The sequence below is a fragment of the Pseudogulbenkiania sp. MAI-1 genome (genome assembly GCF_000527175.1).
Lineage (GTDB): Bacteria > Pseudomonadota > Gammaproteobacteria > Burkholderiales > Chromobacteriaceae > Pseudogulbenkiania.
In genome coordinates this window covers 3,512,359-3,623,606 of record NZ_AZUR01000001.1, presented here as the reverse complement: position 1 = coordinate 3,623,606, position 111,248 = coordinate 3,512,359, and the positions used below count along the sequence as shown (strand labels likewise).

Here is a 111,248-nt window from a genome sequence, read left to right as displayed (position 1 = left end):
GGGAATTACCGATCCGTTGACCTACCTGATAGGCACCATCATCATCGTCCTGCTGCCCGGGCCGAACTCGCTGTACGTGCTGTCGGTGGCGGCACAGCGCGGGGTGCGTTCCGGCTTCAAGGCTGCCGGCGGGGTGTTGCTCGGCGATACGCTGCTGATGGTGGCAACGGCTGCCGGGGCGGCGTCGCTGCTCAAGAGCTATCCGGCGTTGTTCTGGGTGGTCAAGTACATCGGTGCGGCCTATCTGGCGTGGATGGGGATCAACATGCTGCGCGGCGCGCTGCAGCGCTGGTTCCGGCCGGTGGCGGTCGCTGCCGCCCAGCCAATCAATCTTGGCAGCCGCGATCCGTTCCGGCGGGCGCTGACCTTGAGCCTGATGAACCCCAAGGCCATCCTGTTCTTCCTGTCGTTCTTCGTGCAATTCGTCGATCCGGCCTACCCCTACCCGGCGCTGACCTTCGTCGCGCTGGGGAGCATGCTGCAGGTCTGCAGCATCAGCTACCTGACGGCGCTGATCCTGGCCGGCAGCCGCCTGGCCGACGCCTTCCGCGCGCGGCGCCGGCTGGCCAGTGCGGCCACCGGTGGCACCGGCGCGCTGTTTCTGGGCTTTGGCGCCAAGCTGGCCGCGGCGAGCCTGAACTGAATAAATGATCCAAATTGAGCCCTAACGATGCCAAAACGTACTGACTTAAAGAGCATTCTCATCATCGGCGCCGGTCCCATCGTGATCGGCCAGGCCTGCGAATTCGACTATTCCGGCGCCCAGGCGTGCAAGGCGCTGCGTGAAGAGGGTTACAAGGTCATCCTGGTCAACTCCAACCCGGCCACCATCATGACCGACCCGGACATGGCCGACGTGACCTACATCGAGCCGATCAACTGGCAGGTGGTGGAAAAGATCATCGCCAAGGAGCGTCCGGACGCGATCCTGCCGACCATGGGCGGCCAGACCGCGCTGAACTGCGCGCTGGACCTCGCGCGCAACGGCGTGCTGGAGAAGTACAAGGTCGAGCTGATCGGTGCCACCGAAGACGCCATCGACAAGGCGGAAGACCGCGGCCGCTTCAAGGAAGCCATGGCCAAGATCGGCCTGTCCTGCCCGCTGTCCTTCGTCTGCCATACCATGGAAGAGTCGCTGGCGGCGCAGGCCAAGGTCGGTTTCCCGACCCTGATCCGTCCGTCCTTCACCATGGGCGGCTCCGGCGGCGGCATCGCCTACAACAAGGAAGAATTCCTGGCGATCTGCGAGCGCGGCTTCGAGGCCTCGCCGACGCACGAACTCCTGATCGAGCAATCGGTACTCGGCTGGAAAGAGTACGAGATGGAAGTGGTGCGCGACCGCAACGACAACTGCATCATCATCTGCTCGATCGAGAACTTCGACCCGATGGGCGTGCACACCGGTGACTCGATCACCGTGGCCCCGGCGCAGACGCTGACCGACAAGGAATACCAGATCATGCGTAACGCCTCGCTGGCGGTACTGCGTGAGATCGGCGTGGATACCGGCGGTTCGAACGTGCAGTTCGCCACCAATCCGGCCACCGGCGAAATGATCGTGATCGAGATGAACCCGCGCGTGTCGCGTTCGTCCGCACTGGCCTCCAAGGCCACCGGCTTCCCGATCGCCAAGGTCGCCGCCAAGCTGGCCGTGGGCTACACCCTGGACGAACTGAAGAACGACATCACCGGCGGCGCCACCCCGGCCTCGTTCGAACCGTCGATTGACTACGTCGTCACCAAGATCCCGCGCTTCGCCTTCGAGAAGTTCCCGCAGGCCGACGACCGCCTGACCACCCAGATGAAGTCGGTGGGCGAGGTGATGGCCATGGGCCGTACCCTGCAGGAATCGATGCAGAAGGCGCTGCGTGGCCTGGAGACCGGTCTCGCCGGTTTCGACCCGGTCACTACCGACCTGGAGCAGATCCGCCACGAGATCGGCACACCGGGACCGGAGCGCATCCTCTACGTCGCCGACGCTTTCCGTGCCGGCATGAGCCGTGGCGACATCCACGCCATCAGCAAGATCGACGAGTGGTTCCTCGCCCAGATCGAGGACATCGTCGGCGAAGAGAAGGCGCTGGCCGGTCGCAAGCTCGAGGAGCTCGACTACGCCGAACTGCGTCGCCTGAAGCGCAAGGGCTTCTCCGACCGCCGCCTGGGCGCGCTGCTGGGCGTCGACCAGTCCGCCGTGCGTGCGCGCCGCTGGGCGCTGAACCTGCGCCCGGTGTACAAGCGCGTCGACACCTGCGCTGCCGAATTCGCCACCAACACCGCCTACATGTACTCGAGCTACGAGGAAGAGTGCGAGTCCAACCCGACCGACCGCAAGAAGGTCATGGTGCTGGGTGGCGGCCCGAACCGCATCGGCCAGGGCATCGAGTTCGACTACTGCTGCGTGCACGCGGCGCTGGCGCTGCGCGAGTCCGGTTTCGAGACCATCATGGTCAACTGCAACCCGGAAACCGTGTCGACCGACTATGACACCTCCGACCGCCTGTACTTCGAGCCGCTGACGCTGGAAGACGTGCTGGAAATCTGCCACGTCGAGAAGCCATTCGGCGTGATCGTGCAGTATGGCGGCCAGACCCCGCTGAAGCTGGCGCGCGCGCTGGAAGCCAATGGCGTGCCCATTATCGGCACCACGCCGGACATGATCGACTGCGCCGAAGACCGCGAGCGTTTCCAGAAGATGCTGCAGGAACTCGGTCTGAAGCAGCCGCCGAACCGTACCGCCCGTACCCCGGCCGACGCCATGCGCCTGGCCGAGGAAATCGGCTACCCGCTGGTGGTGCGCCCGTCCTACGTACTGGGCGGCCGTGCCATGGAGATCGTGCACGAGCCGGCCGACCTCGAGCGCTACATGCGCGAAGCGGTCAAGGTGTCGAACGACAGCCCGGTGCTGCTCGACCGCTTCCTGAACGACGCCATCGAGGTCGACGTCGACGCGGTATCGGATGGTGAGCTGGTGGTGATCGGCGGCATCATGCAGCACGTCGAACAGGCCGGCGTGCACTCCGGCGACTCGGCCTGCTCGCTGCCGCCGTACAGCCTGTTCCCGGCGGTGCAGGACGAGATCCGCCGCCAGACCGTGGCCATGGCCAAGGCGCTGAACGTGGTCGGCCTGATGAACGTGCAGTTCGCCATCCAGGGCGAAACCATCTACGTGCTGGAAGTGAACCCGCGCGCCTCGCGTACCGTGCCGTTCGTCTCCAAGGTGACCGGTGCGCCGCTGGCCAAGATCGCCGCGCGCTGCATGGCCGGCATCACTCTGGCCGAGCAGGGCTTCACCGCCGAAGTGGTTCCGCCGTACTACGCGGTCAAGGAAGCGGTGTTCCCGTTCATCAAGTTCCCTGGCGTGGACACCATCCTCGGCCCGGAAATGAAGTCCACCGGCGAGGTGATGGGCGTTGGCCGCAGCTTCGCCGAGGCCTTCGTCAAGGGCCAGCTGGCCGCCGGCGACCGCCTGCCGAAGTCGGGCAAGGTGTTCCTGTCGGTGCGCAACAGCGACAAGCCCGGCGCGGTGGAAGTGGCGCGCGAGATGGTACGCCTCGGCTTCGAGGTGGTGGCGACCCGGGGTACCGCGCGCGGCATCCAGGAAGCCGGCATCCCGGTGCAGGTGATCAACAAGGTCAACGAAGGCCGCCCGCACATCGTCGACATGATCAAGAACGGCGAGATCAGCCTGGTGTTCAACACCGTGGACGAGAAGCGTCAGGCCATCCAGGACAGCCATTCGATTCGCCGCTCGGCGCTGCAGATGCGCGTGCCGCAGTACACCACGCTGGCCGGTGCCAAGGCGGTGTGCGTCGGCATGGCGCACGCCGAGGAGTTCGACGTGTACAGCGTGCAGGATCTGCACGCCATGGTCCGCAACGGCTGACCAAGGCTGACGGCGCGGGTTGCTGCCAACCTTTGAACCCCGCGCCGTTTGCCGTTACAATTCAGGCATCAAGCTAGCAGCCAAGCCGCCGTCCCGTACGGCGGCTTGTGCTTTTTCATGATGGCGGGGCTCCCGCCTGCGGAGAGAAGTCGAATGAACAAAGTCCCGTTGACCCTGCGTGGCGCAGAACTGCTGAAAGAAGAACTGCAGCGGCTCAAGAGCGTGGAACGCCCGGCGGTGATCGAGGCCATTGCCGAGGCCCGCTCCCATGGCGATCTGTCGGAAAACGCCGAATACGATGCCGCCAAGGAGCGTCAGGCGTTCGTCGAAGGTCGTATCGCCGAGCTGGAGGGCAAGCTCTCCAACGCCCAGATCATCAACCCGAGCGAACTGGACGCCGAAGGCCGCATCGTATTCGGCACCACGGTCGACCTGATGGACCTGGAAACCGAAGAAGAAGTGACCTACCAGATCGTCGGCGACGATGAAGCCGACATCAAGTTCGCCAAGGTGTCGGTCAACTCGCCGATCGCCCGCGCGCTGATTGGCAAGGAAGCCGGTGACGTCGCCGAGGTGATGGCGCCGGGGGGCATCCGCGAATACGAGATCCTGGACGTCAAATACATCTGAGCGGTCACGGCGGTAATACGCCGCCACGCCGTGCATGTCGGTTAAAGGGGCTGCGCATGGATGGATTGAGGGCGATTACCCGCACCTTCTGGATTGGGGGGATGTGGGTCATCGGCATCGTCGTGACGCCGGTGCTGTTTTCGGTGCTGAACCGAGCCACGGCCGGCATGGTGGCCGGCAAGCTGTTTTCCGCCATCGCCTGGATCGGGCTGGTGTGTGGGGCGTTCTTGCTGGTGGATTACATCTGGCGCGAGGGGGTGCGTGGCGTCAAGTCTGCCACGTTCTGGCTGATCGTCGGCATGCTGCTGTGCACCCTGATCAACCATTTCGCGGTGTCGCCGATCATCGCCAACCTCAAGCTGCAGATGAACCAGGCGGCGGAAGGGCTGTTCGGCGGCGGCTTCGCCACTTGGCACGCCATCTCCAGCCTGATCTACCTGTTGCAAAGCCTGATGGGACTGGCCTATATCCTGCGCCGGGACAGCTGAGTCTGTCGTTGGTGCGGAATGAAAAAAAGCGGTGGGTTGCGCCACCGCTTTTTTTTTCGTTGCCGGAACCGTCGGCTGGATCAAGGCTGCGCCTTGAGCGCCTTCTTGCTCTTGGGCAGCACCACGCGCTGTTTGTCGGACGGGCGCCACAGCACCAGCAGCTTGCCGATGTGCTGGACCTGGGCGGCGCCCAGTTCGTCGCAGATCTGATCGAACAGCGCCACGCGGGCATCGCGGTCGTCCCCTTGTACCCGGATCTTGATCAGCTCGTGCGCATCGAGGTTGATGGCGATTTCCCGCACCACCGCCTCGGTCAGGCCGTGGTTGCCGATCATCACTACCGGTTTGAGGTCGTGGGCGAGCCCTTTCAAGTACTGGCGCTCGAATGGAGCAAGGTCGATTTTCATGGGCATGGGCTTCCTGAATAAAACGAGATTCTACTAAACTTTCGCCCTTTGCCCAAAGCGCCGGCTGGAGTACCTTTAGAGAGAGTGTAGCGTCAAGCTACACGACGGCCTCGCCGGCATGACCGGGCAGGGAGCCGTTTTCAAGACGACTGAGCAGGACATCAATGGCTAGAAGCAAATCCAGCAACGACTGGCTTCGGGAGCACGTGCACGACCATTACGTGCACATGGCGCAAAAGGACGGCTACCGTGCCCGTGCCGCCTACAAGCTCCTGGAAATCAACGACAAGGACAAACTGATCCGCCCCGGTACGGTGCTGGCCGACCTGGGCTCGGCGCCGGGCAGCTGGTCTCAGGTGGCGGCACGGCTGGTGGGCGACAAGGGCAAGGTGTACGCGCTCGACATCCTGCCGATGAACCCGATCCCCGACGTGGAGTTCATCCAGGGCGACTTCCGCGAGCAGGAAGTGCTCGACCAGTTTGTGGCGCTGCTCGGCGGGCGCGAACTCGATCTTGTAATATCCGACATGGCGCCCAATATCTCGGGTATGAGCGCCATCGATCAGGCGCGCAGTTTTCACCTGTGCGAGCTCGCGCTGGAGTTTGTTCGCGACCATCTGAAACCGGGCGGGAGTTTTCTCGTCAAAGTTTTTCAGGGCAGCGATTTTCAGCCGTACCTCAAGTCCATGCGGGAACTGTTCGACGAGGTGGTCAGCCGCAAGCCCAAGGCCTCGCGCGACCGCTCCACGGAAATTTATCTGTTGGGCAAAGGTCGTCGCTGACATCCACCCCCGCGGGGGTTACAATCCGTAGGCAATACGGGAAACCAGCTAAGTCAGGGCACAGAGGAGTCCGCTCTAGTGAACAATATCGGCAAAAACATCGCCATTTGGGTGATCATCGGTCTGGTACTGATGACGGTGTTCAATCAGTTCAACAAGCGTCAGGATACCCAGAACCAGATCGAGTATTCGCAGTTCATCAGCGATGTCGAGTCGGGCAAGGTACAGTCGTTGAGCATCGAGGGCCATCCGCTGCGCGGGCAGTGGCTGAAAGGCAAGCGTGCCGACGGTTCGTCCTTCATGACCTACGCTCCCTACGACCCGCAGCTGGTCGACGACCTGATCAAGAATAACGTGCGCTTCTCGGCCAAGCCGGAGGAGGAGCCCAGCATGCTGATGAGCCTGTTCATCAGCTGGTTCCCGATGCTGCTGTTGATCGGCGTGTGGATTTTCTTCATGCGTCAGATGCAGGGCGGCGGCAAGGGCGGGGCGTTCTCGTTCGGCAAGAGCAAGGCGCGCATGCTCGACCAGGACACCAATACCGTGACCTTCCAGGACGTCGCCGGCTGCGACGAGGCCAAGGAAGAGGTCAAGGAAATCGTCGATTACCTGCGCGATCCGTCGCGCTACCAGAGCCTGGGCGGGCGCATTCCGCGCGGCATCCTGCTGTGCGGCAGCCCCGGTACCGGTAAGACCCTGCTGGCCAAGGCCATCGCCGGCGAGGCCAAGGTGCCGTTCTTCAGCATTTCCGGCTCCGACTTCGTCGAGATGTTCGTCGGCGTGGGTGCCGCCCGCGTGCGCGACATGTTCGAGCAGGCCAAGAAGAATTCCCCGTGCATCATCTTCATCGATGAAATCGACGCAGTCGGCCGCCAGCGCGGCGCCGGTCTTGGCGGCGGCAACGACGAGCGTGAGCAGACGCTGAACCAGCTGCTGGTGGAGATGGACGGCTTCGAGACCAACACCACGGTGATCGTGATCGCCGCCACCAACCGTCCTGACGTGCTGGACCCGGCGCTGCAGCGTCCGGGCCGTTTCGACCGCCAGGTGGTGGTGCCGCTGCCGGATATCCGTGGCCGCGAACAGATCCTGTCGGTGCACATGCGCAAGGTGCCAATCGCGGCCGATGTCGAGGCGTCGGTGATCGCCCGCGGCACCCCGGGCTTCTCCGGTGCCGATCTGGCCAACCTGGTGAACGAGGCTGCCCTGTTCGCCGCGCGCCGCAACAAGCGCCTGGTCGACATGGACGACTTCGAGGCCGCCAAGGACAAGATCATGATGGGCGCCGAGCGCAAGTCGATGGTGATGTCGGAAGAAGAGAAGCGTAATACCGCCTACCACGAATCCGGCCACGCCGTGGTCGCCAAGCTGCTGCCCAAGTCCGATCCGGTGCACAAGGTCACCATCATCCCGCGTGGCCGTGCCCTGGGCCTGACCATGCAGTTGCCCGAAGAGGACCGCTACGCCTACGACCGCGGCTACCTGATGGACCGCATCGCCATCCTGTTCGGTGGCCGTATCGCCGAAGAGCTGTTCATGAACCAGATGACCACCGGCGCCTCGAACGACTTCGAGCGTGCCACCCAGATGGCGCGCGACATGGTCACCCGCTACGGCATGAGCGACAAGCTGGGGCCGATGGTGTACGGCGAGAACGAGGGCGAGGTGTTCCTCGGCCGCTCCGTCACCACCCACAAGAACATGTCGGAAGCGACCATGCAGCAGGTGGACCAGGAAATCCGCCGCATCATCGACGAGCAGTACGCTCTGGCGCGCCACCTGCTCGAGGAGCACCGCGACAAGGTCGAGGCGATGACCGCCGCGCTGCTGGAATGGGAAACCATCGACGCCGAGCAGATCGACGACATCATGGCCGGCCGTCCGCCGCGCCCGCCGCGTCCCGACCGCAGTGCGCCCGGCACCAGTGGTGGCGACAAGCCGACCGGCACCGCGCCGGAACCGAGCGCGACCCCGGCGCAGGAACACTGAGCCGTTCGACCCTCATCCCAAGGCGGCAGCATCGTGCTGCCGCCTTTTTTGCGACCCCGATACAGGCAACACCATGACCGATTTCGTGTGCGGGCGCTACACGCTCGCGCTGGATCGCCCGCTGCTGATGGGCATCCTCAACGTCACTCCCGATTCGTTTTCCGATGGCGGCCGCTTCAACCGGCTCGACAGCGCCCTGGCCCACGCGGAAAGGCTGCTGGAAGAGGGCGCCGACATCCTCGACATCGGCGGCGAGTCGACCCGCCCCGGCGCCCCCTACGTCAGCCCGGAAGAGGAAGAGGCGCGCGTGCTGCCGGTGCTGGAGCGGCTGGCCGCGTTGAACGTGCCGCTGTCGCTCGACACCCGGCGTACCTCGGTGATGCGGGCGGCGTTGCAGGCGGGGGCGGTGGACCTGATCAACGACGTCTCCGCGCTGGAGGACGAGGGCGCGCTGGAGATGGTGGCGGGCAGCCGGGTTGGTATCTGCCTGATGCACAAGCAGGGCAATCCGGACAATATGCAGCACAACCCGCAGTATCGCGATGTGGTCGAGGAGGTCGGAGCCTATCTCGGCCGGCGCGTGACGCTGTGCCTGGAACACGGCATCGTCCGCGAGCGCCTGCTGGGCGATCCGGGCTTCGGCTTCGGCAAGACGGTGGCGCATAACCTGCTGTTGCTGCAACACCTGGCTGACGTCGAGCAGCAGGCCGGTGTGCCGCTCTTGGTAGGCATGTCGCGCAAGTCGATGCTGGGGGCGGTCACGGGCGAAGAGGTGCCGGCCGAACGGCTGGGTGCCAGCGTGGCGGCCGCGCTGGAGGCGGCGCGGCGCGGCGCCAAGGTGGTCCGGGTGCACGACGTCAAGGCCACGCGCCAGGCGCTGCAACTGCTGGCCGCGCTGGAACAGAACCACCGCTGACACGTCATGCCGGCCGGCAGTACAATGCCGTGCCGTTTCTCAGGGATACAACACACCATGGCTCGCAAATACTTTGGCACCGACGGCGTCCGCGGCGAAGTCGGCCAGTTTCCGATCACCCCCGAATTCGTCCTCAAGCTCGGCTACGCCGCCGGGCGGGTGCTGGTCAACCACGAGCACGATGCCCATCCGACCGTGCTGATTGGCAAGGACACGCGTATTTCCGGCTACATGCTGGAAGCGGCGTTGCAGGCCGGCCTGACCGCTGCCGGCGTCAACGTGCTCTTGACCGGGCCGCTGCCGACGCCGGGCATCGCCTACCTGACGCGCGCACTGCGCTTGTCCGCCGGCGTGATGATCTCGGCCTCGCACAATCCCTATCACGATAACGGCATCAAGTTCTTCGCCGAGGGCGGCAAGAAGCTGGACGATGCCATCGAGCTGGAAATCGAAGCGATGCTCGAACAGCCGATGGAAACCAAGCCGTCGCGCGACCTGGGACGGGCACGCCGCATCGACGGCGCGGCTGAACGCTACATCGAGTTCTGCAAGAGCACCTTTCCCAACGACCGCGATCTCAAGGGCCTGAAGCTGGTGGTCGACTGCGCCCATGGCGCTACCTATCACATCGCGCCCAAGGTGTTTCATGAACTGGGCGCCGAGGTGGTCACCATCGGCGGCGAGCCGACCGGTTACAACATCAATGACAAGGTCGGGGCCACCTACCCCAAGACCCTGCAGGCGGCGGTGCTGCAGCACGAGGCCGATTATGGCGTGGCTCTGGACGGCGACGGTGACCGGCTGATGATGGTGGACCGCAAGGGCCAGGTCTACGACGGCGACCAGCTGATCTACGTGATCGCCAAGGCGCGCGCCGCCAAGGGGGAACTGAAAGGTGGCGTGGTCGGCACGGTGATGACCAATATGGGCATGGAGCTCGCCTTGCAGAAGATGGCGGTGCCGTTCGGCCGGGCCAAGGTGGGGGACCGCTACGTGCTGGAGATGCTGCACAACAACGGCTGGCAGGTGGGGGGCGAGGCGTCCGGTCATGTGTTGTGCCTCGACAAACACAATACCGGTGACGGCATCATTTCCTGCCTGCAGGTGCTGACTGCCCTGGATGAACTGGGTCAGGACCTGGCCGGCGTGTGCCGCGACTGGCAGCCGTTTCCGCAGACGCTGATCAACGTGCGGCTCAAGGGACAGGACTGGAAGGCGGCGTCGGCCGACGTGCTGCGCGCCGCTGAGAGCGCCTTGCAGGGCCGTGGGCGCGTGGTGTTGCGTCCGAGCGGCACCGAGCCGGTGGTGCGCGTCATGGTGGAGGCCGACGAGCACGCCCTGTCGGAGAAGTGGGCGCGCGAGATCGCGGCGGTGATCGACGCGGCCGCCTGAGTCCGCCGCCTCCGCAATGCCCCTGGAAAAGCCCACGCCCGTCCGGCCGTGGGCTTTTCGCCGAGTGGGCGGGGCTTGCGCTGCGAGGGCGTGCAGAAGGCTGTTCGGTATCAAGAAATTGCCGGGATGGGCTGTGTTATGATGATGCTCCACGATACGTCCCCGTTCCGAAAACGGGGCAGCACACCCTGATGCAAAGCAGGGGGATGGACTGACGGGCCTACATGGATATTCTGCAGATTCTTCTCGATTTCTTTACCGGGTACGGCTATCTCGCCGTATTTCTGGTGCTGTTGGCCTGCGGTTGTGGCGTGCCGATTCCGGAGGACATCACCTTGGTGGCGGGCGGCATCATCTCCGGTCTGGGGTTTGCCAACGTGCACTGGATGGTTGCCGTGGGCATGGCCGGGGTGCTGCTGGGCGATGGCCTGATGTTTGCGCTCGGTCATCATTACGGCCATCGTGTGCTGCGTTTCAAGCCGGTTGCCCACATCCTGACACAGGAACGGTTTCTCGCGGTGCAGGAAAAATTCGACCGATACGGCAACTGGGTGATGTTCGTGGCGCGTTTCCTGCCCGGACTGCGCTCGCCGATCTTCATCACCGCCGGCATGACCCGGCGCGTGCCGTACTGGCGTTTCCTGCTGATGGATGGCTTTGCCGCGCTGATCTCGGTGCCGGTCTGGGTGTACCTGGGCTACTTGGGCGCTGCCAACCGCGAGTGGCTGATGACTTGGGTGCATCGTGGCCAGGCGGGCATCCTGATCGCCGTCGCGGTGCTGCTGGCGGGAATCGCCATGGTCTGCTACCGCAGGAGGAAGAACAGCCATGCGGCAGCGTTGACGCACAAGAAATGAGCCGGATCGTTGCAACAAAAAAGCCATCGCATAGCGATGGCTCAGGCTGCTGACAAAGTGCTTCGATGCGTTTTTACAGGACCCGGCAGAGCCGGTCCTCTCCACCTCAGTAGTTGATTCCGCAGCCTGCCTATCTATTCCCAATCCCTCGCTGAGCCAATCAAAGATTGGCACGCAGTCCACCCTTGCCCTGCAAGGGAGCCTCGCTACGCTCGAGATCGTTGCCGGCAGGCTGTGGCTCAGCCGACCTGCAGCAGTTCCACTTCGAAGATCAGCGTGGCGTTGGGCGGAATCACACCGCCGGCGCCGCGCGCGCCGTAGCCCAGTTCGGCCGGGATGGTCAGCTTGCGCTTGCCGCCGACCTTCATGCCGGCCACGCCCTGATCCCAGCCCTTGATCACGTAGCCGGCTCCCAGCGGGAAGGAGAACGGCTGGAAGCGGTCCTTGCTCGAGTCGAACTTGGTGCCGTCGGTGAGCCAGCCGGTGTAGTGTACGGTGACCTCCTGGCCGACGGTGGCTTCGGCGCCGTCGCCCAGCTGCAGTTCTTCGATAATCAGTTCGGACGCCATGTGCCTCTCCTTCTGTTTGTTTCAACCAAAATATTCATTCTAGCAGGGCGACCCCGCCACGTCGTCCCGGCCAAGTGGCGGCGGGGTTGTGTTTCATCTGTGATGGCTTATAACGGAACAAGGCCAGGTTTGTCCGCCACTCACTCTTGCTGCAAGGGGAAACATCATGGATATCACTCATCATCATCCGTCGAACGAGCACCCGGTTATCAAGCATGTCGACGTGTCGTACCCGGCTAAATGGTTGCGCCAGGGCTTCAAGGATGTGCAGCGTGCGCCGGCCGATTCGCTGTTCTACGGGGCGGTCTTCGTCCTGATGGGCTATCTGCTGGCCATCTATTTCGAGCAGGCGCCCGAGATCGTCGTCACCTTGTCGACCATCTTCCTGCTGGTCGGTCCGTTCCTGGCGATCGGCCTCTACGACATCGCCAAGCAGATGGAGGCGTTCGACGGCCGCGGCCGGGTGACGCTGATCCACAGCATGACCGCCTGGCGCGTCAATATGCACAGTTTCGCGTTGTACGCGGTGCTGCTGGCGGTGCTGGTGTTCGGCTGGTTCCGTATGTCGCTGCTGATCTTCGCCCTGTTCTACGATACGGCGACCCTGCCGACGCTGGAGATGGTGGTGGCCAACGCCTTCAAGCCGGAGAATATCGGCTTCCTGGTGGCCTACTTCGGCATCGGTTTCTTCTTTGCCGCACTGGTGTTCGCGATCAGCGCGGTGTCGCTGCCGATGCTGCTCGACAAGGAGGTGGACACCATCACCGCCATGGTCGCCAGCCTGCAGGCGGTGTACAAGAACCTGCTGACGATGGTGGTGTGGGCGGCTATGATTGTCGGTCTCACCGTGGTGGGCTTTGCCACCTATTTCGTCGGCCTCATCGTGATCATGCCGGTGATCGGCCTGGCAACCTGGCACGCCTACCGCGACCTGATCACTTTCGAGCGCTGACGACGACTACATGACCCATTCCATCGTGTTTCTCGACCGGGACAGCTTGCCTGTCCCGGTTCCCGCTTTTGCTTTTCCCCACCACTACCGCGAGTTTCCGGCCACCAGTGCCGAGCAGATCATCGGCCACGCCGCCGGGGCCGAGATCGTCATCACCAACAAGGTGCCGTTCAGCCGTGCGACGCTGCAGGCCCTGCCGGAGCTGAAGCTCTTGGCGGTGGCCGCCACCGGCGTGAACCATATCGATCTCGAGACCTGCCGCGAGCGTGGCGTGGCGGTGGCCAACATCCAGCATTACGGCGACGACACGGTGGCCGAGCACGCCTTCATGCTGATGCTGGCGCTGTTCCGCAACCTGCCCGCCTACCAGCGCGACGTGGCGGCCGGGGTGTGGCAGAACGCACCGCAGTTCTGCCACTTCGGTGCGCCGATCCGCGACCTGCAGGGGGCGACCTTGGGCATCATCGGTTCGGGCGGCATCGGTCAGGCCCTGGCCCAGCGGGCCCGTGCCTTCGGCATGAAGGTGCAGTTCGGCGAGCGCAAGGGGGCCGCCAGCGTGCGCGAGGGCTACGTCGATTTCGGCACCCTGTTGGCGACGTCGGACGTGCTGTCGCTGCATTGCCTGCTGACCGAGGAGACGCGGCATATGATCGGGGCCGAGGAGCTGCAGCGCATGAAGCCGGGTGCGGTGCTGATCAATACCGCGCGCGGCGGTCTGGTCGACGAAGAGGCGCTGGTGGCGGCGCTCAAGTTTGGTCAGCTGGGTGGGGCCGGCTTCGACGTGCTGACGGTGGAGCCGCCGCGCGAGGGCAACCCGCTGCTCAAGGCGCGTCTGCCGCATCTGATCGTCACGCCACACGTGGGCTGGGCCAGCCACGAGGCGATGAGCCGGCTGGCCGGGCAGTTGGCGGAGAACATCGAAGCCTTCGTCGAGGGGCGCCGGCTGCGGCGCATCGTCTGAGGAGACATCCGAATTCAGGAAGGCATCCGCATCTGGTGCGGGTGCCTTTTTGTTTGGCCTGGCGCGGGTAGGGCGGGATGCGCTGGGGTGTCCTGGCGACAGTATGGCCGGCGGCTGATTTCCGGGTTTGTCGCTGCCGCCAACTTGGACTATCAACTAAAGACCGGGTGGAGCTTGTCAGTCACCGATGTCGTTGGGATTGAGGCGGGGCGTCTCTTCCTCGCCCATGCCGAGCCGGCTTCGCACACAGGAAATGTAGCGGTTGACGTCCGGGCCGCCGCCGTAGCGCTGGGCGTGCCAGATCATCTCGCCCAGGCATTCCATCATCTGGTGCTGGGCGGCGTGCTCGTCGCCCAGGCGCAGGGCCAGCTGGGCGTACAGGGAACGGATGCCGAACGGCTGGTCGATGGAGCGCTGCTCTTCGATCGCCATGTGCAGGCTCAGGTGCAGGAAGGGGTTGGACTCGCCCATGTCCGGCGTCCATTCCTGCTCCAGGTAGCGCTCGGGCTGGCCGACGATGGCATGGTATTCCGGGTGTTCCAGCAGGATGGCCAGCACGATTTTTTCCAGGTCGGTCAGCGTCTCGTTGCGCTGGTGCTTGGACCAGGTGTCGAAGAAGAAACGGCGTGCGTCCTGCCGGCTGGGATTGAACATGGCGATCTACCTGAGGAAAAAACGAAGGGTGCCGCCCACGGCGGCGCCCATGCTGTAGCAATGCCGATTATACGAGACGGAGACCCACCATGACCACGCTCCATGACTTTTCCGCCTGCCGTATCGACGGCAGCCTCGAATCCCTGTCGCGCTACGCCGGCATGGTGGTGCTGGTGGTCAACACCGCCAGCGAATGCGGTTTCACGCCGCAATACACCGGCTTGCAGGAGCTGGCGGTGTATTTCGACGGGGAGGACTTCGCCGTGCTCGGCTTTCCCTGCAACCAGTTCGGCGGCCAGGAGCCGGGTACCAACGACAGCATCGCCCATTTCTGTCAGAGCCGTTTCGGCGTGACGTTTCCCCTCTATGCCAAGGTGGCGGTCAATGGCGAGGAGGCGCATCCACTCTGGCGCTGGCTGACGCGCGCCGACAGCGAACATCCGCAGCCGGTGAAGTGGAACTTCACCAAGTTCCTGATCGATGGCCGTGGCCGGCTGGTCAAGCGCTATGAGCCGGCGGTGCAGCCGCACGAACTGCTCGACGATATCGTCCGTCTGCTGCCGGGCTGATGATACGCTCCGGCCAAGCTCTCGAGCTTGGCCGAAGCGCTTGGATGCCTGCGTTCAGCGGCGCTGGAAGATGATGTCCCACACGCCGTGGCCGAGGCGGATGCCGCGCTGCTCGAACTTGGTCAGCGGGCGGTAGTCCGGGCGCGGCGCGTAGCCGTCGGCGCTGTTGGCCAGCTCGGGGTTGGCCGAAAACACCTCCAGGATCTGGATCGCGTAATCCTCCCAGTCGGTGGCGGCGTGCAGGTAGCCGTCCTGCTTCAGTTTCTTCACCAGCTTTGCCACCAGCGGTGCCTGGATCAGCCGGCGCTTGTTGTGGCGCTTCTTGTGCCACGGGTCCGGAAAGAATATGTGGATGCCGTCGAGTGAGGCGTCGGCCAGCATGTGGTCGATGACTTCCACCGCGTCGTGGCGGATCAGCCGCAGGTTGGTCAGTTCCTGCTCGGCGATCAGCTTGAGCAGGTTGCCCACGCCGGGCGAGTGCACTTCAATGCCCAGGTAATCCTGCTGCGGATTGTTGGCGGCGATTTCCGCCGTGGCCGTGCCCATGCCGAAACCGATTTCCAGGATCTTGGGCGCCTGGCGGCCGAACGCCGCTTCGAGATCGAGCGTCTCGGGGCGGTATTCGATGCCCCAGCGCGGCATGCCTTCGTCCATGGCGCGCTTCTGGGACGGAGTCAGGTGGCCCTGACGCAGCACGAAGCTCTTGATGTGTCGCTGAAAAGCCGGGTTTTCCATGGCTGTCTTTGTCGGAAAAGTCAAAAAAAGCGCGATGTTACCGAATCTGCGGCAAGGTGGCGAGCCATTCCCGTGGCGGCGTGGGCGGTTGTGGCTACCAGCATCTTGCTGTCGCTTCAGGGCATGCCTGGTCGTCGTCGTTGAGGCACATTGGCGGTAGAGGGTTTGCCCTTCCGGGGTGGCGGCAGGGTGGCGAGAAAGTCGTCCACGCGGGGGTAGCGCAGTTGCACGCCCAGTTCCCGTTTCAAGCGCCGATTGTCGAGCCGGCGCGATTCGGCCAGGAACGACCACAGCGCCGGCGAGACCGCGGCCTGCACCTCGGCTCGGGGGAGGCGCGGTGCGCGTGGCAGGCCCAGCGCGTCGGCCAGCCGGTCGTACCACTCGCCCACCGCCAAGGGCTCGTCGTCGCAGGCGTTGTAGACGCGGATGCCGCCGGTGCGCTGCAGGGCCGCCGCGCACAGCCGTGCCAGATCGTCGGCGTGGATGTGGTTGCCGTAGCTGTCTTCCCTGGCCTCGATCAGCGGCGTGCCGTTCAGCAGGCGTGTCGTGGGCAGGCGCTCGGCGGCGTAGATGCCGGGCGTGCGCAGGATCGTCACGCTGGCGCCGCTGCTTCGGGCGAAGGCGCGCAGCCGGTGTTCCGCATCGACGCGACGCTTGGCTCGGGTGCTTTGCGGCCGCAGCGGCGCGGTTTCATCCAGCCACCGTCCCGCAGCATCGCCGTAGACCCCGCTGGTGCTGATATAGACCACCCGCTGTGGTAGACTTTTCGCTTTTGCCAGTGCGCCCAACAACTTGGCGAGGCGCGGGTCGCGCTCGCCGTTGTCCGGTGGCGGGGCGGTGTAGAGCAGGGCGTCGGCCAAGCCGGCCAGACGCGAGAGGCTCGACAGATCGTCGAGGTCGGCCGCTACCGGCTGCACGCCGAGACGTCGTGCCAGGGCGGCCTGTTCCGGCCGGCGCACCAAGGCCAGCAGCCGCCAGTGCGGCGCCAACAGGGGGACGGCCCGGCGCGCCACGTCGCCGAAGCCTGCAATCAGTAGAGTACGCATACAGCGCATTTTAGCGAGCTTAAGGTAGAGTAACGAGATGACTGTTCAAGTCAAAGTGCTCCCGAGTGGACACACCTTCCTGGTCGACGACCACGAAACCATCCTCGAGGCGGCCTTGCGCCAGGGGATCGGCCTGCCCTACGGTTGCCGCGATGGCGCCTGTGGCGCCTGCAAGGGCAAGGTGCTGGAGGGCGAGGTCTGCCAGGATGGCTACCAGGAGAAAGCCCTGCCGGAGCAGGAGCGCGTACAGGGCTACGCGCTGTTCTGTTGCGCCAAGCCGCAAGGCGACCTGACCATCGAGGTGCGCGAAGTCACCGGTATCGGCGACATCCCGGTCAAGACGCTGCCGTGCCGTGTCGAGAAGATCGAGAAGCTGCACGACGTGGCGGTGCTGAAGCTCAAGCTGCCGGTGTCCGAGCGACTGCAGTTCCACGCCGGCCAGTACATCGACATCCTGATGAAGGACGGCAAGAAGCGCAGCTTCTCCATCGCCAACGCGCCGCATGACGACGCTTTCCTGGAGCTCCACATCCGTCACCAACCGGGCGGCTCGTTCTCCGAGTACGTGTTCACTCAGATGAAGGAGCGCGAGATCATGCGCTTCAAGGGGCCCCTCGGGACCTTCTTCCTGCGCGAGGATTCGGACAAGCCGATTGTGTTCGTGGCCAGCGGCACCGGTTTTGCCCCGATCAAGGGTATCGTCGAGCATGCGCTCCATAGCGGCATCACCCGCCCGATGGTGTTCTATTGGGGCGCCCGTACCAAGGCCGACCTGTACATGGCCGGTCTGGCCGAAGAATGGCAGGCCGCCCATCCCCACTTCACCTACATCCCGGTGTTGTCCGAAGCGCTGCCGGAGGACAACTGGGCTGGCCGCACCGGTTTCGTGCACCAGGCGGTGCTGGACGATTTCGCCGACCTGTCGGGCTACCAGGTGTACGCCTGCGGCGCGCCGGTGATGGTCGAGGCGGCACACCGCAGCTTCACCCGCGAACGTGGCTTGCCCGAAGAGGAGTTCTTCTCGGACGCCTTCTTCCTGTCCAAGGACATGGGCGCGAGCAAGTAAGCGCCGATTCCTTCATCCCGAGCACATGGCCCCGGCACCGAACCGGGGCCATTTTTTTGTCTTTTGTGCGGTTTCGTCGCGGAAAAACATGCCTTTGACCTACGTCAATTCCCGATATCGGGTCATGGGTATGATGGTTGGCAGTCAAAGTCATCACGGCGAGTCAACTCGCCACAGGAGGGCAAAGTGGAACTCTGGAAACAACTGTTATCCGACGAGGTGGGGGTCTTGAGTCTCGTCACCATCGTCGTCGCCAGCCTGGTCGTCGGTGTCTGTGTGACGCTGTTCATCCGCAACGTGAAGGAGGAATCGCGCAAGCGCTGACCCGGCAGCTGCTCTCTGCCTAGTTTCCTTGGATTTATGTGTGTGTGCTTGGACGGGTACGGTGGGTCACCGTATCCTCTTTTTTTTGTCCACTTGACGTCAGCAAATGAAAACGGGCCTGGCGGCCAGTTGTCGTGCTCGGCTGAAACCGTCGCCACTCAGTGCCCGGCGTAGGAGCACACGGTAAACAGTTCCAGCCCGCTGTCGCGCACCAGCTGACTCCCGCCCAGTTCCGGCAGGTCGATGATGGCCGCCGCCTCCAGCACCTCGGCACCGAGCTTCTTCAGCAGCTTGGCACCGGCCAGCATGGTGCCGCCGGTGGCCACCAGATCGTCGACCAGCACCACCCGGTCGCCCGGTTTGCAGGCGTCGGTGTGCATCTCCACCGTGGCGTTGCCGTATTCCAGCTCGTACTCTTCCGACACGGTCTTGAACGGCAGCTTGCCCTTCTTGCGGATCGGCACGAAGCCGACGTTGAGCTCGTACGCCAGCACCGAACCGATGATGAAGCCGCGCGCGTCGAGTCCCGCCACCAGATCGACTCCCTCGCCCATGTAGCGATGGACGAAGATGTCGATCAGCACGCGGAAGGTCTTGGGGTTCTGCAGCAGCGGCGTGATGTCGCGGAACATCACGCCCTGTTGCGGCCAGTCCGGCACGGTGCGGATCCAGCCCTTCAGGTAGCTCGAATAATCGAGATTGCTCAGGTTTTCCATGCAGCCGATTCTACCTCAGGCGAAGAACGCCAGTTTGAAGACCCACAGCCCGGCGATCACCAGCACCGCCGGCTTCAGTTCGGCGAAACGGCCGCTCAAGAGCTTGAGCGCGGCGTAGCTGATGAAGCCGAAGGCAATGCCGTCGGCGATCGAGAAGGTGAACGGCATCGCCAGCGCGGTCATCACCGCCGGTGCCGATTCGGTCAGGTCGTCCCATTCGATTTCGGCCAGGCCGCGGCACATCAGCACCGCCACGTAGCACAGTGCCGGCGCGGTGGCGTAGGGTGGCACGGTCTTGGCCAGCGGCGACAGCCACAGGCAGGCCAGGAACAGGATGGCGACCACCAGCGAGGTCAGGCCGGTGCGGCCGCCGACGGCGGTGCCCGCCGCGCTCTCGATGTAGGCCGTGGTGGACGAGGTGCCCATCACCGCACCGACAGTGATGGCGATCGAGTCGGCCATCAGCGCGCGTTTCAGGCGCGGCAGCTTGCCGTCCTTGTCCAGCAGGCCGGCGCGGTGCGACACGCCGATCAGCGTGCCGGTGGTGTCGAACAGGTCGACGAAGAAGAACACGAAGATCACCCCGAGCAGGCCGGCGTTCATCGCGCCTTGCAGATCCATCTGCATGAAGGTCGGCGCCATGCTCGGCACGGCGGCCACGACGCCGCCGAATTTCGAGAGGCCGAACATGATCGACAGCGCGGTCACTGCCAGGATGCCGAGGATGATCGAGCCGGGCACCTTGCGGTATTCCAGCGCCACGATGATGAAGAAGCCGAGGATGGCCAGCAGCGTGGTGGGGCTGTGGATGTCGCCCAGGGTCAGGTAGGTGGCCGGATGCGCCTTGATCACCCCGGCGTTCTTCAGTGCGATGATGGCCAGGAACATGCCGACGCCGGCCGAGATGGCGAACTTCAGCGAGCGCGGGATGGCGTTGACGATGGCTTCGCGCACCTTGAACAGGCTGACCGCGAGGAACACGATGCCGGAAATGAACACCGCGCCCAGCGCCGTCTGCCACGGTACGCCCATGCCGCCCACCACGGTGAAGGTGAAGTAGGCGTTGAGCCCCATGCCCGGTGCCAGCGCGATCGGGTAGTTGGCGACCAGTGCCATGATGCCGGTGCCCAGCGCGGCGGCGAGGCAGGTGGCGACGAACACGGCGTCCAGGTTCATGCCGGTTCCCGACAGGATCAGCGGGTTGACCAGGATGATGTAGGCCATGGTCAGAAAGGTGGTGAAGCCGGCGATGACCTCGGTCCGGACCGAGGTGCCGTGTTCCTCGAGCTTGAAGAAGCTGTCCAGCAGCGACATGAAAAACCCCTCGAAATAGCATATTGGTTTGATTAAGCTGCGCATTTTGCAATAGCGGCGGAGGACTGGCTAGTCCCGGCACGGCACAAGCCTGGCCGGGGAACGTCTTAACCGCTTGAAAGGCTTGTGGTATCCTGAAAAATTATTCTTTTGGCGCAGGATGCACGCTCTCATGGTTCAGCCCAGCGGCAACATTTACATCGTTATCGCCCCCTCGGGCGCCGGCAAGACCACGCTGGTGTCGGCCCTGCTGGCGGTCGACCCGGCGGTGCAGCTGTCCGTTTCCTATACCACCCGCGCACCGCGCGAAGGCGAGGTGGACGGAACGCATTATCATTTCGTGAGCAAGGAGCGGTTTCTTGCCATGATCGAGGCGGGGGATTTCCTCGAACACGCCGAGGTCTACGGCAACTACTACGGCACCAGCGCGGCCTGGCTGCGCGAGAAGCTGGCCGAAGGCCGCGACATCCTGCTGGAAATCGACTGGCAGGGCGCCGAGCAGGTGCGTGCGCTGTTCGACAAGGTGATCACCATTTTCATCGCGCCGCCCTCGATCAACGAGCTGGAGCGCCGCCTGCGCGGCCGCGCCACCGACAGCGAGGAGGTCATCCAGCGTCGCCTGGCCGAAGCCCGCTCCGAGGTGGACCGCGCCGCGCTGTACGACTACATCGTCGTCAACGACGACATCGAGCGCGCCAAGCAGGATTTGATCAGCATCATCCGTGCCGAGCGGCTGCATGCAGACAAGCAGATGCTGCGCTACCGCGACGCGCTGAGCCGCATGGGCAGTTAGAGCCTGTGCAAGGTCTTTTTGCGGCTGCGGCCGAGTACTGCCGGATGCAGCACTAGAAGAGAGTCCCGCCGCAGTGTCATTCACTGCCAGGGACGAACGACAACGCGATGCACCGGCAGTACCCGGCCCCGAAGGGCTGGCCCGGCAAACGGCCATCTGCGGTGTTGGACGACTTGACCTTAGAATGACTAAGGTCTGCATCGTCCGCCTAGCATCTGTCCATTTGCCGGGCCAGCGCAGTCGAAAAAAGACCTTAAACAGGCTCTTAGGACTGACCCCGTTGGTCCCGTGCCCGAAACACTATATAGTCTTGAAAGACGATTGATTTAGCAGAGGACATTATGGCCCGCATTACCGTAGATGATTGCCTGGACCGTATCCAGAACCGTTTCGACCTGACCCTGGCCGCCGCTTACCGCGCCCGCCAGGTGGCCTCCGGCTCCGCGCCGTTCGTCGAGGCCGGCCGCGACAAGCCGACTGTGGTCGCGCTGCGTGAAATTTCCGCCGGCCACGTCGGCACCGAAATCCTGCATCGCAACAAGGGCTGAGCCGGCGTCCGATGGAAGGCTCCATGAGCGCAGACCTCACTGCGGTCATCGACTATGAATCGATGATCGACGCCGACGCGGCGGCCTTTCTCGAGGCGGCCGCCCGCTACCTGAGACCGGAGGACGTGCAGCTGCTGCGGCAGGCCTTCGAGCTCAGCCGCGCGGCGCACGAGGGTCAGACGCGCAAGAGCGGCGAGCCCTACATCACCCATCCGCTGGCGGTCGCCACCATGCTGACCGAGTGGCGGCTGGACGTGCAGGGCCTGGCGGCGGCGCTGCTGCACGACGTGCTGGAAGACACCGGCGTCACCAAGCCGACGCTGGTGGAGAAGTTCGGCCGCACCATCGCCGACCTGGTCGACGGGCTGTCCAAGCTGGAACGGCTGGAATACCAGACCAAGGAAACGGCGCAGGCCGAGAACTTCCGCAAGATGGTGCTGGCGATGGCGCGCGACATCCGCGTCATCATCGTCAAGCTGGCGGACCGGCTGCACAATATGCGCACGCTGGACGCCATGCGCGAGGACAAGCGCCAGCGCATCGCGCTGGAAACGCTGGAAATCTACGCGCCGATCGCCAACCGCATCGGCTTGAACAAGGTCTACCGCGAGTTGCAGGACCTGGCCTTCAAGCACCTGCACCCGCACCGCTACCATGTGCTGTCCAAGGCGGTGCGCGCCGCGCGCGGCAACCGCCGCGAAGTGGTGAGCAAGATCCTGCACGCGGTCAGCCAGAAGCTGGTCGAGTGCAATATCGAGGCGACGATCAAGGGGCGCGAGAAGAACCTGTTCAGCATCTACAAGAAGATGCAGGAGAAGCACCTGTCGTTTTCCGAGGTGCTCGACATCTACGGCTTCCGCGTGATCGTCAACGACGTGCCCAGCTGCTACCTGGCGCTGGGCGCGCTGCACAGCCTCTACAAGCCCATTCCGGGCAAGTTCAAGGATTACATCGCCATCCCCAAGGGGAACGGCTACCAGAGCCTGCACACCACGCTGTTCGGCCCCTACGGCACGCCGGTGGAGATGCAGATCCGCACCCGCGAGATGAACAGCGTGGCCGAAGCCGGCGTCGCCTCGCACTGGATGTACAAGAGCGGCGACGCCTCGCTCGATGCCGCGCACCAGCGCACCCACCAGTGGTTGCAGAGCATCCTCGACATCCAGGCCGAGAGCGACGACGCCGTCGAATTCTTCGAACACATCAAGATCGACCTGTTCCCGGACGAGGTCTACGTGTTCACGCCCAAGGGCAAGATCATCGTGCTGCCGCAGGGCTCGACGCCGGTGGACTTCGCCTACGCGGTGCACACCGACATCGGCCACCGCTGCATCGCGGCACGCGTCAACCATTCGCTGATGCCGCTGCGCACGGTGTTGCGCAACGGCGATACGGTGGAGGTCATCACCTCCACCCAGTCCAAGCCGAACCCGTCGTGGCTGAGCTTCGTGCAGAGCGGTCGTGCCCGTTCCTGCATCCGCAACTACCTGAAGAGCCTGCAGCGTGAAGAGGCGGCCCAGCTGGGCGAGCGCCTGCTCAAGCAGGCGGTCAGCGCGCTGGCCTCGACTCCGCTGGTGCTGGACGATGCGCTGCACGCCGCCTACCTGGCGCAGTACGGCGAGAAGGACCAGCCGTTCGACGACGTGCTGGCCGACATCGGCGTCGGCAAGCTGCTGCCGATCGTGGTGGCGCGCCGGCTGGCCGAGCTGGCCGGCGAGCGCACCGGGGAAGACGTCCACATCGGGCCGGTCACCATCCGCGGCAACGAGGGGGGGGCGGTGCAGCTGGCCACCTGCTGCCACCCGATCCCGGGCGACGACATCCTCGGCGTGATCACCAAGGGGCAGGGCCTCCTGGTGCACCGCGTGGTCTGCCCCAACACTAAGCGGGTCGACCACGACAAGCTGCTCGACGTGACCTGGGACAGCCCGAAGGAGCGCATGTTCGGCGTCAACATCAGCATCCTGGCGCGCAACGAGCGCGGGGCGCTGGCCGAGATCGCCACCGCCATCTCGCAGGCGTCGGCTAACATCGAGAGCGTCGACACCCAAGACACCCACGTCGGCGATGGTTTCATCCACATTCATTTCCGCCTGCAGGTCGAGAGCCTGGCCCACCTCGGCAAGGTGCTGGCCGAGGTGCAGCAGATCGACGTGGTGCAGCAGGCGGAACGGAGATAATCCCGCATGAAGATTCGTGTCAACGGCGAGGAGCGGACGCTGGACGGTGTCGCCACGCTGGCCGATCTGATCGCCGTCCTGGAACTGGCCGGCAAGCGCGTCGCCATCGAGAAGAACGGCGAGATCGTGCCGCGCAGCCGCCACGGGGAAGAGCGTTTGTCCGATGGGGACGAACTGGAAATTGTCGTCGCCGTGGGCGGCGGTTGAAGAAGGTACGAGGGAATGATGATGTCGCAGGATCAGGATCAGCTTGTCATCGCCGGTAAGGCCTATGCGTCGCGCCTGTTGGTGGGCACCGGCAAGTATCGGGATTTTGAACAGACCGCCGAGGCGCTGGACGCCTCCGGCGCCGAAATCGTCACCGTGGCGATTCGCCGCGTCAACCTCGGCCAGAATGCCGACGAGCCGAATCTGCTCGACTTTCTGCCGAAAAACCGGTATACACTGCTGCCCAATACGGCGGGCTGCTATTCCGCCGACGACGCCGTGCGCACGCTGCGCCTGGCGCGTGAACTGCTGGACGACCATCGACTGGTCAAGCTCGAGGTGCTGGGCGATCCGCACACGCTGTTCCCCAACGTGCGTGAAACGCTCAAGGCCGCCGAGGTGCTGGTCAAGGAAGGTTTCGACGTGATGGTCTACACTTCGGATGACCCCATCGTGGCGCGCGAACTGGCCGATATCGGCTGTTGCGCCATCATGCCGCTGGCCAGCCTGATCGGCTCTGGCATGGGTATCCTGAATCCGTGGAACCTGAAGCTGATTATCGAAGAGGCCAAGGTGCCGGTGCTGGTGGATGCCGGCGTGGGCACGGCCTCGGATGCCGCCATCGCCATGGAGCTGGGCTGCGACGGCATCCTGATGAATACCGCCATCGCCGCGGCGGGTGACCCGGTGCTGATGGCCCGGGCCATGAAGCTGGCCGTGGAGGCGGGGCGTGCCGCGTATCGCGCGGGCCGCATGCCCAAGCGTTTTTATAGTGCAACACCAAGTTCTCCGAGTGAGGGGGTGATTTCTGCTCGCAAGTTGTGATGCGTAAAGCGCACAAAACACTTGCTTGAGTCGCGTCGGGCTTTTACAAAGCCCTGAACGTTGTTAAAATATTTGTTTTCTTCAAGCATTTAGCTTCCAGAATTTAAGGACACTAAGGTAATGCCGAATATTCGCGTCAAAGAGAACGAGCCGTTCGAAGTCGCCATGCGCCGCTTCAAGCGCGCTGTGGAAAAAACCGGTCTGCTGACCGAACTGCGCGCCCGCGAGTTCTACGAGAAGCCGACTGCCGAGCGCAAGCGCAAGCAGGCTGCTGCCGTGAAGCGTCACTACAAGCGTCTGCGCAGCCAGATGCTGCCGCCGAAGCTGTACTAATCGCTTCGTAGCACGGCAAGAATGCAGGACCGCAGGCAATGCCTGCGGTTTTGCCATTTGTACTTCATGAATTCCAGCCAGCCGGCATGCCGGTGGCTTCCTCCTTTTCCGGCGAGCACGACATGAGTCTCAAACTGCGCATCAGTGACGACATGAAAACGGCCATGAAGGCCAAGGACGCCGAGCGTCTCGGCACCATCCGCCTGCTGCTGGCGGCGATCAAGCAGAAGGAAGTGGACGAGCGCATCGAGCTCGACGATGCCGGCATCGTCGCCGTGGTCGACAAGATGATCAAGCAGCGCCGCGACTCGGTCGCCCAGTACGAGGCCGCCAACCGCCAGGACCTGGCGGGCAAGGAAAAGGCGGAAATGGACGTGCTGGCCGGCTACCTGCCGCAGCAACTGACCGAGACCGAAATCGACGCGCTGATCGACGCCGCCGTGGTGCAGAGCGGTGCCGCCTCGATGCAGGACATGGGCAAGGTGATGGGGCTGGTGCGTCCGCAGATGGCCGGCCGCGCCGACATGGCCGTGGTGTCGGCCCGCATCAAGGCCAAGCTTGCAGGCTGAGGTGGAGTGCCGCGCGGTCGGTCTGAACCGGGCTGACCGCGCCAGTCGCGAGCCGGGAACCAGGCGTTGATTCCGCAGGATTTCATCGACCAGTTGCTGTCCCGCGTCGACATCGTCGACGTGGTGGATCGCTACGTCCCGCTCAAGAAGGCCGGGCAGAACTACCTCGCCTGCTGCCCGTTCCACAAGGAAAAAAGTCCCTCGTTCACCGTCAGCCCGAGCAAGCAGTTCTACCACTGCTTCGGCTGCGGCGCACACGGCTCGGCCATCGGCTTCGTCATGGAGTATCAGGGGCTGAGCTTCGTCGACGCCATCCGGCTGTTGGCCGAAGGGCTCGGCATGCCGGTGCCGGAGGAGCGCTCGGCCAACCCGCAAGCCAGCCGCGAGGCGCGCGAGCGCAAGGTGACACTGGAAGACCTGCTGCAGCGCGCGGCGGGGTATTACAAGCAGCAGCTCAAGTCCTCGCCCGCCGCCATCGGCTACTTCAAGGGGCGCGGGCTGACCGGCGAGGTCGCCGCCCGCTTCGGCCTGGGCTACGCCCCGGGCGAGTGGCAGAACCTGCAGGCGATCTTTCCCGACTACCAGGACGAGCGGCTGGTGGAGTGCGGGCTGGTGATCGCCGGCGACGAGGGCAAGCGCTACGACCGCTTCCGCGACCGGGTGATGTTCCCGATCCGCAACCAGCGCGGCGCCATCATCGGCTTCGGCGGGCGGGTGTTGGGCAAGGGCGAGCCGAAGTACCTCAACTCGCCGGAGACGCCGCTGTTCGAGAAGGGGCGCGAGCTGTACGGCCTGTACGAGGCGCGCCAGGCGATCCGGGAGAAAAACCGCGTTCTGGTGGTCGAAGGCTATATGGACGTGGTGGCGCTGGCGCAGTACGGCGTCGAGTACGCGGTGGCCACGCTCGGCACCGCCACCACCGGCGAGCACGTGCGCAAGCTGCTGCGCCACGCCGATCAGGTGTACTTCTGCTTCGACGGCGACAAGGCCGGGCAGAAGGCCGCGTGGCGCGCGCTGGAAAACAGCCTGCCGCAGTTGGTCGACGGCAAGGCGCTGCACTTTCTGTTTCTGCCGCAGGAGCACGACCCGGACAGCTACATCCGCGAGTTCGGGCGCGAGGCGTTCGAGGAGTGCCTGGAGCAGAAGAGTCTGCCGCTGTCGGTCTATCTCACCCGCGAGCTGACCGGCCGCGCCGACATGAACACCCCGGAGGGCAAGGCCGACCTGATCCGTCAGGCCATGCCGCTCCTGAACCAGATTGCCGCACCGGCGCTGGCTCTCATCATCAAGAAAAGGCTGGCCGAACTGGCTGGCGTGGACGTCGACGAATTCGACATGCTGATGGGGCAGAAAAAGCCGGAGCGCAAGGGCAGGCGCGAATACCGCCTGCCGGACGAGTCGCACCGCTACATCAACACGCCGATCGTGCGCAAGCAGATCAAGTGGCTGCTGATGAACCCGCGGTGGGCGGAGGACGTGACGCTGTCCGACAGCGTGGCGTTGTCCGACGAATTGGCCTGTTTCGCCATGTTGGCCGAGCGAGTGCACGAGATGCCGCAGGAGCCCAATACGGCCCGGCTGGTGGAAAGCATTCGCGGCACCCCTTTCGAAGGGCTGGTGGACAGCGTATTGCAGCAGGCCATGCAGGACCCGGACGAGTTTGCCGACAACGGCGAGGAGGCACGCCAGCAGTTTCAGGACGGCAACGTCAAGCTGCTGAAATTATTGCGTGAAGCCGAGCTGGAAAGGCTAAAACAAAAATCAAGGAATGAAGGTCTAACACCGGAAGAAACCCAGTTGTTGCGCGCCTTGCTGACCCGGCAGGGCTAGCGGTGCTGGGGCTCTTGACGGGGTTATGGTAAACTTAACTGTTTTTTTTCGGCTTTTTTCAAGCAGGAAGCGAAATGGCGGCCTCTCCCGAAAATCAGAAAGATATGCAAGACAACGAGCAGGAATCGATGAGTCTTGAGGATCAGCGCAAACGCCTGCGTTTGCTGATCGCGCTGGGCAAGGAGCGTGGCTACCTTACCTACGCCGAGATCAACGACCATCTTCCGGAAGACGTGTCCGATACCGAACAGATCGAGAACATCGTCACGATGATCACCGGTCTGGGCATCCAGGTCTACGACGAGGCGCCGGACGCCGATACCCTGCTGATGTCCGATGCCACCCCGGCGGTGGCGGACGAAGACGCCGTGGAAGAAGCGGAAGCCGCGCTGTCCTCGGTCGACTCCGAATTCGGCCGTACCACCGACCCGGTGCGCATGTACATGCGTGAAATGGGCTCGGTCGAACTCTTGACCCGCGAAGGCGAAATCGAGATCGCCAAGCGCATCGAAGATGGCCTCAAGCACATGATCGAGGCGATCTCCGCCTGCCCGGGCACCATCGCCGAAGTGCTGGCGCTGCTCGACCGCATCGCCGCCGGCGATCTGCGTGTCGACGAAGTGGTCGACGGCTTCATCGATCCGAACGCCGAGGTCGAGGAAGAAGTGCCGTTCACCGAACCGGCCGACAGCGACGAAGAGCTGGACGAGGAGGACGAGGAAGAAGAGGAAGCCGAGGAGGAAGATGCCGAGGCGGTTTCCAACGCCAACCTGGAAGAGCTCAAGCAGCAGTCGCTGGAGCACTTCGCGCTGGTGCGCGCGCTGTTCGACGAACTGGTCGCGGTGCTGCGCAAGGAAGGCAACCAGGGCGAAGAGTACCGCCAGCTGCAGAGCGCGATCACCGAGTCGTTCATGAAGGTGCGTTTCGCCACGCGCCAGATCGAGAGCCTGTGCGAATCGCTGCGCAGCCGTGTCAACGAGATCCGCTCTTACGAGCGCGACATCCAGGACATCTGCGTGACCCGCGTGCGCATGGACCGCGCCCACTTCATCAAGTACTTCCCCGGCAACGAAATCAACACCGACTGGGTGGAAGAGGAGATCAGCGCGGGCCGGCCGTGGTCCGAGGCGCTGACCCGCTTCAAGTACGCCATCATCGAGAAGCAGACCAAGCTGGCCGAGCTGCAAGAGCGCGCCATGCTGTCGATCAAGGACCTGAAGGAAATCAACCGCCAGATGTCGGCCGGTGAATCCAAGGCGCGCCGCGCCAAGAAGGAAATGATCGAGGCCAACCTGCGTCTGGTGATCTCCATCGCCAAGAAATACACCAACCGCGGGCTGCAGTTCCTCGACCTGATCCAGGAAGGCAACATCGGCCTGATGAAGGCGGTGGACAAGTTCGAATACCGTCGCGGTTACAAGTTCTCGACCTACGCCACCTGGTGGATCCGTCAGGCGATTACCCGCTCCATCGCCGACCAGGCGCGCACCATCCGCATCCCGGTGCACATGATCGAGACCATCAACAAGATGAATCGCATCAGCCGCCAGATCCTGCAGGAAACCGGCCACGAGCCGGACCCGGCAGAACTGGCCGCGCGCATGGAAATGCCGGAGGACAAGATCCGCAAGATCATGAAGATTTCCAAGGAGCCGATCTCCATGGAAACCCCGATCGGCGACGACGACGACTCCCACCTGGGCGACTTCATCGAGGACCAGAACAACCTGGCCCCGTCCGACGCGGCGATGTATTCCAGCCTGAAGGACGCCACCAAGGAAGTACTGGAAACGCTGACCCCGCGCGAGGCCAAGGTGCTGCGCATGCGCTTCGGCATCGACATGAACACCGACCACACGCTGGAAGAGGTGGGCAAGCAGTTCGACGTCACGCGCGAGCGCATCCGCCAGATCGAAGCCAAGGCCCTGCGCAAGCTGCGCCACCCGACCCGCTCGGAGCGCCTGCGCAGCTTCCTGGATAACGAACCGGGTAACCAATAAGAATATCCTCTGCTATAATGGCCGTCTTTCGGGCCTTTAGCTCAGTCGGTTAGAGCAGAGGACTCATAATCCTTTGGTCCCGGGTTCGAGCCCCGGAGGGCCCACCAAGAACATCAACGGCTTACGGATCATTCCGTAAGCCGTTTTGTTTTTTTCGTGGGACTTGTAGGGGTATTGTAGGGCTTGTGGGAGGTAGACTTGTATGTGCAGCCAGAAAGGTGATCGCCCTTTTGGGGGCTCAGCCTTTTTCTGCCTGTTTACTATCGCCAATAGGACGATACATCACTTGGAAGATGAGCCGCTTGTGCATGCTTGTGAACTGGGCATGGGAATGGTGTCGATTTCACGGTGTTGCTGTGTGTGCCGCCGATTCGCTGGTATGGTCTGTGGGTGGTTCCGCTCCGATTGCTGACTGTGAGCGGCACAGGGTAGTCAGTTCAGCATGGTCGAGCTGTTGTGCACTCGGTCCAGCACCAGCTGGGCAAAAGCATGGGCTGGAATAGGGGGGCTGATAATGTAGCCCTGGATGATATTGCAGCCATTACTGCGCAGGAATTCCAGCTGGTCTTCTCTTTCTACCCCTTCGGCAATGACGGTCAGTCTGAGGCTGTGGGCCAGCGCGATGACGGCCTGGGAAATGGCGATGTCGTCTTCGTCCAGCGGCAAGCCGTCCACGAACGACTTGTCGAGTTTCAGGCAATCGATGGGGAATTGCTTGAGGTAGCTGAGGGACGAGTAGCCGGTGCCGAAATCGTCGACATCGATGTGCAGGATGCCTTTATTGCGGATCTGCATCAGGGTGTCGACCGCGCATTGCGGGTCGTGCATCAGCATGCTCTCGGTCACTTCCAGCTCCAGATACCTGGGGTCCACGCCGGTCTCTTCAAGAATGTCGGCAATGGTGGTGGCCAGGCTGCTGCGCTGCAACTGTCGCCCCGATAGATTGACGGCAATCACCAAGGGCGGCAGCGAGGTTGTCGTTTGCCAGGTGCGGATCTGGGTGCATACGGTTTTCAGCACCCATACCCCTACCTGTTCGATCAGGCCGGTTTCTTCAAGGATGGGGATAAATTCGCCAGGGGAAACCAGTCCCCGATGTGGGTGTTTCCAGCGCAGTAGCGCCTCGGCGCCGATAATGCTGCCGTCGGCCAGATCGAGCTTGGGTTGATAGTAAACATCGAACTCTCCCCGCGCCAGGGCATGGCGCAGGCCGCTTTCCATTTCCAGGCGGTCGGAGGCCAGGGTATTCATTTCCGTGGTGAAGAAGCGGTAGCCATTGCCGCCCTCCTCCTTGGCCCGGTACATGGCGGTATCCGCGTACTTGATGAGGTGGCTGCTGTTGTCGCTATCCGACGGGTAAATGGTGATGCCGATGCTGGGCGTGACAAAGGTCTCCTGATGGCCGAGCCGGAACGGGGCCGCGAAGGCCTCAATAATCTTGCTAGCCGCGCTGGCGGCGTCTTCGGCCTTGCTAATCTGCTCCAGAATGATGGTGAATTCGTCGCCGCCCAGGCGCGCCACGGTATCCACCTCGCGCACGCACACCAGCAACCGTGCCGAAACCTCGCGCAGCAACTGGTCGCCCAGATCATGGCCCAGCGTGTCATTGATAGTTTTGAAACGATCCAGATCGATAAACATCAATGCCACCGACCCCTTGTTTCTTTCCAGACGGGCCAGCGCCTGGTTGAGGCGATCATGGAACAAGGCCCGGTTCGGGAGGCGGGTGAGGGGGTCGTAGTGGGCCAGGACCTGCAGCCGGTCTTCTGCCTGCCGCCGTTCAATGGCTATGCGGACCAGGTGGGCGGCGACCCACATCAGCTCACGATCATGGGGTTGCTGTTTTGACGGATTGCGGTAATGCGCCACGATCAGTCCGAGCAGTTGGCCATCAGAGGAGCGAACGGCCACCGCAAAGCAGGCGTGCACGCCATGGTTTGCCATCAGATGGCAGTAGTCCGCCCAAATGGGGTGGTTGCCGATATCCTCGATCACGCCACTGTATTCGTCCGACAGGCCATGTTTTGGCGCGTTTTCCAGTTTCGTAATATCGGTGAACACCTTGCCCAGCACCACTTGCTCATGATGGACAATGCCGTCGATCACATTGCTCGGCAGGCTGCGCCCCGAGACACACGCCAGCTCGGCCCCTTCGCTGGATTTACGGAATAGGATGGTACAGAACATCTCGCCCGACAGGATTTCCACATGATCGGCCAGCACGCCCAGTGCCGCTTTCAGGTGTTGCCCGCAGACGACCATCTCAAGCACTTCATTTTCAATGGCCAACAGCGCTTCCGCCTGCTTTCGGTCGCTGATGTCGCGGAAGCTGGTAACCCGCCCGACAACCTGACCATTCACGAACTGTGGTTGTGAATTCCACTCGAAGTGACGCCCGTCCCGCAGTTCAAGCGTGGAGCCCTGGTTGACGTCGATGTGTTTAGTCAGGTCCTTGAGTGTCGCCAAAAAATCCGCCGGATCGCGCAGCTTGTTGGTCAATTCGATCAGGATTTCGTGGTTGTTTGCGTAGATGTCGGTCGATTGATGCAGGTGCCACATGTCGCGAAAGCGTTGATTGGCAACGACCATCCTGCCATAGATGTCGGTGACAAAAATGCCGTCAGCAGTGGATTCAAGTGTGGCGGAGAAAATGGACAAGGATTTGGCCAGTTTCTCCTCGGTAACCTTGCGGATGGCAATTTCCTGCAAGGTCCGGCGAAAAACACGCATCGGCAAGTCGCGGAGCGTGATGAAGGTGATGGCCCCGAGTATCAGCCCCGGTACGCACATCAACAATGTGTACAGCAGCAGCGGAAGGATGGAGCGGCTCAACGTCAGTTGCCCGGTATGCTCCGCGCCCAGGTTCAGGACGGCGATGCGAGTCAGACGAGGGGAGGGCGGCTCCGCATTTTTCCAGGCCAATAGCAGCTGGTTTTCATCGGTGATGCGGATGCTGGTTTCGCCAGGTAGCCAGTCTAGGGAAGCCATCACCTCTTGCGGAGAATGGAATGCTTCCCATGTTGTTCCGGGGTGCGCGCGCGCTGGTTCGGTAGCACTGTAGACCCCGACTTGCAGCGCAGACACCAGACGGGCAACCTCGCTCTGGTAGCCAACGATGAAAAAGATCAGCGGCACCAGCAGGGTAACCAGGATGCCACCTCCCCAAGCCAGACGAGCGATCAAGGTCGGCATCTCGGGCGGGAGGTCCTGAAGGTCGGTAGATGGCTCGGATTTCATAATCTGGGAGAAAATCCTTGTTGCGTTTTGCTCTGGGATGGAGCATCGCTGCATCTTTAGGTGCAGCCGCCTCCTACTTGATTGATCGCCCCGGCCCATCCTAACAATAGGCTAATTATTGCGAATAATTTGTCATGTTTCCTCTTGGAGTTTTGAAAGTCTGGTCTTTATCTCATAGGTAAGAGTATTGCGTGATGCTCGGGCATTCCAAGCTGGCCCCCACCAAGGCATTGCAAGGACTTACCGTGAAAACGGTAGGTCCTTATAGGGCAAATGGATCACAAAGACAAAAAAACGAGCCGCCTGGACACTCCAGGCGGCTCGTTCCTTACGTCGGCTTCCGTGCAAGTCTCGTCTTGTCCGGCCTCTAGCTTTCCTGCGTCGCGGCTTGGGGAAGCGCGACGGGCGGGCGGCGCCAGCGGGCCAGCCAGCGGCGAACCCACGTCCGCAGAGCGCCATCCAAGGCATGGTCGACCGAGTCCGAGAACGGATCGGTATGCAGGTCCCGGGGGGCGAGTGACAGTTCGCGGGCGACGGCGGCGACGGCCTCCACCATGCGGGGCGGGCCGGCGACGTAGAGCTTGGCGTCCGCCAGATCGGGCCAGTCCTGGCGCAGGCTCTCGGTCACGCGCTCGTAGCGTCGCGGCAGGGGGCCTTGCGCGGGGGCCTGGGCACGGGACAGGGAGCAGGTGACCTGCAGGTTGGGGTACTGGCGCACCAGCGCCTGCAGTTCCGCCTCCCAGTACACGTCGGCTTCCTCGCGGGCGGCGTAGTACAGGTGGATGTGACGGCGCGCATCCTCTCGCAGCGCCGCGCCGATAATGGACAGCATCGGGGCCAGGCCGGTGCCGCCGGCGATGGCGACGATGGGGCCGTCGTGGTTCTGCCGCCAGTAGCCGTGGCCGTGCGGGCCGTCCACCATGGCCTCGCTGCCGAGCAGATCGTCGCGCGCCGCGTAGCCGGAGGTCTTGCCGTCCGGCACCACGCGGATGTGGAATTCCAGCTCCTCGCTGCCCGGCAGCGACGCCACGGAGTAGGCGCGCTGCGGCAGGTTGTCGAACTTCAGGTAGAAGAACTGGCCGGCGAGGAATTCCACCGGCTGTTGCGGGCGTATCTGCAGCACGATCACGTCGCCCCGGCGGCGCTGCTGCGCCACCACCCAGCCGCGCTGGCGGCGCGCCGGCGGCAGCGCCACCAGCTCGTCCAGCGCCGCGATGCGGATGTCGCCCTTGGGGGCGCAGCGGCAGGCCAGCACGTAGCCGTCGGCGCGCTCGGCGGCGGAGAGTATGCCCTCCGGCGCGCTGTCGTGCGCCACCTCGCCGCATAACAGCCGCCCCTTGCAGGCGCCGCAGTCGCCGCTGGCGCAGGAGTAGGGGAAGGGCACGCCGTTGGCGATCATGGTTTCCAGCACGGTCTCGCCGCCGTTCTCCAGCGGCGCCGGCCAGTCTTGCAGTTCTATCTTGGCCATGTCGTTTCCTGAATGGGTTGCCCCGCCTTGCGGCCAACGTTGGCCGCAAGGCGGGGTGGTGTTTACTGCGGCAGGCGCAGCTTGAGCGGGATCGGGTGCCAGCTATGGCGGGTCTGGTTGTGGTCGAACGCCGCGAACCACAGGTAGACGCCGTCCTGGATCGTCACGTCCTGCGCGTCCGGCGCCGCCATCTGGCGCGAGAACTCCAGCGTCCAGCGGCCGTTCTCCCAGTGGCCCATCGCCGCGACGTCGCCGGCCGGGCCGCTGATCGGCTTCTCCCAGTACAGCGCAGGAATCCAGGTGCCGACCGGGATCTGGTCGTCCAGCTCCTTGCTGTAGGGGACGATCTCGTCCGGGCCCATGTCCCATTCCGAGCCGTGCATCTGGAACGCCGAGCGGTTGGGGCCCAGGCGCGCCTGCAGCGCCTTGAGATCCTTGGGCAGGTACAGCGGGGTCACGATGTGGCTGGGGTGGTTGACCGGCCAGCCGTGCTTGCCCTTTTTGAAGTTGTCCTGGTAGCCGCTGCCCTTGTCCTTCTTGTCGCTGGCGTAGCCGGCCGAATAGCGCACCGCGTGCTTTTCCGGGTCCCACTTGACCGGGGTGCCGAACCAGGAGTCCTCGGCCTGGCGGGTGGCGCCGGAACGGCTGCCCTTCCAGTGCCACAGGTCGACCACCGAGCCGTCCTCGGTGTAGTGGTAGCCGCGGCTGTTCAGCGCCTTCACCGTACCGGCCAGCGGCGCGGGGCCGAAGTGCCAGCTGCCGGCGAACGGGTTGTTGCGCGGGCTGATGGCGATCGCGAACTTGTCCTCGTAGTAGTCGGTGGTGTCGGCGTCATCGTAGGTCTGGCCCGGGGTGTCGCCGACCATGCGCTGCCAGCCCTGCGCGGTCTTCAGCAGCGGCAGCCGCATGTAGGAGCGCGTGGTGTCGGGCCAGGAGGTCTTGAAGTAGACGCGGTCGCCGACCACTGCGGCCTGCACCTCGACCGGCACCTCGCCGCCGGCCACGTTCCAGCCGTGCGCGGTGTGTACGGTCTGCTTGGCGGCCTTGGCCCAGATCGCGTCGTCGCCCTTGCCGTCGACCACCGGCGCCACGCTGTCCCTGGCCGCGGTCAGCTCGCGCGTCGCGCTCCAGTCCAGCGCCACGAAGCCCAGCGCGCCGGCCATGCCGGCGACCGTCATCGCGGCGCCAGCCTGCATCAGGTCGACGCGCGGGATGAAGATCTTCAGCAGCTGACGGATGCCGCCCAGCACGAACTGGGCGAGCACGTGGATCAGCATGTAAGCGACCAGCGCCCAGCTGGCGATCTCGTGCACGTAGCCGACCAGCTCCAGCAGGCCGAGGAAGGGCAGGAAGTACAGCCAGGCGCCGGAGAGCGCGGCGACCACGAAGGTGGCCAGGCCCAGCCAGTACACCGCGCGGTTGATCGCCTGCCAGCGCGCCGCCTTGGCCGGCGCCTTGAGCAATACCTTGGATACCTTCCAGCGCGCCTGCAGCCTGGCCCTGACCAGGAAGGCGATGTAGCCGGCCACCAGGCCGGTGAGCGCGATCGACGCCCACACGTGCCAGCGCACCACGTCGCCCTGCAGCATGATGGGCTCCAGCGCCTTGCGCCAGCCGCCCTTGGCGCCGTCGGCGGCTAGGCGCAGGCCGGTGGTCAGCGCGAGCCCAATGAAGAACAACAGCAGGGTATGCCAGATCATGGTTGGAAAATCTGCCTTACGTAAGGCCTTGTTAATGGCCTGCTGCGGCATGGGTGCCGTCATTTTTCTCTCCCTGAGTTAATGCCAAAAACATAAAAGATGATTTGACTATTTATTTGCTTTTTGAATTATTGATCGCCCCGGTAAATGCTAAATAAATAGTCGCAATTACATTGTGGTTATTTTATATCAATAATCATTCTCATGTGCATTTGTTTCTAAATCTGTGGCTTACGTGACTCACAATGGTTTTGCATAACTCGGGTGGACTGGACAGCCCCAAGCCCGGAGGGCCTCAGGGATGGGCGGCCCGGCCGGCAAGTCAGCCCGCTGAACGTAGCCAGAACCGCGCGGCGTACAAATACAGGCCTTGTTTTTGGGAGAAAGGGGGCTGCCCTGGATGGAATGAAAGGCGGCCGCTACGCGGTAAAATACTCAGGAAGCGCTGCCCGGGCAGCGCTCCACCGATTAGCGAATCAACGAGAGCGAGTTATGAGCAGCGAACTGCAGGTTGTAGACATCGAACTGGGCGACGGCAAGGAAGTGGTCAAGGGCGCCTTGATCACCACCCAGTACCGCGGTTTTCTGGAGGACGGCACCCAGTTCGATTCCTCCTATGATCGCGGCAAGCCGTTCCAGTGCGTCATCGGCACCGGCCGCGTGATCAAGGGCTGGGACCAGGGGCTGATGGGCATGAAAGTCGGCGGCAAGCGCAAGCTCTTCGTGCCGGCCCACCTCGCCTACGGCGAGCGCCAGATCGGCGCCCACATCAAGCCCAACTCGAACCTGATCTTCGAGATCGAACTGCTGGAAGTGCTGACGCGGGATGAGTGAGGGGGCCGATAGTGCCCAAAACATCGGCCCGGCTTTTTAGTATTGGTTTTGCTGTATCAGGTCAAACAGCCCCGATTTCCTGGAGTCGGGGCTGTTTGTTTTTCTGCGCGCTGCGTGGACAGGGAGGGGCCTGGCCGCTGTCCTCATGCGGCGAGTTCGGCAAACAGCCAGTCCTGGAAGCTGCGAATCTTCGGCAGTTCCGCGCGCGATTTCAACAGGTTGAGGGTGTAGCCCTGGACCTTGGGGCCTTCCAGCCCGAACGGTGCCACGAGGCGCCCGGTTTCCAGTTCGCGCTGCACCAGCAGCAGGCTTTCCAGGCAGACCCCCATGCCGTCGACGGCGGCGCTGATCGCCATGAAGGAGCGGTCGAAGCGCGGGCCGCGCGAGATGTCGAGCTTGACCTTGCGGTGCTGGCGCATCCAGTCGCGCCAGCCGACGAGGCAGACTTCGCTGTGGATCAGCGTGTGGTGGCGCAGGTCGTCGGGGGTACGGATCGGGTGCGGCCCTTCGGCGAGTGAGGGTGCGCACAGCGGCACGATGGTCTCGGGCGGGAAGGGCAGCACCATCGTGCCGGCGGGCTGCAGGCGCTTCATGCCGTAGCGGATGTCGATGTCGACGGTCTGGGAGACGAGGTCGATGGCTTCCGTCGAGGCGTTGAGGCGCACGTCGATATCCGGGTTCAGCGCGCTGAAACGCGCGAGCCGCGGCATCAGCCATTGCGTGGCGAAGCTCGGCGTCGAATGCACGGTGAGGATGTCGCTCTTGGCGGTGCGCCCCAGTTCGCGTGTCGCCATGTCGATGCGGGCGAAGGCGGCCGAGACCTCTTCGGCGTAGCGGCGGCCGGAGTCGGTCAGCACCACGGCGCGGTGCACGCGATGGAAGAGTTGGACGCCGAATTGCTCTTCCAAAAGCTTGATTTGGTGGCTTATCGCGGAGGGCGTCACGAACAGTTCTTCTGCTGCAAGTGCGAAAGACGACAGCCTGGCGGCGGCCTCGAACGCTTGTACGGCCTTGAGGGAAACCCGATTTTGCATTGCAACACTCACATGAATTCAGTTCAGCTATCGCTCATGATTATTCGTTTGAGGCAGGTAGATCAAGGGGATACGCTGTATTCCACGTACCGGGCACTGTCGAGACAGCCCGGGCAGACGCGGAGAGACCCCTCTCCGGCACAGAGCAACGATCCCCGGCGCGGCTCGCAGGGAGCACGGCCGAAAACAAGGAGAACTGCGTGGACACTAGCGTTACCGCGACCCATGCCCAGCTCGCCGAGCATGCCTACCGCATCCGCCGCAATGCGCTGCTGATGGGCGAGGTGCAGGGCCAGGGTTACATCGGCCAGGCGCTTGATATCGCCGACGTGCTGGCCGTCGCCTACTTCCGTGCGATGAATTACCGGCCAGACGATCCGGAGTGGGAAGGGCGCGACCGCTTCCTGCTGTCGAACGGCCATTACGCCATCGCGCTGTACGCGGCGTTGATCGAGGCCGGCATCGTGCCGGAGGAAGAACTGGAAACCTACGGCAGCGACGACAGCCGTCTGCCGATGTCGGGCATGGCGAGCTACACGCCGGGTATGGAGATGTCGGGCGGCTCGCTGGGCCAGGGCCTGACCATCGCCGTCGGCCACGGCCTGGGGCTGAAGCGTAAGGGCTCGGAGGCTTTCGTCTACACGCTGTTCTCGGATGGCGAGCTGGACGAGGGCGCGGTGTGGGAGGCGCTGATGTCGGCCGCGCACTGGAAGCTCGACAACCTGATCGCCATCGTCGACGTGAACAACCAGCAGGCGGACGGCCCGTCGTCGCAGGTGATGGCGTTCGAGCCGCTGGTGGAGAAGATGGAGGCCTTCGGCTGGTTCACCCAGCGCATCGACGGCAACGATCTCGATGCCGTGATCGCCGCCTTCGACGCCGCGCGCAGCCACCCCGAGCCCAAGCCGCGCATGATCATCGCCGACACGCGCATGGGCTGCGGCGTGCCGTTCCTCGAAGCCCGCGAAAAGAACCACTTCATCCGCGTCGATGCGCACGAATGGCAGCTCGCCCTCGCCGCGCTGGAAGCAGGGAGACAAGCATGAGCAGCATCGCCCAGAAGCCGCGCCTGAAGACCTCGGCGATGATCGCGTCGATCGCCGCCGAAGGCCAGCGCACGAAATCCGCCCCCTTCGGCCACGCGCTGGTCGAGCTGGCCCGCACGCGCCAGGACGTGATCGGCATGACCGCCGACCTCGGCAAGTACACCGACTTGCATATCTTCGCCAAGGCCTACCCCGAGCGTTACTACCAGATGGGCATGGCCGAACAACTGTTGATGGGTGCCGCCGCCGGTTTCGCGCACGAAGGCGCGGTGCCCTTCGCCACGACCTACGCGGTGTTCGCCTCGCGCCGGGCCTACGACTTCATCCACCAGACGATCGCCGAGGACAACCTCAACGTGAAGATCGTCTGCGCGCTGCCGGGCCTGACCACCGGCTACGGTCCGAGCCACCAGGCGACCGAGGATCTGGCGCTGTTCCGCGCCATGCCCAACATGACGGTGCTCGATCCTTGCGACGCGCACGAGATCGAGCAGATGACGCCGGCGATCGCCGCGCACAAAGGCCCGGTCTACATGCGTCTGCTGCGCGGCAACGTGCCGCTGGTGCTCGACGAGTACGACTATAAGTTCGAGCTCGGCAAGGCCAAGCTGTTGCGCGACGGCAAGGACGTGCTGGTGATCTCGTCCGGCATCATGACGATGCGCGCGCTCGAAGTCGCCAAGGCCCTGGAGGCCGACCGCGTCGACGTCGGCGTGCTGCACGTGCCGACGATCAAGCCACTCGATACCGCGACGATCCTGCGCGAAGCCGGGAAATCCGGCCGCCTGGTGGTGGTGGCGGAGAACCACACGACGATCGGCGGGCTGGGCGAAGCGGTGGCGACCGCGCTGCTTTGCGCCGGCGTGACGCCTCCCTTCCGCCAGATCGCGCTGCCCGATGCCTTCCTCGATGCCGGCGCGCTGCCCACGCTGCATGACCGCTACGGCATCTCGACCAACGCCATGGCGGCGACGATTAAGGGCTGGCTCGGCTGAGCCCCGACTTTATCCGTAAATCGATCCATACCAGGCGGCGCCGGTAGCGTCGCCTTACAAAGAGGAGCATACCCATGTCGCAATCCCTCCTGCTCGACGGCAAGGTGGCCGTCATCACCGGCGGCGCCGGCCTCAACGGCCTGGGCTTCGCCACCGCTCGCATGCTGGCCGCGCAGGGCGCGCGCATCGCCATTCTCGACCTGGCCCAGGCCAACCCGGCCGGCGCCGCCGCCGAACTCGGCCCGCAGCACATCGGTCTGGTCGCGGACGTGACCGACAAGGCTTCCTGCGAGGCCGCCGCCGCCGAGGTGCTGCAACGCCTGGGCCGCATCGACGTGTTGGTGAACAACGCTGGTATCACCCAGCCGCGCAAGACGCTCGACATCACGGCGGCCGACTACGACGCGGTGCTCGACGTGAGCCTGCGCGGCACACTATATATGTCGCAGGCGGTGATCCCGGCGATGCAGCAGCAGAAAAGCGGTTCGATCGTGTGCATTTCCTCGGTGTCGGCACAGCGCGGCGGCGGCATCCTCGGCGGGCCGCACTATTCGGCGGCCAAGGCCGGGGTGCTGGGCCTGGCGCGGGCGATGGCGCGCGAGTACGGCGCCGACAATATCCGCGTCAACTGCGTGACGCCGGGGCTGATCGCCACCGATATCAACAAGGGCAAGATTCCGGAAGACCGCCGCGCCGCGATCCTGGAGGGGATTCCGCTCGCCCGTATCGGCGAGCCCGCCGACGTGGCCGGCTGCATCGTGTTCCTGGCCAGCGATCTCTCCAAGTACTGCACCGGGGTGACGCTGGACGTCAACGGGGGGATGCTCATCCACTGATCTGCCGCCCCGGAGCATCGAGCCCCGGGGCTTTCATGCATTGCCTGATGCCGCATAGACGGCTTTAGAAGGAGGAGACACGAATGAACCGCAGAACTTTCCAGATCGCTGGCCTGGTGCTGGCTGCCTCGCTGGCTTTCCCTGCCTTGGCCGAGCCGATGAAGCTCACGCTGGGCCATGGCGCCGCGCCGAGCAACCCGCGCAACGAGGCGGCCGTGAAGTTCGCCGAGATCGTCAAGGCCAAGACGGGCGGGCGCATCGAGATCCAGGTGGCGCACTCCGCGCAGTTGGGCGACGACGCCGCCATGGTGACGGCGCTGCGTTCCGGCACACTCGACATGTCGGCCAACAGCCAGGGCGCCATGGCCGCCGTGGTGCCCGAGTACAACGCGCTGGGGCTGCCTTTCCTGTTTTCCGACATCAAACAGGCCTGGCAGCTGCTCGACGGCCCGGTGGGCAAGGAACTGGCCAAGCGCACCGCCGCCAAGGGCATGGTGGTGCTCGGCTACTGGGACAACGGCATCCGCCACGTCAGCAACAGCAAGCGCCCGATCAAGGCTCCCGCCGATCTCAAGGGCCTGAAGATCCGCACCCCGCCCGACGCCATGACGGTGGACATCATGCAGGCGCTGGGGGCGGACGCGCAGCAGATCAAGTTCTCCGAACTGTACGTGGCCTTGCAGCAGGGGGTGGTGGACGGCCAGGAGAATCCGCTCGCCAACATCCATGCTTCCAAGCTCTACGAGGTGCAGAAGTACCTGTCGCTGACGGGGCACAAGTACGAGTCGACGCCGTTCCTGATCAGCAAGCGCACCTGGGATCGTCTCTCCGCCGCGGATCAGAAGCTGTTCCTGGCGGCGGCGGCCGAGGCCACCCAGCTGCAGCGCAAGCTGTCGAAGGAGGCCGACGACAAGCTGGTCGGCGAGCTCAAGGCCAAGGGCGTACAGGTCGAGACGGTGAACCGCAAGCCCTTCGTCGATGCCACGCGTTCGGTCTACAGCAAGTGGTCGGAAGGCAACAGCGGCGGTTTCGTCAAGCAGGTGATCCAGGCCGCACGCTGATCGTCCGGGCTGCCGGGGTGCCGCCTTCGGGTGGTGCGCCGGCGCACTCCCCGTCCCTTCCCGCGTCTGCGGCGCGGACTTTTGCGAGGGTTCTGTGATGTCATTTCTCAGTTTGATCGACCGCCTGGTCGGCATGGCATGCCGCGGCGTGCTGTACCTGACGCTCTCGGTGGTGTTCGTGATCCTGTGCATCAACGTCGGGCTGCGCTATGCCGCCGGCACCAGCATCGCCTGGGCTTCTGAGCTGCCGGAGCTGATGTTCCCCTGGCTCATCATGGCCGGCGTGGTGCTGGCGGCTCAGCACGGCTCGCACATCGCCGTGGTGATCCTGACGCAGAGACTCGGCGCCGCGCGGCGCTGGGTATTGGCCGCCGGCTCGCTGGTGGTGGCCGGGCTCTACGCCGGAATGGCCGTGGTGGCCTGGCCGCTGATGGAGATCGCCGCCGACGAGCGCACCCCCGTCCTGCAGGTACCCGGTGCGGTGAGCGTGGGCTGCCTGATGCTGGGGTTCATCCTGCTGGCCGTGGTTACCTTGTGCCGGCTGCCCCAGGTGTGGGCCGGCACTGTCGCCCCGCATGGTCATGACGACCCTGCCGAAGGCAGCCTCCAAGGAGTATGAGCATGACCGGTCTGATCATTGTACTTTTCATTATCGCGGCCCTGGCCTCCATCCCCATCGCGCATGCCCTGGTGCTCGCGGCGGTGGGCGGCTTGCTGATCATCGACCGGGTGCCGGTGCATCTGGCGGTCGAACAGATGATCGCCCAGACCCAGAGCTTTCCGCTGATTGCCATTCCTTTCTTCATGATGACGGGTGCGCTGATGGTGAGCGGCCGGCTCGGGCAGAGCCTGGTGAACCTGCTGTCGATGATGATCGGCCGTATTCATGGCGGCCCGGCGCAGGTGGGGGTGTTGTCGTCCACCATCTTCGGCGGGGTGTCGGGCTCGGCCGTGGCCGACGCCTCGGCCATCGGTTCGATGCTGATCCCCTGGCTGAAGAAGCTGGGCTACCCGGCGCCCTTCGCCGCCGGCACGCTGGCCGCCGCCGCGACCATCGACATCCTGATCCCGCCTTCGATCCCGATGATCGTGTACGCGCTGGTGTCGGGGGCGTCGATCGGCGCGCTGTTCGTCGCCGGCATCCTGCCGGGGCTGTTGATGTGCGCGGGCTTCATGGCCGTGTGCTACGTGCAGGGCCGCCGTCGCGGCTTCCCGCGCGATACCGAGCCCTTCGTGTGGCCGGCGTTCTGGCGCCAGCTCGCCCATGCCGGGCCGGCCCTGGCCATGCCGGTGCTGATCATCGTATTCCTGCGCTTCGGCATCGCCACACCGACCGAGGTCAGCGTGATGTCGACGCTCTACGCCCTGGTGGTCTCCGGCATCGTGTATCGCGACCTGTCGCTGGCCAAGCTCAAGCAGGCGGCCGTCGAGGCGGGCATCTCCACCGGCGTGGTGCTGCTGATCATCATGGCGTCGAGCGTGGTGGGCTGGATCGTCACCTATGAGCAACTGCCGGCGATGTTCACGCAGTTCGCCACCGAGACCCTGAAGCAGCCCTGGCTGATCATCCTGGCGATGAACTTCATCATGCTGGCCACCGGCATGTTCATCGATCTGCCGGCCGCCGTGCTGCTGCTGACGCCGATGTTCGTGCCGCTGGCCAGCGCGGTCGGCATGGACACCGTGCAGCTCGGCATCATGATGATCGTCAACCTCTCGATCGGGCTCTACCACCCACCGATCGGCACCACGCTGTTCATCACCAGTTCCATCGCCAAGGTGCGCATCGGCGACGTGGTGATCGAGCTCCTGCCGTTCTACGCCGTCGCCATCGGGCTGTTGCTGGGCTTTGCTTATCTGCCCTGGCTCACCCTCCGCTAAGAGCGGGTGAACCTTCCTGCTGCGCGACCCGATCTCGACACTGTGATGCTCGCCGTACGCTGAGTACGGCTGTGCTTCTCCTTTCGACCTCGGGCCGCTCGCGACGGAATGTTCCACCCGCTCCGAGGGCACCCTACCCCTTCGCTGTCATCGGCGCCTCCCTCTGCGGGAGGCGTCCAGGAGAACTTTTGCCATGACTCAGCCTGAACCGAGGCTTCTCGCCGACGCGATCCGCTTTGTCTCCATCGACGCCATCGTGCGTGCCACCGAGGGCCACCAGGGCGTGCCGCTCGGCATGGCCGAGATTGCCACGGCCCTGTTCACCCGCCACCTGAAGTTCAACCCGGCCGACCCGGCCTGGGCCGACCGGGACCGCTTCGTGCTGTCCAACGGCCATGGCTCGATGCTGCTGTATTCGCTGCTGTACCTCACCGGCTACGACAAGATCGGCCTCGGCCAGATCAAGAGCTTCCGCGAACTCGGCTCGCACTGCGCCGGCCACCCGGAAATCGACCCGGCCTGCGGCATCGAGGTCACCACCGGGCCGCTGGGGCAGGGCATCGCCAACGCCTTCGGCATGGCGGTGGCCGAGGCCTATCTGAATGCGAAATTCGGCGCCGGCCTGGTCGACCACTACACCTATGCCTTCGTCGGCGACGGCTGCCTGCAGGAGGGCATCGGCCAGGAGATGATCTCGCTGGCCGGCCACCTCGGTCTCGGCAAGCTCGTCCTGTTCTGGGACGACAACCAAATCACCGACGACGGCAGTACCGAACTGTCGATCAGCGAGGACGTTGCGGCGCGCTTCCGGGTCGCCGACTGGCACGTGGTCGAGGTCGACGGTCACGACGTCGAGGCCGTGTCCGCCGCGATTACGCTGGCCAAGAAAGACCCGCGCCCCTCGCTGATCGCCTGCCGCACCGTCATCGGACGCGGCATCCCGCGCGTGCAGGGGCTGCGCGGCGGCCATAGCGCACGCCTCTACCCGGAAGATGCCGATGCAGCACGCGAGCTGCTCGGCTGGCCGCATGCGCCCTTCGAAGTACCGGACGAGGTGCTGGCCGCCTGGCGCGACGCCGGCCGGCGCAGCCGTGCCGACTACGCGGCCTGGCAGGAGCGTGTTGACGCGCTGCCGGCGGCCGAGCGCGCCGAGTTCGAGCGCGTGCTGGCGGGCCAACTGCCCGAAGGCTGGCGCGAGGTGCTGCAGGGCTACAAGCAGCGCGTTGCCGCCGAGGCCGAGGCCAAGCCCGGCATTTTCGCCTCGGCCGAGATCAACGATCTCCTGGTCGAGACCTTGCCCGAGCGCATGGTCGGCTGCGCCGATCTCGAAGCGCCGACCTCGCACAAGCGCAGCCTCGCGGCCTTCACCGCCGAGAATCGCAGCGGGGCCTACGTGCACTGCGGCGTGCGCGAGCACCTGATGGGGGCGATGGCCAACGGCATGGCCGCGCATGGTGGCGTGATCCCGCTCGCCGTGACCTACCTCGCGTTCTCCGATTACGAGCGCCCGGCGATGCGCATGGCCGCGCTAATGGGCCTGCCGGTGAAGTTCGTGTTCAGCCACGACTCGATCGGCGTCGGCAAGAACGGCCCGACGCACCAGCCGGTGGAAATCCTCGCCTCGCTGCGCGCCATGCCCAACATGCTGGTGATGCGCCCGGCCGATGCGGTCGAGGCCGCCGAGTGCTGGGAGGTGGCGCTGGAACAGCGCAGCGGACCGTCCACGCTGGTGTTCGCCCGCCAGGCCCTGCCGGCGGTGCGGCGTGCCCATACCGACGAGAACCTGTCGCGGCGCGGCGCCTATGTGCTGGCCGAGGCCGAAGGCGGCCGGCGTGCCGTCACGCTGCTCGCGACCGGTTCCGAGGTCGTGCTCGCGCTCGAGGCGCGCCGGCTGCTGCAGGAAGAGGGCATCCCGACCGCCGTCGTATCGATGCCGTGCTGGGAGCGCTTCGACGAGCAGGACGACGCCTATCGCAACGCCGTACTTGGCGAGGGCACGGTGCGCGTCGGCGTGGAGGCGGCGATGCGCTTCGGCTGGGACCAGTACCTCGGCGGCCGTGGCGGCTTTGTCGGCATGAGCGGCTTCGGCGCCTCCGGCCCGGCCGACCGTCTGTTCGAACACTTCGGCATCACGCCCGCGGCCATCGTCGCCGAGGCCAAACGTCACCTCTGATTTTCAGGAGAACACCATGCACAAGATCGTCTTTCTCGACCGCGCCACCATCGCCCCGCAGATCCGCCTGCGCAGCCCAGCCTTCGAACACGAGTTGATCACCTACGAGCAGACCCGGCCCGAGGAGGTCGTCGCGCGGCTCGCGGGCGCCACCATCGCCATCACCAACAAGGTGCCGCTCACCGCCGCAACCCTCGAACAATTGCCCGATCTGCGCCTGATCGCGGTGGCCGCGACCGGCACCGACTGCGTCGACAAGGCGTACTGCCAGCGCCGCGGCATCGCCGTCGCCAACATCCGCGGCTATGCGGTCAACACCGTGCCCGAGCATACCTTCGCGCTGATCCTGGCGTTGCGCCGGAACATCGTCGCCTACCGCGACGACGTGCTGGCCGGCGAGTGGCAGAAGTCCGGGCAATTCTGCTTCTTCAACCACGCCATCCACGACCTTGCCGGGGCGCGTCTGGGCATCATCGGCGAAGGCGTGCTGGGCCAGTGCGTCGCCGCGATCGCCCGCGCCTTCGGCATGGTGCCGCTGTTTGCCGCGCACAAGGGCAAGAGCGGCTTGGGGCCGCTCTACACGCCGTGGGACGAAGTGCTGGCGACCAGCGACATCATCACGATCCATAGCCCGCTCACCCCCGAGACACGCCGCATGATCGCCATGCCGGAATTCCGGGCGATGCAGCGCCGCCCGCTCATCATCAACACCGCGCGCGGCGGCCTGGTGGACGAGGCCGATCTGGTGCGCGCCCTGGACGAGGGCCTGATCAGCGGCGCGGGCTTCGATGTCGTCGACGGCGAGCCGCCGGCCCCCGACAACCCGCTGATGCGCGCCGCCGGCCGGCCCAACGTGATCCTCACGCCGCACGTGGCCTGGGCCTCCGACGAGGCGCAGCAGGCTCTGGCCGACCAGTTGATGGACAATATCGAGAACTTCGTCGCCGGCCGCCCGAGCAATCTGGTGCAGGGGGCGTATTGAGAGGCGTCAGCCTATGAGAGCCGCAGTGCGCCTCTCCGGAAGGCGCGCTGCGGCGAGGGAGGCGGTGACTTTTCCCGCTGATGGGTAAGTGGTATTGCCTCGGGTCTGTGGTTTATGATTTCAGGATGAAAATTGCAGCCATCTCCGATATCCACGGCAACCTCGGCGCCCTCGATGCCGTTCTCGCGGACATTGAGCGGCGCGGCGTCGATGTCATCGTCAACCTCGGCGACATCCTGTCCGGTGCGCTACAGCCTTGCGAAACTGCTGATCGCTTAATGGCGCTTGGCCTTCCCACCATCAAAGGCAATCACGAGAGACAAGTTCTCGCCGGCGATCCGGCACGCATGGGGCCATCCGACAGAATGGCTCATGCCTTGCTACGTCCGGACCAGAGAGCCTGGATCGAAAGCTTGCCCGAAACGCTCTGGCTCTCTGACGATGTTCTCTTGGTACATGGCACACCCGATAGCGACCTGACCTACTTTTTGGAGATCGTGACAGAATCCGGATGTCGGCCCGCGACAAAGCGCGAAGTGGCTTGTCTCGCTGGCAATACCGATGCCTCGCTGATTCTATGTGGCCATACCCACCTTCCGCGGACAATGCAACTTGATGATGGTCGCCTGATCGTTAATCCGGGCAGCGTGGGACTGCCAGCGTACGATGACGAGCGCCCGTTTCCCCATTGCATGGAAACGGGCTCTCCTCATGCGCGGTACGCCATTGTCGAGCGAACTGCAGTTGGGTGGTCGGCCGAGCTGTTATCGGTCGCCTACGACTGGGACGCCGCCGCCGCGCTGGCTGAAAAGAACGGCCGCATGGATTGGGTGCATCCCCTCAAAACGGGATTGGTCAAAAGTATAGACACCGTATGATGGGGGAGGGGGCAGGTATGAGCTTATGACCGTCTTGGACCGGGACTAAAACATCGGTCCACGCTTCGGTGCTCGCCTTGCACCGTCAGATCAAACAGCCCCGTTTCGCCGAGAAACGGGGCTGTCGGTTTTTATTGTCGGGTGAGTTGCCGTTTTGTGGCCGGTCAGGCCTCGGCGACCGCGTAGGAGAAACGCCGCAGCTGCAGCGGCACGTCGCCCAACTGGGCTTCGCGGCGGGCCAGCGTGACGACGTGCTCGTGTTTGGGCGAGTGCTCGCACACCGGGTCGAGGGTGTTGGCGTCGCCGGCCAGCGCCAGCGCCTGGCAGCGGCAGCCGCCCCAGTCCTTTTCCTTGTTGTCGCAGCCGCTGCACGGTTCGGGCATCCAGGCGGTGCCGCGGTAGGCGGCGAAGGCCGGCGAGTCGAACCAGGCGGCGGTCAGGGTGCTGGCGGGGAAGCGCGGGAAGTCGAGGTGGGTGAGGGTTTGCGCGGCGTGACAGGGCAGCAGCGTGCCGTCCGGCATGACGTTGAGGAAGCGTTGCGCCCAGCCGCCCATACAGGCCTTGGGGCGGCGCGCGTAGTAGTCGGGGATGACGTAGTCGATGACCATGCGGCCCTTGACCCGTTCGCGCCACTCGGCCACCAGCGCCGTCATGGCATCGAGCTGGGCTTCGCTCGGGATCAGCGCGGCGCGGTTTTGCAGTCCCCAGCCGTAGTACTGGGTGTTGGCGACTTCGACGCGGGCGATGCCTTGCTCTTCGGCGTAGCGCAGCATGGCGTCGAGTTCGTGGGCGTTCTGCCGGGTGATGACGAAGTTGAGCGTCAGCGCGAGGCCGGCGGCCTGCACCAGGTCCAGTGCGGCTTGCTTCTTGGCCACGCCGCCCTTGAAGCCGGACAGGGCTTCGGCGTGGGTTTCGTCGAGCCCCTGGAAGCTGAGCTGCACGTGGTTGAGCCCGGCCTCGACCAGCACCGCGAGCTTGGCTTCGTTCAGCAGCACGCCGGAGGTGATCAGGTTGCTGTAGAGGCCGACGCGGCTGGCATGTGCCACGAGTTCCGGCAGGTCGGCGCGCGCCATCGGCTCGCCGCCGGAGAAGTGCACCTGCAGCATGCCCATCTCGGCGGCCTCGTCGAGGATGGCGCACCATTCGGCGGTGGAGAGTTCGGCGGAGGCCGGGGTCAGCGCCAGCGGGTTGGAGCAGTAGGCGCAGCGCAGTGGGCAGCGGTGGGTGAGTTCCAGCAGGACGGCCAGCGGCGGGCTCAGGGCGGCATCAGTCATGGCGCAAGAAACCTTTCTCGCTCATGGTGGCGAACAGCGCCAGCACGTCGGTCTCGACTGTGGCGAGCGGAGCGTCGAACTCGGTCGCCAGCGCCTGGCACAGTTCGGCGACGGTCTGGCCGCGGCTGCGTTCCAGGATCAGCCGCGCCATGTCGTCGACGATCAGCATGCGCTCGGGGCCGAGCAGCACCCAGCGTTCGCGCACCTTGTCGTGCTGCAGCCGGGTGCCGGGGGCGAGCCGAACGGTGCTGTCGAGGGTCAGCATGGCGGCCGGCTCGGGTCGAAGGCGCCCGGCGGGATCATGCCCGGCGCGACGTAGGCGGCGTAGAGCGCGTCGAGCTGTGCCCACAGCACGTTGCACTTGAAGGTCAGCGCATCGAGCACGCCTTGTTGTTCAGCCACGGTGGTGGCGTGGCGCTTGACGTAATCGAGCGCGAAGTCGGCGTCGCGCGGGGCCTGGGAGAGGCGGCGGCGGAAATAGGCCAGCACCTTGTCGTCGATGAAGTCGTAGTTTTCCAGCAGGCCGACGATGCGTTCCTGGTGGATGGCCGGGGCGAACAGCTCGGTCAGGCAGGAGGCGACGGCGACCACCGGCGGATGGCGCGCGACGAAGTCGACGTAGGCTTCCACCGCGTACACCGTGGCGGGCAGCGCGCCCTGGCGCGAGATGACGTAGTCGCGCGGCAGGCCCAGGCCGTCGGTGAGCACCAGCCAGCGTTCGATGCCGCCTTCCTCGTCGCCGTAGCCGTCGTGGTCGAGGATGCGCTGCACCCATTCGCGGCGCAGTTCGCGGTCGTGGATGCGGCTGATCAGCGCGGCGTCCTTGCGCGGGATCGCGGCCTGGTAGCAGTAGCGGTTGAGCGCCCAGGCCTGCACCTGGCCGAAGTTGAGCTTGCCGCCGTGCAGCAGGTGATGGAACGGGTGGCGGTTGTGATAGCGCTCGTGGCCGATGGTGCGCAGCGCGTCTTCCAGCTCTTGGGGCGAGAGCACGGTGGTAAGGGGCTTATTCAACGCAGAACTCCATGCCGTCGCGGGCCAGTTGCCAGCCGGCGGCGTCGATGAAGGCGCGCTCGGGGCTGTCGGCAAGCAGGACGGGGTTGGTGTTGTTGATATGGATGAACAGCTTGCGCTGGAGCGGCACGTCCTGCCACAGCGCGATGGCGCCGCCTTCGCCGCTCATCGGCAGGTGGCCCATGCGCGAGGCGGTCTTGTGGCCGACGCCGCAGGCGATCATTTCGTCTTCGGTGAAGGTGGTGCCGTCGAACAGCAGGCTGTCCTGCGGGGCGAGGCGCGCCTTGATGTCGTCCGGCAGTGCGGCGCAGCCGGGCAGGTAGAACAGCCGGCTGTGCGAGCCTTCGGCGCTCAGGGCGAGGCCGATGGTGTCTTCCGGCACGCTGCCGAAGTTGGCGGCGCCCAGGTCTTCCAACCACAGCGCAACCTTGCCGGGGATGGTGAAGGCCTCGACGCGCACGCCGGTGTCGCGTCCGTTGGCGTCGAGTACCGCTTGCGGGGTGTCGAGCACCAGCTGGCGGCGCGCGACCAGTTCCTGGTTGAGGACGTTGAAAATGGCGTTGCCGGCGAGCATGCGCTGCACGCGGCGCGTGGCGTATACCGGGAAGGCCTGGCTTTCTCGCAGCGACAGCAGGCCGGCGGTATGGTCGACATCGGCGTTGGTGAGCACGACCGCGCTCAGGGGGCTGGAGCGGGGATAGTGCTTGGGTTGCAGCGCCGGGGTGGAGGCGAACTGCTGGCGGATGTCGGGCGAGGCGTTGATCAGGACCCAGTGCGCGCCATCGGCCGAGACGGCGATCGACGACTGCGTCTGCGGGCTGACCCGGCTTCCCTCGCGGGCGGCCTGGCACACTGGGCAGGCGCAGTTCCATTGCGGCAGGCCACCGCCGGCCGCGGCCCCGAGGATGATGACGCGCAGCATGGATCGGGTCCTCGCCTCAGCGCTCGGCGCACATGTAGCAGTTGATCTCGCAGCCGAGGGAGACTTCGATGACTTTCGGGGTGGTCCAGGTACGCATGGTGAATCCTCCAAATCTAGGTAGAGAAAATTGCCAGATGGCCAGTTCACTATAAGGAGGGCGGAGGGCGCATGAGAATGCGACTTTAGTCGGACGGGGCGGCGAGCCCGCGGGCTCGCTCGATGGGTTGCGGCGGGACGCCGCCACCCATCCTACGGAGCTGTCTGCTTCCGTCAACCAGTGCTTGGGTAGGATGGGTGGAGCGTAGCGTAACCCATCGCACAGCTCGAGGCCTATGGATGATGGGTTACGGCTGTTTCCTTCGCTGCCTCGCTCAGTCAGCGCCTTCACCCCTCCTATGTGGCAAAAAAAGGACCCGCCAGGTGGCGGGTCGAAAGCCCTGAATGACAATGCACGGGCAGGAGGAGTCAATCGGTAGCGCGTTCCGTTCCGGCCAGCGGCGGCAGCTCGGCCAGTTCGTAACGCGAGTAGAGGAAGCCGACGCTGCGTCGCCATTCGGCGCGGGCTTCGGCCCAACCGGCGAATTCGGCCGGTATCGGCAGCGCCATCGTCTCGTTCGGCGTCAGGCCGCGCCGGGCAGCGTCCTTGAGCGTGGCGTCGAGCCACTGCAGGTAGCGGCGCGTGGCACGGATCGGTCCGGCGTTGCGCGCCACCGGACCGTGGCCGGGCACCAATACCTTGAAGGGCAGCGCTTCGAGCCGGTCGAGCGCGGCGAACCAGTCGGCCAGCGAGGCATTGGGCAGGGTCGGGGTGCGGCCGTTGAACACCTGGTCGATGGCGTAGAGCACGCCGGTGCTGTGGTCGAACACCGCGACGTCGGACTGGGTATGGCCCGGCACGGCGATGAATTCGAGCTGGTGCCCGCCGATCTCGCGCACGCCGGGGGCGAGCGGGGCGTTGGGCAAGAGCGGTTCGGTGCCCTGCATGCGGTCGCCGACCAGGCGGTAGAGGTTTTCCGCCAGGCCGTCGGCTTCGCTCTTGAGCATGGCCGTGGTCTTGTCGTCGGCGCGGATCGGCACGTCGCGGAACGCCTGGTTGCCGAGGAAGTGGTCCGGGTGCTTGTGGGTGATGATCAGTTCACGCACCGGCTTGTTGGCGGTGGCCTCGATCACCCGGCGGTACTGTTCGCCGAAGGCGCGCGAGGGGCCGCTGCCGATCACCACCACGCCGTCGGCGGTGGCGATGAAGGCGCTGTTGACCAGGAAGCCGCCATTGTCCGGGGTGAAGTAGCCGGTGTCGGCGATCACCGCCCAGCTGCCGGCGGCGACCGGTTCGGGGCGGATCGGGTAGTCGGCGGCCTGGGCCGGGGCCTGACCTGCGAGGCCATACAGCAGGGCGGCACAGAGGGCGAGGCGGCGCGTCGTCATGGCAGCGCCACCAGGCGGCCGTGGAAGGCATTGCCGTCGCTGTCCTGCGCTTCGACGCGGATCGGGCCAGCGTCAGTGCCGCTTTGCTGGAAGGTGAACAGCGGGTTTTCGGCGAGCGGAGCGTCGAGGCTCAGCCGCGCCAGGGGCTGGCCCTGCTCGTCGCTGAGGCGCAGCTCTGACAGGTGGAACTTCGGCGTGTTGCCGACCAGGCCGGTGTCCATCGGGTGCATCACGCGCAGCCGGATGCGGCCGCTGTCGCCCTCGCGCCAGAGGCGGCCGTACATCTTGCCCAGCAGGTTGGCCCAGTCGGTGCTGGCGCGGGTCGGTGTGGGCAGGGCGCAGCCGCCGCCGGGGGCGTCGACCAGTTGGCCGCCGACGTGCCAGACCCCTTGCGCATCGCGCGCCGCGGCGCGGATCGGGGTGGCCTGGTTGACGCGCATCGCCACGGAGAGGGCCGGCTGCAGCCGCCGCGGCTCGAAGCGCAGCGCCAGCGGCAGCGGGTTGTAGTCGGCGAACAGCACGATCTCTTCGACCTTGCCCAGGGCGCGGGCGTCGATGCTGACCGGCACGCGCTGACCGTCTTCGACCTGCTGCGGCAGCGTGACCTTGACCCGTTCGTCGAACACCGCCGGCTGGCCGTTCAGCACGGTCTTGTGCATCACGTCCCACATCACCGAATGAAGCGGGTCGGTGCGCTGTGCTTCGGCGTGGAGCGGAGGGCTCGCAGTGAGCGCCAGCAGCAGGGCCGGCAGCCAGGGGGTGGGGCGGGCGGTCATGGTGTGCTCCGGATGGCTCAGTGTTCGTCCGGTGCGCGGTAGCTCACCTTGTAGCGGGCGAACAGCTTGGCAAGCTCGCCCGACTGGCGCAGCTCGGTTACCACGTCGCTCGCCGCCCAGGCCAGGTCGCGCAGGCTTTCCTTGGTGGCCATGCCGATTTCCCAGCGCGCCTTGAGCAGGCCCGGCGCCTGCGGCTGGCCTAGGCGCCATTCGCCGGCGGGCAATCCCCACTCCAGTTCGCTCTGGGTGCCGTACACGGCGCTGGCCTTGTCGTCGCGCAGTGCCGCCACCGCACCTTGCGCGCTGGGGTAGTGCTGTAGCTGCGAACGCAGCCGCCCGCCTTGCAGCGCCGAGAGGTAGAGGTCGGCCAGGCTATCGTTTTCCACCGCGATGCTCTCCTGGCCGATCTGCCAGGTGGTGTTCGGAACGGTACTACCGGCCCAGGCGAGGTTTTCGCTGTAGTAGGGGCTGAACAGGTAGACGTTGTCGTTGCGGCGTGCCAGCTCGCGATCGAATGGCACGTGCAGCATCAGGTCGGCGGTGCCGCCGCCGAGGTAGTGGCCCTTCCAGACCGCGTTGCGCAGGTCGCCGTCGACGTCGTCCGCCGGGGTGATCGGCATGAAGTTGACCGCCACGCCGAGCTTTTTGCCGATGGCGCGGGCGAGATCGATGTCGACACCGGTGAGCTCACCGTCCTTGACGAAGGAGAACGGCGGGTAGTCGCGGTACACCGCCACCTTCAACACTCCGTTGGCGCGGATGTCGTCCAGGCTGGCGGCCCGGCCCGGCTGCGCGATGAGCAGCGGGGCCAGCAGCAGCATGCTCAGAACATGGCGGCGGCGCATGGTGTTATTCCTGGCGAACGGTGTCGAGCCAAGAGCGGATCGCCCAGGCGGCTTCCTGCGACAGCACGCCTTCGAACGGCGGCATGTAGGTCACGCCGTTGCGGATCGAACCGAAGCGGATGCGGCCCTGGAACACGGTGTCGCCTTCCTCGCCGGCCGGCAGTTGGCGCAGGTCGGGGGCGATGCCGCCGGAGACGGCCTCAATGCCGTGGCAGCGCGCACAGTTCTGGGCGAAGGCGGAGTGTCCGATGCGGATGGCGTCGGCGTTACCACGGTAGGGGTTGCTGTCCAGCCAGTCGCTGCCGAGCTTTTTCAGGTTGCCGGTGTCCACTGGCTGCGGGGTCACGTCGCCGTGGCCGTAGGCGGTGCCGATGAGGGAGAGACTACCGGCGAGGGCCAGCGTCAGCATGCGGAGGGTGGCGGGTTTCATGTCGTGCTTCCTTGCTCTGGGGGTAAAGAACTCTTCGCCAGCTCGGCCAATTCGGCCTCGCTGAACAGGCGCGAGCGGGTGATGAAACGTACCCCTTCGGGTGCCTCCACCGAGAAGCTCGAGCCGCGACCGGGAACCAGGTCGATGGTCAAATGGGTGTGCTGCCAGTATTCGTACTGGAAGGCGCTCATGTAGAACGGTGCGCCTGCGATCTCGCCGAGGTGGACGTCCTGGGTACCGAGATGGAATTCGCCCTGCGGGTAGCACATCGGGGCGCTGCCGTCGCAGCAGCCGCCGGATTGGTGGAACAGCAGGGGGCCGTGCCGTTCGGTCAGTTTGCTGACCATGGCGGCCGCGGCGGGGGTGATGTCAACGCGATTAACCATGGTGTTCCTCGGGCTGGGCGGCATTGCTGCCACCCAGCAGGTTTTCATGCTTGAGAATGGGGGAAATTCCGTCGCGAGCAGGCCGAGGCCGAAGCGGGAAGCGCAGCGGAGAGGGTGGCCGTGAGCACCGCTACGTCGAGATCGGCCTGCGCAGCAGGAATGTTCCCTGTTCTCAGAAGAAGCCCAGCGCGTTCGGGCTGTAGCTCACCAGCAGGTTCTTGGTTTGCTGGTAGTGGTCGAGCATCATCTTGTGGGTCTCGCGACCGATGCCGGACTTCTTGTAGCCGCCGAACGCGGCGTGCGCCGGGTACAGGTGGTAGCAGTTGGTCCAGACGCGGCCGGCCTTGATCTCGCGGCCCATGCGGTAGGCGAGCGAACCGTCGCGCGTCCACACCCCGGCGCCCAGGCCGAAGGTGGTGTCGTTGGCGATCTGCAGCGCTTCTTCCTTGGTCTTGAAGGTGGTGACGGCAACGACCGGGCCGAAGATCTCTTCCTGGAACACGCGCATCTTGTTGTGGCCGGCGAGGATGGTCGGCTCGACGTAGTAGCCGCCTGCCAGGTCGCCACCCAGTTCGGCACGGTTGCCGCCGGTCAGCACCTGGGCGCCTTCCTGGCGGCCGATGTCGATGTAGGAGAGGATCTTGTCCTGCTGCTCGCTGGAGGCCTGGGCGCCGATCATGGTGCTCATGTCGAACGGGTTGCCCTGCTTGATGGCCTTGACGCGGGCGACGGCGCGTTCGATGAAGGCGTCGTAGATCGATTCCTGGATCAGCGCGCGGCTCGGGCAGGTGCACACTTCGCCCTGGTTCAGCGCGAACATGGCGAAGCCTTCCAGCGCCTTGTCGAAGAAGGCGTCGTCGGCGCTCATCACGTCTTCGAAGAAGATGTTGGGGGACTTGCCGCCCAGTTCCAGCGTGACCGGGATGATGTTTTCGGAAGCGTACTGCATGATCAGGCGGCCGGTGGTGGTTTCACCGGTGAACGCGATCTTGGCGATGCGGCTGTTGGTGGCGAGCGGCTTGCCGGCTTCCAGGCCGAAACCGTTGACGACGTTGAGCACGCCCGGCGGGATCAGGTCGCCGATCAGTTCCATCAGCACCATGATCGCCATCGGGGTCTGCTCGGCCGGCTTGAGCACCACGCAGTTGCCGGCGGCGATGGCCGGGGCGAGTTTCCAGGCGGCCATCAAGAGCGGGAAGTTCCACGGGATGATCTGGCCCACGACGCCCAGCGGCTCGTGGAAGTGGTAGGCGACGGTGTTGTCGTCGATTTCGCCGATCGAGCCTTCCTGGGCGCGCACGCAGCCGGCGAAGTAGCGGAAGTGGTCGACGGCGAGGGGGATGTCGGCGGCGTTGGTTTCACGCAGCGGCTTGCCGTTGTCGGCGGTTTCGACGGCGGCGATGAAGGATTGGTACTGCTCCATGCGGTCGGCGATGCGCAGCAGGACATTGGCGCGTTCGGCGGGGGAGGTACGGGCCCAGCGGTCGGCGGCGGCGTGGGCGGCGTCGAGCGCGAGTTCGATGTCTTCGGCGGTGGAGCGGGCGACTTCGCACAGCGGCTGGCCGGTGACCGGGCTCAGGTTGGTGAAGTATTGGCCACGCACAGGCGCGACCCACTGGCCGTTGATGAAGTTGTCGTATTGGCTGCGCAGCGGGATGGTGTTCTGGATCGAGTTCAGGGTCTGTTGCAACATGACGTTCCTCCGGTTTGGTGAGACGCTGGTCTGTTGGGTGTACAGCCTAGCAGTGGTTTCATTGTGCGAATCGGAGGGGCGTTCAGCCATTCGACTTTGGTCGGAGAGGGGGAGGGGGGCTTGCTTGCGTGTCGGGGTTGGTGGAGGAGTGGGGTTTGCCGGTTCCGCCCGGCTGGCGGGTCGAGGGGCTTGCCTCGCCTCGCCAAGCCCCTCAACGCTCCCAAGGCGAGCCCACCGCCGCTTGTTCCCGTCTGGATGGAGGCTGGCGAGGCGCGGCGGAAACTAGCCGGGCGCTAACGTCGCCCGGCGTCGAACAGCCCGCCGCTTAAAACCTCGCCATCCACCATCCAAACGGCGCGGCAGAAGGGCCGATGGGCCACATCGGTCATGTCTTAGTTTTGGGGATAACAGGCAAAGAAGGAAACTAGGATTCCCTCTGCAGTGGTGGCCGAAGGCAATTACCCACAACGGTTCTGCCGCCTCGTCGGGTCCTGCTTTGAGTTTGCCTTTTCACCAATCCAAATCAACAAGCCCAGTGCGCCAGTAGTGGGTCCCCCTTCCCGTCTGCCGGGCGGAACCGGCACCCCACACCCTCGCCCGTGATATCGGAAGAAACAATCGGATGGCTGAAGCAGGCAAACCCCACACCCCCACCAGCGCTATAGGAATCTCCTATATAGGCGCGAAGCCGCCCTTCGATAACGGGCTCCCGCCCCCTCACTCCCCCACCGGCTGCGTCAAATGCGCCAGCAAGGTCCTCAACCGCGCCGGCCGCACCGGCTTGCCGAGCCAGGCCCAGCCGCCGGCCTCCGCCTCCTGCCTCACCTCATCGCTGCGGTCGGCGGTGATCAGGGCCGCCGGCACCGACCGGCCGAGATAGTGGTAGACGGCGCGGATCGCATCGATGCCGGTGGCGCCGTAATCGAGGTGGTAGTCGGCGAGGATGGCATCCGGTGCTATCTCCTCGCGCCGCAACAGCTCGATCGCTTCGTTGGCCGAGGCCGCCGCCAGGGGGCGGTAGTGCCAGTCGGAGAGCAGCGTGCACATGCCTTCCAGGATGCTGGCCTCGTTGTCGATCAACAGGATGGTGGCATCCCGGCGTTGCGCCGGGGGCGGCAAGAGCTGGGGCGTGTCGGGCTGCGGCGACGGTCCGACCGCGCCGACTTCGCCGTACGGCACCACGATGCCGAACAGCGATCCACGGCCGAAGCGCGAGCGCACCACCAGCCGGTGGTCGAGGCGGCGTGCCAGGCGGCTGACGATGGCGAGCCCCAGGCCCATGCCCTTCGGGCACAGGCTGTGGTGCTCCGGCAGGCGCTGGAATTCCTGGAACACCAGGGCCAGTTTGTCGGACGGAATGCCCAGCCCCTGGTCCCACACCCCGATCAACAGGCCGTCCGGCTGGCGCCGGCAGCCCAGCAGGATGCCGCCCTCGCGGGTGTAGCGGATGGCGTTGGAGAGGAAGTTGCGGATCACCCGGCCCAGCAGCACCCAGTCGCTGTGGATGATGGCCGGGCAGGTGTGCAGTTGCAGGCGCAGCGACTTGGCCTCGGCGAGCGGGGCGAACTCCTCGGTGATCTGCTCCAGCAGCTGCGCGACCGGGAAATGGCGCGGCGCGGCTTCCACCGCACCGGCGTCCAGCCGCGAGATTTCCAGCAGGGTGTTGATCAGGTCGTCCACCGACTCCAGCGCGGTGCCGGTCTTCTCCACCAGCGGGCGGATGGCCGGCGGCAGGTCCTGTCCGGACAGCGCGGCGAGGAACAGCCGCGCCGCGTTCAAGGGTTGCAGCAGGTCGTGGCTGGCGGCGGCGAAGAAGCGCGTCTTGCTCTGCTGGGCGTCTTCGGTGGCGCGGATCGCCTCGCGCAGCCGGCCGTTCGCCACGGAGAGTTCCTTGGTGCGCTCGGCCACGCGGACTTCCAGTTGTTCCTTGGCCTGCTGCAGTTCCTGGGCGGCACGCCGGCTCTCGGTGATGTCCTGGATCAGCGCGAAGAAGCCCAGCACGCTGCCGTCGCCGGTGAAGTGCGGGATGAAGGTGGCGCGGGCGAACTCGATGTGCTGGCGCGGGGCCGGCAATTGCAGTTCGAACACCGAGGCCTTGCCGGACAGGGCGCGCTCGACGTAGTGGCGGCGCCCGTCGAACAGGCGCGGGCCGAGCACCTCTCGCATCGAGCGGCCGTTGATCTCGGATTGCGGCACGCCGAACCAGCTCTCGTAGGCCTTGTTGGTGAAGCGGTAGATCTGCTGGTTGTCGACATAGGCGATCAGCGCCGGCATGGCGTCGGTGATCAGCCGCATCTTGGCCTCGCTCTCGCGCAGCGCCTGTTCCGCCTCCTTGCGCTCGCTGATGTCGGTGTAGCTCATCACGAAGCCGTCGCCCGGCATCGGGTTGTACTGCACCTCGAGGGTCTGGCCGCGTTCGTTGGTGTATTCCATCGTGCCGCCCAGCGGGCAGCAGCGCGCCCATTCCGCCAGCAGCAGGCCATTGGCGTCGCCCAGCTCGGCCGGCGAGGGTTGTGTCAGCTCGACGAAGCGCGGGTTCCACTCCCTCAGCCGGCCCTCGCTGTCGAACACCGCGATGCCCTGGCGGATGCTGTTCATGGTGGCGTGCAACAGCTGGGAATACGCCGCCAGGTCGCGTTCGCGCAGCCGCATTTCCTGGTGCTTGATTTCGGTGATGTCGGTGTAGATCGCCACCCGGCCGCCGTCGCCACCATCACCGATGGCACGCTCGCTGACGCGGTGCCAGCTGCCGTCGCTCATGGCCAGGATCAGGCTGTCCTGCGGTTCGCGGTGGTAGGCCAGGCGCATGGCGATCCAGCCCTCCGGGTCGGCCTCGGCATCGTGGATCAGGTGGGCGTCGACGGCGGCGCGGATCAGCGTCTCGAACGGCAGGCCGGGAACGATGATCTGGCGCAGCGTGGGGAACATCTCGGTGAACTTGCGGTTGCAGTGAATCAGGCAGTTGTCGCTGCCCCACAGCGCGAAGCCGTCGGCGATGGTCTCCACCGCCACGTTGAGCTGGTTCCGCGCCAGCTCGGCGGCGTGCTTGGCTTCCTTCAGCGCGAAGTTGGACGCCTCGAGGTCGGCCATCGCCTGTTCCAGTGCGCTGGTGCGCTCCTGGATGCGCGTTTCCAGCTCGGCGGCCACCTGGAAGAAGGTGAACGAGTTGCCGTTGTCGGCCAGCCCCTGTTCGACGCGCCGCATCAGCGCCTCGTTGATCTTGCGCAGCTTGGCGTTTTCCAGTTCGAGGGCGGCCAGCCGGGCCGCGCTGTCCAGGGGTTTACCCATGATGCCGCTTGCCATAGCCGATGGCGATGCCGGTGAAGGTCTGGTTGACGTGCATCGCCTGGTATTGCTCGCCGTAGGTGCTGAATCCGACCACCGAGTTGGCCACCAGCAGCGCCGACAGGCGCGCGATGGTGTCGGACTGGTGCAGGGGCAGGGTGCGCAGGATGCAGTCGAAGCCGAGCACGATCTGGAAGTCGCCGAGCCGGCTGTGCAGGTCGCGGAAGGTGCGCGCCAGGTTGTCGACGATGTCGGTGGCGCGCGTGCCGGACAGCACGATGCCCTCGTCGATGGCGCAGAAGAAGCTCAGGCTGAGGTCCGGGTTGATGCGCTGGATCGAGCGCACGTAGGGCACGCCGCCCACGTTCAATACGAGGGGGTGCGCGGCGAACGACAGCGGGGTGAGTTTTTCCGGAGACACACCGAGCAGCCGGGCGTATTCGGCCGCCGCCGGCTCGGCGTTGATTTCGGTCACCAGCCGCCGCTCGGCGTCGGCCTCGGTCACCACCACGCGCTCCCCGCTGCGGATGGCATGCTCGGACTTGAACACCTCGAACGGGTACGGCGTGGCCACCAGCACCAGTGCGGCGCTGTCGCTGAGGAACTGGCCGTCGACCAGCACCTGGGTGCGCTCGAAGCGCATGTTGTCGCCGGCCGAGCCGCCGCAGATCGGGATGTCGCCGAGCGCTCGGGCCAGCCGGCCGGCCAGCTGTTCCTCGCGCGCCGACAGGCCATCGACCAGGAGCAGCGCGAAGGTGTGGCGATCGAGCGGGAAGTCGGCCTTCTGGCCGAGCGAGTAGCGTGCGCTCATCACCGTGCCCAGGGCATCGGAGAGGTCGAAGTCGTGCAGATCGTCGATGCGCTGCACCACGGCGAAGAAGTCGGGTTCGGCAAAGCTCACGCCGGCGATGGAGTGGCTGCGGTAGCCGTCCGGGCTGATTTCGCCGGCGGTGGTACAGCCGACCACCAGAACATCGCCGAAGCGGCGGGTGAGGGCGGCGGCCAATTTGTCGAGCTGATAGTCGGGGGCGACGAACAGCAGCACCAGCGAGCAGTCCGGCTGCCACAACTGCTGGTAGAGTTCGTCGGCGACCTGGTCAGGGTCGGCGCTATAGGCGTGGCCGCGCCGGACCCGGGAGGGCGGGTTGAAACTCATCTGTCTCCACTCTGCTTTGTAGTCGTTACGACATCGCCTCTGCGGACGCTTGAACCTCATTCTGAAGATTAGCAGCATAAAACGAAAGTCGAATGGCGGCATCCACGGCGTCGCGCCATGCTGGGACGGTAGTAAGCCGGAGTGTCTGCCATGAGCCTGTATCGCCTCAGTGTTGCCCTGCTGCTGTCGCTGGGTGCCAACGATGCCCTTGCCACCGAACCGGTATCCGTGCCGGACGGCTATCGCCTGCAGCATTACCGCGCGCCGACGCCGGACACCCTGCCCGGCGCCACGGTGCTCGACGGCGCGGCGCTGCAGGCGCTGATCGCGTTGCACCACCCGCTGCTGCTCGACGTCATGGCGACCAACCGCGTGCCCGACGGCAAGGGCGGCAGCCGCTGGGTGCCGGCCGTGCCGCGCCGCCACCTTCCCGGCAGCGTGTGGCTGCCGAACGTCGGCTACGGCGAGCTCGAGCCTGTCATCGAGCAGTACTTCCTCCGTCAATTGGCACGGCTCACCGGGGGCGACCTCGACCGGCCGCTGGTGTTCTACTGCCTGCGCGACTGCTGGATGTCGTGGAACGCGGCGCGGCGCGCGCTGAAGCTGGGTTATCGCGCTGTGTACTGGTATCCGGCCGGCAGCGACGGTTGGCTGGAAGCCGGGCTGCCGCTGGTCGAGGCCGTGCCCGAACCGTTGTGAGCCGTCGGGTGCGCGTGTTCGGCTCATACCGGCGAGTTCCGCTTCAGGCGCGCTGGCGCGGCCGGTAACCGATCAGCGCCAGGGTCAAGCACACCAGGGTGGCGATCGCGGTATAGGTCGCCGCCTCGGCATGCCACTGGCCGTAGAGCGCGAAGCGGATCATCTCCACCGCGTCGGTGAACGGGTTGAAGCGGCACAGCTGGTACACCCATTCGCTCCCTTCCTGCATCTTCCACAGCGGATACAAGGCCGAGGAAAGGAAGAACACCGGGAACACCACGAAATTCATCACCCCGGCGAAATTCTCGATCTGCCGCACCTGCGACGACACCACCATGCCGGCGGCGCCCAGCATCAGCCCGGTCAGCACCAGTGCCGGCAGCACGCTGACGAAGCCCTCCCACGGCAGATCCACCCCGGACAAGCGCGCGATCAGCAAAAAGGCGTACACCTGCAGCAGCGACACGCACATGCCGGCGAACAGCCGCGCAAACAACAGGAAGGGCAGCGGCTCGGGGCAGGTCAACAGCACGCGCATGCTGCCCATCTCGCGGTCGTACACCATCGACAGCGAGTTCTGCATGCCGTTGAACAACTGCACCATGCCCACCAGTCCCGGCACGATGTAGACGTCGTAGGTGATGTAGGTCTCGTAGGGCGGGGTGATGGCGATGCCCAGCGCGGCGCGAAAGCCTGCGGCGAACACCAGGAGCCAGATCAGCGGGCGCACCAGCGCGCCGAAGAAGCGCGAGCGCTGCTGCAGGAAGCGGCGCAGCTCGCGCAGGATGATGGCCCATAGCACGATCAGTTTGGTACGGACGAAGCCGGTACTTGCCGGCGCGCTGTCGACGGGGGCGTGCATTGCCGTCGTATCGGGCGTGGGGGAGGCTTGCTGTTCCAGAGTAGTCATGACGTGGCTCCGGTACGCAGATCGAACCAGCTCCCCAGGTCGGCGCAGCCGGCCTCGGCGAGCAAGGGGGCCACCGCGCCGCTGGCCAGAAGCCGGCCGCGGTGCAGCAGCGCGACGTGGTCGTGCTGCGGGTCGATCTCGTCGATCAGATGGGTGGCCCACAACAGCGCCAGCCCGTCCTCGCGCACCAGCCGGTGCAGGTGGCCGATCAGGAACTGGCGCGAGGGCACGTCGAGGCCGACGGTGGGTTCGTCGAGCAGCAGCAGGGCGGGGCGGTGCAGCAGGGCGCGGGCAATCTCCACCCGGCGGCGGTGGCCGCCGTTGAGGTTGCGCACGCGCTCGCCCCTGCGCGCGGCCAGGTCCAGCCGTTCCAGTTCCTCGCCGATGCGCTGGCGCAGTGCCTTGCCGTGCATGCCGTGCAGTGCGCCGAAATAGGCCAGGTTCTGCTCGACGGTGAGGTCGAGGTCCAGCGTCGGCTGCTGGAACACCACGCCGACGCGTGCCAGCGCCTTGGCCTGCAAGGACTGCCCGAACACCTTGATGCTGCCCGACTTGACCGCCAACAGCCGCGAGAGCAGCCCGAACAAGGTGCTCTTGCCGGCGCCGTTCGGGCCCAGCAGGATGCAGCACTGGCCGGCCTCCACCGTCAGGCTGACGCGGTCGAGCGCCAGCCGCTCGCCGTAGCGGTGGCTCAGCGACTCGATCTCCAGCGCCGCGTTCATGTCCCGCTCACCGCCACGCCCCACGGGTAGCGCCCGACCGGGATCGACTTGATGACCTTGAGACTCTCGGTGTCGATCACCGACACGTCGTTGCTGACGCCGTTGGTGACCCACAGCTGCTTCTCGTCGGCGGACAACTCGGCCTGCCACACGCGCCGTCCCACCAGCAGGTACTTCACCGGCTGGAAGGTCTTGGCGTCGATCACCGCCACGTGGTTGGCCGGCCCCAGCGGCACGAAGGCATAGCGGCCGTCGCGGGTGAGGCGGATGCCGACCGGCTGGATGCGGTCCTTGGGAATGCCGGTGATGGCGAAGGAAATGGTCTTGATGCGCTTGCGGCTCGCCACGTCGATCACCGACACCGTGCCGCCGATCTCGGCGCTCACCCACAGCAGCTTGCCGTCGGCGGAAAAGCGCGCGTAGCGGGGACGCTGATCGACCAGGGTGTTATCCATCACCTTGCGCGTGCGGGTGTCGATCCAGTGCACCATGTTGGTGGTCTCCGACGTGTTCACCGCCCAGCGCCCGTCCGGGCTCACCGCCATGCCCTCCGGTTCCACGCCGACATCCACCTGGCCCACCACGCGCCGGTTCGCCACGTCGACGATGGTCACCACGTTGCTGTCCTCGTTGGCGATGTACAGCATCTTGCCGTCCGGCGCCAGCGCGAACAGCTCCGGATCCTCGCCCGACGGCAGGTTGTGGGTGATCTTGCCGCTGGCCAGATCCAGCACCTGTACCGTGTCGTCGTCGCTGGCGCAGATGAACAGCGACTTGCCGTCCTTCGACAGCGTGATGCCGCGCGGGCGCTTGCCCACCGGGAGGGTCTTGACCACCTTCAGGGTGGCGCTGTCGATCACCGACAGCGTGTTGTCCTTCTCGTTGGACACGTAGACGTTGGCCGACAAGGCCGGCAGGCTGACGGCGAGCGCGGCCAGGGCGGCGGCGAGACGAGTGGGGGACGGGGACACGGCGTGCTCCTCTGGTGGGGGAATCGTCACTTGCACTTCACTTCCGGCGCGTCGAAGCCGAGCGAATCGAGCTCGGTACGCGGGTGCAGGAAACCGTCCTGCGGCGACAGGCTGACCAGCGAGCGCGGCTGGGCCACCATCATCGGCTGGCGCAGCTCGCCGTTCCACGCGCGGTAGGACAGGGTGCGCCCCTTGAAGCCGGCCAGCTCGAAATTCGGCCCACGGATGTACTCGGACAACTTGGCGGCCTCGCCGCTGCCGGTACGGCTGGCCGCCTCGCCGACGCTGCGCACCGCCGCCCAGGCGGCGTAGTCGACCGCCTGCATCGGGCGCTGGCTCTGCTGGCGGAAGCGGTTCTGCAACTGCACCGCGCCCCACTGCTCGGCGGCGGCGTGCCAGCCCGAGGCGGTCAGCCCCTGGGTGCCGGCCACCGGGCGCGGCAGCCAGGTGCGGTAAGACAGGTAATCGCCGAAGTCGCCGCTCTCGTCGGCCACGATCAGCACGTCGTAGTCGCCCACCTGGGTGAACACCGGCACTTCGCCCTGCGCGGTGCGGCGCGCGTCGTGGCCGTAGTTCCATGCCTTCTCGCTGACGATACGCCCGCCGAAACGCTTGGCGGCGCGGCGTACCGCGGCGGCGTACAGCTTGTCCTCCGGACGCGGCCCGCTCACCAGGAACCACTTGTTCCAGCGCCGCGTGGCGAGGTACTGCGCCAGTGCGTCGGCCTGCATGGCGCGGCTGGGCAGGGTATGCAGCAGGTTGGCGCGGCACTGGCTCTGGCGCAGCCGGTCGTCCGGGGCGCCGGCGTTGAACCACAGGTAGCGCTGGGCTTCCGGACGCGTCATCAGCCGGTCGATCGCGCCGGCGCTGACGTTCAGCACCACGAAGCCGGCGCCACTCTTCTGTACCTTGGCCAGCATGTCGGCGGCGCTGGCGCCGGTCGGCACGGCGATGCGTGAGAGCTCGAAGCGCTGCTGCAGAAATTTACCGGTGGTGTTGTTGTCGCCGATCGCCAGTTCGGCCCCGGCCCGGCCGAGGTCGGCAGGTACCGGTTCGATGTTGGCCAGCGGATTGGTGGCGATGCGCGCCTCTTCCAGGTAGGCGAGCCGGATCGTGGTCAGCGCCGCAGCCGGCAAGGCCAGCAGGGCGGCGGCAATACACAGCGCAAGGCGGACAGGGAGCGCGAGCATGGCAGTTTTATCGTGAGTGGTGGGATGCTGGTTTCAGGTTGGCCCAGCGCAGAGGGGTAGTCCATTCGACTTAAGTCGGATGTCCGAGTGTCGTTTCTGCGACTTAAGTCGAATTGGCTCCCCGCACAGGGCTGCCGAGAATTCAGGACGTGCTCACCTTTCATTTTGCCGATGCGCCGCCCCAACCCTCTGCGACCGCCTCTGCACGATGCAGGAGAACACGCCCAAATGACCGGAGCAGTTGCCGATCCGGCACCCACTACAAAATCGGAGAGCCAGATGAGAAACACCAAGCCGACGCGCTCGTGGCGTCTGACCACACTGTCCACCCTGCTGGCTACGGCCGTGCTGGCGCCGCTCGCCACGGCCGCAGTCAGCGACAAGGACATCCTCAACGACAGCCAGTCCACCAAGGACGTGGTGTCCTACGGCATGGGGCCGCAGGCACAGCGCTTCAGCCCGCTCACCCAGATCAACACCAAGACGGTGAAGAAGCTGGTGCCGGCCTGGAGCTTTTCCTTCGGCGGCGAGAAGCAGCGCGGCCAGGAAGCCCAGCCGCTGGTGTACGACGGCGTGATCTACACCACCGCCTCGTACTCGCGCGCCTATGCCGTCGATGCCCGCACCGGTCAGAAACTGTGGGAATACAACGCCCGCCTGCCGGACGGCATCATGCCCTGCTGCGACGTCATCAACCGCGGCATGGCGATCTACGAGGACATGGTCTACTTCGGCACGCTCGACGCACGGCTGATCGCGCTCGATCGCAAGACCGGCAAGGTGGTGTGGAGCAAGAAGCTCGGCGAGTACAAGGAAGGCTACTCCTACACCGCCGCGCCGATGGTCGTGAAGGGCAAGGTCATCACCGGCGTCTCCGGCGGTGAATTCGGTATCGTCGGCAAGGTCGAGGCGCGCGATGCCAAGACCGGCGAGCTGGTGTGGTCGCGTCCGGTGGTCGAAGGGCACATGGGCACGCTCAATGGCAAGGAAAGCACCATGACCGGCAAGCTGAACGCCACCTGGGAAGGCGATCAGTGGAAACAGGGCGGCGGCGCTACCTGGCTCGGCGGCACCTACGACCCGGCAACCAACCTGATCTACATGGGCACCGGCAACCCGGCGCCGTGGAACTCCTGGACACGCAAGGGCGACAACCTGTACACCGCCTCGACGCTGGCGATCGATCCCGACAACGGCGAGATCAAGTGGCACCTGCAGACCACCCCGCATGATGGCTGGGATTTCGACGGCGTCAACGAATTCATCCCGTTCGACATGAAGAAGGACGGCAAGGTGATCAAGGCCGGCGCCAAGGCCGACCGTAACGGCTTCTTCTTCGTGGCCGACCGCACCAACGGCGACCTGCTGGGCGCCTATCCGTTCGTCTCCAAGATCACTTGGGCCAAGGGCTTCGACCTGAAGACCAAGCGTCCGATCTACACCGACGATGGCCGTCCGGCCAACCCGTTCGACCCGGCCACGCAGGGTGCGGACGGCAAGGGTAAGCCGGTGTTCGCGGCACCGTCCTTCCTCGGCGGCAAGAACTGGATGCCGATGGCCTACAGCCCGAAGACCGAGATGTTCTACGTGCCGAGCAACGAGTGGGGCATGGACATCTGGAACGAGCCGATCACCTACAAGAAGGGCGCGGCCTACCTCGGCGCCGGCTTCACCATCAAGCCGCTCTATGACGACCACATCGGCGTGCTGCGCGCCATGGACCCGAAGACCGGCAAGATCAAGTGGGAATACAAGAACCCGGCTCCGCTGTGGGGCGGCGTGATGACCACCGCCGGCAACCTGGTGTTCACCGGTACGCCGGAAGGCTTCCTCAAGGCCTTCGACGCGCAAAGCGGCAAGGAGCTGTGGAAGTTCCAGACCGGCTCCGGCATCGTCGGCAGCCCGGTGACCTGGGAAATGGACGGCCAGCAGTACGTCGCCATCGTCTCCGGCTGGGGCGGCGCGGTGCCGCTGTGGGGCGGTGAAGTGGCCAAGAAGATCACCCATATTACCCAAGGCGGCAGCCTGTGGGTGTTCAAGCTGAGCCAGTAATCTTGTTGTCGCCGGCGGTCGGGCTCAGTCGGCCGCCGGCAGGAGAGCATCATGTTGAAAGCATTGCACATCGTGGCGGCGGGTCTGGTCCTGCTGCCGGGCCTGGCGGCCGCTGCAGAACCCTCGGCCGCGGAGGCGCTGGCCAAGAAGAACGGCTGTTTCGCCTGTCACACCATCCAGAAAAAAGTGATCGGCCCTGCTTACAAGGACGTGGCCGAGCGCTATGATGGCGAAAAGGGCGCAGTCGACAAGCTGGTCCACAAGGTCAAGGAAGGGGGGGGCGGTGTCTGGGGCAGTGCCGGCATGCCGCCACAGCCCCAGATGAAAGACGAGGAAATCCGCCGCGTCGTCGAATGGATTCTGACTCTGAAATGATCCCGAACCGGCTGGGCGACTGCCCCGCCGGTTTGTTTTATTAGAGCCTGTTCAAGGTCTTTTTGCGGCTGCGGCCGAGTACTGCCGGATGCAGCGCTAGAAGAGAGTCCCGCCGCAGTGTCATTCACTGCCAGGGACGAACGACAACGCGATGCGCCGGCAGTACCCGGCCCCGAAGGGCTGGCCCGGTAAACGGCCATCTGCGGTGTTGGACGACTTGACCTTAGAATGACTAAGGTCTTCATCGTCCGCCTAGCATCTGGCCATTTGCCGGGTCAGCGCAGTCGAAAAAAGACCTTGAACAGGCTCTTAGGAGCAGAAAGATGGAAGCGACGGTGCTGATTGCGGATGACCATCCGCTGTTTCGCGAAGCCATGCGGCTGGTGGTGTCGTCCGCGCTGGGCGAGGGCAGCGAGATCGTCGAGTGCGAGTCGCTCGATGCGGCGCTCGACGCGGTGCGGCGCAATCCCGCCATCGAGCTGGCGATGATCGACATCAACATGCCGGGCATGGACGGTCTGGCCGGGCTGGCCCGGCTGCGCCAGCAGGCGCCGACGCTGCCGGTGATCGTGGTCTCGGCCGACGAGCGCCACAGCACCGTGGAGGCGGCGATGTCGGTCGGCGCCTCCGGCTTCATCCCCAAGTCCTTCTCGCGCGAGACCATGACCGAGGCGGTCAATGCCGTACTGGGCGGCGACATCTACCTGCCGCCGTCGCTGGCCGACCGCGACACCGGCGCGCATGGCAGCAGCCCCGAGCAGCTGCAGGATCTGGCCAGCCGGCTCGCCCTGCTCACCAAGCAGGAGCGTTGCGTGCTCGACTACATCGTCAACGGAAAGTCGAACAAGGTGGTGGCGATTGAACTCAACATCGCCGAGAGCACCGTCAAGGCCCACGTCTCGGCCATCCTGCGCAAGCTCAAGGTTTCCAGCCGCACCCAGGCGGTGATCAAGGTCGGCGCCTTGCTGCGCATGTGACCTCCCGGCGGCGGCACCTGTGCCGTTGGCCCTTCCCCTCCTTGCGCTGCCCGGCTACCGGGAACACTCCCCCCCCATCCTGCCATGCCTTTTCGCCGGTGCGAACTTGCCGCCCCCTCGGGGGTCTACCGCCATTCCTGCCCACTGTGCTTCGGCGCGGTTACAATCGGGGGCGACGTGTCCTTTATCTCTCAAGTCCGGCCCTCTCCCCAGAGGATGGTGGGCCGAGCATTCATCGAGTCGCAAGCGTGATTTCCAGAAAACTCAGTCTGTTGTTGCCGGTGCTGTTGCTGGCCGCGTGTGCCGTGGCGCCGCGTCCGGCCGATACCTCGGTCCGTTTCGAAACCGCCAGCGTGGCGGAGCTGCCGCAATGGCAGCAGCAGTCGGTGGGCGATTCGCTGCCGGCGCTGCAGCAAAGCTGCAAGGCGGTGGCGAAAAAGCCGGAATGGAGCGGCGTGTGCCGCGCCGCCGCCGCGGTGCCGGCGAACGATGCCGAAGCGGTGCGCCGCTTCTTCGAGACCCACTTCCAGGCCTGGAAGCTGCGTGACGGCGAGCGCGACAGCGGGCTCATCACCGGCTACTACGAACCGCTGCTCAACGGCAGCCGGGCCAAGACCGCGCGCACGCCGTACCCGCTGTACGGCGTGCCGGCCGATCTGCTAACGCTCGACGTGCCCGCCGCCGATCGCTCCAAGAGCGTGCTGGTGGCGCGGCGCGGTCCGGGCAACAAGCTGACGCTGCGCGCCGGTGCCACTGCGGCCGGCCCCGGCGAGATCGAAGTGCGCCCGGCCGACTTCAACATCGACGGCCGCACCGGCAAGCTGCGCGGCCGGCTCGAAGGCAACCGCCTGCGTCCCTACTACAGCCGCGCCGAAATCGAGCAGGGCAAGGGCGTCAGCGGCGCCCCGGTGCTGGCCTGGGTGGAGAACCCGGTCGAACTGTTCTTCCTGCAGGTGCAGGGCTCGGGCCGCATCCAGCTCGAGGACGGCAGCTTCCTGCGTGTCGGCTACGCCGAGCAGAACGGCTACGCCTACCAGTCGATCGGCCGCTGGCTGGTCGACCGTGGCGAGCTGACGCTGGCCGATGCCTCGATGCAGGGCATCCAGGAATGGATCAAGGCGAACCCGTCGCGCCAGCAGGAACTGTTCAACGTCAATCCGAGCTACGTGTTCTTCCGGCCGCTGCCGCATGCCGAGGGCGGGCCGCTGGGCACGCTTGGCGTGCCCTTGACCGACGGCTACAGCATCGCCGTCGATCCACGCTACATCCCGCTCGGCGCCCCGGTCTACCTCGCCACCAGCTGGCCGCTGTCGAACCAGCCGCTGGTGCGCCTGGTGCATGCACAGGACACCGGCGGAGCGATCCGCGGGGCGATCCGCGCCGACTTCTTCTGGGGCTTCGGCACCGAGGCCGGCATGTACGCCGGGCGCATGAAGCAGCCGGGCAGCCTGTGGATACTGCTGCCCAAGGGCATGAAGCCGAGCCAGCCCATCTGAACCGGATCTGATCCATGAAGCCATACCTGCTCCCCATCGCCTTGTCCCTGCTGGTGCTGACCGCCTGCAACGACTCCTCCTCGTCCCCCGCCACGGCCACGGCGGCCAAGGCGCCGCCCCCGCGTGAGCTGGCCGCGAGCGACGTGCTGGTGGCCAAGGTGGTGCCGTTGGCCGACACCCTGGCCTTCACCGGTACGCTCAACGCGCTCGACAGCAGCACCGTGGCTGCCGAAGTGGAAGCGGTGGTGCGCGAGGTGGTGGTACGCGAGGGCGAGCGGGTGCGGCGCGGCCAGCTCCTGGCGCGGCTCGACCACGAGACCCTGGCGCAGAGCGTGGCCGAGCAGGAAGCCCAGCTCGCCAACAGCCGGGCGCGGCTGGGACTCGCCCGCGTCAAGCTCGACAAGCAGCGCGAGCTGTACGAGCGCGGCTTCATCTCGCGGCTGGCGTTCGAAGAAGTGGAAAGCGACTTCCAGGTCCGCGCCGGCGAGCTCAAGGCGCAGGAAGCGCAACTGGCGCGCGCCCGCAAATCGCTGGCCGACACCCGGCTCAGCGCGCCGATCGACGGCGTGGTGTACCAGCGTGCCATCAATCCGGGCGAACTCGCGCAGCGCAACACCCCGTTGTTCCGCATCGCCGACCTGTCGGTGCTGGAACTGGCCGCCAGCCTGCCGGCGCGCTTCATCGGCAAGCTGCACGTCGGCCAGCACGCCCGCTTCACGGTCGAGGGTCTGGCCGAGGAATTCGACGCCGAACTGGTGCGGCTCAACCCGGTGGCGGCGAGCGGCACGCGCAGCTTCACCGTCTACCTGCGCGTGGCCAATCCCGAGGGCCGGCTCAAGGCCGGGCAGTTCGCCAAGGGCGGCATCGTGCTCAAGGAAGTTGACGATGCGGTCAGCCTGCCGCTCTCGGCGCTGCACGACGCCGGCGGCAAGCCGTGGGTGCTGCTGGCGGAGCGGGGCAAGGTGGTGCGCCGCCCGGTCACGGTGCGTCTCCTGGCCGAAAGCGCCGGGCGCGTCGCGGTCGATGGCGTCAAGCCGGGCGAGACGGTGCTGACCGCCTCGCTGCTGGGCATCAACCCGGGCGACGCGGTGACGCTCGCCGCCGCCCGCTGAGGAACGAGCCATGTGGTTGACCCGCGTCAGCATCCGCAATCCCTACTTCGCCACCGTGCTGATGCTGGCGCTGGTGGTGCTCGGCCTGTTCGCCGCCTGGCGGCTGCCGGTCGAGGAATTCCCCGACATCCGCTTCCCGGTGGCGGTGGTCAGCACCACCTACAGCGGCGCCTCGCCCGAGGTGGTGGAAAGCGAGGTGAGCCGGCCGCTGGAAGAAGCGATCAACACCATCAACGGCGTCAAGCACATCCGCTCCTACTCGTTCGAAGGCAGCTCCACCATCGTGGTCGAGTTCGAGCTGACCACCGACCCCAACGTCGCGGTGCAGGACGTGCGCGACCGCGTCGGCACCGTGCAGGGGCGCTTCCGCCGCGAAATCTCCAGCCCCACCGTGTCGCAATTCAACCCCAACGACCAGCCCTTGCTGTCGATCGCCTTGAGCTCCCCCCAGGTCAGCCCGCGCGTGCTGACCACCTGGGTCGACAACGTGCTGAAGAAGCGGCTGCAGACGGTAGCCGGTGTCGGTGAAGCCAAGCTCGTCGGCGGCGTCAAGCGCGAACTGCGCATCGACCTCGACCCCTACCGGCTGGAAGCGGCCGGGCTGTCGCTGCCCGAGGTGGCGGCGGTGTTGCGCCAGGCCAACCAGGACTACCCGGCGGGCGAGGTCGGCACCAGCAGCCGCGAGCTGTCGGTGCGGGTGGCCGGCAAGCTCAAGTCGCCCGCCGACTTCGCCGCGCTGCCGCTGGCCTGGAAAAACGGCAACCCGGTGCGGCTGTCCGACGTGGCCGAAGTCAGCGACGCCGAGGCCGAGAAGAGCAGCGTGTCGCTGATCGACGGCAAGCTGGCGGTCGGGCTGGAAATCCGCGCCGCGCGCGGCGCCAACGTGGTCGAGGTGGCCGACGGCGTGAAGCGGGTGATCCAGACCCTGCAAAGCCAGATGCCGCCGGGCACCACGGTCACCTACACCTACGACAAGTCGCAGGACGTCAAGAACTCGCTCGCCGACGTGCGCGCCACGCTGATCGAAGGCGCGCTGCTGACGGTGCTGATCGTGTTCCTGTTCCTCGGCAGCTGGCGCAGCACCGTGATCACCGGGCTGACCCTGCCGGTGGCGCTGATCGGCACCCTGTTCGCGGTGCAGGCGATGGGCTTCACCCTCAACCTGATGACGCTGATGGCGCTATCGCTGTCGATCGGCCTGTTGATCGACGACGCCATCGTGGTGCGCGAGAACATCGTGCGCCACGCCAACATGGGCAAGGGTCACTACGACGCCGCGCTCTTGGGTACCCAGGAGATCGGGCTGGCGGTGCTGGCCACCACGCTGACGGTGGTGGCGGTGTTCCTGCCGGTCGGCTTCATGGGCGGCATCATCGGCAAGTTCTTCCACCAGTTCGGCCTCACCGTCACCGTGGCGGTGCTGATCTCGATGCTGGTCAGCTTCACGCTCGACCCGATGCTGTCGTCGGTCTGGCACGACCCTCACCACCACGGCGACCGTCACAAGGGGCCGCTCGGGCGGCTGCTCGACGGTTTCGAGAACTCGCTCGACCGGGTGGCCGAGACCTACGTCGGCGTCATCCGCTGGGCGCTCGGCCACCGCAAGACGGTGCTGGCGGCGGCCGTGGCGCTGACCGTCGGCAGCTTCGCCCTGGTGCCGGTGATCGGCGGCGAATTCCTGCCGCGCGAGGACAAAGGCGAGTTCTCGCTGAGCTTCAAGACCGCCCCCGGCTCCTCGCTGTCCTTCACCGAGGGCAAGGCGCGCGAGCTGGAGCGCGCGCTGCGCCGCCTGCCCGAAGTCGCGGCGGTCAACACCACCGTCGGCGGCGGTCGCTTCGGTGCCAGCAAGAACGAGGGCCAACTGATCGTCGACGTCGGCAGCAAGAAGCAGCGCGGCCGCAGCCTGTTCGCGCTGATGGACGCGGCGCGCAGCGAGAGCGGGCGCGTGGCCGGCGTGCAGATTCTGTCGATCGAGGAACTGGGCAAGAAGGGCGGCGGCGGCAAGCCGGTCAACATCGGCCTCAGGGGCAGCGACCTCGTCCAGCTCGAACAGGCAGCGGACGACGTCGAGCGCCGGCTCGCCGCCATCCCCGGCATCAGCGACATCGAATCCAGCCTGAGCGAGGCCGATCCGGCACTCAACGTCGAAGTGCGGCGCGACGCCGCCGCCAGCCTCGGCATCGATCTGGCTGCCGTCGGCGAGAGCCTGTCCACATTGCTGGCCGGCAACGTCGTCACCACCTGGGAAGCGCCGGACGGCGAGAACTACGACGTGCGCCTGCAAGTGCCCAAGGAGCAGCGCCGCGAAGGCCTGCTCGACGTGCTGACCGTGGCCGGCCCCGGCGACGTCCAGGGCCGCAAGCCGATGGTGCCGCTCTCCACCGTCACCGCCACGCGCTCCGCCGAGAGCCTGCGCCAGATCAACCGCGTCGACCTGCTGCGCGAAGTGACACTGACCGCCAACGTCAGCGGCCGCGACACCGGCTCGGTGTTCGCCGACATCACCAAGCTCACCGCCGAGCTCAAACTGCCGCCGGGTGTGGTGCTGGCGCAGGAAGGCGAGCGCCAGGACATGCAGGAATCGCTCGGCTTCGCGGTGCAGGCGCTGGCGATGGGGGTGATCTTCATCTACATGATCCTGGTGGCGCAGTTCCGCAGCTTCACCCTGCCGCTCTCCATCATGGTGGCGCTGCCCTTGGCCTTCGTCGGCGTGTTCCTCGGGCTGCTGGCGTTCGGCTCCACCCTCAACATGTTCTCGGTGATCGGCATCGTCATGTTGATGGGGTTGGCGGCCAAGAACGGCATCCTGCTGGTCGACTTCATCAACCAGTCGCGCCGCGAGGGCATGGCGCGCGAAGACGCTATCGTCGAGGCCGGGCGGGTGCGGCTGCGGCCGATCATGATGACCAGCCTGGCGATGATCTGCGGCATGCTGCCGCTGGCGCTGGGGGCGGGCGAAGGCTCCGAATCGCGCGCGCCGATGGCGCACGCCATCATCGGCGGCATGGTGACCTCGACGCTGCTGACGCTGTTGGTGCTGCCGGTGGTGTACACCTATCTCGACGGCCTGCGCGAGCGCGTGCGGCGGGTGTGGGTAGGCAAGCGCAGCGGGGAGGTCGGGCGGGGGGCGTAGTGCTGGTGGGAGGGGGAAGAAAGGCCGGACCCTAGCCGGCCTCATGCGTAAGCCTTCGGATCAATAGAACTGGTAGGTCAGCCCGATCGAGAGCAGGTCGATATCGGATTCAACGCTGTCGGAGCTGCCGACTTTCTCGAATCGCTCCCATTCCCCGCGTATCCTCAGATCCTTGTTGATAGCGTAGTTCACCCCAAAACCGTAAGTCAGATCGGAGTCCCAGTCGCTATCGCTTGCAGAGGCCCCGTCCACGGAGGCGGATAATTCGGTTTTGCTTGTATAGGCACCGAGCTTGCCGAATACTGAAAAGTTGTCGGTGATCGGTAGTATGCCTACCGCGTCAAGAAGAAAACCATTCCTTGCCTTGACGGTGGCGTTTACTGAAGTAGGAGTGATAGGACTCCCATTGACTGCTGTTACTGTCGTACTGGCATCGAATCTGCCAAAGCTGATGTATCCCCCTTCAAGAGCGAAATAGTTGTTGAACTGATAACCGGCAAACAGTTTCCAGCCCGTGTCCGTGTCATCGACCGAGGTACCGCTGGTGGTAAATCCCGCATCGTTGAGTTCGGAGTCGAGCTCGCTGGCGCTGAAGTCCTGCTCTTCGGACTGGCCGATACTGATACCGCCATACCACCCTACGAGATCAGCGGCGTGTGCGGCAGGGGTAGACAGAACGGCAACTCCCAACAAAGACATGGCCTGGATAAGGTGTTTCAGCTTCATGATTCCCTCTTTATGTTTGTTGCAAAACAGGGTGCAGCTCATGCAGCGATGACGTTTACAAGGGCGTGAACATGCATCACCTTTTGTAAGATGGTTGGATATGACAAATAATCAACGCTTTCTTATTTGATCAAGTTCATAGGTCCGTAGAACCGGGTCGGATTGCAGCGACAACCCGCCGAATTATGACAACGGTTGGCCGAAGCCCGGTTCTGCACGGTGGCATTGGCCAATGCTTTGCTTGTCTTCTGATGATGTCGGCGGAGGAGTGAGCGTTGCCGGTCCCGCCCGGCAAGGCGGGTCGGGGGTGGCAAGCACAGTGGGGAGAAGGAAAGGGCTCCGTAATTTCGCCGGCAGCCCGAGGCATCGCGGCTCATATGAAAACAGCGCTACGGTTCAGCCGTGGCGCTGTCCTTTTCTCTAGCGTTCAGCCTGCAGGCTGGTGCGAGGAGTGGAGCGTAGCCCTGCTCAGTGCTTCTCGCGGCGGAACTCGGCGCGTTCCTGGGCGTTGGGCAGCTCGACCTTGATGTCTTGTGCGGCAACCTGCTGTTGCGTGGCCGGAGCCTGGCGCTGCGCCAGGTAGTTGTTGTCGCCACCGTCGCGGGCGTGAGCTACGGCGGTCAGCAGGGAAAGGGACAGCAGGGCAAGAGTGGTCTTTTTCATGATGAACTCCGTCAATAAGTGGGCTTGTTGTGGGTAAGTGCTCGGTGTTGCTTGTCGTGTCATCGCTGCCGTTGTTGCCGTTCGGCGGTGTGTTACGACATATGTCCTAGTTTAGATAGTAACTATAGTTACTAAAACTGGAATATTCTGGCAGAGTCGGTCAAAAAATTTGAATGATTGCTTGGTCGCTCGGATGGGGCGCGGTTTGTCCGCTGCCCGCAGCGATTGGGGAAACCGGCCTCCGCTCCCTCGAGATCCTATCGAAGGGCCAAAACCTTATTCCTGAGCCCGCCTTTCCGCCTGGCGTTTACAACCTGGTCACGTAGTGGAGCGTTGTCACAGGCGTATAGCAAATCCGGTCGCGCCCTCAATCACGGATCAACGCCTCGAGCTCCGTTTGCATGGCCGCAGCCCATAGTGCATAACCCAGCGGCGACAAATGCACGGCATCCGGCATTATCTCGGGATGCAGCTCGCCATTCGCCCCGACTAATCGGGGGCCAATATCCAGGTAACGGACGGCCTCGCCGTCAGCCAAGCGGGCGATGGCCCGGTTGGTTTGCTCGATGCGCTGCCGGAGTTCCGTGTCGCGCGTCGCGCCGCGCGGAAAGATGCCGAGCAGCAGCACGCGGCTGTCCGGCAGAGTCTCCCGCAGGGCCTGCACGATGGCGCCGACGCCGCGGGCGGTGTCCTCGGGCGAATCGTTGTACATGTCCAGATTATTGGTCCCGATCAGCAGCACCACGGCGCGGGGGGATAGCCCGTTCAGCTCGCCTCCCGCCGTGATGCGCCACAACAGGTTCTGCGTCGCGTCGCCACTGATGCCGAAGTTGGCCATTCGGTAGCCGGCGAAATGGGCGTTCCAGATGTCCGGCGCGGCGTCCCAGCCCTCGGTGATGGAGTCGCCGAGCAGCAATACCTCGATGTTGCCCTCGCCGGCCTGCTTTACGAAGGATTCGTGCTGTTCCCCCCACTCCAGCGCCGAACTCCAGGCGTAGTCGACGGTACGCGGATGCGCTTCCCAAGGAGGCTCTTCCGGCGTGGTCAGGGCACAGGCTGCATCCACGACCAGCAGCCAGAGCAAGACGATGAAGCGCATAGCCATGCCCTCCCAAACTCCCGGCATTGCCTCGGTGGGCGTGAGAAAGCTCCCTTCCGCCCGCCCGGAAACGGTGTGGCTCGGCAAGCCCTCTGGGGCCACACAACCGAGGTATAGCACCCGGTCGGACGAGTACAACGAGAGGCACCGCAGTATTGTTGGCCGGGGGCTGATATGCACCGCTTCCGCGTCCTGCAGGAGCAAGGAACCGGCATGGATGGGGCGGATTCCGCTCTGCAGGCCGGTGATCGACTCGGCTGCCTTGCCCCCGTTGTCAGCCGATCGTTTCCCGTGACCGGGCTATACCTAGATGTGTAGCGATAAGGGAGGCGCCATGAGCACCCAGATTTTTGTGAACCTGCCGGTCAGCGATCTCACCAACTCGATCGCCTTTTTCACCGAACTCGGCTTCAGCTTCAACCCGCAATTCACCGACGAGACCGCCACCTGCATGATCGTGTCCGACGACATCTTCGTCATGCTGTTGACCGAAGCCAAGTTCAAGACCTTCACACCGAATGAAATCTGCAACGCCAAGAAATACACCGAAGTGCTGGTGTGCCTGTCGGTCGAGAGCCGCGAGCGGGTCGACGAACTGGTGCGCAAGGCCGTCGCCGCCGGCGGCGCGACGTACAGCGAGCCACAGGACTACGGCTTCATGTACGGCCACGGTTTCCAGGACCTGGACGGTCACATCTGGGAACTGGTTCACATGGTGCCGGGGGCAGAAAACGAAGGCTGATCGAGCCAGGTGAGGAGGCCAGGCAGCCCGCGAGCGGAGCTTGGCCGATGGCAGTGAGAGGGCTGCTGGCGAGTGGATTGAACCATCCGTCTGAGCCAGGGATTTGTATATAAATATTTTTAGCTATTAAAAAACAAATTTTTATTATTTTTGGTGATATTGATGGCTGTTGTATAGTCGGCTGACACCATCATTAGGGCCTGCACCATGCGCGCCGACTACGCCGACTTCGACTTCATCATCCAGCCCGGATGGAACAACTCCGCCCCCGAGCACTGGCAAAGCCACTGGCAGCAATTGCTCGGCGCACGCCGCGTCGACAACCAGGAGTGGAACACGCCCCGGCTCGAAGACTGGCTGGCCGGGCTCGACCGTGCCGTCGACGCCAGCCGCCGCCCGGCGGTGGTGATCGCGCACAGCCTCGGCTGCGTCACCGTGGCCCACTACGCCCGGCGCCATCCGCACAAGCTGGCCGGTGCGCTGCTGGTGGCGCCAGCGGACGTCGAGCGCGCCAGCGCCCCGGCGGAGCTGCTGCCGTTCTCTCCCTTGCCGACGGAACCGCTGCCGTTCGCCGCGCGCATCGTCGCCAGCGATACCGATCCGTTCTGCCTGCCGTTGCGCTCGGCCCGCATCGCCAGCCTGTGGCAGGCGCCGCTGACGTGGCTGGTCGATGGCGGCCACATCAACGTAGCCTCCGGCCACCATCAGTGGGAGGAGGGGCTGGCCGAGCTCGATGCGCTGCTGGCTGACATCCGCGCCAAAGAGGGCGGTGCATTGCGGGTGCGCCGCGCCTGAGCGGGACGTCCAGGGGCCGTGCCGGCATTTCCAGACATGCCCGCTCAGCGGCGCGATGCGCCAAGCGCTCACTCCGCCAGCGCCACCACCACGCGCTTGTTGCGCGCGCCCTTGCTCTCGATCTTCTTGACGACCACCGTGCCGATCTCGCCGGTGCGCGCCACGTGCGTGCCGCCACACGGCTGCAGGTCGACACCGTCGACCTCGATCAGGCGGATTTCCGGCAACTCCAAGGGCGGCGTTACCGACATGGTCTTGATCAGCTCCGGCTGCGCCTTCAGCGCCTCGCCCGACGTCATCACCACCTTCACCGCGCGGTCCTCGGCGATCAGCCGGTTCAACTCGCGTTCGATCTCGTCGCGGTCGAGCACCATGCCTTCCGGCAGGTCGAAGTCGAGCCGGCCCGACTCGGCCGTCAGATTGCCGCCGGTGACGCCGGCCTTGATCACCACCGACAGCAGGTGCAGACAGGTGTGCACGCGCATGTGGCGATGGCGGCGGGCCCAGTCGAGCTCCAGCGTCACCGGCGTGCCCTCGGGCAACCGAGGCGCGTCGGCCGCCACCTGATGCACGATGTCGCGCGTGGCCTTGTCGCGGCGCGTGTCGAGGATACTCAGCACCACGCCATCGGCCGTGCTCAGCGTGGCACAGTCACCCGGCTGACCACCGCCCAACGGGTAGCACAGCGTCTCTTCCAGCACCACGCCGTGTTCGTCGTGGCGCCGCACCCGGGTCTCCAGCCGGGTCTGATAGGGGTCGCGGTAGAAGGCTTCCTGCATGATCTCTCCTGGTATGTCCTGTCGGGATGCTCCCGGTCGCCCAAAATCCGGGGAACACGTATTCAGGAAGAGTGGGGACGGTACTGCCGCTTGGCAAGGCACAATCGTCCCCGTTTCCGGCCATACAGTTCAGACCGGCCCGCTCAGCCAGCGCAGCAGTTGCCACGCCGCCATACCCAACAGCAGGATCCCGGCCAACCGGCTGACCAGCCGCCGCTGCGGGCTCCCGAGCCGCTGCCCTAACCGGCCGGTAGCCAGCGCCAGCAGCGCCCACCACAGGGTCGAACCGGCAAACACCCCGATGACCATGATCCAGGCGTCAGCGGTGGAAATGGTAGCGTGGCTGGCGGCCAGTGCCGCGAACACCCCGCTGAAGGCGACGATGGTCATCGGGTTGGCCAGGGTCAGCGCGAAGGTGGACAGGAACAGGCGCGAGAGCCGTCCGCCGGGCAGGCTGGCGGCGTTGGCGGCTGCGTCCCCGCTCCGCAAGGTATGCCAGCCCAGCCAGCCGAGAAACAGCGCGCCGGGCAGGGCGAGCAACTGCTGCAAGCCGTGCAGGTAGGCCGACAGCAGGGCGAGACCGAAGGCTCCCAGCGCGCCGTACAACCCGTCAGCGCAGGCCGCGCCGAGCCCGCTGACGAAACCCGCCAGCCGCCCGAGTTGCAAGGTGCGCTGGATGCATAGCAGGCCGATCGGCCCGACCGGGGCGGCGATCGCCAGCCCCATCAGCACCGCCTTGGCGGCCAGTCCCCAACTGCTTTCCATGCACCTCTCCCATGTCGCCGATCGCGGATAGTGTGCGCGCGGCGGCGTGACGGTAACATGGCGAAATACAGGAAGTTGGCAAGGCGCGCCTGAAAATCTAAGGTTAAAGCGGGGACGAAAAGAAAATCATCATGGAACTGGACCGCAAGAACTGGGCCATCCTCGAGGCCCTGCAGCAGGACGCCCGGCTCACCCTGACCGAACTGGCGCGGCGTGTCGCGCTGTCGGTGCCGGCGGTCACCGAACGGGTCAAGCGGCTGGAAGAGGCAGGGGTCATCACCGGCTACCACGCCGACGTGGCGCCGCACCGGGTCGGTTACGGGCTCTCCGCCCTGATCGGCATCAACTGCGCCCAACCCTACAAGAACCGCCTGCTGGAAACGCTGCGCGCCGCGCCGGAGGTGCTGGAGTGCAGCCACGTTACCGGCAGCGACTCCTACGTGATCAAGGTGGTGACGCGCGACACCCGCCACCTTGAGGCCTTTATCGGCAGCATCAACCACTTCGGCGAGACACGCACCTCGATCATCCTGTCGGTGCCGATCCCGCCGCGCGCGATCCAGCCAAGCGAAACGGATAGCATCTGAAGCGTGTCAATGCCCCTGAAATGAGACGCCGTGTTGCCTATCATTGAAATATGAATACGGCAAACGGTCTGGTATGAGGCATGACGTCGATCTTGTCTCCCGACCGGTGCCGCGTCACCGGCCGCTGCGCGGGGGGGAGCGGCGGCAGTGCAACCGGGGAGACGGATGCCATGCCTGTTGACGCCATTTCCTATCATTCCGCCCAAGATCTCGTCGGCGATGACGAGGTCGAGTTCCTGCCCGAACCGGCCGCCAAGGTCGTGCCCTTGCAGCCGGTCAAACCGGCGCGCTGGCGCGTGTTGACGGTGGACGACGACCGCGGTTTCCAGCGCTCGCTGTCGTTCGCCCTCAGTGGCGAGCTGGTGGCCGGCCGCACCATCGAGCACCTGCAAGCCTACAGCATGCGCGAGGCCGTCCAGTTGCTGCTCAGGCAGCGCGACATCGCGCTGATCCTGCTCGACGTGGTGATGGAAACCGACGACGCCGGGCTGCGCCTGGTGAAATCCGTGCGCGAGGTGCTGGGCAACGCCGAGGTCCGCATCGTGCTGCTCACCGGCCAGCCCCGTGCCGCCCCGATGACCGAAGCGATCCGCGATTACGACATCAGCGACTACTGGGTCAAATCCGAGCTCACGCCGGCGCGCCTCTCCAGCCTGCTCATCGCCAATCTGCGCACCTATGAGCAATTGGTGTCGGTGGCACAGGCGCGTTGCGGGCTGCAGCGCATCGTCGAATCCAACAACCTGCTGTTCGGCGCGCGCAGCCTGCGTGATTTCTCGGCCCGGGTGCTGAGCGAGGCGGCTGCCCTGCTCGGGCTGGCGCCGGAGGGCGTGCTGTGCGCCCGCTTGCGCCACGCCGACGAGCCGCTGACCAACCGCCGCATCAGCATCATCAGCGCGGCAGGGCGCTACGCCGAACTGGTCGACCACTGGCTGGACGAACTGGACACCTCGGAGATCGTCTAGCCGCTGCAGCAATGCTTCATCGGGCGGCAGACGCTGACCTTTCCGGGCGGAGCCGCGCTGTACTTTCCACCCTCGGGCGGCGAGGGGGATGATTACGCCGCGCTGGTGGCGATTCCGCGCGAACTGACCCCGAGCGAGCTGGAATTGCTGAACGTGTTCGCGCTGAGCGTGTCCGGCGGCCTGCACAACGTGTCGTTGCTGAACCGGCTGGACAAGATGGCTTACGAAGACGACCTGACGCCGCTGCCCAACCGCAACGCCCTGGTACGGGCGCTGGACTTCGCCATGGAAGCGCCGCAACGCGCCGGGCGCGGCCTCTTGCTGCTCGACATCGACGGCTTCTCCGGCATCAACATCGCTTTCGGGCCGGGCTACGGCAACGACATCCTGCGCCGGGTGGCGGTCCGCCTGCGTCACAGCCTCGATGCCACGGTGTTCATCGCGCGGGTCGGCAAGGACATCTTCGCGCTGTTGGGCCAGATCGAGCGCATCCATCCCGACTTGGTGCGAGCAGTCCTGAACGGCGGGGCCGACGCGGACGACCCGCTGAAGGTCCTGACGCTGGGCACCGCGCTGGTGCCATTGGACACCCTGGGCGGTCGCGGCGAGGGAGTACTCGAGCTGGCCGGACTGGCGCTGAAGCGGGCCAAGCTGCGCGGCCATGGCCAGCACGAGATCTATCATCCCGATCTGGAAAAGGCCGCTGCCGAGAGCTTTCGGCTGCTGGAGCGGACCCGTCAGGCCGTCGAGGGCGACCGCCTGTACGTCGAATTCCAGCCGCAGATCGACCTGCGCAGCGGGACGGTGCACGGCGTGGAAGCGCTGGCGCGGCTGTACGATGAACACGGCGCGCCGCTCTCGCCGGACGCCGTCATCCCGCTGACCGAGACCACCGGCCTGATCCTCGAGATGGGCGAGCGCATCTTCGCCCAGTCCTGCCAGGCCGCCAAGGCGCTGGCCATGGCCGGCTTCGCCATGCTCAAGGTGGCGGTCAACCTGTCGGTGGTCCAGCTCGTCCGCCCCGAGCAGATGGAGCGGGTGCTGGCCCGGCTCGCCAGCACCGGCATCGAGCCGGAACAACTGGAAATCGAGGTGACCGAATCGGTCGCCATGCTGAATTTCGACGCGGTGCGGGCACAACTTCAGCGCTTCCAGTTCCTCGGCCTGAGCGTCGCCATCGACGACTTCGGCACCGGCTTCTCGTCGCTCGCCTACCTCAGCCAGCTCCCGGCGGACCGGCTGAAGATCGATCGCCGCTTCGTCGGCGAGCTGGGGCGAGGGGAGGAGGCGGAAGCGATCGCCGACATGGTCATCAAGCTGGCAATCCGGCTCGGCAAGACCGTGGTGGCGGAAGGCGTGGAGACCGGACAGCAGGCGCGTTGGTTGCACGCGCACGGCTGCCATTACGCCCAGGGTTACCACTACGCCCGGCCGATGCCGCTGGCGGCCTTGCTGGCCTGGCTGGAGCGGCGCCGTGTCGCCGAGCATATCCACGAGGCACCGGCCGCCTGACGGAGGCGCGGCATGCTGCGCCTGACAGAGCTCTACCGTGCCCGTGCGCGGCTGCTGCGCTGCTTCCTGCCGTGGCTGGTCGCCACCTCACTCGTCGGCTACCTCGGGTTCGAATACCTGCTGGAGGCGCGTCCCCGGCCGCTCTATGTCGCGGGGGCGGTGCTGCTGCTCGCCGCCATGGTGCTGTTCGGTGCCGGGTGGATGGCATGCCGGCTGGCCCTGTTGCTGCAGGCTTGCCGGGACGGCAGCCGTGCCTTGGCGACATGCTCGGAGGAACTGCAGCATAGCCATCGGGAGCTGGATGAGGCGCTGCAGCGCCTGACCGAGACCCAGTCTGAATTGATCGAGGCCGAGAAGCTCGCTTCGCTGGGCATGCTGGTGGCCGGTGCGGCACACGAGCTGAGTGCCCCGGTGGCGGCGGCCAACATGGTGGTCGGCACACTGCAGCAGCAACTGGAGGCGCTCGAGCTGAGTCTGGCGCAAGGGCTGCGCCGTTCCGAGCTGGACGCCTTCCTGCGTCACATGTCGGAAGGCCTGGACATCGCCGGGCACAATCTGCAGCAGGGGGCCGAGCTGATCCAGCGCTTCAAGCGGCTGGCGGCGGACCGCGCCACTTGCCAGCGGCGCGAGTTCGCCCTCGACGAAGTGGTCGAGGACCTGCTGCAGGGGCTGGCGGTACGTGCCCGCCACAGCCCGCACCGGCTGCTGTGCGAACTGGCGCCGGGACTGCGCTTGGACAGTTTCCCCGGCCCGCTGGGGCAGGTGTTGCAGAACCTGATCGACAATGCACTGGTGCATGCCTTTGAGAACATCGCAGAAGGGAAGATCCGGCTAAGCGCCCGGCCGGGCTCTGACCCCGGCACCATCGTCGTGCAGGTCGCGGACAATGGCGTCGGCATCGCGCCGGAGATTCGCGAGCGGATTTTCGAGCCGTTCTTTACCACGCGCCGTGGGCGAGGTGGCAGCGGGCTCGGGCTCAGTCTGGTCCAGCAACTGGTCACCCGGGTACTGGGCGGCACCCTCGGCGTGTCGTCCGGGGAGGGGGTGGGCACCATCTTCTCCTTGACGCTGCCGACTCGGGCGCCGGAGCCGCTGCCGCTACTGATGCCGGCCAAGTCGGCACAGTTTGCCCGGATGGTCTAGGTGTTCGTCCGTCTCCTCATTCCGGACGCCATATCGGTCGCTATGCGGCGAGTAGCATGGCTGCCCCGTGGCGTCGGCTGCGCTGGCACATCTCACCAGCGCCGGTAGGGATACCTGGGGAAAGCCGGCCAGAATCCGTCGTGGTAATAATCCAGACGGTATTCCATGTAGGCCGGGTAGTAGCGTTTGAGAAACGGCCCTTCCAGATCGGCCGGGCAGACGTTCTCGTAGCGCTCGCCACGACGGCCGACACGCTCGCCGTTGTCCGGCGTGCAATAATCGCGCAGCCCCCGCTCGCGTGCCGCCAGGTAGGACGTGCGGTCGATCGTCAGGCCGAAGCGGGCGCAGGCCTCGACATGCTTCTCCAGCCGCCACAGGCCGTAGCCCTGGCGGCCGTCTTCCAGCCCGAGCTGGGCGGCGGGTTTGCTGCGGCATTCCTGCTCGTTCAGCGTGGCACAGCCGGCGAGCAGGAAGGCGAGCGCAATCAGAATGAAACGGGGCATGCGGTTCTCCATTCGAAACGGAGATTCGCGTCATTGCAGAGCCTGACCGACGGGACACGACCGGCTCCCGGCGAACGTGTCAGGGGGCTCAGCCGCCGGCAGCGGCCATTTCCGCCTCGGCGTCATCGTACCACTGCTGCATTGCCGGCAGTTCCAGGATGTGATCGGCGTAGATCTCCGAACGCGGCGGCAGTTCCACGCCGTAGCTGACGAAGCGCGTCACCACCGGGGCGTACATGGCGTCGGCGATGGTGAAATGGCCGAACAGGAACGGGCCGTTGTCCTGGTGGCGGTGCAGCAGCTCTTCCCACATCTCGACGATGCGGCGGATGTCGGCCGCCGCGGCTTCCGGGACGACGAAATCCTCGTGACGGGCGACGATGTCCATCGGCAGGTGCTGGCGCAGGGCGGTGAAGCCGGAATGCATCTCGGCTGCCACCGCGCGCGCCAGCGCACGCTCGGCGCTGTCCTCCGGCCACAGCCGTGCCGCCGGGAAACACTCGGCCAGGTATTCGCAGATCGCCAGCGAGTCCCACACCCGCACCTTGCCGTCGAACAGCACCGGCACCTTGCCGGCCGGACTCACCGCCAGGAGGCGGCTCTTGGTATCGGGCCGGTCCAGCGGGATCAGCTGCTCGTTGAACGGTTCGTCCAGCATCTTCAGCACCAGCCAGGGGCGCAGGGACCAAGACGAGTAATTCTTGTTGCCGATGACCAGGGTGAACATGGGATTCTCTTTCATGACGGGCGCACTCCTCATTGTGGAAACAAAAACGCCCTGCGGCAAGACAGGGCGTCAGCGCTCTCGGCCGCGGGGCAAGTCCTCTCTCCGGCACGATAACATGAACGAATGCGGCAGGGGCGGGAGCTCAGGAGACCTCGTCGATCCAGGCCTGCTGGATCGCCTCCAGCACCTTTTCGCCGCCGCGCTGGTGATCGTCGTCGAACTCCGGCAGTTCGACTACCCAGTTGTGCAGGTCGGTGAAGCGGATGGTGGTCGGGTCCACATCGGGGTGGGCATCGGCCAGTTCGATGGCGATATCGTGGATGTCGGTCCATTTCATGGTTCGGCGCTCCTCAATGGTTCTCACGGGCAAGGTTGATGGTATAGCGCGGAATCTCCACCACCAGGTCCTCGTCGCTGACGATGGCCTGGCACGACAGGCGCGAGTTGGCTTCCAGCCCCCAGGCCTTGTCCAGCATGTCTTCTTCCAGCTCGTCCGCCTCGTTCAGCGAATCCAGTCCCTCGCGAACCACCACGTGGCAGGTGGTGCAGGCACAGGACATTTCGCAGGCGTGCTCGATCTCGATGTGGTTCTCGAGCAGGATTTCGCAGATGCTCTTGCCGCTCTCCGCCTCCTCGATCACGGCGCCTTCCGGGCACAGTTCGACGTGGGGCAGCACGATGATTCTTGGCATGGGGGATCCTTACAATTCGGCGATGTTGTGGCCCTTGAGCGCGCGCTGCACGTTGCGGTCCATGCGGCGGGCGGCAAAGGTTTCGGTGAGACGGTTGAGCTGGCCGGCGGCGTCGTTGATCGCCACGGTACGGTTATCGGCGATCGCGCTCTCCACGGCGGCGATGCCGGCCTCGATGGCGGCCAGTTCGTCGGCAGCGAGCAGGTCGCCGTCGGCGGTGATGGCGGCGCGGGTGGCATCGACCAGACTCTCGGCGTCGACGATGGCCTCGCGCAGCTTGCGCGCCTCGATGTCGTCCTGCACGTGCGCCAGCGAGTCGTTCAGCATGCGCGTGATCTCGTCGTCGGACAGGCCGTAGGACGGCTTGACCTCGATGTGGGCTTCCACCCCCGAGGTCTGCTCGCGCGCCGACACCGACAACAGCCCGTCGGCGTCCACCTGGAAGGTGATGCGGATGCGCGCCGCGCCCGCCACCATCGGCGGAATGCCGCGCAGCACGAACTGCGCCAGCGAGCGGCAGTCGCTCACCAGCTCGCGCTCGCCCTGCAGCACGTGGATGGACATCGCGGTCTGGCCGTCCTTGAAGGTGGTGAACTCCTGGGCGCGGGCGATCGGCAGCGTGCTGTTGCGCGGGATGATCTTCTCGGTCAGTCCGCCCATGGTCTCGATACCGAGCGACAGCGGGATCACGTCGAGCAGCAGCCAGTCGTCGTCCTGCTTGTTGCCGGCCAGCACGTTGGCCTGCATCGCGGCGCCCAGCGCCACCACCTTGTCCGGGTCGAGGTTGGTCAAGGGCGTCTGGCCGAAGAAGTCGCCCACGGCCTTCTGGATGTGCGGCATGCGCGTGGCACCGCCCACCATCACCACGCCCTTGACGTCCTCGGCGCCGATCCTGGCATCGCGCAGGGCCTTGCGCACCGGCAGCAGGGTCTTGTCGACCAGGGTCCTGGTGATGTCGCGGAAGGTCTCCTGGTCCAGCGTCAAGTCGACGGTCTGGCCGTCGGACAACAACGCGGTGAGGCGGGTGCTGGCGTGCTCGGTGAGCGCTTCCTTGGCTTCGCGCGCGCGGGTCAGCAACAGGCGCGAGTCGTGGGCATTGAGGCCGGACAGGCCGGCCTGCGCCAGCGCCCAGCAGTACACGCGGTGGTCGAAATCGTCGCCGCCGAGCGCCGAGTCGCCGCTGGTGGCCAGCACCTCGAACACGCCCTGGGTCAGCTTGAGGACGGAGATGTCGAAGGTGCCGCCGCCCAGGTCGTACACTACGTAGACGCCCTCGGAGCCGTTGTCGAGGCCGTAGGCGATGGCGGCGGCGGTCGGCTCGTTCAACAGGCGCAGCACATTGAGGCCGGCCAGGCGGGCGGCGTCCTTGGTGGCCTGGCGCTGGGCGTCGTCGAAGTAGGCCGGCACTGTGATCACCGCGCCCACCAGTTCGCCACCGAGTGTGTCTTCGGCGCGCTGTTTCAGCGTGCGCAGGATGTCGGCGGAGATCTCCACCGGGCTCTTGGCGCCGGCGCGAGTGATCAGCTGCACCATGCCGGGGGCGTCGACGAAGCGGTAGGGCTGGGCGGCGGCTTCGCTGATGTCGGCCAGGCCGCGGCCCATGAAGCGTTTCACCGAGACGATGGTGTTGTGCGGGTCGCGGCTCTGCTCGGCCTGCGCGGCGAAGCCGACCGCCACCTCGCCGCCGTCGAGATAGCGCACCACCGACGGCAGCAGGCTGCGGCCGTGCTCGTCCGGCAGCACGCCGGCCGCGCCGCTGCGCACGGTGGCCACCAGCGAGTTGGTGGTGCCGAGGTCGATGCCGACGGCGAGGCGGTGTTGATGGGGGGCGGCGGAGAGGCCGGGTTCGGCAATTTGCAAGAGGGCCATGGTGGTCTGTCGTGTTGTTGAGGCGGCTTCGCCAACCTCGGATCAGAAAAGCAGGCTTTCGATGGCGTCGCCGATTTCCTGTTCGAGTTTTTCCAGAAAGCGCAATTTTCTAACCAGGACGGCGGCCCCGTCCAGGTCGCCGACGTCATCCAGCGCGGCCTGGAGGTGCTGCTGCAGGCCGGCGGCGTCGCGGCGCAGCTCGCGCGCCAGTTGCTCCAGCGCCTCCACATCGCGGCCGTCCTTGGCATCGCCGATTGCTTCGCGCCACTCCATCTGCGCCATCAGGAAGTCGGCCGGCATGCTGGTATTGGTGTCTTCCTGGGTATCGACGCCGGCCAGCTGCAGCAGGTAGCGCGCGCGTGCCAGCGGCGATTTCAGGGTGCGGTAGGCCTCGTTGGCGTGGGTCGCCATCATCAGCGCCACGCGTTTCTCGGCATCGCCGGCGCTGGCGAAGCGGTCGGGATGGACCTGCGCCGCCACGGCGCGCCAGGCGCTTTCCAGTCGGCTCGCGTCCAGCTCGAACCGGCGCGGCAGTCCGAACAGGCTGAAGTGGTCCTGCTTGAAGTCGAAATTCATGGTGTCTCGCACACAGCGGCTGGCCGGTCAGACAAAACCGACCCTGAAGGTCGGTTCCGGCATGCACGGAGCCTGAACGGGCTCAGACGTTGAAGCTTTCGCCGCAACCGCACTCGTTCTTGACGTTCGGGTTGTTGAACTTGAAGCCCTCGTTCAACCCTTCCTTGGCGTAGTCGAGCTCGGTGCCGTCGAGGTAGGCGAGGCTCTTGGCATCGGTGAACACCGTCACGCCGTGACTCTCGAAAGTCACGTCGTCGTCGCTGGCGACGTCGACGAATTCGAGCTTGTACGCCATGCCCGAACACCCCGAGGTTTTCACCCCGAGGCGGATGCCCAGGCCTTTGCCGCGCTTGACGATGAAGTTGCGGACATGGTCGGCCGCACGTTCGGAAAGAGTGATTGCCATAGTCGTTCCTGACCCAATATCGAGCAGCAGGCTTGGCCTGCCGCCCGTTTACTTGCCGTGTTTCTGTTTGTAGTCGCTGACCGCCGCCTTGATGGCGTCTTCGGCCAGGATGGAGCAGTGGATCTTCACCGGGGGCAGCGCCAGCTCTTCGGCGATCTCGGTGTTCTTGATCGCCATGGCTTCGTCCAGCGTCTTGCCCTTGACCCATTCCGTCACCAGCGAGGACGAGGCGATGGCCGAACCGCAACCGTAGGTCTTGAACTTGGCGTCTTCGATCACGCCGTTCTCGTTGACCTTGATCTGCAGCTTCATCACGTCGCCACAGGCCGGCGCGCCGACCATGCCGGTGCCGACGCTGTCGTCGCCCTTGTCGAAGGAACCGACGTTGCGCGGGTTTTCGTAATGGTCCAGGACCTGTTCACTGTATGCCATGGTGTGGTTCTCCTTGCATGCGGGAGGGGGCGGCCTCCCGCCGGTAATCTGGTTTAGTGGGCGGCCCACTCGATGCTGTTGAGGTCGACGCCGTCCTTGAACATCTCCCACAGCGGGGACAGCTCGCGCAGCTTGCCGATTTTCTCACGCATCAGCTGGACGGCGTAGTCGATTTCTTCTTCGGTGGTGAAGCGGCCGATGGTGAAGCGGATCGAGCTGTGCGCCAGTTCGTCGTTGCGGCCCAGCGCACGCAACACGTAGGACGGCTCCAGGCTGGCCGAGGTGCAGGCCGAGCCGGACGAGACCGCCAGGTCCTTCACCGCCATGATCAGCGATTCGCCTTCGACGAAGTTGAAGCTCACGTTGAGGTTGTGCGGTACACGGGCGTCGATGTCACCGTTGATGTACACCTCTTCCATGTCCTTGATGCCATTCCACAGGCGGTCGCGCAGCATGCGGATGCGTTCGTTTTCGCTGGCCATCTCTTCGCGCGCGATGCGGAACGCCTCGCCCATGCCGACGATCTGGTGCGGCGCCAGCGTGCCCGAGCGGAATCCGCGCTCGTGGCCACCGCCGTGCATCTGGGCTTCCAGGCGCACGCGCGGCTTGCGGCGTACGTACAGTGCGCCGATGCCTTTCGGGCCGTAGGTCTTGTGAGCCGAGAAGCTCATCAGGTCGACCTTGAGCTGGCTCAGGTCGATCGCCACCTTGCCGGTGGCCTGGGCGGCGTCGACGTGGAAGATGATGCCTTTTTCACGGCAGATATCGCCGATCTGCGGAATATCCTGGATCACGCCGATCTCGTTGTTGACGTACATCACCGACACCAGGATGGTGTCCGGACGGAGCGCCGCCTTGAACTCGTCGAGGTCGATCAGGCCGTTGTCCTTGACGCCGAGGTAGGTCACTTCGAAGCCCTGGCGCTCCAACTCGCGACAGGTATCGAGCACGGCCTTGTGTTCGGTCTTGACGGTGATGATGTGCTTGCCCTTGCTCTTGTAGAACTGGGCGGCACCCTTGATCGCCAGGTTGTCGGACTCGGTGGCGCCCGAAGTCCAGATAATTTCCTTCGGGTCGCAGTTGACCAGCGCGGCCACGTCAGCACGGGCTTGTTCCACCGCGGCTTCCGCCTCCCAGCCGAAGCTGTGGCTGCGCGACGCCGGGTTGCCGAATTTCTCGGTCAGGTAGATCACCATCTGTTCCGCCACGCGCGGGTCGACCGGCGTGGTGGCGGAATAGTCGAGGTAGATCGGAAGCTTGAGCTGACTCATTCTTAATATCTCCACAAAAGGCGTCCGGTTCACAAGGCGCCGGTCGGCGTGACGCGAGCTCGCGGCGGCGTGGCTTCGCGCTTGTCCTGCATGACGTTCGTTTCCTTGGCGCGCTGATCGGCTACGAGGCTGAACAGCGTCACCTTGGACAGGTAATCGAAAATGGTGGCGTTGAGGTTGGTCCACAAGTCGTGGGTCATGCAGCGGTGGTTGTCGTGACAGTTCTCGCGACCGCCACACTGGGTGGCGTCCACCGGTTCGTCCACGGCGGTGATGATGTCCGCCACCGAAATCTCCTCGGCGCTCTTGGCCAGGGTATAGCCCCCGCCCGGGCCGCGCACGCTTTCCACCAGCTCGGCGCGGCGCAGCTTGCCGAACAATTGCTCCAGGTAGGAAAGCGAGATGCTCTGGCGTTCGCTGATGCCGGCCAACGTGACGGGGCCGTTGCCATGGCGCAGGGCCAGATCCAGCATGGCGGTGACGGCGAAGCGTCCCTTGGTGGTTAAACGCATGATCTCAGTTTCCGTTGGGGGTGGGGTATCGGGATTATACCTAATTTCCGAGTATTTTAGTCAACTATTGGCCGGCCGGATTTTCCCGTGTCCGCGGGCTGGCAGTGCCAAGGCGCTGGCGCCGGCCAAGTCATAACTTGACTATTTTACTTGGTTTTAGCGTGGCTGGCATGTGTTTCTTAAATATCTGTGACAGCTTGGTGTATCATGGAACGAACATTTGTTTGATTTTGACGCGCCGGCCTCTGCTGCCGGCAAGGAGTGAGCGATGCATAAGGTGGTTATCAGCGGCACGGGCTTGTTCACGCCGCCCAACGCGGTGAGCAACGAACAGCTGGTCGCGGCCTTCAACGAGTACGTGGCCCACTTCAACGCCGAGCATGCCGAGGCCATCGCCGCACAGGAACTGGCGCCGCTGGTGGCATCCAGCGCCGAGTTCATCGAAAAGGCATCCGGCATCCGCCAGCGTTACCTGATGGACGCCGCCGGTGTGCTCGACCCGGCGCGCATGACGCCCAGCCTACCGGAACGCGACAATGACAGTCTCTCGATCCAGGCCGAGATGGCGGTCGCCGCCGCGCGCGAGGCGCTGGAACTGGCCTGCCGATCGGCCGAGGATGTCGACATGGTGATCGTGGCCTGCTCCAACCTGCCACGCCCCTACCCGGCACTGGCGATCGAGGTGCAGCAGGCGCTCGGCATCCGGGGCTGCGCCTTCGATATGAACGTGGCTTGTTCCTCGGCCACCTTCGGTATCCAGACGGCGGTCAACGCCATCCAGAGCGGACAGGCGCGGGCGGTGCTGATGGTGAACCCGGAAATCTGCTCGGCCCACCTCAACTTCCGCGACCGCGACAGCCACTTCATCTTCGGCGACGCCTGCACCGCGGTGCTGCTGGAGCGTGCCGACGCGGCGGTTGCTGCCGGTGTGTTTGAGGTGCTGGGCACGCGTCTGGCCACGGCCTTCTCCAACAACATCCGCAACAACTTCGGCTTTCTCAACCGCTGCGACGAGCGCGGCATCGGCCAGCCGGACAAGCTGTTCATCCAGCAGGGGCGCAAGGTGTTCAAGGAGGTCTGCCCGATGGTCGGCGAGCACATCGTCGACCACCTGGAGCAACTGGCAATCCGGCCGGACGACGTGCGCTGCTTCTGGCTGCACCAGGCCAATCTGGCGATGAACCAACTGATCGCACGGCGCGTGCTGGGCCGCGAAGCCACACCCGACGAGGCGCCGGTCATCCTGGACCGCTACGCCAATACCAGTTCCGCCGGTTCCATCATCGCTTTCCATCTGCATAAGGATCGGCTAGGAACTAATGATATGGGGGTGATCTGTTCGTTCGGCGCCGGCTACTCGGTCGGCAGCGTGGTGTTGAGGAAAAACTGAACGCCGGCCGCCCGGCCCTGAGGACGGGCCGGGCAGGGGGGACTCAGGCCGGTACGGCCGAGCGGGGAAGATCCCGGCGGGTAGCGAGACCGAAATCGTGCTCGCGCGCCACCGTCAATGCCGCCTCCCGAAACTCGTGGGCGATGTCGGAGCGGATGCCGGTGCTCGGGTAGGCCAGCACGTACTGAAAGCGGGCGTCGGTCTGGAACGGACGCACCACCACGCCGTGTGGCAGCCAGAGCGGAGCGGCGAAGGGCTCGACGATCGAGATGCCGAAGCCGTTGGCCACCATGGCGTAGCGGGTGTGCGAGGTATGGGTGCGGATGGTATAGCGCGGGCGGATGGCCGGGTCGGGCAGGTAGACCTCCTCCATGCCGCGCGACAGCGGCCCTTCCGGCAGCCAGCCGATGACGTCCTGCTCGTGCAGATCCTCCGGCACGATCACCTCTTTTTGTGCCAGCGGGTGGGAGGCCGGCATGGCACACAGCACGTTGCCTTCCAGCAGCGGCTCCATCTCGATGCCGGCAATGGGAGGAAAGGCCTGGCACACGGCGATGTCGACTTTGAGATCCTGCAGCCGCACCAGGATCTCGGGGTTGTTGGCAGTATCGATCTTGACCGGCATGCCCGGTTTTCTCTTGAAGAATTCGCGCAGGACCGGCGGCAGCAGGGCGGTGGACAGTACCGGCTGGCAGGTCACGGTCAGCCCTTCGGAGGCTTCCTGGCGGATGGTCTCAGCGGCCTGCTTCAGCCGCTCCAGGCCAAGAAAGTTCTCTTCCACGGCACGGTAGAATCGCACCGCGGCCATGGTCGGTTCGAGCCGGCCCTTGGTGCGGTTGAACAGGCGGAACCCCAGGTCCGCTTCGAGATCGGCGATCAGCCGGCTGATGGCGGGCTGGGTGATATGCATGCGGCGGGCGGCGCCGACGCTGGTGCCGGTCGCCATCAGGCAGCGGAAGGCTTCGACTTGGCGGAAGCGGATCATGTGGAAATCTCTCTTGGAAAGGTCAGATAAACAGCATTATAACAAAACCGCATTGGCTATCATTGTTTGCGAATAGATGTGATAGTTGAAATGTGGAATACTCGGCGCGCACAAGCGGAAGCTGTCATTCGGTGCGCCCGATGCTTGCCGCTGATCTTTGGTTGTATGTCCTCCGTTTCCGGCAGCCACCGCTGCTCAGGTGAGGAGGAGAGCAGGGCGTGTTTGTGGATGTTGCCGTCGAGCACTCTACCCGGGCGCTGATGGACTGTTAGAAGCTGAAACCTTAAATACAAGCAGGGAATAGGGAAACTATGAAAATTGCCAAGCATTTGCTGCTCACCGCTGGCCTCGTCGCCGGCGCTTCCATGGCGCAGGCGGCCGGTACGCTGATCTACTGTTCCGAGGGTAGCCCCGCCGGTTTCGATCCGGGTCAGTACACCACCGGCACCGACTTCGACGCCGCAGCCGAAACCGTGTTCAACCGCCTGGTGCAGTTCGAGCGTGGCGGTACCAAGGTGGTTCCCGGCCTGGCCGTGAAATGGGACGTTTCCCCCGATGGCCTGAGCTACACCTTCCACCTGCGCAAGGGCGTCAAGTTCCACACCACCGAGTACTTCAAGCCGACCCGCGAGTTCAACGCCGACGACGTGCTGTTCACCTTCCAGCGCATGCTCGACAAGAACCATCCGTTCCGCAAGGCTTACCCGACCGAATTCCCGTACTTCACCGACATGGGCATGGACGAGAACATCGCCCAGGTCGAGAAGCTCGACCCGTACACCGTCAAGTTCACGCTGAAGAAGATCGACGCCGCCTTCGTGCAGGATCTGGCGATGAGCTTCGCCTCGATCCAGTCGGCCGAATACGCCGACAAGCTGCTGAAGGAAGGCAAGCCGCAGATGATCAACCAGCAGCCCATCGGTACTGGCCCGTTCATCTTCAAACGCTACCAGAAGGACGCCCAGATCCGCTTCGCCGGCAACAAGGAATACTGGAACAAGGGCGACGTGAAGCTCGACAACCTGGTGTTCGCCATCACCACCGACCCCTCGGTGCGCTTCCAGAAGCTGAAAGCCGGCGAATGCCAGCTGACCACCTTCCCGCGTCCGGCCGACGTGCCGGCGATGAAGGCCGATCCGAAACTGAAAGTGATGTCGCAGCCGGGCTTCAACCTCGGCTACGTCGCCTACAACGTCAAGCACAAGCCGCTGGAGAAGCTGGAGGTGCGCCAGGCGCTCGACATGGCGATCAACAAGAAAGCCATCATCGATGCGGTGTACCAGGGCGCTGGCCAACCCGCCACCAACCCGATGCCGCCGACCCAGTGGTCGTACAACAAGTCGCTGAAGGACGCGCCGTTCAATCCGGAAAAGGCCAAGGAGCTGCTGAAGAAGGCCGGCTTCCCGAACGGCTTCGAGCTCAGCCTGTGGGCCATGCCGGTGCAGCGTCCGTACAACCCGAACGCCAAGCTGATGGCTGAAATGATCCAGGCCGACTGGGCCAAGATCGGCGTCAAGGCCAAGATCCAGTCCTACGAGTGGGGCGAGTACCTCAAGCGCGCCAAGGCCGGCGAGCACGATTCCATGCTGATCGGCTGGACCGGCGACAACGGCGATCCGGACAACTGGCTGGGCGTGCTGTTCGGCTGCGACGCGATGAGCGGCAACAACTTCTCCAAGTGGTGCTACCAGCCGTTCGAGCAGCTGATCCAGAAGGGCAAGGCCACCGCCAATGTCGCCGAGCGCACCAAGCTCTACATGAAGGCGCAGGAAATCGTGAAGCAGCAGGTGCCGCTGACCACCATTGCGCACTCCACGGTGAACCAGCCGATGCGCAAAGAAGTGGAAGGCTTCAAGGTCAGCCCGTTCGGCCTGAATTCCTTCTACGGTGTCAGTGTCAAATAAGGGCTGGAATCCGCCAATCTGAACGCTGATATTCGGGGGCTGCGGCCCCCGATCTGTTACAGCGGCCCCGAGATGATGCAAAAGTCATTGCTGGAGCACATCGGGGCTGTTGAGCGGACGGTGGCAAGGTAAGCAGGGCCGCGAGAGTCGACACGGCCGGATGCCTCTTCGAAGCTTCTTGACCTATATCAATACCCCCGCGCCAGCGCGATGTTATTGTTCTCTTGCCGTGACGATAACGCAGTAGCTGATGTGGGTGGGTGGTTCAGTTGCAGCGTTATCGTCCGGCGCCTTCCTCTCTCGTCTCCCGCTTCCTTCCCCGTCCTCGCTCGGAATGATCCCGTTACCGGGGTCAAGCAACAGCGCGCTTTATCGCTTAGCGCACTGAGTGTGGGAGATGTTTCGCTATGTTTTCATTCATCCTGAGGCGCCTCGGCCTGCTGCTGCCGACCTTCTTCGGCATCACGCTGATCACCTTCGGCCTGATCCGCCTGATCCCCGGCGATCCGGTCGAAGTCATGGTGGGCGAGCGCACGCTCGACCCGCAGATGCACGCCGACGCCATGCATCGCCTGGGCCTCGACAAACCTATTTATCTGCAATACGTCGATTACCTCGGCAACCTCGCCACGGGCAACCTGGGCGAATCCCTGGTCACCAAGGAAAGCGTGTGGAAGGAATTCGCCACGCTGTTCCCGGCGACGCTGGAACTGGCCGTGATGGCCATGCTGTTCGCCGCCGTGTTCGGCCTGCTGGCCGGCGTGATCGCCGCCATCAAGCGCGGCTCGATCTTCGACCACGGCATCATGGGCCTCGCCCTGACCGGCTTCTCGATGCCGATCTTCTGGTGGGGCCTGATCCTGATCATGTTCTTCTCGGTCAAGCTCGGCTGGACTCCGGTGTCGGGCCGTCTCGACCTCGCCTTCGACATCGCCCCGCGCACCGGCTTCATGCTGATCGACGCCTGGCTGGCCGAAGCGGCCGACCCGGAGCTCAACGCCGGGGCCTTCAAGGACGCCTTGAAGCACCTGATCCTGCCCGCCATCGTGCTGGGTACCATCCCGCTGGCGGTGATCGCGCGGATGACCCGCTCCTCGATGCTGGAAGTGCTGCGCGAGGACTACGTGCGCACCGCGCGCGCCAAGGGGCTCTCGCCGGCGCGGGTGATCTTCATCCACACCCTGCGTAACGCCTTGATCCCGGTGCTGACCGTGATGGGCCTGCAAGTGGGCACGCTGATGGGCGGGGCCGTGCTGACCGAAACCATCTTCTCCTGGCCCGGCATCGGCAAGTGGCTGATCGACGCCATCAGCCGGCGCGACTACCCGGTGGTGCAAAACGGCATCCTCATGGTCGCCACGCTGGTGATCCTGGTGAACTTCACCGTGGACATCCTCTACGGCATCGCCAACCCGCGCATCCGTCACGCCAAGTAACCGCTCAGGAGCCGTCATGGCCAACGTACAAGCTACTCCCGCGACGAGCGCCGCCGACGAGGTCGCGCTGTCGTATCCGTCCCCGCTGAAAGAATTCTGGCAGGGCTTCTCCCACAACAAGGGCGCCGTAGCCGGCCTGATCTTCATGATCGCGATCGCCGTCAGTGCGCTGCTGGCCCCCTGGCTCGCGCCGTACAGCCCGATCGAGCAATACCGCGACGCCATCCTCACCCCGCCGGCCTGGATGGAAGGCGGAACCAGCCAGTTCCTGTTCGGTACCGACGAACTGGGGCGCGACCTGCTGTCGCGGCTGATCCACGGCGCGCGCCTGTCGCTCCTGATCGGCCTCACCTCGGTGGTGATGGCGCTGATTCCCGGCGTGATCCTCGGCCTGATCTCCGCCTTCTTCCCCAAGGTGCTGGGCAGCCTGATCATGCGCCTGATGGACATCATGATGGCGCTGCCGGCGCTGCTGCTGGCGGTGGCCATTGTCGCCATCCTGGGGCCGGGCCTCGTCAACACCATGATCGCCATCGCCATCGTGGCGCTGCCGGCCTACGTGCGGCTGACCCGCGCCTCGGCGATGACCGAACTCAACCGCGACTACGTTACCGCCTCGCGCGTGGCCGGCGCCGGCCTGGTTCGCCTGATGTTCGTCTGTGTGCTGCCCAACTGCATGGCGCCGCTGATCGTGCACGCCACCATGAGCTTCTCCTCGGCCATTCTCGAAGCGGCCGCGTTGGGCTTCCTCGGCCTGGGCGTGCAGCCGCCTACCCCGGAATGGGGCACCATGCTGGCCTCGGCGCGCGACTACATCGAACGCGCCTGGTGGGTGGTGACCCTGCCGGGCCTCACCATCCTGCTGTCGGTACTGGCCATCAACCTGATGGGCGATGGCCTGCGCGATGCGCTCGACCCGAAACTGAAGCGCGCCGCGTAAGGGGGAATACATGAGTCTGTTGCAAATCAAGAACCTCTCGGTCGAGTTCGGTTCGGACAAAAACCCCTTCCGCGCCGTGGAAGGGCTGGACCTCACCGTCGAGCAGGGCGAGATCGTGGGTATCGTCGGTGAGTCCGGCTCGGGCAAGTCGGTCACGATGATGGCGATGATGGGGCTGCTGGAAGGGCAGGGCCGTATCGTCGCCGACAAGCTGCAGTTCGACGGCAAGAACCTGCTCACCATCAGCCCGCGCGAGCGGCGCAAGATCGTCGGCAAGGACATCTCGATGATCTTCCAGGACCCGATGACGGCGCTCAACCCGAGTTTCACCGTCGGCTACCAGATCATGGAAGTGCTCAAGCTGCATCAGGGGCTGCGCGGGGCGGCGCTGAAGGCGCGTGCGCTGGAACTGATGGAAATGGTGGAAATCCCGGCGGCGGCCAGCCGTCTCTCAGCCTACCCGCACCAGCTGTCCGGCGGCATGAGCCAGCGCGTGGCCATCGCCATGGCCATCGCCTGTAATCCGAAGCTGTTGATCGCCGATGAGCCGACCACCGCGCTCGACGTCACCATCCAGGCCCAGATCATGGAACTGTTGGTCAACCTGCAGCAGAGCCAGAACATGGCGCTGATTCTCATCACCCACGACCTGGCGGTGGTGGCCGAAGTCGCCCAGCGGCTGGCGGTGATGTATGCCGGCCAGGTGGCGGAAATGGGCAAGGTGCCGGACATCTTCCGCCACCCGGCCCATCCGTATACCGAGGCTTTGCTGAAGTCGATCCCGGAGCACAGCAAGGGAGCGCACCGCCTCTCCACCCTGCCGGGCATCGTGCCGGGACAGTACGACCGGCCGTCGGGCTGTCTGCTGTCGCCGCGCTGCCCCTACGCCCAGGAGCGCTGCCGCGCCGAGCGGCCGCTGTTGTTGCCGTATCCGCAAGGCGCTGCGCGCTGCCATTTTCCGCTGTATGACAAGGAGGCCCGATGACTACCGTTCTCGAAGCGCGGGAACTGACCCGCTATTACGACGTGTCGCAGGGCTTCCTCAAACCCTCTGCCACCGTCAAGGCGCTCAACGGCGTCTCGTTCTCGCTCCAGGCCGGCAAGACGCTGGCGGTGGTGGGCGAATCCGGCTGCGGCAAGTCCACGCTGGCGCGCCAGCTCACCCTGATCGAGCCGCCGACCTCCGGTTCGCTGCTGCTCGACGGTGTCGACGCCGCCCAGGCCAACCGAGTCACGCTGAAAACCATGCGCACCAAGGTGCAGATGGTGTTCCAGAACCCGTACGCCTCGCTCAACCCGCGCCAGAAGGTCGGCGACCAACTGGCCGAACCGCTCTTGATCAACACTTCGCTGTCGGCGGCCGAGCGCCAGGACAAAGTGCGCGCGATGATGGCCCAGGTCGGCCTGCGCCCGGAGCACTACTTCCGCTACCCGCACATGTTCTCCGGCGGCCAGCGCCAGCGCATCGCCATCGCGCGGGCGATGATGCTCAATCCCAAGATCGTCATCGCCGACGAACCGACCTCCGCGCTCGACGTGTCGATCCAGGCGCAGGTGCTCAACCTGTTCATGGACCTGCAGGACGAGTTCAAGACCGCCTACGTGTTCGTCTCGCATAACCTGGCCGTGGTCGAGCACGTCGCCGACGACGTCATGGTGATGTATCTCGGGCGCGCGGTGGAAAGCGGCAGCAAACAGCAGATCTACTCGCGGCCGCTGCATCCGTACACCAAGGCCCTGCTGTCGGCCACGCCGTCGATCTTCCCCGAGGAGCGCCACGCCAAGATCAAGGTCGTCGGCGAGCTGCCCAGCCCGCTCAATCCGCCGTCCGGCTGCGCCTTCCACAAGCGCTGCCCGTACGCCGTCGAGCGTTGCCGGGCCGAGGTGCCGCCGCTGCGCCCGGTGGAAGACCACCTGGTCGCATGTCATCGCGCGGAAGAAATCAACGTTTGATAGACTGAGACCAGCGCCCAGCCTGAAACCCCGCTCCGGCGGGGTTTTTTGCTATGCAGCAAAAATAACTTTACCTTGCCCGCTTTGCAGGATAGATTCGACCATGGTGCAGACGAACAAGACAGGAAAACGCAAATTGAAGCGAGCCGTGTACGCCGGAAGTTTCGATCCGGTCACCAACGGGCACTTGTGGATCATTCGCAGGGCCGTCGAGCTGTTTGACGAAGTGGTCGTCGCCATTGGCGTCAACCCGGACAAGCACTGCAGCTTCAGCGTGGAAGAACGCCTCGAGATGCTGCAGGCCGTGACGCAAGAGTTTCCCAACCTGCGCGTCGCCGTCTTCGAAAACCAGTTCCTGGTCAATTATGCCCAGGCCGTCGGTGCCAACTACATCATTCGCGGCATCCGTACCGCCAGCGACTACGAATACGAGCGCACCATGCGCTACATCAATACCGACCTGCATCCGGACATCACCACCATCTTCCTGCTGCCACCGCGCGAGTACGCCGAAGTCTCCTCGACCATGGTCAAAGGCCTGGTCGGCCCGCAAGGCTGGGAACAGGTTATCCGCCAATACCTGCCGGAACCGGTCTGCCGCAAACTAGTGGAAATGCACCGCAAGTTATAACCGGTCATAATACGTTCCGACAGGCCGCTGCTTGGCCGAAACACCCTGCGCGTCAGAGCCTGTAGCTGACGCGCTTTGCTTTTTTGATGGACCCGGCTCTGTGCCGGTCAGAATAAGGATAGTGCCATGGTGGATGTGACACCGTTCGCCAATCGACTCGGCAAGAATTTCAAGCATTACGCCAAATGGGCCCGCCGCCAGGGTATCGAAGCCTGGCGCGCCTACGACCGCGACGTGCCGCAGTTCCCGCTGGCGGTCGACATCTACGGCCAGCGTGCCCACGTGCAGGAATACGATACCGGCTGGGAAATGGACGACAACGAGCGCGAGGCCTGGCTCGACGCCTGCCTGGACGCCATCCAGCAAGTCACCGGCGTGGCGCGCGAGCACATTGCGCTCAAGACCCGCCGTCGCCAGAAGGGCGAGAACCAATATGAGAAGCTCGGCGAGCTGGGCGACGACTTCATCGTCGAGGAGTTTGGCCAGCGTTTCATCGTCAACCTCGAAGCCTATCTCGACACCGGCCTCTTCATCGACCACCGCAACACCCGCAAGCGCGTGCGCGAAGAAGCTGCCGGCAAGCGTTTTCTCAACCTGTTCGCCTACACCGGTAGCTTCACCGTCTACGCCGGGGCCGGCGGCGCGGTCAGCTCGGAAACGGTCGACCTGTCCAATACCTATCAGGACTGGTCGCGCCGCAACTTCGAACTGAACGGGCTGGACCTGAGCCGCCACCAGTTGGTGCGCGCCGACGTGTTCCAGTACCTGGACGACGCCATCTACCAGCGCAAACAGTTCGACCTCATCGTCATGGACCCGCCGACCTTCTCCAACTCCAAGAAGATGCTCGACATCCTCGACGTGCAGCGCGACCACGTGCGGCTGATCGACGACGCCATGGCACTATTGGCGCCGGGCGGTACGCTGTACTTCTCCAACAACCTGCGCTCGTTTGCGCTCGATCCGGCGCTGCCGGAGCGTTACGAGGTGCGCGACATCAGCGCCCAGTCGGTGCCGGAAGACTTCCGCAACAAGAAAATCCACGTCTGCTACCGGCTGCGCCACCGTACCTGAGCGGGGTCATGGAGGCGATAACAAGGGTTGGCTTCGGCCAACCCTTGTTGCGTCTGGGGTGGGCTTTCCTTTGAGATCAATGGCTTGCGTGTGGTGTGCCAACTTTTTGCAAAATTTCCGCAAAAAAGCGTTGACGAGGGTGGGGACGGGGCGTATAGTTCGCCTCCTCAGCTGACGCAGCGACGGAAACGAAGCAGTCAGCACCGCTCTTTAACAGACAGAATAACCGATAGGTGTGAGTGCTCGGCGAAGCCGAACACTTGCACTGCAAGACAGGAAATACCTGATATTTCTTTGATCTTGCGTGCCAGAAAATTTGCTATGAGATTGAACTGAAGAGTTTGATCCTGGCTCAGATTGAACGCTGGCGGCATGCTTTACACATGCAAGTCGAACGGCAGCGCGGGCTTCGGCCTGGCGGCGAGTGGCGAACGGGTGAGTAATGCGTCGGAACGCACCGAGTACTGGGGGATAACGCAGCGAAAGCTGTGCTAATACCGCATACGCTCCGAGGAGGAAAGCGGGGGATCGAAAGACCTCGCGGTATTCGAGCGGCCGACGTCTGATTAGCTAGTTGGTGAGGTAAAGGCTCACCAAGGCTTCGATCAGTAGCGGGTCTGAGAGGATGATCCGCCACACTGGGACTGAGACACGGCCCAGACTCCTACGGGAGGCAGCAGTGGGGAATTTTGGACAATGGGCGCAAGCCTGATCCAGCCATGCCGCGTGTCTGAAGAAGGCCTTCGGGTTGTAAAGGACTTTTGTCAGGGAGCAAATGCTGGGCGCTAATACCGCCCGGAGCTGAGAGTACCTGAAGAATAAGCACCGGCTAACTACGTGCCAGCAGCCGCGGTAATACGTAGGGTGCAAGCGTTAATCGGAATTACTGGGCGTAAAGCGTGCGCAGGCGGTTGTGCAAGTCTGATGTGAAAGCCCCGGGCTCAACCTGGGAACGGCATTGGAGACTGCACGGCTAGAGTGCGTCAGAGGGGGGTAGAATTCCACGTGTAGCAGTGAAATGCGTAGAGATGTGGAGGAATACCGATGGCGAAGGCAGCCCCCTGGGATGACACTGACGCTCATGCACGAAAGCGTGGGGAGCAAACAGGATTAGATACCCTGGTAGTCCACGCCCTAAACGATGTCAACTAGCTGTTGGGGGTTTGAATCCTTGGTAGCGTAGCTAACGCGTGAAGTTGACCGCCTGGGGAGTACGGCCGCAAGGTTAAAACTCAAAGGAATTGACGGGGACCCGCACAAGCGGTGGATGATGTGGATTAATTCGATGCAACGCGAAAAACCTTACCTACCCTTGACATGTCCGGAATCCCGCTGAGAGGTGGGAGTGCCCGAAAGGGAGCCGGAACACAGGTGCTGCATGGCTGTCGTCAGCTCGTGTCGTGAGATGTTGGGTTAAGTCCCGCAACGAGCGCAACCCTTGTCATTAGTTGCCATCATTTGGTTGGGCACTCTAATGAGACTGCCGGTGACAAACCGGAGGAAGGTGGGGATGACGTCAAGTCCTCATGGCCCTTATGGGTAGGGCTTCACACGTCATACAATGGTCGGTACAGAGGGTCGCCAAGCCGCGAGGTGGAGCCAATCTCATAAAACCGATCGTAGTCCGGATCGCACTCTGCAACTCGAGTGCGTGAAGTCGGAATCGCTAGTAATCGCAGATCAGCATGCTGCGGTGAATACGTTCCCGGGTCTTGTACACACCGCCCGTCACACCATGGGAGTGGGGGATACCAGAAGTGGCTAGGATAACCTTCGGGAGTCCGGTTACCACGGTATGCTTCATGACTGGGGTGAAGTCGTAACAAGGTAGCCGTAGGGGAACCTGCGGCTGGATCACCTCCTTTCTAGAGAAGGGCCGAGTCGAGTACTCACAGCCTATCGGTTATTCCAAGTTAGAGGGCATTGTCGATCAAAATCGAGTGAGCCAAGGCGCGAGCGGCCGACGTGTACATTTAAGTACACGAGGACGAGAGCAACGCAGGATCACGAAGAGTTTCATCGACAAAGGCAACTGGGTTTGTAGCTCAGCTGGTTAGAGCACCGTCTTGATAAGGCGGGGGTCGTTGGTTCGAGTCCAACCAGACCCACCATTTGACCTGTTGGGGGATTAGCTCAGTTGGGAGAGCACCTGCTTTGCAAGCAGGGGGTCGTCGGTTCGATCCCGTCATCCTCCACCATCACGATGCAAACACAAGCGCATTGGCTGAAAAAAATCAGTCAGTGAGTTTCTGTTTGCGTTGTAAACGAAGCAATTCGTAACGCCCGATCTTTAACAAACTGAAGAAGCCGAATTAGAAAGACGGCGAGAAGAAAGAAGCAGTTAAGTCTGCTTTGGACGGATCGTCGACTTTGGGTAATTTGATTGTATCGAGGTCACGTCGCCATATCAAAAGGGGCGGTGTGACATGTCGCACAAACATTCACTGTCGTGGACGTGCTTGAACCCGCCGCAAGGTTGGTCCAGGTCACTGAAATGATAGGGTCAAGCGACTAAGTGCATCTGGTGGATGCCTTGGCGATCACAGGCGATGAAGGACGTGTAAGCCTGCGAAAAGCTTCGGGGAGCTGGCAATAGAGCGATGATCCGGAGATGTCCGAATGGGGAAACCCACCTAGCAATAGGTACTCTCTGCTGAACACATAGGCAGAGTAGAGCGAACGCGGAGAACTGAAACATCTAAGTACCCGCAGGAACAGAAATCAACCGAGATTCCGTCAGTAGTGGCGAGCGAACGCGGAACAGCTTGTACGTGTTATGGATTGTGTTAGTGGAAGGCTCTGGAAATGGCCGCCATAGTGGGTGATAGCCCCGTACACGAAAACGCATTCCAAGGACTAGGCGTACGACAAGTAGGGCGGGACACGCGAAATCCTGTCTGAAGATGGGGGGACCATCCTCCAAGGCTAAATACTCGTGATCGACCGATAGTGAACCAGTACCGTGAGGGAAAGGCGAAAAGAACCCCGGGAGGGGAGTGAAATAGAACCTGAAACCGGATGCATACAAACAGTGGGAGCCCTGTAAGGGGTGACTGCGTACCTTTTGTATAATGGGTCAGCGACTTACGTTCAGTAGCGAGCTTAACCGAATAGGGGAGGCGTAGGGAAACCGAGTCCGAACAGGGCGATTGAGTTGCTGGGCGTAGACCCGAAACCGAGTGATCTATCCATGGCCAGGATGAAGGTGCGGTAACACGCACTGGAGGTCCGAACCCACTAGTGTTGCAAAACTAGGGGATGAGCTGTGGATAGGGGTGAAAGGCTAAACAAACTCGGAGATAGCTGGTTCTCCCCGAAAACTATTTAGGTAGTGCCTCATGTATCACTTCCGGGGGTAAAGCACTGTTATGGCTAGGGGGTCATTGCGATTTACCAAACCATGGCAAACTCAGAATACCGGAAAGTGCGAGCATGGGAGACAGACGGTGGGTGCTAACGTCCATCGTCAAGAGGGAAACAACCCAGACCGCCGGCTAAGGTCCCAAATGATCAGTTAAGTGGTAAACGAAGTGGGAAGGCCCAGACAGCCAGGATGTTGGCTTAGAAGCAGCCATCATTTAAAGAAAGCGTAATAGCTCACTGGTCGAGTCGTCCTGCGCGGAAGATGTAACGGGGCTCAAACTGATAACCGAAGCCGCGGATTTGCACTTAGGTGCAGATGGTAGGGGAGCGTTCTGTAGGTCTGTGAAGGTGTGTCGTAAGGCATGCTGGAGATATCAGAAGTGCGAATGCTGACATGAGTAGCGATAAAGCGGGTGAAAAGCCCGCTCGCCGAAAGCCCAAGGTTTCCTACGCAACGTTCATCGGCGTAGGGTGAGTCGGCCCCTAAGGCGAGGCTGAAAAGCGTAGTCGATGGGAAACGGGTCAATATTCCCGTACTCTCGTATAGTGCGATGTGGGGACGGAGAAGGTTAGGTCAGCCAGGTGTTGGACGTCCTGGTTTAAGCCGGTAGGTGGGAGCGGTAGGCAAATCCGCCGCTCTATTAACACCGAGACGTGATGACGAGGCTCTACGGAGCCGAAGTGACTGATACCACGCTTCCAGGAAAAGCCACTAAGCTTCAGCTATACGAGAACCGTACCGCAAACCGACACAGGTGGGCAGGATGAAAATTCTAAGGCGCTTGAGAGAACTCAGGAGAAGGAACTCGGCAAATTGATACCGTAACTTCGGGAGAAGGTATGCCTCTTAGGGTGTAGGACCTCGCGTTCGAAGCCTCGAGAGGTCGCAGAGAATCGGTGGCTGCGACTGTTTATCAAAAACACAGCACTGTGCCAACACGAAAGTGGACGTATACGGTGTGACGCCTGCCCGGTGCCGGAAGGTTAAGTGATGGGGTGCAAGCTCTTGATCGAAGCCCCGGTAAACGGCGGCCGTAACTATAACGGTCCTAAGGTAGCGAAATTCCTTGTCGGGTAAGTTCCGACCCGCACGAATGGCGTAACGATGGCCACACTGTCTCCTCCTGAGACTCAGCGAAGTTGAAATGTTTGTGAAGATGCAATCTCCCCGCTGCTAGACGGAAAGACCCCGTGAACCTTTACTGTAGCTTTGCATTGGACTTTGAACAGACTTGTGTAGGATAGGTGGGAGGCTATGAAACCAGGACGCCAGTTCTGGTGGAGCCGCCCTTGAAATACCACCCTGGTGTGTTTGAGGTTCTAACCTTGGTCCGTGATCCGGATCGGGGACAGTGCATGGTAGGCAGTTTGACTGGGGCGGTCTCCTCCCAAAGTGTAACGGAGGAGTTCGAAGGTCACCTAGGTACGGTCGGAAATCGTGCTGATAGTGCAATGGCAAAAGGTGGCTTAACTGCGAGACCGACAAGTCGAGCAGGTGCGAAAGCAGGACATAGTGATCCGGTGGTTCTGAATGGAAGGGCCATCGCTCAACGGATAAAAGGTACTCCGGGGATAACAGGCTGATTCCGCCCAAGAGTTCACATCGACGGCGGAGTTTGGCACCTCGATGTCGGCTCATCACATCCTGGGGCTGTAGCCGGTCCCAAGGGTATGGCTGTTCGCCATTTAAAGTGGTACGTGAGCTGGGTTCAAAACGTCGTGAGACAGTTTGGTCCCTATCTGCAGTGGGCGTTGGAAGTTTGACGGGGGCTGCTCCTAGTACGAGAGGACCGGAGTGGACGCACCTCTGGTGTACCGGTTGTCACGCCAGTGGCATTGCCGGGTAGCTAAGTGCGGAAGAGATAACCGCTGAAAGCATCTAAGCGGGAAACTCGCCTGAAGATGAGACTTCCCTGAGGGCTTGACCCTCCTGAAGAGTCGTTCGAGACCAGGACGTTGATAGGTCGGGTGTGGAAGCGCTGTGAGGCGTGAAGCTAACCGATACTAATTGCTCGTGAGGCTTGATCCTATCATTTGAGTGGCTTGGGCCACGCGGTGAAGTGTGCGACGTACGATCGATTACCCAAATTCGAAATGGAAGCTGACAGGCTTCCAGGCTTCTTCCAGTTTGTTGACAGTTTATGTCTGGCGGCCTTAGCGAGGTGGTCCCACTCCTTCCCATCCCGAACAGGACCGTGAAACGCCTTAGCGCCGATGATAGTGCGGCCTTGCCGTGTGAAAGTAGGACACCGCCAGACTCCCCCATCGCTGAGCGAATCGAAGATTCGCACGCAGTAAAAGCCCAGCTCAACCGAGCTGGGCTTTTGGCTTTTGCGCTGCCGAAGCCCGTCTATCCTCGTTATCCCTGACCTTACCATGCCGTTTCCCGTTTACCGGCAACGAAAAAGGCCGGAGTCCCGGCCTTTTCAGAGGGGCAGTGTTCGACCTGTTATTTCTTCTGGGTCTTGATTTCCTGCCACAGGCGGGTGGTTAGGCGCTGGATTTTCGGATCCATCGGCAGCATGACGAAGCTGTTCTGGATGTCCTGCTTGGTCGGGAAGATGGACGGGTTATTCAGGTGCTTTTTGTCAATAAATTTGCGTGCTTCCAAGCTGCCCGGAGCATAGGTCACGGTGTTGGCATTGGCCGCAGCTACCTTGGCGCTCATGTTATAGTCGATGAACTTGTAGGCATTCTCGACGTTCTTGGCGTCTTTCGGGATGACCATGCTGTCGATCCAGATGGCCACGCCCTCCTTCGGGATCAACGGGTTGATCTTGACCTTGCTCTTGGCCTCTTCGGCACGGGTCTTGGCGATGTTGAGGTCGCCGCCGTAGCCGTATACCAGGCAGAGGCTGCCGCCGGCCAGTTCATTGATGTAACCGGAGGAGGAGAAGCGGGTGATGTACGGGCGGATGGTCTTCAGCAGGGCTGCAGCTTCCTTGTAGTCGGCTTCATTCTTGCTGGCGGGATCCTTGCCGAGGTATTTCAGCGCCATCGGGAAGACTTCACCCGGCGAGTCGAGCACGCTGACGCCGCAGGATTTCAGCTTGGAGACGTATTCTGGCTTGAACAGCATGTCCCACTGTTTTTCCGGCAGCTTGCCGCCCAACGCCTTGGTGACCTTGTCGGTATTGATGCCGATGGTGTTGACGCCCCAGAAGTAGGGGACGGCGTACTTGTTGTCGGGGTCGAACTTGGTCATGAGCTTGAGCAGTTCCGGATCGAGGTCCTTGTAGTTGCTCAGCTTGGATTTGTCGAGGGGCTGGTAGATACCGGCCTGGATCTGCTTGGCCAGGAACTGGTTGGTCGGGACGACGATATCGTAACCCGACTTGCCGGTGAGCATCTTGGCTTGCAGGATCTCGTTGCTGTCATAGACGTCGTAGCGCACCTTGATGCCGGTCTGCTTCTGGAAGTTGGGTATGGTGTCTTCGGCGATGTAGTCGGACCAGTTGTAGACGTTCAGCACATTGCTGGCGGCATAGCTGGCCGAGGCGGCCGCAGCCAGGGCGCCGGCAACGAGAATGACAGCCTTGCGTTTCATATGACACTCCTTCGACAGGGGGTTACGATCTTGAGTCTAGTAGGCACGAGTCGACACAACAATTGCCGTGTCGGTAAGCCGTTTGTGTAGACCAACGGGTCATCATAGATCGGTTGATCAGCAGCCTGTCATTTAACCTGCTCTGCAGGGTGGCGGCAAGCCTTTTGTGGAGCGGTTCTTGCCCGCATAGCAGGCGATTCTATCGCCGTTTCCGGGTAGAACCATCCGGTTCTGACGAGTGGTTGCCGAGGGGGCAGGGGCGGATATCTCGTTGACTGCTCGAGAGCAGTGGAATCATCTCATGCCGTGCAGGATGTTTGGGGTCTCGGGACGGGAGCGATGCCGTGATGCGGAAAGGCCCTGTATGGGATGGCATGGCTTTCGCCCTGGACCCGGATCCAGGAAGGCCGAATGGCATGGGTAGGCGAAATGTGCAAAAATTCGACTAACTAGATGAATTGCAGGTTTCTCCATGCTGGACCGGGACGGATACCGCCCCAATGTCGGAATCATCCTCATCAATGCCCGCAACGAGGTGTTCTGGGGTAAACGGGTGCGCGAGCACTCGTGGCAGTTTCCGCAAGGGGGCATCAAGCCTGGCGAGAGTCCGGAAGCGGCGATGTATCGTGAGCTGCTGGAAGAGGTCGGTCTCTTGCCACAACATGTCAAAATTCTCGGCCGTACGCGCGACTGGCTGCGTTACGACGTGCCCATCAACTGGGTGCGGCGCGAATGGCGTGGCAGTTACAAGGGCCAGAAACAGATCTGGTTTCTGCTGAAGCTGGTCGGGCGCGATTGCGACGTCTGCCTCAGGGCGACCAACCATCCCGAGTTCGACGGCTGGCGCTGGAACGATTATTGGGCGCCGGTCGATCTGGTGATCGAGTTCAAGCGCGATGTCTACCAGAGGGCTCTGGGTGAGCTGTCCCGCTTCCTGCGCGGAATGGAGAGCTACGAGGCCTATCGCCAGCGCCGCCTGGCCTCGCCGGAAAAAACCGACGAGAGCTGATGCCCATGCCGACCCCTGCGGCTTTCCCCCGCCCGTGGACGCCTTTCGCGCTGGTGGGGGTGATCATGTCGTGGTCGGCAGTGGGGGCGCACGACGTGGCCATCTGGTGGCTGGAGGCGATCCCTGCTGTGCTGGGCTTGCCGCTGGTGCTGTGGCTGTGGCCGCGTTTTGCCTGGACGCCGCTGGCGGTTTGGGCGATGTCGCTGCACGCCGTGGTGCTGTTGGTCGGAGCGCACTATACCTACGCGTTGACGCCGCTCGGCTTCTGGCTGCAGGAGCTGTTCGATTTTTCCCGCAATCACTATGATCGCATCGGGCACCTGGCCCAGGGCTTCTTTCCCGCCATTCTGGCGCGCGAGGTGTTGCGCCGGCAGACGATGCTGCGTGCCGGCTGGCTGACGTTCCTGGTGATCTGTTTCAGTCTGGCGCTGTCCGCTTGTTACGAGCTGGTGGAGTGGTGGACCGCGCTGGCCATCGGCGCCGCCGCCGATGCCTTCCTGGCGACGCAGGGTGACCCGTGGGACACCCAGTGGGATATGTTCCTGGCGCTGTGCGGCGCGCTTGCTTCCCAACTATTTCTTGCCCGTGCCCATGAGCGGCAGATTGGCCGGCTGACGGCGCGGGCCCAATAACGATCGATACGCTATGACTCAACAGTACGACGAATCATCGGTCCGGGTCCTGAAGGGGCTGGAGCCGGTCAAGGAGCGTCCGGGCATGTACACCCGGACCACCGATCCGACCCACATCTGCCAAGAGGTGATCGACAACGCCGCCGACGAGGCGCTGGGCGGCCATGCCCGCAAGATCGCGGTGACGCTGCATCAGGACGGTTCGCTGTCGGTGGAGGACGATGGCCGGGGCATTCCGGTCGGCCTGCATCCGCAGGAGGGCGTGCCGGTGGTGGAACTGGTGTTCACCCGGCTGCACGCCGGCGGCAAGTTCAACAAGAAGGATGGCGGCGCCTACGCCTTTTCCGGCGGCCTGCACGGCGTCGGCGTCAGCGTGACCAACGCGCTGTCGACGCGGTTGGAGGTCGAGGTCAAGCGCGAGGGTGGGGTGTACCGCATGGCTTTTGCCGGCGGCGACGTGGTCGAGCCGCTGGCCCGTGTCGGCGATTGCGGTGCGCGCACCAGCGGCACGCGGGTACGGGTGTGGCCGGACGGCAAGTATTTCGAGAGCCCACGCTACTCGTTGCCGGAGCTGGAGCGCCTGCTGCGCGCCAAAGCGGTGCTGCTGCCCGGCGTGGCGGTGACGCTGACCATCGAGCGCCCGAGCGGTGACGAGGTCAAGGTCTGGCAGTATCCGCAGGGCCTGAAGAGCTACCTGGCCGAGCTGTGCAACGGCGACGAGTCGGTGGCGCCGCTATTCGCCGGCGAGGCCTATATCGGAGACGATCACGAGCAGTTCGCCAAGGGCGAGGGCGTGCAGTGGGCGCTGGCGTGGTTCGAGGACGGCGCCGGCGGCGAGAGTTACGTCAACCTGATCCCGACCCCGGCCGGCGGCACGCACGAGGCGGGCCTGCGCGCCGGCGTGTTCGACGCGGTGAAGAGTTTCGTCGACCACCACAACCTGCTGCCGCGCGGCGTCAAGCTGATGGCCGAGGACGTGTGGAGCCGGGTGCGCTTCGTGCTGTCGGCGCGCGTGCTCGACCCGCAGTTCCAGGGGCAGACCAAGGAGAAACTGACCAGCCGCGACGCGCTGAAGCTGATCTCGGGTCTGGCGCGCGACCCGGTGGAGCTGTGGCTGAAC

The 111,248-nt window shown here is 64.4% G+C and carries 102 protein-coding genes, 3 tRNA genes and 3 rRNA genes (2 of these 108 only partly in view); 63 read left to right on the top strand and 45 right to left on the bottom strand.

What is annotated here, in order from left to right:
* The 4 genes from leuE to PSEMAI1_RS0117000 form a co-directional block, all read left to right on the top strand.
* Window positions 1–643, top strand: partial view of a leucine efflux protein LeuE gene (leuE, locus tag PSEMAI1_RS0117015; protein ID WP_024304023.1) — the 3' portion only. 5 nt of this gene lie to the left of the window's left edge; 643 of the gene's 648 nt are visible here — the last part of the coding sequence; the start codon falls outside the window, past its left edge; the stop codon is at window positions 641–643.
* A 27-nt stretch (window positions 644–670) separates the two neighbouring features.
* On the top strand, window positions 671–3,883 hold the full coding sequence (carB, locus tag PSEMAI1_RS0117010; protein ID WP_024304022.1) for a carbamoyl-phosphate synthase large subunit: 3,213 nt from the start codon (window positions 671–673) through the stop codon (window positions 3,881–3,883).
* 153 nt (window positions 3,884–4,036) lie between these two features.
* Window positions 4,037–4,513, top strand: coding sequence for a transcription elongation factor GreA (greA, locus tag PSEMAI1_RS0117005; RefSeq protein ID WP_024304021.1), 477 nt, complete (start codon window positions 4,037–4,039; stop codon window positions 4,511–4,513).
* Between the two features lie 56 nt (window positions 4,514–4,569).
* Window positions 4,570–5,001, top strand: coding sequence for a DUF4149 domain-containing protein (locus PSEMAI1_RS0117000; protein WP_024304020.1), 432 nt, complete (start codon window positions 4,570–4,572; stop codon window positions 4,999–5,001).
* 80 nt (window positions 5,002–5,081) lie between these two features.
* Here PSEMAI1_RS0117000 and yhbY read toward each other — a convergent pair whose 3' ends face one another.
* Window positions 5,082–5,402, bottom strand: coding sequence for a ribosome assembly RNA-binding protein YhbY (yhbY, locus tag PSEMAI1_RS0116995; protein WP_198019681.1), 321 nt, complete (start codon window positions 5,400–5,402; stop codon window positions 5,082–5,084).
* Between the two features lie 170 nt (window positions 5,403–5,572).
* On the opposite strand from yhbY, the gene PSEMAI1_RS0116990 reads away from it, so the two are divergent.
* The 5 genes from PSEMAI1_RS0116990 (at window position 5,573) to PSEMAI1_RS0116970 (ending at window position 11,344) form a co-directional block, all read left to right on the top strand.
* Window positions 5,573–6,190 carry an RlmE family RNA methyltransferase gene (locus tag PSEMAI1_RS0116990; protein WP_024304018.1) on the top strand — a complete coding sequence of 206 codons (618 nt, stop codon included), beginning with the start codon at window positions 5,573–5,575 and terminating at the stop codon, window positions 6,188–6,190.
* Between the two features lie 78 nt (window positions 6,191–6,268).
* Window positions 6,269–8,179, top strand: a complete 1,911-nt coding sequence (gene ftsH, locus PSEMAI1_RS0116985; protein WP_024304017.1) for an ATP-dependent zinc metalloprotease FtsH — start codon at window positions 6,269–6,271, stop codon at window positions 8,177–8,179.
* Between the two features lie 73 nt (window positions 8,180–8,252).
* Window positions 8,253–9,095 carry a dihydropteroate synthase gene (gene folP / locus PSEMAI1_RS0116980; RefSeq protein ID WP_024304016.1) on the top strand — a complete coding sequence of 281 codons (843 nt, stop codon included), beginning with the start codon at window positions 8,253–8,255 and terminating at the stop codon, window positions 9,093–9,095.
* A gap of 57 nt (window positions 9,096–9,152) precedes the next feature.
* The gene (gene glmM, locus PSEMAI1_RS0116975; protein WP_024304015.1) at window positions 9,153–10,487 is read left to right on the top strand and encodes a phosphoglucosamine mutase; all 1,335 of its coding nucleotides are present in this window, start codon (window positions 9,153–9,155) and stop codon (window positions 10,485–10,487) included.
* A 224-nt stretch (window positions 10,488–10,711) separates the two neighbouring features.
* A complete protein-coding gene (locus PSEMAI1_RS0116970) occupies window positions 10,712–11,344 on the top strand; it encodes a DedA family protein (protein WP_024304014.1) in 633 nt (210 codons plus the stop codon).
* 239 nt (window positions 11,345–11,583) lie between these two features.
* On the opposite strand, the gene PSEMAI1_RS0116965 is transcribed toward PSEMAI1_RS0116970, so the two are convergent.
* Entirely contained in the window at window positions 11,584–11,913 is a 330-nt protein-coding gene (locus PSEMAI1_RS0116965) for an FKBP-type peptidyl-prolyl cis-trans isomerase (RefSeq protein WP_008952500.1), read from the bottom strand.
* Between the two features lie 166 nt (window positions 11,914–12,079).
* Here PSEMAI1_RS0116965 and PSEMAI1_RS0116960 point away from each other — a divergent pair, with 166 nt between their 5' ends.
* Entirely contained in the window at window positions 12,080–12,865 is a 786-nt protein-coding gene (locus PSEMAI1_RS0116960) for a DUF2189 domain-containing protein (protein ID WP_024304013.1), read from the top strand.
* A gap of 10 nt (window positions 12,866–12,875) precedes the next feature.
* Window positions 12,876–13,826, top strand: coding sequence for a D-2-hydroxyacid dehydrogenase (locus PSEMAI1_RS0116955; protein WP_024304012.1), 951 nt, complete (start codon window positions 12,876–12,878; stop codon window positions 13,824–13,826).
* 177 nt (window positions 13,827–14,003) lie between these two features.
* Here PSEMAI1_RS0116955 and PSEMAI1_RS0116950 read toward each other — a convergent pair whose 3' ends face one another.
* The gene (locus PSEMAI1_RS0116950) at window positions 14,004–14,480 is read right to left on the bottom strand and encodes a DUF1841 family protein (RefSeq protein ID WP_024304011.1); all 477 of its coding nucleotides are present in this window, start codon (window positions 14,478–14,480) and stop codon (window positions 14,004–14,006) included.
* Window positions 14,481–14,569: 89 nt separating this feature from the next.
* Here PSEMAI1_RS0116950 and PSEMAI1_RS0116945 point away from each other — a divergent pair, with 89 nt between their 5' ends.
* On the top strand, window positions 14,570–15,049 hold the full coding sequence (locus tag PSEMAI1_RS0116945) for a glutathione peroxidase (protein WP_024304010.1): 480 nt from the start codon (window positions 14,570–14,572) through the stop codon (window positions 15,047–15,049).
* A gap of 54 nt (window positions 15,050–15,103) precedes the next feature.
* Here the strand turns inward: PSEMAI1_RS0116945 and trmB are convergent, their stop codons facing one another.
* Window positions 15,104–15,784: a tRNA (guanosine(46)-N7)-methyltransferase TrmB gene (gene trmB, locus PSEMAI1_RS0116940; RefSeq protein WP_024304009.1), complete on the bottom strand. Its 681-nt coding sequence runs from the start codon at window positions 15,782–15,784 to the stop codon at window positions 15,104–15,106.
* 116 nt (window positions 15,785–15,900) lie between these two features.
* Complete coding sequence (locus tag PSEMAI1_RS0116935) at window positions 15,901–16,830, bottom strand: SDR family oxidoreductase (protein WP_024304008.1); 930 nt, start codon at window positions 16,828–16,830, stop codon at window positions 15,901–15,903.
* Window positions 16,831–16,867: 37 nt separating this feature from the next.
* Between PSEMAI1_RS0116935 and PSEMAI1_RS0116930 the strand changes: the two genes are divergently transcribed.
* Both PSEMAI1_RS0116930 and PSEMAI1_RS21515 read left to right on the top strand, forming a co-directional pair.
* Window positions 16,868–17,896 carry a CDP-6-deoxy-delta-3,4-glucoseen reductase gene (locus PSEMAI1_RS0116930; protein ID WP_024304007.1) on the top strand — a complete coding sequence of 343 codons (1,029 nt, stop codon included), beginning with the start codon at window positions 16,868–16,870 and terminating at the stop codon, window positions 17,894–17,896.
* A gap of 186 nt (window positions 17,897–18,082) precedes the next feature.
* Window positions 18,083–18,220: a DUF3149 domain-containing protein gene (locus PSEMAI1_RS21515; RefSeq protein ID WP_084612718.1), complete on the top strand. Its 138-nt coding sequence runs from the start codon at window positions 18,083–18,085 to the stop codon at window positions 18,218–18,220.
* A gap of 158 nt (window positions 18,221–18,378) precedes the next feature.
* Here PSEMAI1_RS21515 and PSEMAI1_RS0116920 read toward each other — a convergent pair whose 3' ends face one another.
* Window positions 18,379–18,936 (bottom strand): adenine phosphoribosyltransferase, encoded by a 558-nt coding sequence (locus tag PSEMAI1_RS0116920; RefSeq protein WP_024304006.1) that lies wholly within the window; start codon window positions 18,934–18,936, stop codon window positions 18,379–18,381.
* A 15-nt stretch (window positions 18,937–18,951) separates the two neighbouring features.
* A complete protein-coding gene (locus tag PSEMAI1_RS0116915) occupies window positions 18,952–20,250 on the bottom strand; it encodes an NCS2 family permease (protein ID WP_024304005.1) in 1,299 nt (432 codons plus the stop codon).
* A 172-nt stretch (window positions 20,251–20,422) separates the two neighbouring features.
* On the opposite strand from PSEMAI1_RS0116915, the gene gmk reads away from it, so the two are divergent.
* The 10 genes from gmk to PSEMAI1_RS0116865 all read left to right on the top strand — a co-directional run bounded on the left by gmk (window position 20,423) and on the right by PSEMAI1_RS0116865 (window position 29,642).
* A complete protein-coding gene (gene gmk / locus PSEMAI1_RS0116910) occupies window positions 20,423–21,043 on the top strand; it encodes a guanylate kinase (RefSeq protein ID WP_024304004.1) in 621 nt (206 codons plus the stop codon).
* Window positions 21,044–21,384: 341 nt separating this feature from the next.
* Window positions 21,385–21,591: a DNA-directed RNA polymerase subunit omega gene (gene rpoZ / locus PSEMAI1_RS0116905; protein ID WP_008952512.1), complete on the top strand. Its 207-nt coding sequence runs from the start codon at window positions 21,385–21,387 to the stop codon at window positions 21,589–21,591.
* Between the two features lie 23 nt (window positions 21,592–21,614).
* On the top strand, window positions 21,615–23,771 hold the full coding sequence (locus PSEMAI1_RS0116900; protein ID WP_024304003.1) for a bifunctional (p)ppGpp synthetase/guanosine-3',5'-bis(diphosphate) 3'-pyrophosphohydrolase: 2,157 nt from the start codon (window positions 21,615–21,617) through the stop codon (window positions 23,769–23,771).
* A 6-nt stretch (window positions 23,772–23,777) separates the two neighbouring features.
* A complete protein-coding gene (gene thiS, locus PSEMAI1_RS0116895; protein WP_024304002.1) occupies window positions 23,778–23,978 on the top strand; it encodes a sulfur carrier protein ThiS in 201 nt (66 codons plus the stop codon).
* An 18-nt stretch (window positions 23,979–23,996) separates the two neighbouring features.
* Entirely contained in the window at window positions 23,997–24,803 is an 807-nt protein-coding gene (locus PSEMAI1_RS0116890; RefSeq protein ID WP_029770786.1) for a thiazole synthase, read from the top strand.
* Window positions 24,804–24,923: 120 nt separating this feature from the next.
* Complete coding sequence (rpsU, locus tag PSEMAI1_RS0116885; RefSeq protein ID WP_008952516.1) at window positions 24,924–25,136, top strand: 30S ribosomal protein S21; 213 nt, start codon at window positions 24,924–24,926, stop codon at window positions 25,134–25,136.
* A gap of 122 nt (window positions 25,137–25,258) precedes the next feature.
* Window positions 25,259–25,705: a GatB/YqeY domain-containing protein gene (locus tag PSEMAI1_RS0116880; RefSeq protein ID WP_024304000.1), complete on the top strand. Its 447-nt coding sequence runs from the start codon at window positions 25,259–25,261 to the stop codon at window positions 25,703–25,705.
* Between the two features lie 66 nt (window positions 25,706–25,771).
* Window positions 25,772–27,535, top strand: a complete 1,764-nt coding sequence (gene dnaG, locus PSEMAI1_RS0116875; RefSeq protein ID WP_024303999.1) for a DNA primase — start codon at window positions 25,772–25,774, stop codon at window positions 27,533–27,535.
* A gap of 74 nt (window positions 27,536–27,609) precedes the next feature.
* Complete coding sequence (gene rpoD / locus PSEMAI1_RS0116870; protein ID WP_024303998.1) at window positions 27,610–29,535, top strand: RNA polymerase sigma factor RpoD; 1,926 nt, start codon at window positions 27,610–27,612, stop codon at window positions 29,533–29,535.
* Window positions 29,536–29,565: 30 nt separating this feature from the next.
* A tRNA-Ile gene (locus tag PSEMAI1_RS0116865) sits at window positions 29,566–29,642 on the top strand.
* A 325-nt stretch (window positions 29,643–29,967) separates the two neighbouring features.
* On the opposite strand, the gene PSEMAI1_RS20990 is transcribed toward PSEMAI1_RS0116865, so the two are convergent.
* From PSEMAI1_RS20990 to PSEMAI1_RS0116850, 3 genes are all read right to left on the bottom strand, one after another.
* Window positions 29,968–32,727: an EAL domain-containing protein gene (locus tag PSEMAI1_RS20990; protein ID WP_024303997.1), complete on the bottom strand. Its 2,760-nt coding sequence runs from the start codon at window positions 32,725–32,727 to the stop codon at window positions 29,968–29,970.
* A gap of 412 nt (window positions 32,728–33,139) precedes the next feature.
* On the bottom strand, window positions 33,140–34,240 hold the full coding sequence (locus PSEMAI1_RS0116855) for a 2Fe-2S iron-sulfur cluster binding domain-containing protein (protein ID WP_024303996.1): 1,101 nt from the start codon (window positions 34,238–34,240) through the stop codon (window positions 33,140–33,142).
* A 62-nt stretch (window positions 34,241–34,302) separates the two neighbouring features.
* Window positions 34,303–36,003 carry an ethylbenzene dehydrogenase-related protein gene (locus PSEMAI1_RS0116850; RefSeq protein WP_024303995.1) on the bottom strand — a complete coding sequence of 567 codons (1,701 nt, stop codon included), beginning with the start codon at window positions 36,001–36,003 and terminating at the stop codon, window positions 34,303–34,305.
* A gap of 429 nt (window positions 36,004–36,432) precedes the next feature.
* Between PSEMAI1_RS0116850 and PSEMAI1_RS0116845 the strand changes: the two genes are divergently transcribed.
* Window positions 36,433–36,774, top strand: a complete 342-nt coding sequence (locus tag PSEMAI1_RS0116845) for an FKBP-type peptidyl-prolyl cis-trans isomerase (RefSeq protein WP_024303994.1) — start codon at window positions 36,433–36,435, stop codon at window positions 36,772–36,774.
* Window positions 36,775–36,917: 143 nt separating this feature from the next.
* Here the strand turns inward: PSEMAI1_RS0116845 and gcvA are convergent, their stop codons facing one another.
* Window positions 36,918–37,808 (bottom strand): transcriptional regulator GcvA, encoded by an 891-nt coding sequence (gene gcvA / locus PSEMAI1_RS0116840; protein ID WP_024303993.1) that lies wholly within the window; start codon window positions 37,806–37,808, stop codon window positions 36,918–36,920.
* Between the two features lie 200 nt (window positions 37,809–38,008).
* On the opposite strand from gcvA, the gene PSEMAI1_RS0116835 reads away from it, so the two are divergent.
* From PSEMAI1_RS0116835 to PSEMAI1_RS0116795, 9 genes are all read left to right on the top strand, one after another.
* A complete protein-coding gene (locus tag PSEMAI1_RS0116835; RefSeq protein ID WP_024303992.1) occupies window positions 38,009–38,854 on the top strand; it encodes a transketolase in 846 nt (281 codons plus the stop codon).
* A complete protein-coding gene (locus tag PSEMAI1_RS0116830) occupies window positions 38,851–39,849 on the top strand; it encodes a transketolase family protein (protein WP_024303991.1) in 999 nt (332 codons plus the stop codon). Before PSEMAI1_RS0116835 ends, PSEMAI1_RS0116830 begins: the two co-directional genes overlap by 4 nt.
* Before the next feature lie 74 nt (window positions 39,850–39,923).
* Entirely contained in the window at window positions 39,924–40,685 is a 762-nt protein-coding gene (locus PSEMAI1_RS0116825; RefSeq protein ID WP_024303990.1) for an SDR family NAD(P)-dependent oxidoreductase, read from the top strand.
* An 83-nt stretch (window positions 40,686–40,768) separates the two neighbouring features.
* A complete protein-coding gene (locus PSEMAI1_RS0116820) occupies window positions 40,769–41,746 on the top strand; it encodes a TRAP transporter substrate-binding protein (RefSeq protein WP_024303989.1) in 978 nt (325 codons plus the stop codon).
* A 97-nt stretch (window positions 41,747–41,843) separates the two neighbouring features.
* Window positions 41,844–42,365 carry a TRAP transporter small permease gene (locus PSEMAI1_RS0116815; protein WP_029770784.1) on the top strand — a complete coding sequence of 174 codons (522 nt, stop codon included), beginning with the start codon at window positions 41,844–41,846 and terminating at the stop codon, window positions 42,363–42,365.
* A 2-nt stretch (window positions 42,366–42,367) separates the two neighbouring features.
* Window positions 42,368–43,627: a TRAP transporter large permease gene (locus PSEMAI1_RS0116810; RefSeq protein WP_024303987.1), complete on the top strand. Its 1,260-nt coding sequence runs from the start codon at window positions 42,368–42,370 to the stop codon at window positions 43,625–43,627.
* A 193-nt stretch (window positions 43,628–43,820) separates the two neighbouring features.
* A complete protein-coding gene (gene tkt / locus PSEMAI1_RS0116805; protein WP_024303986.1) occupies window positions 43,821–45,800 on the top strand; it encodes a transketolase in 1,980 nt (659 codons plus the stop codon).
* Between the two features lie 16 nt (window positions 45,801–45,816).
* Window positions 45,817–46,782 carry a D-2-hydroxyacid dehydrogenase gene (locus PSEMAI1_RS0116800; RefSeq protein WP_024303985.1) on the top strand — a complete coding sequence of 322 codons (966 nt, stop codon included), beginning with the start codon at window positions 45,817–45,819 and terminating at the stop codon, window positions 46,780–46,782.
* A 125-nt stretch (window positions 46,783–46,907) separates the two neighbouring features.
* Window positions 46,908–47,660 carry a metallophosphoesterase gene (locus PSEMAI1_RS0116795; RefSeq protein WP_024303984.1) on the top strand — a complete coding sequence of 251 codons (753 nt, stop codon included), beginning with the start codon at window positions 46,908–46,910 and terminating at the stop codon, window positions 47,658–47,660.
* 164 nt (window positions 47,661–47,824) lie between these two features.
* On the opposite strand, the gene pqqE is transcribed toward PSEMAI1_RS0116795, so the two are convergent.
* The 13 genes from pqqE to nosP all read right to left on the bottom strand — a co-directional run bounded on the left by pqqE (window position 47,825) and on the right by nosP (window position 60,863).
* Window positions 47,825–48,934 (bottom strand): pyrroloquinoline quinone biosynthesis protein PqqE, encoded by a 1,110-nt coding sequence (gene pqqE, locus PSEMAI1_RS0116790; protein WP_024303983.1) that lies wholly within the window; start codon window positions 48,932–48,934, stop codon window positions 47,825–47,827.
* A complete protein-coding gene (gene pqqD / locus PSEMAI1_RS0116785) occupies window positions 48,927–49,199 on the bottom strand; it encodes a pyrroloquinoline quinone biosynthesis peptide chaperone PqqD (protein WP_024303982.1) in 273 nt (90 codons plus the stop codon). The genes pqqE and pqqD overlap by 8 nt, the downstream gene beginning before the upstream one ends.
* Entirely contained in the window at window positions 49,193–49,945 is a 753-nt protein-coding gene (gene pqqC, locus PSEMAI1_RS0116780) for a pyrroloquinoline-quinone synthase PqqC (RefSeq protein ID WP_024303981.1), read from the bottom strand. The genes pqqD and pqqC overlap by 7 nt, the downstream gene beginning before the upstream one ends.
* Window positions 49,938–50,867 carry a pyrroloquinoline quinone biosynthesis protein PqqB gene (gene pqqB, locus PSEMAI1_RS0116775; protein ID WP_029770783.1) on the bottom strand — a complete coding sequence of 310 codons (930 nt, stop codon included), beginning with the start codon at window positions 50,865–50,867 and terminating at the stop codon, window positions 49,938–49,940. Before pqqB ends, pqqC begins: the two co-directional genes overlap by 8 nt.
* A 16-nt stretch (window positions 50,868–50,883) precedes the next feature.
* Complete coding sequence (gene pqqA / locus PSEMAI1_RS22540) at window positions 50,884–50,964, bottom strand: pyrroloquinoline quinone precursor peptide PqqA (RefSeq protein ID WP_036986317.1); 81 nt, start codon at window positions 50,962–50,964, stop codon at window positions 50,884–50,886.
* A gap of 368 nt (window positions 50,965–51,332) precedes the next feature.
* Window positions 51,333–52,292 (bottom strand): quinoprotein relay system zinc metallohydrolase 1, encoded by a 960-nt coding sequence (locus tag PSEMAI1_RS0116765; RefSeq protein ID WP_024303979.1) that lies wholly within the window; start codon window positions 52,290–52,292, stop codon window positions 51,333–51,335.
* Window positions 52,289–53,068, bottom strand: a complete 780-nt coding sequence (locus PSEMAI1_RS0116760) for a quinoprotein dehydrogenase-associated SoxYZ-like carrier (protein ID WP_024303978.1) — start codon at window positions 53,066–53,068, stop codon at window positions 52,289–52,291. Before PSEMAI1_RS0116760 ends, PSEMAI1_RS0116765 begins: the two co-directional genes overlap by 4 nt.
* Window positions 53,069–53,085: 17 nt before the next feature.
* Entirely contained in the window at window positions 53,086–53,913 is an 828-nt protein-coding gene (locus PSEMAI1_RS0116755; protein ID WP_024303977.1) for an ABC transporter substrate-binding protein, read from the bottom strand.
* Window positions 53,914–53,917: 4 nt separating this feature from the next.
* Window positions 53,918–54,343 carry a cytochrome c-550 PedF gene (gene pedF / locus PSEMAI1_RS0116750; RefSeq protein WP_024303976.1) on the bottom strand — a complete coding sequence of 142 codons (426 nt, stop codon included), beginning with the start codon at window positions 54,341–54,343 and terminating at the stop codon, window positions 53,918–53,920.
* Window positions 54,340–54,729, bottom strand: a complete 390-nt coding sequence (locus PSEMAI1_RS0116745; RefSeq protein ID WP_024303975.1) for a DUF779 domain-containing protein — start codon at window positions 54,727–54,729, stop codon at window positions 54,340–54,342. Before PSEMAI1_RS0116745 ends, pedF begins: the two co-directional genes overlap by 4 nt.
* Before the next feature lie 172 nt (window positions 54,730–54,901).
* Window positions 54,902–56,422, bottom strand: coding sequence for an aldehyde dehydrogenase (gene adh / locus PSEMAI1_RS0116740; RefSeq protein ID WP_024303974.1), 1,521 nt, complete (start codon window positions 56,420–56,422; stop codon window positions 54,902–54,904).
* A 717-nt stretch (window positions 56,423–57,139) separates the two neighbouring features.
* Window positions 57,140–59,710 (bottom strand): NahK/ErcS family hybrid sensor histidine kinase/response regulator, encoded by a 2,571-nt coding sequence (locus tag PSEMAI1_RS0116735; protein ID WP_051460238.1) that lies wholly within the window; start codon window positions 59,708–59,710, stop codon window positions 57,140–57,142.
* A complete protein-coding gene (gene nosP / locus PSEMAI1_RS0116730) occupies window positions 59,703–60,863 on the bottom strand; it encodes a nitric oxide-sensing protein NosP (protein ID WP_024303972.1) in 1,161 nt (386 codons plus the stop codon). The genes PSEMAI1_RS0116735 and nosP overlap by 8 nt, the downstream gene beginning before the upstream one ends.
* Before the next feature lie 150 nt (window positions 60,864–61,013).
* On the opposite strand from nosP, the gene PSEMAI1_RS0116725 reads away from it, so the two are divergent.
* Complete coding sequence (locus PSEMAI1_RS0116725) at window positions 61,014–61,562, top strand: PQQ-dependent catabolism-associated CXXCW motif protein (protein WP_024303971.1); 549 nt, start codon at window positions 61,014–61,016, stop codon at window positions 61,560–61,562.
* A 43-nt stretch (window positions 61,563–61,605) separates the two neighbouring features.
* Here the strand turns inward: PSEMAI1_RS0116725 and PSEMAI1_RS0116720 are convergent, their stop codons facing one another.
* From PSEMAI1_RS0116720 to PSEMAI1_RS0116705, 4 genes are read right to left on the bottom strand one after another with little or no spacing between them, the layout of a single operon-like run.
* Window positions 61,606–62,472: an ABC transporter permease gene (locus tag PSEMAI1_RS0116720; RefSeq protein WP_232219941.1), complete on the bottom strand. Its 867-nt coding sequence runs from the start codon at window positions 62,470–62,472 to the stop codon at window positions 61,606–61,608.
* On the bottom strand, window positions 62,469–63,194 hold the full coding sequence (locus tag PSEMAI1_RS0116715; protein WP_024303969.1) for an ATP-binding cassette domain-containing protein: 726 nt from the start codon (window positions 63,192–63,194) through the stop codon (window positions 62,469–62,471). Before PSEMAI1_RS0116715 ends, PSEMAI1_RS0116720 begins: the two co-directional genes overlap by 4 nt.
* Window positions 63,191–64,165: a YVTN family beta-propeller repeat protein gene (locus tag PSEMAI1_RS0116710; protein WP_024303968.1), complete on the bottom strand. Its 975-nt coding sequence runs from the start codon at window positions 64,163–64,165 to the stop codon at window positions 63,191–63,193. The genes PSEMAI1_RS0116715 and PSEMAI1_RS0116710 overlap by 4 nt, the downstream gene beginning before the upstream one ends.
* 26 nt (window positions 64,166–64,191) lie before the next feature.
* Complete coding sequence (locus PSEMAI1_RS0116705; RefSeq protein WP_024303967.1) at window positions 64,192–65,355, bottom strand: ABC transporter substrate-binding protein; 1,164 nt, start codon at window positions 65,353–65,355, stop codon at window positions 64,192–64,194.
* 279 nt (window positions 65,356–65,634) lie between these two features.
* Here PSEMAI1_RS0116705 and PSEMAI1_RS0116700 point away from each other — a divergent pair, with 279 nt between their 5' ends.
* From PSEMAI1_RS0116700 to PSEMAI1_RS0116675, 6 genes are all read left to right on the top strand, one after another.
* A complete protein-coding gene (locus tag PSEMAI1_RS0116700) occupies window positions 65,635–67,407 on the top strand; it encodes a PQQ-dependent methanol/ethanol family dehydrogenase (RefSeq protein ID WP_024303966.1) in 1,773 nt (590 codons plus the stop codon).
* Window positions 67,408–67,458: 51 nt separating this feature from the next.
* Complete coding sequence (locus PSEMAI1_RS0116695) at window positions 67,459–67,782, top strand: c-type cytochrome (RefSeq protein WP_024303965.1); 324 nt, start codon at window positions 67,459–67,461, stop codon at window positions 67,780–67,782.
* Window positions 67,783–68,105: 323 nt separating this feature from the next.
* On the top strand, window positions 68,106–68,759 hold the full coding sequence (locus PSEMAI1_RS0116690) for a response regulator transcription factor (protein ID WP_024303964.1): 654 nt from the start codon (window positions 68,106–68,108) through the stop codon (window positions 68,757–68,759).
* 248 nt (window positions 68,760–69,007) lie between these two features.
* Complete coding sequence (locus PSEMAI1_RS0116685; RefSeq protein ID WP_024303963.1) at window positions 69,008–70,255, top strand: murein transglycosylase A; 1,248 nt, start codon at window positions 69,008–69,010, stop codon at window positions 70,253–70,255.
* A 14-nt stretch (window positions 70,256–70,269) separates the two neighbouring features.
* A complete protein-coding gene (locus PSEMAI1_RS0116680) occupies window positions 70,270–71,367 on the top strand; it encodes an efflux RND transporter periplasmic adaptor subunit (protein WP_024303962.1) in 1,098 nt (365 codons plus the stop codon).
* Window positions 71,368–71,377: 10 nt separating this feature from the next.
* Window positions 71,378–74,500 carry an efflux RND transporter permease subunit gene (locus tag PSEMAI1_RS0116675; RefSeq protein WP_024303961.1) on the top strand — a complete coding sequence of 1,041 codons (3,123 nt, stop codon included), beginning with the start codon at window positions 71,378–71,380 and terminating at the stop codon, window positions 74,498–74,500.
* A 60-nt stretch (window positions 74,501–74,560) separates the two neighbouring features.
* Here the strand turns inward: PSEMAI1_RS0116675 and PSEMAI1_RS0116670 are convergent, their stop codons facing one another.
* From PSEMAI1_RS0116670 to PSEMAI1_RS0116660, 3 genes are all read right to left on the bottom strand, one after another.
* Window positions 74,561–75,226 carry an outer membrane beta-barrel protein gene (locus PSEMAI1_RS0116670; RefSeq protein ID WP_036986315.1) on the bottom strand — a complete coding sequence of 222 codons (666 nt, stop codon included), beginning with the start codon at window positions 75,224–75,226 and terminating at the stop codon, window positions 74,561–74,563.
* Between the two features lie 468 nt (window positions 75,227–75,694).
* The gene (locus PSEMAI1_RS0116665) at window positions 75,695–75,889 is read right to left on the bottom strand and encodes a hypothetical protein (protein ID WP_024303959.1); all 195 of its coding nucleotides are present in this window, start codon (window positions 75,887–75,889) and stop codon (window positions 75,695–75,697) included.
* Window positions 75,890–76,256: 367 nt separating this feature from the next.
* A complete protein-coding gene (locus PSEMAI1_RS0116660) occupies window positions 76,257–76,994 on the bottom strand; it encodes a GDSL-type esterase/lipase family protein (protein WP_029770781.1) in 738 nt (245 codons plus the stop codon).
* Window positions 76,995–77,322: 328 nt separating this feature from the next.
* Between PSEMAI1_RS0116660 and PSEMAI1_RS0116655 the strand changes: the two genes are divergently transcribed.
* Window positions 77,323–77,730: a VOC family protein gene (locus tag PSEMAI1_RS0116655; RefSeq protein WP_024303957.1), complete on the top strand. Its 408-nt coding sequence runs from the start codon at window positions 77,323–77,325 to the stop codon at window positions 77,728–77,730.
* A gap of 207 nt (window positions 77,731–77,937) precedes the next feature.
* Window positions 77,938–78,525, top strand: a complete 588-nt coding sequence (locus tag PSEMAI1_RS0116650) for an alpha/beta hydrolase (RefSeq protein WP_024303956.1) — start codon at window positions 77,938–77,940, stop codon at window positions 78,523–78,525.
* Window positions 78,526–78,593: 68 nt separating this feature from the next.
* Here PSEMAI1_RS0116650 and PSEMAI1_RS0116645 read toward each other — a convergent pair whose 3' ends face one another.
* Together PSEMAI1_RS0116645 and PSEMAI1_RS0116640 are read right to left on the bottom strand one after the other, a co-directional pair.
* Window positions 78,594–79,304, bottom strand: coding sequence for an alanyl-tRNA editing protein (locus PSEMAI1_RS0116645; RefSeq protein ID WP_024303955.1), 711 nt, complete (start codon window positions 79,302–79,304; stop codon window positions 78,594–78,596).
* A 129-nt stretch (window positions 79,305–79,433) separates the two neighbouring features.
* Entirely contained in the window at window positions 79,434–80,069 is a 636-nt protein-coding gene (locus PSEMAI1_RS0116640; protein WP_024303954.1) for a LysE family translocator, read from the bottom strand.
* Between the two features lie 131 nt (window positions 80,070–80,200).
* On the opposite strand from PSEMAI1_RS0116640, the gene PSEMAI1_RS0116635 reads away from it, so the two are divergent.
* From PSEMAI1_RS0116635 to PSEMAI1_RS0116625, 4 genes are all read left to right on the top strand, one after another.
* Complete coding sequence (locus PSEMAI1_RS0116635; protein WP_024303953.1) at window positions 80,201–80,656, top strand: Lrp/AsnC family transcriptional regulator; 456 nt, start codon at window positions 80,201–80,203, stop codon at window positions 80,654–80,656.
* Between the two features lie 170 nt (window positions 80,657–80,826).
* On the top strand, window positions 80,827–81,621 hold the full coding sequence (locus PSEMAI1_RS20985; protein ID WP_051460237.1) for a DUF3369 domain-containing protein: 795 nt from the start codon (window positions 80,827–80,829) through the stop codon (window positions 81,619–81,621).
* Between the two features lie 105 nt (window positions 81,622–81,726).
* A complete protein-coding gene (locus PSEMAI1_RS20980; protein WP_051460236.1) occupies window positions 81,727–83,133 on the top strand; it encodes a bifunctional diguanylate cyclase/phosphodiesterase in 1,407 nt (468 codons plus the stop codon).
* 12 nt (window positions 83,134–83,145) lie between these two features.
* Window positions 83,146–84,276 (top strand): sensor histidine kinase, encoded by a 1,131-nt coding sequence (locus PSEMAI1_RS0116625; RefSeq protein ID WP_024303952.1) that lies wholly within the window; start codon window positions 83,146–83,148, stop codon window positions 84,274–84,276.
* Between the two features lie 92 nt (window positions 84,277–84,368).
* On the opposite strand, the gene PSEMAI1_RS0116620 is transcribed toward PSEMAI1_RS0116625, so the two are convergent.
* The 10 genes from PSEMAI1_RS0116620 to iscR all read right to left on the bottom strand — a co-directional run bounded on the left by PSEMAI1_RS0116620 (window position 84,369) and on the right by iscR (window position 91,264).
* The gene (locus PSEMAI1_RS0116620) at window positions 84,369–84,779 is read right to left on the bottom strand and encodes a DUF2799 domain-containing protein (RefSeq protein ID WP_024303951.1); all 411 of its coding nucleotides are present in this window, start codon (window positions 84,777–84,779) and stop codon (window positions 84,369–84,371) included.
* Window positions 84,780–84,867: 88 nt separating this feature from the next.
* The gene (locus tag PSEMAI1_RS0116615) at window positions 84,868–85,521 is read right to left on the bottom strand and encodes a glutathione S-transferase family protein (protein ID WP_029770779.1); all 654 of its coding nucleotides are present in this window, start codon (window positions 85,519–85,521) and stop codon (window positions 84,868–84,870) included.
* Window positions 85,522–85,648: 127 nt separating this feature from the next.
* Window positions 85,649–85,843, bottom strand: coding sequence for a Fe-S cluster assembly protein IscX (gene iscX, locus PSEMAI1_RS0116610; RefSeq protein ID WP_024303949.1), 195 nt, complete (start codon window positions 85,841–85,843; stop codon window positions 85,649–85,651).
* 13 nt (window positions 85,844–85,856) lie between these two features.
* The gene (fdx, locus tag PSEMAI1_RS0116605) at window positions 85,857–86,198 is read right to left on the bottom strand and encodes an ISC system 2Fe-2S type ferredoxin (RefSeq protein ID WP_024303948.1); all 342 of its coding nucleotides are present in this window, start codon (window positions 86,196–86,198) and stop codon (window positions 85,857–85,859) included.
* A 9-nt stretch (window positions 86,199–86,207) separates the two neighbouring features.
* A complete protein-coding gene (hscA, locus tag PSEMAI1_RS0116600; protein WP_024303947.1) occupies window positions 86,208–88,067 on the bottom strand; it encodes a Fe-S protein assembly chaperone HscA in 1,860 nt (619 codons plus the stop codon).
* A gap of 42 nt (window positions 88,068–88,109) precedes the next feature.
* A complete protein-coding gene (gene hscB / locus PSEMAI1_RS0116595) occupies window positions 88,110–88,643 on the bottom strand; it encodes a Fe-S protein assembly co-chaperone HscB (RefSeq protein WP_024303946.1) in 534 nt (177 codons plus the stop codon).
* A gap of 82 nt (window positions 88,644–88,725) precedes the next feature.
* Window positions 88,726–89,049, bottom strand: a complete 324-nt coding sequence (gene iscA / locus PSEMAI1_RS0116590) for an iron-sulfur cluster assembly protein IscA (RefSeq protein WP_024303945.1) — start codon at window positions 89,047–89,049, stop codon at window positions 88,726–88,728.
* Window positions 89,050–89,097: 48 nt separating this feature from the next.
* Window positions 89,098–89,481: a Fe-S cluster assembly scaffold IscU gene (iscU, locus tag PSEMAI1_RS0116585; RefSeq protein WP_024303944.1), complete on the bottom strand. Its 384-nt coding sequence runs from the start codon at window positions 89,479–89,481 to the stop codon at window positions 89,098–89,100.
* 53 nt (window positions 89,482–89,534) lie between these two features.
* The gene (locus tag PSEMAI1_RS0116580) at window positions 89,535–90,752 is read right to left on the bottom strand and encodes an IscS subfamily cysteine desulfurase (protein ID WP_024303943.1); all 1,218 of its coding nucleotides are present in this window, start codon (window positions 90,750–90,752) and stop codon (window positions 89,535–89,537) included.
* Between the two features lie 29 nt (window positions 90,753–90,781).
* Complete coding sequence (gene iscR / locus PSEMAI1_RS0116575; RefSeq protein WP_024303942.1) at window positions 90,782–91,264, bottom strand: Fe-S cluster assembly transcriptional regulator IscR; 483 nt, start codon at window positions 91,262–91,264, stop codon at window positions 90,782–90,784.
* 268 nt (window positions 91,265–91,532) lie between these two features.
* Between iscR and PSEMAI1_RS0116570 the strand changes: the two genes are divergently transcribed.
* Window positions 91,533–92,654 carry a beta-ketoacyl-ACP synthase III gene (locus PSEMAI1_RS0116570; protein ID WP_024303941.1) on the top strand — a complete coding sequence of 374 codons (1,122 nt, stop codon included), beginning with the start codon at window positions 91,533–91,535 and terminating at the stop codon, window positions 92,652–92,654.
* 43 nt (window positions 92,655–92,697) lie between these two features.
* Here the strand turns inward: PSEMAI1_RS0116570 and PSEMAI1_RS0116565 are convergent, their stop codons facing one another.
* Entirely contained in the window at window positions 92,698–93,639 is a 942-nt protein-coding gene (locus tag PSEMAI1_RS0116565) for a LysR substrate-binding domain-containing protein (protein WP_024303940.1), read from the bottom strand.
* A gap of 311 nt (window positions 93,640–93,950) precedes the next feature.
* Between PSEMAI1_RS0116565 and PSEMAI1_RS0116560 the strand changes: the two genes are divergently transcribed.
* The 12 genes from PSEMAI1_RS0116560 to rrf all read left to right on the top strand — a co-directional run bounded on the left by PSEMAI1_RS0116560 (window position 93,951) and on the right by rrf (window position 107,198).
* Complete coding sequence (locus PSEMAI1_RS0116560) at window positions 93,951–95,543, top strand: ABC transporter substrate-binding protein (RefSeq protein ID WP_024303939.1); 1,593 nt, start codon at window positions 93,951–93,953, stop codon at window positions 95,541–95,543.
* A 407-nt stretch (window positions 95,544–95,950) separates the two neighbouring features.
* Window positions 95,951–96,979 carry an ABC transporter permease subunit gene (locus PSEMAI1_RS0116555; RefSeq protein ID WP_024303938.1) on the top strand — a complete coding sequence of 343 codons (1,029 nt, stop codon included), beginning with the start codon at window positions 95,951–95,953 and terminating at the stop codon, window positions 96,977–96,979.
* Window positions 96,980–96,995: 16 nt separating this feature from the next.
* The gene (locus PSEMAI1_RS0116550; protein ID WP_024303937.1) at window positions 96,996–97,919 is read left to right on the top strand and encodes an ABC transporter permease subunit; all 924 of its coding nucleotides are present in this window, start codon (window positions 96,996–96,998) and stop codon (window positions 97,917–97,919) included.
* A 10-nt stretch (window positions 97,920–97,929) separates the two neighbouring features.
* Window positions 97,930–98,904 carry an ABC transporter ATP-binding protein gene (locus PSEMAI1_RS0116545; protein WP_024303936.1) on the top strand — a complete coding sequence of 325 codons (975 nt, stop codon included), beginning with the start codon at window positions 97,930–97,932 and terminating at the stop codon, window positions 98,902–98,904.
* Window positions 98,901–99,872, top strand: a complete 972-nt coding sequence (locus tag PSEMAI1_RS0116540) for a peptide ABC transporter ATP-binding protein (RefSeq protein WP_024303935.1) — start codon at window positions 98,901–98,903, stop codon at window positions 99,870–99,872. Before PSEMAI1_RS0116545 ends, PSEMAI1_RS0116540 begins: the two co-directional genes overlap by 4 nt.
* Before the next feature lie 103 nt (window positions 99,873–99,975).
* The gene (coaD, locus tag PSEMAI1_RS0116535) at window positions 99,976–100,503 is read left to right on the top strand and encodes a pantetheine-phosphate adenylyltransferase (RefSeq protein ID WP_024303934.1); all 528 of its coding nucleotides are present in this window, start codon (window positions 99,976–99,978) and stop codon (window positions 100,501–100,503) included.
* Window positions 100,504–100,629: 126 nt separating this feature from the next.
* On the top strand, window positions 100,630–101,577 hold the full coding sequence (locus PSEMAI1_RS0116530) for a class I SAM-dependent methyltransferase (RefSeq protein ID WP_024303933.1): 948 nt from the start codon (window positions 100,630–100,632) through the stop codon (window positions 101,575–101,577).
* A gap of 329 nt (window positions 101,578–101,906) precedes the next feature.
* Window positions 101,907–103,442, top strand: a 16S ribosomal RNA gene (locus PSEMAI1_RS0116525).
* Between the two features lie 169 nt (window positions 103,443–103,611).
* Window positions 103,612–103,688: transfer RNA gene (locus PSEMAI1_RS0116520), tRNA-Ile, on the top strand.
* An 11-nt stretch (window positions 103,689–103,699) separates the two neighbouring features.
* Window positions 103,700–103,775: transfer RNA gene (locus tag PSEMAI1_RS0116515), tRNA-Ala, on the top strand.
* Between the two features lie 303 nt (window positions 103,776–104,078).
* Window positions 104,079–106,969: ribosomal RNA gene (locus PSEMAI1_RS0116510) — 23S ribosomal RNA — on the top strand.
* Between the two features lie 115 nt (window positions 106,970–107,084).
* Window positions 107,085–107,198, top strand: a 5S ribosomal RNA gene (gene rrf, locus PSEMAI1_RS0116505).
* The 16S, 23S and 5S rRNA genes sit together here with 2 tRNA genes alongside, the layout of an rRNA operon.
* A gap of 191 nt (window positions 107,199–107,389) precedes the next feature.
* Here the strand turns inward: rrf and PSEMAI1_RS0116500 are convergent.
* Entirely contained in the window at window positions 107,390–108,487 is a 1,098-nt protein-coding gene (locus PSEMAI1_RS0116500) for a polyamine ABC transporter substrate-binding protein (RefSeq protein ID WP_024303932.1), read from the bottom strand.
* A gap of 472 nt (window positions 108,488–108,959) precedes the next feature.
* On the opposite strand from PSEMAI1_RS0116500, the gene PSEMAI1_RS0116495 reads away from it, so the two are divergent.
* The 3 genes in view from PSEMAI1_RS0116495 to parE are tightly spaced (at most 13 nt apart) and all read left to right on the top strand, a layout consistent with a single transcriptional unit that may run on beyond the window.
* Window positions 108,960–109,496: an RNA pyrophosphohydrolase gene (locus tag PSEMAI1_RS0116495; protein WP_024303931.1), complete on the top strand. Its 537-nt coding sequence runs from the start codon at window positions 108,960–108,962 to the stop codon at window positions 109,494–109,496.
* Window positions 109,496–110,128 (top strand): DUF2238 domain-containing protein, encoded by a 633-nt coding sequence (locus tag PSEMAI1_RS0116490; RefSeq protein ID WP_024303930.1) that lies wholly within the window; start codon window positions 109,496–109,498, stop codon window positions 110,126–110,128. Before PSEMAI1_RS0116495 ends, PSEMAI1_RS0116490 begins: the two co-directional genes overlap by 1 nt.
* A 13-nt stretch (window positions 110,129–110,141) precedes the next feature.
* Window positions 110,142–111,248: the 5' portion of a DNA topoisomerase IV subunit B gene (parE, locus tag PSEMAI1_RS0116485; protein WP_024303929.1), read on the top strand. 858 nt of this gene lie beyond the right edge of the window; 1,107 of the gene's 1,965 nt are visible here — the first part of the coding sequence; it begins with the start codon at window positions 110,142–110,144; its stop codon lies off the right edge, out of view.

What these genes read in the sequence shown, in the direction of transcription:
- carB (WP_024304022.1), top strand. Translation starts at nt 671, where the DNA reads ATGCCAAAACGTACTGACTTAAAGAGCATTCTCATCATCGGCGCCGGT.
- greA (WP_024304021.1), top strand. Translation starts at nt 4,037, where the DNA reads ATGAACAAAGTCCCGTTGACCCTGCGTGGCGCAGAACTGCTGAAAGAA.
- PSEMAI1_RS0117000 (WP_024304020.1), top strand. Translation starts at nt 4,570, where the DNA reads ATGGATGGATTGAGGGCGATTACCCGCACCTTCTGGATTGGGGGGATG.
- PSEMAI1_RS0116990 (WP_024304018.1), top strand. Translation starts at nt 5,573, where the DNA reads ATGGCTAGAAGCAAATCCAGCAACGACTGGCTTCGGGAGCACGTGCAC.
- folP (WP_024304016.1), top strand. Translation starts at nt 8,253, where the DNA reads ATGACCGATTTCGTGTGCGGGCGCTACACGCTCGCGCTGGATCGCCCG.
- glmM (WP_024304015.1), top strand. Translation starts at nt 9,153, where the DNA reads ATGGCTCGCAAATACTTTGGCACCGACGGCGTCCGCGGCGAAGTCGGC.
- PSEMAI1_RS0116970 (WP_024304014.1), top strand. Translation starts at nt 10,712, where the DNA reads ATGGATATTCTGCAGATTCTTCTCGATTTCTTTACCGGGTACGGCTAT.
- PSEMAI1_RS0116965 (WP_008952500.1), bottom strand. Translation starts at nt 11,913, where the DNA reads ATGGCGTCCGAACTGATTATCGAAGAACTGCAGCTGGGCGACGGCGCC.
- PSEMAI1_RS0116960 (WP_024304013.1), top strand. Translation starts at nt 12,080, where the DNA reads ATGGATATCACTCATCATCATCCGTCGAACGAGCACCCGGTTATCAAG.
- PSEMAI1_RS0116955 (WP_024304012.1), top strand. Translation starts at nt 12,876, where the DNA reads ATGACCCATTCCATCGTGTTTCTCGACCGGGACAGCTTGCCTGTCCCG.
- PSEMAI1_RS0116950 (WP_024304011.1), bottom strand. Translation starts at nt 14,480, where the DNA reads ATGTTCAATCCCAGCCGGCAGGACGCACGCCGTTTCTTCTTCGACACC.
- PSEMAI1_RS0116945 (WP_024304010.1), top strand. Translation starts at nt 14,570, where the DNA reads ATGACCACGCTCCATGACTTTTCCGCCTGCCGTATCGACGGCAGCCTC.
- trmB (WP_024304009.1), bottom strand. Translation starts at nt 15,784, where the DNA reads ATGGAAAACCCGGCTTTTCAGCGACACATCAAGAGCTTCGTGCTGCGT.
- PSEMAI1_RS0116935 (WP_024304008.1), bottom strand. Translation starts at nt 16,830, where the DNA reads ATGCGTACTCTACTGATTGCAGGCTTCGGCGACGTGGCGCGCCGGGCC.
- PSEMAI1_RS0116930 (WP_024304007.1), top strand. Translation starts at nt 16,868, where the DNA reads ATGACTGTTCAAGTCAAAGTGCTCCCGAGTGGACACACCTTCCTGGTC.
- PSEMAI1_RS0116920 (WP_024304006.1), bottom strand. Translation starts at nt 18,936, where the DNA reads ATGGAAAACCTGAGCAATCTCGATTATTCGAGCTACCTGAAGGGCTGG.
- PSEMAI1_RS0116915 (WP_024304005.1), bottom strand. Translation starts at nt 20,250, where the DNA reads ATGTCGCTGCTGGACAGCTTCTTCAAGCTCGAGGAACACGGCACCTCG.
- gmk (WP_024304004.1), top strand. Translation starts at nt 20,423, where the DNA reads ATGGTTCAGCCCAGCGGCAACATTTACATCGTTATCGCCCCCTCGGGC.
- rpoZ (WP_008952512.1), top strand. Translation starts at nt 21,385, where the DNA reads ATGGCCCGCATTACCGTAGATGATTGCCTGGACCGTATCCAGAACCGT.
- PSEMAI1_RS0116900 (WP_024304003.1), top strand. Translation starts at nt 21,615, where the DNA reads ATGAGCGCAGACCTCACTGCGGTCATCGACTATGAATCGATGATCGAC.
- thiS (WP_024304002.1), top strand. Translation starts at nt 23,778, where the DNA reads ATGAAGATTCGTGTCAACGGCGAGGAGCGGACGCTGGACGGTGTCGCC.
- PSEMAI1_RS0116890 (WP_029770786.1), top strand. Translation starts at nt 23,997, where the DNA reads ATGATGTCGCAGGATCAGGATCAGCTTGTCATCGCCGGTAAGGCCTAT.
- rpsU (WP_008952516.1), top strand. Translation starts at nt 24,924, where the DNA reads ATGCCGAATATTCGCGTCAAAGAGAACGAGCCGTTCGAAGTCGCCATG.
- PSEMAI1_RS0116880 (WP_024304000.1), top strand. Translation starts at nt 25,259, where the DNA reads ATGAGTCTCAAACTGCGCATCAGTGACGACATGAAAACGGCCATGAAG.
- rpoD (WP_024303998.1), top strand. Translation starts at nt 27,610, where the DNA reads ATGGCGGCCTCTCCCGAAAATCAGAAAGATATGCAAGACAACGAGCAG.
- PSEMAI1_RS20990 (WP_024303997.1), bottom strand. Translation starts at nt 32,727, where the DNA reads ATGCCGACCTTGATCGCTCGTCTGGCTTGGGGAGGTGGCATCCTGGTT.
- PSEMAI1_RS0116855 (WP_024303996.1), bottom strand. Translation starts at nt 34,240, where the DNA reads ATGGCCAAGATAGAACTGCAAGACTGGCCGGCGCCGCTGGAGAACGGC.
- PSEMAI1_RS0116850 (WP_024303995.1), bottom strand. Translation starts at nt 36,003, where the DNA reads ATGACGGCACCCATGCCGCAGCAGGCCATTAACAAGGCCTTACGTAAG.
- PSEMAI1_RS0116845 (WP_024303994.1), top strand. Translation starts at nt 36,433, where the DNA reads ATGAGCAGCGAACTGCAGGTTGTAGACATCGAACTGGGCGACGGCAAG.
- gcvA (WP_024303993.1), bottom strand. Translation starts at nt 37,808, where the DNA reads ATGCAAAATCGGGTTTCCCTCAAGGCCGTACAAGCGTTCGAGGCCGCC.
- PSEMAI1_RS0116830 (WP_024303991.1), top strand. Translation starts at nt 38,851, where the DNA reads ATGAGCAGCATCGCCCAGAAGCCGCGCCTGAAGACCTCGGCGATGATC.
- PSEMAI1_RS0116825 (WP_024303990.1), top strand. Translation starts at nt 39,924, where the DNA reads ATGTCGCAATCCCTCCTGCTCGACGGCAAGGTGGCCGTCATCACCGGC.
- PSEMAI1_RS0116820 (WP_024303989.1), top strand. Translation starts at nt 40,769, where the DNA reads ATGAACCGCAGAACTTTCCAGATCGCTGGCCTGGTGCTGGCTGCCTCG.
- PSEMAI1_RS0116815 (WP_029770784.1), top strand. Translation starts at nt 41,844, where the DNA reads ATGTCATTTCTCAGTTTGATCGACCGCCTGGTCGGCATGGCATGCCGC.
- PSEMAI1_RS0116810 (WP_024303987.1), top strand. Translation starts at nt 42,368, where the DNA reads ATGACCGGTCTGATCATTGTACTTTTCATTATCGCGGCCCTGGCCTCC.
- tkt (WP_024303986.1), top strand. Translation starts at nt 43,821, where the DNA reads ATGACTCAGCCTGAACCGAGGCTTCTCGCCGACGCGATCCGCTTTGTC.
- PSEMAI1_RS0116800 (WP_024303985.1), top strand. Translation starts at nt 45,817, where the DNA reads ATGCACAAGATCGTCTTTCTCGACCGCGCCACCATCGCCCCGCAGATC.
- PSEMAI1_RS0116795 (WP_024303984.1), top strand. Translation starts at nt 46,908, where the DNA reads ATGAAAATTGCAGCCATCTCCGATATCCACGGCAACCTCGGCGCCCTC.
- pqqE (WP_024303983.1), bottom strand. Translation starts at nt 48,934, where the DNA reads ATGACTGATGCCGCCCTGAGCCCGCCGCTGGCCGTCCTGCTGGAACTC.
- pqqD (WP_024303982.1), bottom strand. Translation starts at nt 49,199, where the DNA reads ATGCTGACCCTCGACAGCACCGTTCGGCTCGCCCCCGGCACCCGGCTG.
- pqqB (WP_029770783.1), bottom strand. Translation starts at nt 50,867, where the DNA reads ATGCTGCGCGTCATCATCCTCGGGGCCGCGGCCGGCGGTGGCCTGCCG.
- pqqA (WP_036986317.1), bottom strand. Translation starts at nt 50,964, where the DNA reads ATGCGTACCTGGACCACCCCGAAAGTCATCGAAGTCTCCCTCGGCTGC.
- PSEMAI1_RS0116765 (WP_024303979.1), bottom strand. Translation starts at nt 52,292, where the DNA reads ATGACGACGCGCCGCCTCGCCCTCTGTGCCGCCCTGCTGTATGGCCTC.
- PSEMAI1_RS0116760 (WP_024303978.1), bottom strand. Translation starts at nt 53,068, where the DNA reads ATGACCGCCCGCCCCACCCCCTGGCTGCCGGCCCTGCTGCTGGCGCTC.
- PSEMAI1_RS0116755 (WP_024303977.1), bottom strand. Translation starts at nt 53,913, where the DNA reads ATGCGCCGCCGCCATGTTCTGAGCATGCTGCTGCTGGCCCCGCTGCTC.
- pedF (WP_024303976.1), bottom strand. Translation starts at nt 54,343, where the DNA reads ATGAAACCCGCCACCCTCCGCATGCTGACGCTGGCCCTCGCCGGTAGT.
- PSEMAI1_RS0116745 (WP_024303975.1), bottom strand. Translation starts at nt 54,729, where the DNA reads ATGGTTAATCGCGTTGACATCACCCCCGCCGCGGCCGCCATGGTCAGC.
- adh (WP_024303974.1), bottom strand. Translation starts at nt 56,422, where the DNA reads ATGTTGCAACAGACCCTGAACTCGATCCAGAACACCATCCCGCTGCGC.
- PSEMAI1_RS0116735 (WP_051460238.1), bottom strand. Translation starts at nt 59,710, where the DNA reads ATGGGTAAACCCCTGGACAGCGCGGCCCGGCTGGCCGCCCTCGAACTG.
- nosP (WP_024303972.1), bottom strand. Translation starts at nt 60,863, where the DNA reads ATGAGTTTCAACCCGCCCTCCCGGGTCCGGCGCGGCCACGCCTATAGC.
- PSEMAI1_RS0116725 (WP_024303971.1), top strand. Translation starts at nt 61,014, where the DNA reads ATGAGCCTGTATCGCCTCAGTGTTGCCCTGCTGCTGTCGCTGGGTGCC.
- PSEMAI1_RS0116720 (WP_232219941.1), bottom strand. Translation starts at nt 62,472, where the DNA reads ATGACTACTCTGGAACAGCAAGCCTCCCCCACGCCCGATACGACGGCA.
- PSEMAI1_RS0116715 (WP_024303969.1), bottom strand. Translation starts at nt 63,194, where the DNA reads ATGAACGCGGCGCTGGAGATCGAGTCGCTGAGCCACCGCTACGGCGAG.
- PSEMAI1_RS0116705 (WP_024303967.1), bottom strand. Translation starts at nt 65,355, where the DNA reads ATGCTCGCGCTCCCTGTCCGCCTTGCGCTGTGTATTGCCGCCGCCCTG.
- PSEMAI1_RS0116700 (WP_024303966.1), top strand. Translation starts at nt 65,635, where the DNA reads ATGAGAAACACCAAGCCGACGCGCTCGTGGCGTCTGACCACACTGTCC.
- PSEMAI1_RS0116695 (WP_024303965.1), top strand. Translation starts at nt 67,459, where the DNA reads ATGTTGAAAGCATTGCACATCGTGGCGGCGGGTCTGGTCCTGCTGCCG.
- PSEMAI1_RS0116690 (WP_024303964.1), top strand. Translation starts at nt 68,106, where the DNA reads ATGGAAGCGACGGTGCTGATTGCGGATGACCATCCGCTGTTTCGCGAA.
- PSEMAI1_RS0116680 (WP_024303962.1), top strand. Translation starts at nt 70,270, where the DNA reads ATGAAGCCATACCTGCTCCCCATCGCCTTGTCCCTGCTGGTGCTGACC.
- PSEMAI1_RS0116675 (WP_024303961.1), top strand. Translation starts at nt 71,378, where the DNA reads ATGTGGTTGACCCGCGTCAGCATCCGCAATCCCTACTTCGCCACCGTG.
- PSEMAI1_RS0116670 (WP_036986315.1), bottom strand. Translation starts at nt 75,226, where the DNA reads ATGAAGCTGAAACACCTTATCCAGGCCATGTCTTTGTTGGGAGTTGCC.
- PSEMAI1_RS0116665 (WP_024303959.1), bottom strand. Translation starts at nt 75,889, where the DNA reads ATGAAAAAGACCACTCTTGCCCTGCTGTCCCTTTCCCTGCTGACCGCC.
- PSEMAI1_RS0116660 (WP_029770781.1), bottom strand. Translation starts at nt 76,994, where the DNA reads ATGGCTATGCGCTTCATCGTCTTGCTCTGGCTGCTGGTCGTGGATGCA.
- PSEMAI1_RS0116655 (WP_024303957.1), top strand. Translation starts at nt 77,323, where the DNA reads ATGAGCACCCAGATTTTTGTGAACCTGCCGGTCAGCGATCTCACCAAC.
- PSEMAI1_RS0116650 (WP_024303956.1), top strand. Translation starts at nt 77,938, where the DNA reads ATGCGCGCCGACTACGCCGACTTCGACTTCATCATCCAGCCCGGATGG.
- PSEMAI1_RS0116645 (WP_024303955.1), bottom strand. Translation starts at nt 79,304, where the DNA reads ATGCAGGAAGCCTTCTACCGCGACCCCTATCAGACCCGGCTGGAGACC.
- PSEMAI1_RS0116640 (WP_024303954.1), bottom strand. Translation starts at nt 80,069, where the DNA reads ATGGAAAGCAGTTGGGGACTGGCCGCCAAGGCGGTGCTGATGGGGCTG.
- PSEMAI1_RS0116635 (WP_024303953.1), top strand. Translation starts at nt 80,201, where the DNA reads ATGGAACTGGACCGCAAGAACTGGGCCATCCTCGAGGCCCTGCAGCAG.
- PSEMAI1_RS20985 (WP_051460237.1), top strand. Translation starts at nt 80,827, where the DNA reads ATGCCTGTTGACGCCATTTCCTATCATTCCGCCCAAGATCTCGTCGGC.
- PSEMAI1_RS0116625 (WP_024303952.1), top strand. Translation starts at nt 83,146, where the DNA reads ATGCTGCGCCTGACAGAGCTCTACCGTGCCCGTGCGCGGCTGCTGCGC.
- PSEMAI1_RS0116620 (WP_024303951.1), bottom strand. Translation starts at nt 84,779, where the DNA reads ATGCCCCGTTTCATTCTGATTGCGCTCGCCTTCCTGCTCGCCGGCTGT.
- PSEMAI1_RS0116615 (WP_029770779.1), bottom strand. Translation starts at nt 85,521, where the DNA reads ATGAAAGAGAATCCCATGTTCACCCTGGTCATCGGCAACAAGAATTAC.
- iscX (WP_024303949.1), bottom strand. Translation starts at nt 85,843, where the DNA reads ATGAAATGGACCGACATCCACGATATCGCCATCGAACTGGCCGATGCC.
- fdx (WP_024303948.1), bottom strand. Translation starts at nt 86,198, where the DNA reads ATGCCAAGAATCATCGTGCTGCCCCACGTCGAACTGTGCCCGGAAGGC.
- hscA (WP_024303947.1), bottom strand. Translation starts at nt 88,067, where the DNA reads ATGGCCCTCTTGCAAATTGCCGAACCCGGCCTCTCCGCCGCCCCCCAT.
- hscB (WP_024303946.1), bottom strand. Translation starts at nt 88,643, where the DNA reads ATGAATTTCGACTTCAAGCAGGACCACTTCAGCCTGTTCGGACTGCCG.
- iscA (WP_024303945.1), bottom strand. Translation starts at nt 89,049, where the DNA reads ATGGCAATCACTCTTTCCGAACGTGCGGCCGACCATGTCCGCAACTTC.
- iscU (WP_024303944.1), bottom strand. Translation starts at nt 89,481, where the DNA reads ATGGCATACAGTGAACAGGTCCTGGACCATTACGAAAACCCGCGCAAC.
- PSEMAI1_RS0116580 (WP_024303943.1), bottom strand. Translation starts at nt 90,752, where the DNA reads ATGAGTCAGCTCAAGCTTCCGATCTACCTCGACTATTCCGCCACCACG.
- iscR (WP_024303942.1), bottom strand. Translation starts at nt 91,264, where the DNA reads ATGCGTTTAACCACCAAGGGACGCTTCGCCGTCACCGCCATGCTGGAT.
- PSEMAI1_RS0116570 (WP_024303941.1), top strand. Translation starts at nt 91,533, where the DNA reads ATGCATAAGGTGGTTATCAGCGGCACGGGCTTGTTCACGCCGCCCAAC.
- PSEMAI1_RS0116565 (WP_024303940.1), bottom strand. Translation starts at nt 93,639, where the DNA reads ATGATCCGCTTCCGCCAAGTCGAAGCCTTCCGCTGCCTGATGGCGACC.
- PSEMAI1_RS0116560 (WP_024303939.1), top strand. Translation starts at nt 93,951, where the DNA reads ATGAAAATTGCCAAGCATTTGCTGCTCACCGCTGGCCTCGTCGCCGGC.
- PSEMAI1_RS0116555 (WP_024303938.1), top strand. Translation starts at nt 95,951, where the DNA reads ATGTTTTCATTCATCCTGAGGCGCCTCGGCCTGCTGCTGCCGACCTTC.
- PSEMAI1_RS0116550 (WP_024303937.1), top strand. Translation starts at nt 96,996, where the DNA reads ATGGCCAACGTACAAGCTACTCCCGCGACGAGCGCCGCCGACGAGGTC.
- PSEMAI1_RS0116545 (WP_024303936.1), top strand. Translation starts at nt 97,930, where the DNA reads ATGAGTCTGTTGCAAATCAAGAACCTCTCGGTCGAGTTCGGTTCGGAC.
- PSEMAI1_RS0116540 (WP_024303935.1), top strand. Translation starts at nt 98,901, where the DNA reads ATGACTACCGTTCTCGAAGCGCGGGAACTGACCCGCTATTACGACGTG.
- coaD (WP_024303934.1), top strand. Translation starts at nt 99,976, where the DNA reads ATGGTGCAGACGAACAAGACAGGAAAACGCAAATTGAAGCGAGCCGTG.
- PSEMAI1_RS0116530 (WP_024303933.1), top strand. Translation starts at nt 100,630, where the DNA reads ATGGTGGATGTGACACCGTTCGCCAATCGACTCGGCAAGAATTTCAAG.
- PSEMAI1_RS0116500 (WP_024303932.1), bottom strand. Translation starts at nt 108,487, where the DNA reads ATGAAACGCAAGGCTGTCATTCTCGTTGCCGGCGCCCTGGCTGCGGCC.
- PSEMAI1_RS0116495 (WP_024303931.1), top strand. Translation starts at nt 108,960, where the DNA reads ATGCTGGACCGGGACGGATACCGCCCCAATGTCGGAATCATCCTCATC.
- PSEMAI1_RS0116490 (WP_024303930.1), top strand. Translation starts at nt 109,496, where the DNA reads ATGCCCATGCCGACCCCTGCGGCTTTCCCCCGCCCGTGGACGCCTTTC.